This is a genomic window from Silvimonas terrae (assembly GCF_014202765.1).
GTDB classification, from domain to species: Bacteria; Pseudomonadota; Gammaproteobacteria; order Burkholderiales; family Chitinibacteraceae; genus Silvimonas; species Silvimonas terrae.
Window position 1 is genome coordinate 170,111 of sequence record NZ_JACHHN010000004.1, and the last position, 100,891, is coordinate 271,001.

At 59.5% G+C, this 100,891-nt stretch carries 99 protein-coding genes and 2 pseudogenes (1 of these 101 only partly in view); 50 read left to right on the top strand and 51 right to left on the bottom strand.

The window, feature by feature from the left end:
* The 5 genes from HNQ50_RS10850 to HNQ50_RS10870 form a co-directional block, all read left to right on the top strand.
* Positions 1 to 771 carry the 3' portion of a methionine ABC transporter ATP-binding protein gene (locus HNQ50_RS10850; protein ID WP_184100534.1) on the top strand. Its footprint begins 240 nt before the window's first position, so the window shows 771 of its 1,011 coding nt (coding positions 241-1,011); the start codon falls outside the window, past its left edge; the stop codon is at positions 769 to 771.
* On the top strand, positions 768 to 1,433 hold the full coding sequence (locus tag HNQ50_RS10855) for a methionine ABC transporter permease (protein ID WP_184100536.1): 666 nt from the start codon (positions 768 to 770) through the stop codon (positions 1,431 to 1,433). The genes HNQ50_RS10850 and HNQ50_RS10855 overlap by 4 nt, the downstream gene beginning before the upstream one ends.
* Before the next feature lie 130 nt (positions 1,434 to 1,563).
* Complete coding sequence (locus HNQ50_RS10860; protein ID WP_184100538.1) at positions 1,564 to 2,337, top strand: MetQ/NlpA family ABC transporter substrate-binding protein; 774 nt, start codon at positions 1,564 to 1,566, stop codon at positions 2,335 to 2,337.
* Between the two features lie 265 nt (positions 2,338 to 2,602).
* A complete protein-coding gene (locus tag HNQ50_RS10865; RefSeq protein WP_184100540.1) occupies positions 2,603 to 3,178 on the top strand; it encodes a PEP-CTERM sorting domain-containing protein in 576 nt (191 codons plus the stop codon).
* A 222-nt stretch (positions 3,179 to 3,400) separates the two neighbouring features.
* Positions 3,401 to 4,033, top strand: a complete 633-nt coding sequence (locus HNQ50_RS10870; RefSeq protein ID WP_184100542.1) for a PEP-CTERM sorting domain-containing protein — start codon at positions 3,401 to 3,403, stop codon at positions 4,031 to 4,033.
* A 70-nt stretch (positions 4,034 to 4,103) separates the two neighbouring features.
* Here the strand turns inward: HNQ50_RS10870 and HNQ50_RS10875 are convergent, their stop codons facing one another.
* On the bottom strand, positions 4,104 to 4,901 hold the full coding sequence (locus HNQ50_RS10875) for a DODA-type extradiol aromatic ring-opening family dioxygenase (protein WP_184100544.1): 798 nt from the start codon (positions 4,899 to 4,901) through the stop codon (positions 4,104 to 4,106).
* Positions 4,902 to 5,124: 223 nt separating this feature from the next.
* On the opposite strand from HNQ50_RS10875, the gene HNQ50_RS10880 reads away from it, so the two are divergent.
* The 8 genes from HNQ50_RS10880 to nagA all read left to right on the top strand — a co-directional run bounded on the left by HNQ50_RS10880 (position 5,125) and on the right by nagA (position 10,927).
* Positions 5,125 to 5,556 carry a PilZ domain-containing protein gene (locus HNQ50_RS10880; RefSeq protein WP_184100546.1) on the top strand — a complete coding sequence of 144 codons (432 nt, stop codon included), beginning with the start codon at positions 5,125 to 5,127 and terminating at the stop codon, positions 5,554 to 5,556.
* 74 nt (positions 5,557 to 5,630) lie between these two features.
* Positions 5,631 to 6,284 carry a dTMP kinase gene (tmk, locus tag HNQ50_RS10885; RefSeq protein WP_184100548.1) on the top strand — a complete coding sequence of 218 codons (654 nt, stop codon included), beginning with the start codon at positions 5,631 to 5,633 and terminating at the stop codon, positions 6,282 to 6,284.
* Positions 6,281 to 7,309: a DNA polymerase III subunit delta' gene (gene holB / locus HNQ50_RS10890; RefSeq protein ID WP_184100550.1), complete on the top strand. Its 1,029-nt coding sequence runs from the start codon at positions 6,281 to 6,283 to the stop codon at positions 7,307 to 7,309. Before tmk ends, holB begins: the two co-directional genes overlap by 4 nt.
* Positions 7,306 to 7,671 (top strand): PilZ domain-containing protein, encoded by a 366-nt coding sequence (locus HNQ50_RS10895; protein WP_184100560.1) that lies wholly within the window; start codon positions 7,306 to 7,308, stop codon positions 7,669 to 7,671. Before holB ends, HNQ50_RS10895 begins: the two co-directional genes overlap by 4 nt.
* 111 nt (positions 7,672 to 7,782) lie before the next feature.
* Positions 7,783 to 8,559: a TatD family hydrolase gene (locus HNQ50_RS10900; RefSeq protein WP_184100562.1), complete on the top strand. Its 777-nt coding sequence runs from the start codon at positions 7,783 to 7,785 to the stop codon at positions 8,557 to 8,559.
* Complete coding sequence (locus HNQ50_RS10905) at positions 8,556 to 9,335, top strand: MBL fold metallo-hydrolase (protein ID WP_184100563.1); 780 nt, start codon at positions 8,556 to 8,558, stop codon at positions 9,333 to 9,335. Before HNQ50_RS10900 ends, HNQ50_RS10905 begins: the two co-directional genes overlap by 4 nt.
* 37 nt (positions 9,336 to 9,372) lie before the next feature.
* On the top strand, positions 9,373 to 9,723 hold the full coding sequence (locus tag HNQ50_RS10910; protein ID WP_184100565.1) for a DUF2237 family protein: 351 nt from the start codon (positions 9,373 to 9,375) through the stop codon (positions 9,721 to 9,723).
* Positions 9,724 to 9,823: 100 nt separating this feature from the next.
* Positions 9,824 to 10,927, top strand: coding sequence for an N-acetylglucosamine-6-phosphate deacetylase (nagA, locus tag HNQ50_RS10915; protein WP_184100567.1), 1,104 nt, complete (start codon positions 9,824 to 9,826; stop codon positions 10,925 to 10,927).
* A gap of 543 nt (positions 10,928 to 11,470) precedes the next feature.
* Here nagA and HNQ50_RS10920 read toward each other — a convergent pair.
* Positions 11,471 to 12,007 carry an acyloxyacyl hydrolase gene (locus HNQ50_RS10920; protein WP_184100569.1) on the bottom strand — a complete coding sequence of 179 codons (537 nt, stop codon included), beginning with the start codon at positions 12,005 to 12,007 and terminating at the stop codon, positions 11,471 to 11,473.
* A gap of 285 nt (positions 12,008 to 12,292) precedes the next feature.
* Between HNQ50_RS10920 and argA the strand changes: the two genes are divergently transcribed.
* Positions 12,293 to 13,606, top strand: a complete 1,314-nt coding sequence (gene argA, locus HNQ50_RS10925; RefSeq protein ID WP_184100571.1) for an amino-acid N-acetyltransferase — start codon at positions 12,293 to 12,295, stop codon at positions 13,604 to 13,606.
* Positions 13,607 to 13,732: 126 nt separating this feature from the next.
* Complete coding sequence (locus tag HNQ50_RS10930) at positions 13,733 to 14,347, top strand: LysE family translocator (protein WP_184100573.1); 615 nt, start codon at positions 13,733 to 13,735, stop codon at positions 14,345 to 14,347.
* A gap of 95 nt (positions 14,348 to 14,442) precedes the next feature.
* Here HNQ50_RS10930 and panC read toward each other — a convergent pair whose 3' ends face one another.
* The 5 genes from panC to pcnB form a co-directional block, all read right to left on the bottom strand.
* Positions 14,443 to 15,282: a pantoate--beta-alanine ligase gene (gene panC, locus HNQ50_RS10935; RefSeq protein WP_184100575.1), complete on the bottom strand. Its 840-nt coding sequence runs from the start codon at positions 15,280 to 15,282 to the stop codon at positions 14,443 to 14,445.
* A 34-nt stretch (positions 15,283 to 15,316) separates the two neighbouring features.
* Positions 15,317 to 15,928 carry an HD domain-containing protein gene (locus HNQ50_RS10940; protein WP_184100577.1) on the bottom strand — a complete coding sequence of 204 codons (612 nt, stop codon included), beginning with the start codon at positions 15,926 to 15,928 and terminating at the stop codon, positions 15,317 to 15,319.
* A complete protein-coding gene (gene panB / locus HNQ50_RS10945) occupies positions 15,928 to 16,719 on the bottom strand; it encodes a 3-methyl-2-oxobutanoate hydroxymethyltransferase (protein ID WP_184100579.1) in 792 nt (263 codons plus the stop codon). The genes HNQ50_RS10940 and panB overlap by 1 nt, the downstream gene beginning before the upstream one ends.
* Before the next feature lie 84 nt (positions 16,720 to 16,803).
* On the bottom strand, positions 16,804 to 17,292 hold the full coding sequence (folK, locus tag HNQ50_RS10950; RefSeq protein ID WP_184100581.1) for a 2-amino-4-hydroxy-6-hydroxymethyldihydropteridine diphosphokinase: 489 nt from the start codon (positions 17,290 to 17,292) through the stop codon (positions 16,804 to 16,806).
* Complete coding sequence (gene pcnB, locus HNQ50_RS10955; RefSeq protein WP_184100583.1) at positions 17,292 to 18,650, bottom strand: polynucleotide adenylyltransferase PcnB; 1,359 nt, start codon at positions 18,648 to 18,650, stop codon at positions 17,292 to 17,294. Before pcnB ends, folK begins: the two co-directional genes overlap by 1 nt.
* Positions 18,651 to 18,997: 347 nt before the next feature.
* Between pcnB and HNQ50_RS10960 the strand changes: the two genes are divergently transcribed.
* From HNQ50_RS10960 to HNQ50_RS10970, 3 genes are all read left to right on the top strand, one after another.
* Positions 18,998 to 19,864 (top strand): PhzF family phenazine biosynthesis protein, encoded by an 867-nt coding sequence (locus HNQ50_RS10960; protein ID WP_184100585.1) that lies wholly within the window; start codon positions 18,998 to 19,000, stop codon positions 19,862 to 19,864.
* Positions 19,865 to 20,040: 176 nt separating this feature from the next.
* On the top strand, positions 20,041 to 21,195 hold the full coding sequence (locus tag HNQ50_RS10965) for a D-alanyl-D-alanine carboxypeptidase family protein (RefSeq protein ID WP_184100587.1): 1,155 nt from the start codon (positions 20,041 to 20,043) through the stop codon (positions 21,193 to 21,195).
* Positions 21,196 to 21,295: 100 nt separating this feature from the next.
* Complete coding sequence (locus HNQ50_RS10970) at positions 21,296 to 21,748, top strand: GNAT family N-acetyltransferase (protein WP_221303136.1); 453 nt, start codon at positions 21,296 to 21,298, stop codon at positions 21,746 to 21,748.
* On the opposite strand, the gene HNQ50_RS10975 is transcribed toward HNQ50_RS10970, so the two are convergent.
* Positions 21,736 to 22,950: an MFS transporter gene (locus tag HNQ50_RS10975; protein ID WP_184100589.1), complete on the bottom strand. Its 1,215-nt coding sequence runs from the start codon at positions 22,948 to 22,950 to the stop codon at positions 21,736 to 21,738. The genes HNQ50_RS10970 and HNQ50_RS10975 overlap by 13 nt on opposite strands.
* Positions 22,951 to 23,179: 229 nt before the next feature.
* On the opposite strand from HNQ50_RS10975, the gene HNQ50_RS10980 reads away from it, so the two are divergent.
* Complete coding sequence (locus HNQ50_RS10980; protein ID WP_184100590.1) at positions 23,180 to 24,355, top strand: phosphoglycerate kinase; 1,176 nt, start codon at positions 23,180 to 23,182, stop codon at positions 24,353 to 24,355.
* A 182-nt stretch (positions 24,356 to 24,537) separates the two neighbouring features.
* A complete protein-coding gene (locus tag HNQ50_RS10985; protein ID WP_184100592.1) occupies positions 24,538 to 24,855 on the top strand; it encodes a hypothetical protein in 318 nt (105 codons plus the stop codon).
* 7 nt (positions 24,856 to 24,862) lie between these two features.
* On the opposite strand, the pseudogene HNQ50_RS10995 reads toward HNQ50_RS10985, so the two are convergent.
* Positions 24,863 to 25,416, bottom strand: a pseudogene (locus tag HNQ50_RS10995) (nucleotidyltransferase family protein).
* A 100-nt stretch (positions 25,417 to 25,516) separates the two neighbouring features.
* Here HNQ50_RS10995 and fba point away from each other — a divergent pair.
* Positions 25,517 to 26,509: pseudogene (gene fba, locus HNQ50_RS11000) on the top strand (class II fructose-bisphosphate aldolase); the annotation flags it as partial.
* A 103-nt stretch (positions 26,510 to 26,612) separates the two neighbouring features.
* On the opposite strand, the gene HNQ50_RS11005 reads toward fba, so the two are convergent.
* Both HNQ50_RS11005 and HNQ50_RS11010 read right to left on the bottom strand, forming a co-directional pair.
* A complete protein-coding gene (locus HNQ50_RS11005; protein ID WP_184100600.1) occupies positions 26,613 to 27,182 on the bottom strand; it encodes a hypothetical protein in 570 nt (189 codons plus the stop codon).
* A 63-nt stretch (positions 27,183 to 27,245) separates the two neighbouring features.
* On the bottom strand, positions 27,246 to 27,860 hold the full coding sequence (locus HNQ50_RS11010) for an FMN-dependent NADH-azoreductase (RefSeq protein ID WP_281386181.1): 615 nt from the start codon (positions 27,858 to 27,860) through the stop codon (positions 27,246 to 27,248).
* A 175-nt stretch (positions 27,861 to 28,035) separates the two neighbouring features.
* On the opposite strand from HNQ50_RS11010, the gene HNQ50_RS11015 reads away from it, so the two are divergent.
* A complete protein-coding gene (locus tag HNQ50_RS11015; protein WP_184100602.1) occupies positions 28,036 to 28,998 on the top strand; it encodes a LysR substrate-binding domain-containing protein in 963 nt (320 codons plus the stop codon).
* Positions 28,999 to 29,037: 39 nt separating this feature from the next.
* On the opposite strand, the gene HNQ50_RS11020 is transcribed toward HNQ50_RS11015, so the two are convergent.
* From HNQ50_RS11020 to HNQ50_RS11030, 3 genes are all read right to left on the bottom strand, one after another.
* Positions 29,038 to 31,293: a type IV pilus assembly protein FimV gene (locus tag HNQ50_RS11020; protein ID WP_184100604.1), complete on the bottom strand. Its 2,256-nt coding sequence runs from the start codon at positions 31,291 to 31,293 to the stop codon at positions 29,038 to 29,040.
* Between the two features lie 41 nt (positions 31,294 to 31,334).
* Positions 31,335 to 32,471, bottom strand: a complete 1,137-nt coding sequence (locus HNQ50_RS11025) for a PilT/PilU family type 4a pilus ATPase (protein WP_184100606.1) — start codon at positions 32,469 to 32,471, stop codon at positions 31,335 to 31,337.
* A gap of 174 nt (positions 32,472 to 32,645) precedes the next feature.
* The gene (locus tag HNQ50_RS11030; protein WP_184100608.1) at positions 32,646 to 33,689 is read right to left on the bottom strand and encodes a type IV pilus twitching motility protein PilT; all 1,044 of its coding nucleotides are present in this window, start codon (positions 33,687 to 33,689) and stop codon (positions 32,646 to 32,648) included.
* A 365-nt stretch (positions 33,690 to 34,054) separates the two neighbouring features.
* Here HNQ50_RS11030 and HNQ50_RS11035 point away from each other — a divergent pair, with 365 nt between their 5' ends.
* From HNQ50_RS11035 to HNQ50_RS11050, 4 genes are all read left to right on the top strand, one after another.
* Entirely contained in the window at positions 34,055 to 34,261 is a 207-nt protein-coding gene (locus HNQ50_RS11035) for a hypothetical protein (protein ID WP_184100611.1), read from the top strand.
* Between the two features lie 125 nt (positions 34,262 to 34,386).
* Entirely contained in the window at positions 34,387 to 35,091 is a 705-nt protein-coding gene (locus HNQ50_RS11040; RefSeq protein WP_184100613.1) for a YggS family pyridoxal phosphate-dependent enzyme, read from the top strand.
* 82 nt (positions 35,092 to 35,173) lie between these two features.
* Positions 35,174 to 35,992: a pyrroline-5-carboxylate reductase gene (proC, locus tag HNQ50_RS11045; RefSeq protein WP_184100615.1), complete on the top strand. Its 819-nt coding sequence runs from the start codon at positions 35,174 to 35,176 to the stop codon at positions 35,990 to 35,992.
* Between the two features lie 14 nt (positions 35,993 to 36,006).
* Positions 36,007 to 36,594 (top strand): YggT family protein, encoded by a 588-nt coding sequence (locus tag HNQ50_RS11050; protein ID WP_246428679.1) that lies wholly within the window; start codon positions 36,007 to 36,009, stop codon positions 36,592 to 36,594.
* Between the two features lie 71 nt (positions 36,595 to 36,665).
* On the opposite strand, the gene HNQ50_RS11055 is transcribed toward HNQ50_RS11050, so the two are convergent.
* Complete coding sequence (locus HNQ50_RS11055; protein ID WP_184100617.1) at positions 36,666 to 37,082, bottom strand: FxsA family protein; 417 nt, start codon at positions 37,080 to 37,082, stop codon at positions 36,666 to 36,668.
* Between HNQ50_RS11055 and cutA the strand changes: the two genes are divergently transcribed.
* The 3 genes from cutA to HNQ50_RS11070 are packed head-to-tail and all read left to right on the top strand — an operon-like array spanning position 37,082 to position 39,538.
* On the top strand, positions 37,082 to 37,432 hold the full coding sequence (gene cutA, locus HNQ50_RS11060; protein WP_184100619.1) for a divalent-cation tolerance protein CutA: 351 nt from the start codon (positions 37,082 to 37,084) through the stop codon (positions 37,430 to 37,432). The two genes, HNQ50_RS11055 and cutA, sit on opposite strands and share 1 nt — an antisense overlap.
* Position 37,433: 1 nt before the next feature.
* A complete protein-coding gene (dsbD, locus tag HNQ50_RS11065) occupies positions 37,434 to 39,038 on the top strand; it encodes a protein-disulfide reductase DsbD (protein WP_184100621.1) in 1,605 nt (534 codons plus the stop codon).
* A complete protein-coding gene (locus HNQ50_RS11070; protein WP_184100623.1) occupies positions 39,035 to 39,538 on the top strand; it encodes a TlpA family protein disulfide reductase in 504 nt (167 codons plus the stop codon). The genes dsbD and HNQ50_RS11070 overlap by 4 nt, the downstream gene beginning before the upstream one ends.
* 86 nt (positions 39,539 to 39,624) lie before the next feature.
* Here the strand turns inward: HNQ50_RS11070 and HNQ50_RS11075 are convergent, their stop codons facing one another.
* Complete coding sequence (locus HNQ50_RS11075) at positions 39,625 to 39,936, bottom strand: ArsR/SmtB family transcription factor (protein ID WP_246428680.1); 312 nt, start codon at positions 39,934 to 39,936, stop codon at positions 39,625 to 39,627.
* A 197-nt stretch (positions 39,937 to 40,133) separates the two neighbouring features.
* Here HNQ50_RS11075 and gpmI point away from each other — a divergent pair, with 197 nt between their 5' ends.
* The 6 genes from gpmI to HNQ50_RS11105 all read left to right on the top strand — a co-directional run bounded on the left by gpmI (position 40,134) and on the right by HNQ50_RS11105 (position 47,249).
* A complete protein-coding gene (gpmI, locus tag HNQ50_RS11080; RefSeq protein WP_184100627.1) occupies positions 40,134 to 41,684 on the top strand; it encodes a 2,3-bisphosphoglycerate-independent phosphoglycerate mutase in 1,551 nt (516 codons plus the stop codon).
* A gap of 46 nt (positions 41,685 to 41,730) precedes the next feature.
* The gene (locus HNQ50_RS22480) at positions 41,731 to 43,125 is read left to right on the top strand and encodes a murein hydrolase activator EnvC family protein (protein ID WP_184100629.1); all 1,395 of its coding nucleotides are present in this window, start codon (positions 41,731 to 41,733) and stop codon (positions 43,123 to 43,125) included.
* Between the two features lie 75 nt (positions 43,126 to 43,200).
* The gene (locus HNQ50_RS11090; RefSeq protein WP_246428681.1) at positions 43,201 to 44,712 is read left to right on the top strand and encodes a S41 family peptidase; all 1,512 of its coding nucleotides are present in this window, start codon (positions 43,201 to 43,203) and stop codon (positions 44,710 to 44,712) included.
* A 153-nt stretch (positions 44,713 to 44,865) separates the two neighbouring features.
* Positions 44,866 to 45,273 (top strand): hypothetical protein, encoded by a 408-nt coding sequence (locus HNQ50_RS11095; RefSeq protein WP_184100631.1) that lies wholly within the window; start codon positions 44,866 to 44,868, stop codon positions 45,271 to 45,273.
* Positions 45,274 to 45,325: 52 nt separating this feature from the next.
* Positions 45,326 to 46,099, top strand: a complete 774-nt coding sequence (locus HNQ50_RS11100) for a HesA/MoeB/ThiF family protein (RefSeq protein ID WP_184100632.1) — start codon at positions 45,326 to 45,328, stop codon at positions 46,097 to 46,099.
* Between the two features lie 253 nt (positions 46,100 to 46,352).
* Entirely contained in the window at positions 46,353 to 47,249 is an 897-nt protein-coding gene (locus HNQ50_RS11105; protein WP_184100634.1) for a tryptophan--tRNA ligase, read from the top strand.
* A 762-nt stretch (positions 47,250 to 48,011) separates the two neighbouring features.
* On the opposite strand, the gene HNQ50_RS11110 is transcribed toward HNQ50_RS11105, so the two are convergent.
* Together HNQ50_RS11110 and HNQ50_RS11115 are read right to left on the bottom strand one after the other, a co-directional pair.
* On the bottom strand, positions 48,012 to 48,518 hold the full coding sequence (locus HNQ50_RS11110; RefSeq protein WP_184100636.1) for a GNAT family N-acetyltransferase: 507 nt from the start codon (positions 48,516 to 48,518) through the stop codon (positions 48,012 to 48,014).
* A gap of 40 nt (positions 48,519 to 48,558) precedes the next feature.
* Positions 48,559 to 49,323: a TatD family hydrolase gene (locus HNQ50_RS11115; protein ID WP_184100638.1), complete on the bottom strand. Its 765-nt coding sequence runs from the start codon at positions 49,321 to 49,323 to the stop codon at positions 48,559 to 48,561.
* Between the two features lie 107 nt (positions 49,324 to 49,430).
* On the opposite strand from HNQ50_RS11115, the gene HNQ50_RS11120 reads away from it, so the two are divergent.
* Positions 49,431 to 50,366, top strand: coding sequence for a TerC family protein (locus tag HNQ50_RS11120; RefSeq protein ID WP_184100640.1), 936 nt, complete (start codon positions 49,431 to 49,433; stop codon positions 50,364 to 50,366).
* 18 nt (positions 50,367 to 50,384) lie between these two features.
* Here the strand turns inward: HNQ50_RS11120 and HNQ50_RS11125 are convergent, their stop codons facing one another.
* From HNQ50_RS11125 to lptF, 13 genes are all read right to left on the bottom strand, one after another.
* A complete protein-coding gene (locus HNQ50_RS11125; protein WP_184100642.1) occupies positions 50,385 to 50,825 on the bottom strand; it encodes a PaaI family thioesterase in 441 nt (146 codons plus the stop codon).
* 69 nt (positions 50,826 to 50,894) lie between these two features.
* Positions 50,895 to 51,161, bottom strand: a complete 267-nt coding sequence (locus HNQ50_RS11130) for an acyl-CoA-binding protein (protein WP_184100644.1) — start codon at positions 51,159 to 51,161, stop codon at positions 50,895 to 50,897.
* Positions 51,162 to 51,297: 136 nt separating this feature from the next.
* On the bottom strand, positions 51,298 to 52,755 hold the full coding sequence (gene wbaP / locus HNQ50_RS11135; RefSeq protein WP_184100646.1) for an undecaprenyl-phosphate galactose phosphotransferase WbaP: 1,458 nt from the start codon (positions 52,753 to 52,755) through the stop codon (positions 51,298 to 51,300).
* The gene (locus HNQ50_RS11140; RefSeq protein ID WP_184100648.1) at positions 52,745 to 53,848 is read right to left on the bottom strand and encodes a glycosyltransferase; all 1,104 of its coding nucleotides are present in this window, start codon (positions 53,846 to 53,848) and stop codon (positions 52,745 to 52,747) included. Before HNQ50_RS11140 ends, wbaP begins: the two co-directional genes overlap by 11 nt.
* A complete protein-coding gene (locus HNQ50_RS11145) occupies positions 53,845 to 54,666 on the bottom strand; it encodes a glycosyltransferase (protein WP_246428696.1) in 822 nt (273 codons plus the stop codon). The genes HNQ50_RS11140 and HNQ50_RS11145 overlap by 4 nt, the downstream gene beginning before the upstream one ends.
* Positions 54,667 to 54,766: 100 nt before the next feature.
* Complete coding sequence (locus HNQ50_RS11150) at positions 54,767 to 55,591, bottom strand: glycosyltransferase (RefSeq protein ID WP_184100652.1); 825 nt, start codon at positions 55,589 to 55,591, stop codon at positions 54,767 to 54,769.
* Positions 55,588 to 56,712 carry a glycosyltransferase gene (locus HNQ50_RS11155; protein ID WP_184100653.1) on the bottom strand — a complete coding sequence of 375 codons (1,125 nt, stop codon included), beginning with the start codon at positions 56,710 to 56,712 and terminating at the stop codon, positions 55,588 to 55,590. The genes HNQ50_RS11150 and HNQ50_RS11155 overlap by 4 nt, the downstream gene beginning before the upstream one ends.
* On the bottom strand, positions 56,709 to 57,728 hold the full coding sequence (locus HNQ50_RS11160; RefSeq protein WP_184100655.1) for a glycosyltransferase family 2 protein: 1,020 nt from the start codon (positions 57,726 to 57,728) through the stop codon (positions 56,709 to 56,711). The genes HNQ50_RS11155 and HNQ50_RS11160 overlap by 4 nt, the downstream gene beginning before the upstream one ends.
* Positions 57,725 to 58,966: a flippase gene (locus HNQ50_RS11165; RefSeq protein WP_184100657.1), complete on the bottom strand. Its 1,242-nt coding sequence runs from the start codon at positions 58,964 to 58,966 to the stop codon at positions 57,725 to 57,727. Before HNQ50_RS11165 ends, HNQ50_RS11160 begins: the two co-directional genes overlap by 4 nt.
* Positions 58,966 to 59,295: an antibiotic biosynthesis monooxygenase gene (locus tag HNQ50_RS11170; RefSeq protein ID WP_184100659.1), complete on the bottom strand. Its 330-nt coding sequence runs from the start codon at positions 59,293 to 59,295 to the stop codon at positions 58,966 to 58,968. The genes HNQ50_RS11165 and HNQ50_RS11170 overlap by 1 nt, the downstream gene beginning before the upstream one ends.
* 158 nt (positions 59,296 to 59,453) lie before the next feature.
* Positions 59,454 to 60,464 carry a UDP-glucose 4-epimerase GalE gene (galE, locus tag HNQ50_RS11175; protein ID WP_184100661.1) on the bottom strand — a complete coding sequence of 337 codons (1,011 nt, stop codon included), beginning with the start codon at positions 60,462 to 60,464 and terminating at the stop codon, positions 59,454 to 59,456.
* 99 nt (positions 60,465 to 60,563) lie between these two features.
* Entirely contained in the window at positions 60,564 to 61,646 is a 1,083-nt protein-coding gene (gene lptG, locus HNQ50_RS11180; RefSeq protein WP_184100663.1) for an LPS export ABC transporter permease LptG, read from the bottom strand.
* Positions 61,643 to 62,710: an LPS export ABC transporter permease LptF gene (lptF, locus tag HNQ50_RS11185; protein ID WP_184100665.1), complete on the bottom strand. Its 1,068-nt coding sequence runs from the start codon at positions 62,708 to 62,710 to the stop codon at positions 61,643 to 61,645. The genes lptG and lptF overlap by 4 nt, the downstream gene beginning before the upstream one ends.
* A 179-nt stretch (positions 62,711 to 62,889) precedes the next feature.
* Here lptF and HNQ50_RS11190 point away from each other — a divergent pair, with 179 nt between their 5' ends.
* From HNQ50_RS11190 to HNQ50_RS11200, 3 genes are read left to right on the top strand one after another with little or no spacing between them, the layout of a single operon-like run.
* Positions 62,890 to 64,377 (top strand): leucyl aminopeptidase, encoded by a 1,488-nt coding sequence (locus tag HNQ50_RS11190; RefSeq protein WP_184100667.1) that lies wholly within the window; start codon positions 62,890 to 62,892, stop codon positions 64,375 to 64,377.
* Between the two features lie 48 nt (positions 64,378 to 64,425).
* A complete protein-coding gene (locus tag HNQ50_RS11195; protein WP_184100669.1) occupies positions 64,426 to 64,878 on the top strand; it encodes a DNA polymerase III subunit chi in 453 nt (150 codons plus the stop codon).
* Positions 64,875 to 66,248, top strand: a complete 1,374-nt coding sequence (locus HNQ50_RS11200; protein ID WP_184100671.1) for a hypothetical protein — start codon at positions 64,875 to 64,877, stop codon at positions 66,246 to 66,248. Before HNQ50_RS11195 ends, HNQ50_RS11200 begins: the two co-directional genes overlap by 4 nt.
* 82 nt (positions 66,249 to 66,330) lie before the next feature.
* Here HNQ50_RS11200 and HNQ50_RS11205 read toward each other — a convergent pair whose 3' ends face one another.
* The 3 genes from HNQ50_RS11205 to HNQ50_RS11215 are packed head-to-tail and all read right to left on the bottom strand — an operon-like array spanning position 66,331 to position 67,328.
* Complete coding sequence (locus tag HNQ50_RS11205; RefSeq protein WP_184100673.1) at positions 66,331 to 66,624, bottom strand: hypothetical protein; 294 nt, start codon at positions 66,622 to 66,624, stop codon at positions 66,331 to 66,333.
* A complete protein-coding gene (locus tag HNQ50_RS11210; protein WP_184100675.1) occupies positions 66,621 to 67,007 on the bottom strand; it encodes a phage holin family protein in 387 nt (128 codons plus the stop codon). The genes HNQ50_RS11205 and HNQ50_RS11210 overlap by 4 nt, the downstream gene beginning before the upstream one ends.
* A gap of 15 nt (positions 67,008 to 67,022) precedes the next feature.
* A complete protein-coding gene (locus HNQ50_RS11215) occupies positions 67,023 to 67,328 on the bottom strand; it encodes an ElaB/YgaM/YqjD family protein (protein ID WP_184100677.1) in 306 nt (101 codons plus the stop codon).
* On the opposite strand from HNQ50_RS11215, the gene HNQ50_RS11220 reads away from it, so the two are divergent.
* The gene (locus tag HNQ50_RS11220; RefSeq protein WP_184100679.1) at positions 67,327 to 67,770 is read left to right on the top strand and encodes a hypothetical protein; all 444 of its coding nucleotides are present in this window, start codon (positions 67,327 to 67,329) and stop codon (positions 67,768 to 67,770) included. The two genes, HNQ50_RS11215 and HNQ50_RS11220, sit on opposite strands and share 2 nt — an antisense overlap.
* A 288-nt stretch (positions 67,771 to 68,058) precedes the next feature.
* Complete coding sequence (locus HNQ50_RS11225) at positions 68,059 to 70,851, top strand: valine--tRNA ligase (protein ID WP_184100688.1); 2,793 nt, start codon at positions 68,059 to 68,061, stop codon at positions 70,849 to 70,851.
* Positions 70,852 to 70,927: 76 nt separating this feature from the next.
* Here HNQ50_RS11225 and HNQ50_RS11230 read toward each other — a convergent pair whose 3' ends face one another.
* The 5 genes from HNQ50_RS11230 to HNQ50_RS11250 form a co-directional block, all read right to left on the bottom strand.
* On the bottom strand, positions 70,928 to 71,335 hold the full coding sequence (locus tag HNQ50_RS11230; RefSeq protein WP_184100690.1) for a hypothetical protein: 408 nt from the start codon (positions 71,333 to 71,335) through the stop codon (positions 70,928 to 70,930).
* A gap of 246 nt (positions 71,336 to 71,581) precedes the next feature.
* Positions 71,582 to 71,980 carry a hypothetical protein gene (locus tag HNQ50_RS11235; protein WP_184100692.1) on the bottom strand — a complete coding sequence of 133 codons (399 nt, stop codon included), beginning with the start codon at positions 71,978 to 71,980 and terminating at the stop codon, positions 71,582 to 71,584.
* A gap of 127 nt (positions 71,981 to 72,107) precedes the next feature.
* The gene (locus HNQ50_RS11240) at positions 72,108 to 72,533 is read right to left on the bottom strand and encodes a hypothetical protein (protein ID WP_184100694.1); all 426 of its coding nucleotides are present in this window, start codon (positions 72,531 to 72,533) and stop codon (positions 72,108 to 72,110) included.
* A gap of 137 nt (positions 72,534 to 72,670) precedes the next feature.
* Complete coding sequence (locus HNQ50_RS11245; RefSeq protein WP_184100696.1) at positions 72,671 to 73,063, bottom strand: rhodanese-like domain-containing protein; 393 nt, start codon at positions 73,061 to 73,063, stop codon at positions 72,671 to 72,673.
* 10 nt (positions 73,064 to 73,073) lie between these two features.
* Complete coding sequence (locus tag HNQ50_RS11250) at positions 73,074 to 73,322, bottom strand: hypothetical protein (RefSeq protein ID WP_184100698.1); 249 nt, start codon at positions 73,320 to 73,322, stop codon at positions 73,074 to 73,076.
* A gap of 113 nt (positions 73,323 to 73,435) precedes the next feature.
* Here HNQ50_RS11250 and gcvA point away from each other — a divergent pair, with 113 nt between their 5' ends.
* Positions 73,436 to 74,347 carry a transcriptional regulator GcvA gene (gene gcvA / locus HNQ50_RS11255; RefSeq protein ID WP_184100700.1) on the top strand — a complete coding sequence of 304 codons (912 nt, stop codon included), beginning with the start codon at positions 73,436 to 73,438 and terminating at the stop codon, positions 74,345 to 74,347.
* Here gcvA and HNQ50_RS11260 read toward each other — a convergent pair.
* Positions 74,342 to 75,574: an AI-2E family transporter gene (locus HNQ50_RS11260; RefSeq protein ID WP_184100702.1), complete on the bottom strand. Its 1,233-nt coding sequence runs from the start codon at positions 75,572 to 75,574 to the stop codon at positions 74,342 to 74,344. The two genes, gcvA and HNQ50_RS11260, sit on opposite strands and share 6 nt — an antisense overlap.
* A gap of 323 nt (positions 75,575 to 75,897) precedes the next feature.
* Between HNQ50_RS11260 and HNQ50_RS11265 the strand changes: the two genes are divergently transcribed.
* The 3 genes from HNQ50_RS11265 (at position 75,898) to HNQ50_RS11275 (ending at position 78,542) form a co-directional block, all read left to right on the top strand.
* Complete coding sequence (locus tag HNQ50_RS11265) at positions 75,898 to 76,566, top strand: glycine zipper 2TM domain-containing protein (RefSeq protein ID WP_184100704.1); 669 nt, start codon at positions 75,898 to 75,900, stop codon at positions 76,564 to 76,566.
* A 172-nt stretch (positions 76,567 to 76,738) separates the two neighbouring features.
* Complete coding sequence (locus tag HNQ50_RS11270; RefSeq protein ID WP_184100706.1) at positions 76,739 to 77,521, top strand: hypothetical protein; 783 nt, start codon at positions 76,739 to 76,741, stop codon at positions 77,519 to 77,521.
* Positions 77,514 to 78,542 carry a glycosyltransferase family 9 protein gene (locus tag HNQ50_RS11275; RefSeq protein ID WP_184100708.1) on the top strand — a complete coding sequence of 343 codons (1,029 nt, stop codon included), beginning with the start codon at positions 77,514 to 77,516 and terminating at the stop codon, positions 78,540 to 78,542. Before HNQ50_RS11270 ends, HNQ50_RS11275 begins: the two co-directional genes overlap by 8 nt.
* On the opposite strand, the gene HNQ50_RS11280 is transcribed toward HNQ50_RS11275, so the two are convergent.
* The 8 genes from HNQ50_RS11280 to HNQ50_RS11315 form a co-directional block, all read right to left on the bottom strand.
* Positions 78,539 to 78,835, bottom strand: coding sequence for a hypothetical protein (locus tag HNQ50_RS11280; RefSeq protein WP_184100710.1), 297 nt, complete (start codon positions 78,833 to 78,835; stop codon positions 78,539 to 78,541). The genes HNQ50_RS11275 and HNQ50_RS11280 overlap by 4 nt on opposite strands.
* A 200-nt stretch (positions 78,836 to 79,035) precedes the next feature.
* Positions 79,036 to 80,652: a cyclic-di-GMP receptor FimW-related protein gene (locus HNQ50_RS11285; RefSeq protein WP_184100712.1), complete on the bottom strand. Its 1,617-nt coding sequence runs from the start codon at positions 80,650 to 80,652 to the stop codon at positions 79,036 to 79,038.
* Entirely contained in the window at positions 80,649 to 81,227 is a 579-nt protein-coding gene (locus HNQ50_RS11290; RefSeq protein WP_246428682.1) for an HIT family protein, read from the bottom strand. Before HNQ50_RS11290 ends, HNQ50_RS11285 begins: the two co-directional genes overlap by 4 nt.
* An 18-nt stretch (positions 81,228 to 81,245) precedes the next feature.
* The gene (locus HNQ50_RS11295) at positions 81,246 to 85,127 is read right to left on the bottom strand and encodes a DUF3683 domain-containing protein (protein WP_184100714.1); all 3,882 of its coding nucleotides are present in this window, start codon (positions 85,125 to 85,127) and stop codon (positions 81,246 to 81,248) included.
* A 157-nt stretch (positions 85,128 to 85,284) separates the two neighbouring features.
* The gene (locus HNQ50_RS11300; protein WP_184100715.1) at positions 85,285 to 86,304 is read right to left on the bottom strand and encodes a tetratricopeptide repeat protein; all 1,020 of its coding nucleotides are present in this window, start codon (positions 86,302 to 86,304) and stop codon (positions 85,285 to 85,287) included.
* 153 nt (positions 86,305 to 86,457) lie between these two features.
* A complete protein-coding gene (locus HNQ50_RS11305) occupies positions 86,458 to 87,615 on the bottom strand; it encodes an iron-containing alcohol dehydrogenase (protein ID WP_184100717.1) in 1,158 nt (385 codons plus the stop codon).
* A 117-nt stretch (positions 87,616 to 87,732) separates the two neighbouring features.
* On the bottom strand, positions 87,733 to 88,749 hold the full coding sequence (locus HNQ50_RS11310; protein WP_184100719.1) for a tetratricopeptide repeat protein: 1,017 nt from the start codon (positions 88,747 to 88,749) through the stop codon (positions 87,733 to 87,735).
* Positions 88,750 to 88,891: 142 nt separating this feature from the next.
* Positions 88,892 to 89,578, bottom strand: coding sequence for a glutathione S-transferase (locus HNQ50_RS11315; RefSeq protein ID WP_184100722.1), 687 nt, complete (start codon positions 89,576 to 89,578; stop codon positions 88,892 to 88,894).
* Positions 89,579 to 89,663: 85 nt separating this feature from the next.
* On the opposite strand from HNQ50_RS11315, the gene HNQ50_RS11320 reads away from it, so the two are divergent.
* From HNQ50_RS11320 to HNQ50_RS11335, 4 genes are all read left to right on the top strand, one after another.
* Positions 89,664 to 89,843, top strand: a complete 180-nt coding sequence (locus HNQ50_RS11320) for a hypothetical protein (RefSeq protein WP_184100724.1) — start codon at positions 89,664 to 89,666, stop codon at positions 89,841 to 89,843.
* A gap of 295 nt (positions 89,844 to 90,138) precedes the next feature.
* Positions 90,139 to 91,734 (top strand): alpha-amylase family glycosyl hydrolase, encoded by a 1,596-nt coding sequence (locus HNQ50_RS11325; protein WP_184100727.1) that lies wholly within the window; start codon positions 90,139 to 90,141, stop codon positions 91,732 to 91,734.
* A 232-nt stretch (positions 91,735 to 91,966) separates the two neighbouring features.
* Complete coding sequence (locus HNQ50_RS11330; RefSeq protein ID WP_184100729.1) at positions 91,967 to 93,253, top strand: HdeD family acid-resistance protein; 1,287 nt, start codon at positions 91,967 to 91,969, stop codon at positions 93,251 to 93,253.
* Between the two features lie 630 nt (positions 93,254 to 93,883).
* The gene (locus HNQ50_RS11335) at positions 93,884 to 95,305 is read left to right on the top strand and encodes a sigma-54 interaction domain-containing protein (protein ID WP_184100731.1); all 1,422 of its coding nucleotides are present in this window, start codon (positions 93,884 to 93,886) and stop codon (positions 95,303 to 95,305) included.
* Here the strand turns inward: HNQ50_RS11335 and HNQ50_RS11340 are convergent.
* Positions 95,295 to 96,707 carry an ABC-F family ATP-binding cassette domain-containing protein gene (locus tag HNQ50_RS11340; protein WP_184100733.1) on the bottom strand — a complete coding sequence of 471 codons (1,413 nt, stop codon included), beginning with the start codon at positions 96,705 to 96,707 and terminating at the stop codon, positions 95,295 to 95,297. The two genes, HNQ50_RS11335 and HNQ50_RS11340, sit on opposite strands and share 11 nt — an antisense overlap.
* 265 nt (positions 96,708 to 96,972) lie before the next feature.
* Here HNQ50_RS11340 and HNQ50_RS11345 point away from each other — a divergent pair, with 265 nt between their 5' ends.
* A complete protein-coding gene (locus HNQ50_RS11345) occupies positions 96,973 to 97,953 on the top strand; it encodes a sensor domain-containing diguanylate cyclase (RefSeq protein ID WP_184100735.1) in 981 nt (326 codons plus the stop codon).
* A gap of 5 nt (positions 97,954 to 97,958) precedes the next feature.
* Here HNQ50_RS11345 and blaOXA read toward each other — a convergent pair whose 3' ends face one another.
* Together blaOXA and HNQ50_RS11355 are read right to left on the bottom strand one after the other, a co-directional pair.
* Positions 97,959 to 98,765, bottom strand: coding sequence for a class D beta-lactamase (gene blaOXA / locus HNQ50_RS11350; protein ID WP_221303138.1), 807 nt, complete (start codon positions 98,763 to 98,765; stop codon positions 97,959 to 97,961).
* 17 nt (positions 98,766 to 98,782) lie between these two features.
* Entirely contained in the window at positions 98,783 to 100,147 is a 1,365-nt protein-coding gene (locus HNQ50_RS11355) for a DUF6445 family protein (RefSeq protein ID WP_184100739.1), read from the bottom strand.
* Positions 100,148 to 100,891: the final 744 nt, after the last annotated feature.

The following is a 100,891-nucleotide window of genomic DNA, read 5'->3' on the forward strand; positions in this document are numbered from 1 at the left end:
CGGCGTGGCATTGGCATGATTTTCCAGCACTTCAACCTGCTTTCCAGCAAAACCGTGTTTGATAACGTCGCGTTTCCGCTGCGGCTGGCGGGGTCTTACTCGCCGGCGCAGATCAAGGAGCGTGTCGGGCAATTGCTGGCCCGCGTGGGTTTGACCGAGCACGCCAGCAAATATCCAGCGCAATTATCGGGCGGCCAGAAACAACGCGTGGGGATTGCCCGCGCACTGGCGACCAACCCCAAGGTGCTGCTGTGCGATGAAGCCACCAGCGCACTGGACCCGCAAACCACCCAATCCGTGTTGCAGTTGCTGGCCGAGATCAACCGCGAGTTCAATCTGACCATCGTGGTGATCACACACGAAATGGACGTGATCCGCCGCATTGGCGACCGCGTAGCGGTGCTGGATGCCGGCAAGATTGTAGAAGTAGGCGCGGTGGCGGACGTATTCCTGCATCCGCAACACCTCACCACCCAGCGTTTTGTGCAGGAAGCCGAAAACGTCGATGAGGCCGATGAGCACGACGCCTTTGCCCACGTGCCTGGCCGCATCGTGCGGCTGACCTTCCGCGGCGAGCAAACCTATGAACCCGTGCTGGGTCAGGTGGCGCGGGAAACCGGTATCGATTTTTCCATCCTGTCCGGCCGGATTGATCGCATCAAGGACACCCCGTACGGGCAGTTGATCCTGTCCGTCACCGGCGGCAACCCGGATACCGCCTTGCAACACTTTGCCGATGCCGGCCTGACCGTGGAGGTACTGCGCGGATGAACGAACTCTTTACCAATGTGGACTGGTCCGACATCTGGCAGGCCACGCAAGATACCTTGCTGATGGTCAGTGGCTCGTTTGTGTTCACCATGCTGCTGGGCTTGCCACTCGGGATCATGCTGTTTCTGACGGACCGCCGCCAGTTGCTGGAACAGCGCGGCATTTACACCCTGCTGGCCGCCATCACCAACATTCTGCGTTCCATCCCGTTTGTGATTCTGCTGATTACGGTGATCCCGCTCACGCTGTTACTGGTGGGCACGTCTTTGGGCGTTCAGGGCGCCATTGTGCCGCTGGTGATCGGCGCGACCCCGTTCTTTGCCCGTCTGGTTGAAACCGCACTGCGCGAGGTCGATCGCGGCGTGCTGGAAGCAAGCCAGGCGATGGGCGCCACGACCAGACAAATCGTGTTTGGCGTGCTCTTGCCGGAATCCCGCCCGGGTTTGATCGCCGGTGCGACGACGACACTTATCACGCTTATCTCTTATAGCGCCATGTCTGGCGTGGTCGGCGGTGGCGGCCTGGGTGATCTGGCAATTCGCTATGGTTACCAGCGTTTTCAGACCGATGTGATGGTGGTGACCGTGGTCATCCTCATCGTACTGGTGCAAATCCTGCAAATGATCGGCGACAAACTGGTCGTGCATTTCTCACGCAAATAAGCGGGGTCTGTGCATGCTGCGCCTTTATGACTGTTGATGCGGTGGCATCCGTTCACCGAAAACATCCAAAACCCAACCCGTTTGTTCCTGTGTGAACACCCGGACAAAACTGCGAAAGGAAACCGCAATAATGAAAAAACTGCTGACTCTGCTGGCCGCCGCGCTGGCCTTCAACGCCCACGCGGCAGAGAAACTGACCGTGGCCGCCACCGCCGTGCCGCACGCCGAAATTCTGGAATTTGTAAAACCCATCCTCGCCAAACAAGGCGTGGATCTGGATATCAAAGTGTTCACCGACTACGTGCAACCGAACATTCAAGTGTCGGAAAAACGTCTGGACGCCAACTTCTTCCAGCACAAGCCGTATCTGACCGAATTCAACAAAGGCAAGGGCACCAATCTGGTGACCGTGGTGGGCGTGCATGTTGAGCCGTTTGGTGCGTACTCCAGCAAGGTTAAAAAGCTGGCCGACCTGCCCGATGGCGCCACCGTAGCGATCCCCAACGATGCCACCAACGGCGGCCGTGCCCTGCTGCTGCTGGATAAAGAAGGCGTGATCAAGCTGAAAGACGAGAACAACATCTTGTCTACGCCCAAAGACGTTGCGCAAAACCCCAAGCACCTGAAGTTCCGTGAGCTGGAAGCCGCCACCCTGCCGCGCGTGCTCAACCAGGTAGACCTGGCGCTGATCAACACCAACTACGCCCTGCAAGCCAAGCTGAACCCGACGCGTGATGCGCTGGCCATCGAAGGCGCGCAATCGCCGTACGTGAACTACCTGGTCGCCCGTCCGGACAACAAGGATAGCGACGCCATCAAGAAACTGGCCGCCGCCCTGACCAGCCCGGAAACAAAGAAATTCATTCAGGACAAGTACAAGGGTGCCGTTGTTCCAGCATTCTGACCCGCACCGGGCCTGATCTTGCAGTAGCTGAAAAACCCGGCTTTATGCCGGGTTTTTCCATATCCACCATACCTTGGGTGTGAGCCACTTCACGCCATGGCTACCGTCTGACCAGATCACCTTGCGATAGCTTGCTGCACCGCAAAAAGAAGGCTATATCCAGAATCGGCGAAGGCTATTACACGCCAAAACAATATAAAGTCAGTCACGAGAAAGTAAGATAGTGCCGTAGCGGGGGTATTTCCGACCACTTCAGGAGAACAGCATGAAAATGCAAACCTGGTGCGGCGGGCTACTCGCCTTGCTGCTTAGTACCATGGCTCACGCCACGTTGTTCGATGTGAGTTATTCAGTCACCCGGGGTGATCAGACCCTGCTGGCGTTTTCCGGTTATCTGACTGGTGAACTCTCCGGCAATCTGGTCACCGATATCAGCGACGTTCATCTGACCAGTTCAATCTGGCCAGAACTGGACACCTTTAGCGTCTTTGGTTGCTGCTCTTTGAAAAAACCGGCGGTGTTTTCGCTCGATGGCAGCCAGAACAGTTTTGTGCTGGAAAGCAATGCCGGCCATTCAGATCTTGTCTGGTGGCCGCAAACCTTGCTTTCCGGTCAGGCCACTGCCCTGGTTTTCGGCTACAACACCCTCACCAACCGGGTGGTGGGGAGCAGTTTCTTCCCGCCCTTCAACGGCAATACCAATACCGTCTGGAGCATGAATGCGGTCAGCGCTGTACCGGAGCCGGAAAGCTGGCTCTTGCTGGCCGGTGGGCTCGGGGTGATCGCACTGGTCGCCAGAAGACGAACCCGTTCACGCCCGATTGAACTCGTCGCCGCCTGAGTGCGACTTTGTTCAAGACCCAAAAGGGCAGGGTTCCCCCTGCCCTTTTTCATGCTACCTGCCGGCTGGCGGCCAGCCGGCCCGGGGCTGATCAATGGCGGCATTTTGCATTGCAGCACGCAGGGCGCCCAACTATAGACATTCTTGATAAGACCATTCCATACCCGCTCATAACCCGTTGGTGTTGATCCACAACACCAACACTTTGTCATGGAGAGCGAGATGAGAATGCACCTTTGGACGCTTGGGCTAGCCACGCTTCTGGCGGCGGGCACCAGTGCGGCCCAGCAGTTCGACTTCAGTTTTGAAATCAACCAGTCCGGCCTGCCCAATGACGGCGTACTGTTCCAGGGCCACGCTGACGGTGATTTGGCCGGCAATCTGATCACCAATCTATCCAGCATCTTTATTACGGTGACGGGCGAGTTGAACGGCTCGCCCCTGACCAACGCGCCAGGCAGCTATTTCGCCAATTACACCTGTTGTGATGCGACAGCGGCAGGAGCTGGCCTCGGCACTCTTTCGGTGGATGGCTCGCAAAACAACTTCCTGTTTGTCAGTAACTGGATGGGGCAGCCACTATCCATCCTCTGGGATCCACAATCGAGCAGTGATCCGCAATACGCCAGCTTTACCGCTTATGTCTCCAGCTATTACGGCACGCCCTCCAACGCCACCCAATGGATGGGCGGTCTGTTCCCGGGCTGGAACAAATTCGACTACAGCGCCTGGACCCTGACTACCGTGCCCAGCGTGCCGGAACCCGAAACCTGGGCCTTGCTGGGTACCGGGTTGATCCTTCCTGCCGCGGCACGCTTTCGCAAACGACAACCAGTGACGCACCTGCCGGCCTAGCCCGAAAGGTGCCCCAAAACAAAAAAGGGCAGGATCAACCTGCCCTTTCTTATGGCGGCAAGCCGTGTACTTATTGCGTGGGCAACTCGCCAAAGCGGTAGATATCCATACCCAGCACGCCTTCGGTAATGGCCGTGTATTCGCGCACCGCCACTTCTTCATGCGCCGCCCCCATCGCCACAAACAGCGGCAGGATGTGATCTTGTGACGGATGCGCCCGCACGCCGCCAGGGGCCTGAGTACGGTAATTGAGCACGCCGTCCACATCCCGCGCGGTCACGTGTTCATGCATCCAGTCCATGAACTCTGGCACATACGCCGGAATCTGCGGGCCGCTGGAAACCCCGGGTACGATATCCCGCAGGTTATGCGTGATGCTGCCCGAGCCAATGATCAGCACGCCGTCATCCCGCAAGGTGTTCAAGGCGTGGCCCACGGCGTAGTGCCAGTCGGTATCGCGCCGCAAATCCAGCGCCAGTTGAATGACCGGGATATCCCCTTCCGGGTACATGGATTTGAGCGGTACCCAGGCACCATGATCCAGCCCGCGTTGCGGGTCCTGGATGATGCTCAGGCCCAACTCGCCAAACTCATCCGCAATTTCCCGCGCCAGGATGGGGTCGCCGGTGACCGGATACTGTTGTTCGTAGAGCGGTGCCGGGAAACCATAAAAGTCATGGATGGTTTCCAGATCATCCGCAGCGGTCACACCACTGTTTTCATGATGCCAGTGCGCCGACACCATCAGCACCGCACGCGGACGCGGCAGACTGGCAGCAACACGGGCCCAGGCCTCGCCCGTTGCACCGGCGTCCAGCGCCAGCATGGGTGAGCCATGAGAGACAAACAGGGTCGGCAAGCGGGACATGATGCTCTTCCTTCAAAGATACGTTTGATTGCTAGTCAGTGTGCATCACGCGTATCAATGTATAAACCAGTCAAAGCACAATGATTTGTTGCACTAATCGGGACAATACGTCTAGGCAAGTGCGTATTTGGGGTCACACTCATCTGTCACGCTGGTCTGCTGCTTAACGGCAGGGGGCGTTTTCTTGTAATGTGTGCAGAAATTGATACTGCAAGCGAAACCCATGCCGGACCATTCTGTACCCAGCCCCAATTTTTTCAGTGCTGGTTTTAACGAAATTCCCGTTCAGGACATGCGCAAAGAAAGCCGATACCTGGTGAACTGGCGCGTGGCGATCGTGTATTCCGAGACCGAAGAACGGCTATCGTTCCGGGGCCGGGCGTTTGATATTTCCAATAGCGGTTTCAGTTTGCACTCTGATTTCAGCTTGCCCGGCTCTGACCGGGTGACGGTGCTGATCAGTATTCCGGCCACCGCCGCCGGTATGCGCCCCAAGATCGTCGAAGTGAAAAGCCGCGTGGTCTACACCGTGTTGTCTGGCGATTTGTTCCGTACCGGTATCCAGTTTGTTGAATTCAAGGGCGACGGCAAAAACCTGCTCAAGCAAACCCTGGCCGGACGTGTTCCCGCGCCGGTAGCCATCAAGCCTGAATAAGTCCAGGCGGGGTTTCGCCCCGCCATGGCGTTCTGTGCGACAATCAGACCGATCTTTTCCGGCCCATTTTGACCATGCAAAACCAGCTTGTCCCCCGTGGCCGCTTCATCTCGGTAGAAGGTGTAGATGGTGCGGGCAAAAGCACCCAGCTTTCCTGGATAGACCGCTGGCTGACCAACGCCCGCATTGCGCACGTGGTTACCCGCGAACCCGGCGGCACGCCGCTGGGTGAAAAGCTGCGTACCTTGCTGCTGAACGAACCCATGCATCTGGAAACAGAGGCGCTGCTGATGTTTGCCTCGCGCCGCGAGCATCTGGCCGGGGTAATCGAACCCGCACTGGAACGCGGCGAATGGGTGCTGTGCGACCGTTTCAGCGATGCCACCTACGCCTATCAAGGCGGTGGCCGCGGCTTGGCGCGTGAGAAATTCGAAGCGCTGGAGCGCTGGGTACAGCTGAGCGGTGCCCGCATGATCCAGCCCGATCTGACTTTGCTGTTTGATGTCCCGCCGGAAATCAGCCAGTCCCGGATTGCCCAAAGCCGAGAGCTGGACCGGTTCGAGCGCGAAGCCGCCAGTTTTCATGAGCGCGTGCGCAACGCCTATCTGGAACGCGCCCATGCCGCGCCGGAGCGTTTCCGCATCATTAATGCGGCCCGCCCCATCGACGTCATCCAGCAAGAATTGCATGTGCTGCTCAGTGGCTGGATGCGTGAGTCACTGGCATGACGCAATACACGCTTTACCCCTGGCAAGAAGGCGCGTGGCAGCAGTTGATGCACGATCCGGCACGCCTGCCCCATGCGCTCTTGCTGACCGGTGAACCCGGCATTGGCAAGCGCCGTTTTGCCGAGCGCCTGGCCGCCTGGTACCTGTGCGAACACCCGGATAAACGCCTTGCCCCCTGTGGCGAGTGCGATGGCTGCCGCTGGCAGGCTGCCGGCAATCACCCGGATTTCCGCATTCTTGCGCCCAGTGACCCGGTGGATGAGGAACTGGAAGACACCACCAAGCCTAAGCGCAAGCAGCCCATTATTGGCGTAGAAGATATCCGCGACCTGACCGATTTTGTGAACCTCTCCTCCCATCGCAACGGGGCGAAGGTGACGCTGGTCTATCCGGCCGAAGCCATGAATACCGCCGCCGCCAATGCTTTTCTGAAAACGCTGGAAGAACCACCTGCGGGCGCCCAATTCATTCTGGTCACCCATCAGGCAAGGCGCTTGCTGCCGACCATTCGCAGCCGCTGCCGCGTGCTGGCCCTGACCACGCCGGACACCGCCGCCGCAACCACCTGGCTGGAAGAACAAGGCGTGCGTGATGCGGCCGTCCACCTGGCCCATGCCGGCGGCTCGCCACTGGCCGCGCAAGAAGACGCCCAGGCCGAATGGTTGCCACTGCGGGCCAGCGTGCTGGACCAGATCAGCGCACCGCAGCATCTGAATGTGCTGGGGCTGGCTGCCGAAATCGAAAAAGCGAAGATCGAGCCGGCCAGAGTGATCGAATGGCTGCAGAAATGGACCCACGATCTGATTACTTTGGGCATGTCCGGGCGGATTCGCTATTATCCAGATCGAACCGACGCACTGACCAAACTTGCGCCAAGAGCAAGCCGTATGCTGGTTTACGTCGACCGCTTGCAACAGGCACAACGCCTGGCGCACCATCCGCTCAATGCGCGGCTGGTTTTTGAATCGTTACTGTTCGACTACCTGGCCGCGTTGCGCGGCAAGCTGACAGGAAACCTGCCATGAACGAACCCGTACGCACCGGGACCACCCGCCCTGGTGTGCTATCGCTGAACATCAAGGAAAAGGCGGCGCTGTATGCGTCGTATATGCCTTTTGTGAAAGGCGGCGGCATTTTCATTCCGACCAACAAGCCGTACCGGCTGGGTGACGAGGTGTTCATGCTGTTGTCGCTGCTGGACGATCCGGCCAAGATTGCGGTCTCCGGGCACGTCATCTGGCTGACCCCGCCCGGCGCGCACAACAACCACCAGCAGGGCATTGGCGTGCGTTTTTCCGGCAACGAAGCCGGCGCACAAGCCCGCAAGAAGATCGAGGCTTTGCTGGGCGGTTACCTGCAATCTGCCCGCACCACCCATACCATGTAGGACGCTTACCCGTTCCAGGGTAGCAACTCATTGATTTACAATAAACAGGCCGCAAGTTTTGCGGCCTGTTTGTTTCTTGCCGCCAACCGCCTCGCTCGTACCGGATTGCCCATGTTTGTTGACTCGCACTGCCACCTGAACTTCCCTGACCTCGTCACCAACCTGGACGCGCATCTGGCCGCCATGGTCGATAACAAGGTCAGCCACGCGCTGGTGGTCGCAGTCAACCTGCCCGACCTGCCCGGTGTGCTTGCTCTGGCCCAATCCCAACCCAACCTGTTTGCCTCGGTCGGGGTCCACCCGGATTACGAAGATACGATCGAGCCCACGGTAGAAGGGCTGGTCGAACTGGCCCGGCAACCCAAAGTGATCGCCATTGGTGAAACAGGACTGGACTATTACCGGCTGGAAGGCGATCTGGAATGGCAGCGTGAGCGTTTTCGCACCCATATTCGGGCCTCTAAGAAAACCGGGCTGCCGTTGATCATTCATACCCGCTCTGCCTCAGCCGACACCATCCGCATCATGCAAGAAGAAGGCGCGGACGAGTTTGGCGGGGTGATGCATTGTTTTACCGAGAGCTGGGACGTCGCCAAGGCGGCGATTGATCTCAATTTCTACATTTCCTTCTCTGGCATTGTCACCTTCAAGAAGGCGGAAGAACTCAAGGAAGTGGCCAAGCGCGTGCCGATGGAGCGCATGCTGATCGAAACCGATTCGCCCTATCTGGCCCCGGTGCCGTTTCGCGGCAAGATGAACCAGCCGGCATGGGTCCGGCATGTGGCCGAACATATTGCCGAATTGCGCGGCGAGCCCTTGAGCCGTATCGCAGAAGCCACTACTGACAACTTCTTCCGCCTGTTTGCCCAGGCCCGGAGCGCGCAATGAGCGCCCCGGCTGAAGTGACGCTGCTGGGGGTCGGGTCTTCCGGCGGGTCCCCTGCGCTGGGCTGCAAGTGCGCGACGTGCACCTCAACCGACCCCAAAAACCGCCGCACCCGCGCCAGCGCCGTGATCAAGGCCGGCGGCCTGACCTTGCTGATCGATACTGGGCCAGACCTGCGCCAGCAAGTGCTGCGGGAAGGCCTGCTGCATATTGATGCCGTGCTGTACACCCATCCGCACGCTGATCATCTGCATGGGATTGATGATCTGCGCGCGTTCTGCTGGCTTAACCGGGCGGCCATTCCGGTCTTTGGCAACACCTTGATGGCAGAGCACATCAAGAGTCGTTTCAGCTATACCCTGTTCCCGCCCAGCGATTACTGGGACAAACCGGTGCTCACGCTGACCGAGATTGATGATCGGCCGTTCGAGTTCAAGGGTGTGACCATCACCCCCATTCCGCTCATGCACGGCAAGTGGCCGATTCTGGGTTACCGGGTGGGCAATGTGGCCTACCTGACCGATGTATCGCACATTCCGGAAGAGAGCTTTGCCCGGCTGGAAAATCTGGACGTCTTGTTTCTGGATTGTTTGCGCCCCATTCCGCACCCGACTCATTTTGGGGTCGATCAGGCCCTGGAGGCCGCCCAGCGCATCAAGGCGCGCCGTACCGTGCTGATCCACATGACGCACGAACTGGAATTCAACGCGCTGTCGGCCCGCCTGCCTGATGGCATCGAAGTGGGCTACGATGGCTTGCAGGTCACTGCGGAGCGCTAAGTCATGAGCCAGACCCCGGATCTGAACGTACTTGGGCATGCCCCTTGTGGCTTGCAGCATGGACCCGCTGACCGGTTTCACGCGGGATGGCTGCTGCCAGGATCACCCGCTGGATACCGGCAAGCACACCGTGTGTGTGGAAGTCACGGCCGAGTTTCTGGCGTTTTCCAGATCACGCGGCAATGATCTGTCAACGCCGCGGCCAGAATGGGGCTTTGGCGGGCTTAAGCCGGGCGACCGCTGGTGTCTGTGCGCCGCGCGCTGGATTGAGGCGCTAACGGCGGGTAACGCGCCCAAAGTCATCATGGCGGCCACCCATGAGTCCATCCTGGAACATGTGTCGCTGGAAACCCTGGTGAGCTTCTCGCTGGATTACTCCCGCCACTAACGCCCACGCTGCGCAAGCAGAGCCAAGCAGGCGTACCCCGCTGTGCCATGCAACCTGCATAATGGCTGCAAACACATCGCAGCAAGACCCAGGGGAACCCATGCGCTCAGGCAATATCCTCACGCTGGCCGGTTGGCGGCACGGCAGGCTCCACACCCAGCACGGCCGGATCAGCCAGATCGATGCCCGCCCCGATTCGCCAGACAGCAATACCGACGCCCTCATCCTGCCCGGTTTTGTGGATCTGCATGTGCATGGCGGCGATGGCGCCAACATCATGAACGGCGCGGCTGCGGCAGAGAGCATCTCCCGCATGCATGCGCGCCACGGCACGACGTCGCTGCTGGCCACCACCGTCAACGCCCCGCATGAACGGCTTTTGCCCCTCTTGCAACAACTGGCCGCCCCCATTGCCCAGCGCCCGCAAGATGGCGCGCGCTTTCTGGGCGTGCATCTGGAAGGCCCCTATGTGAACCCGGGCCGGCTGGGGGGCTTGCCCAATCATGCCCGCCCGGCGGTGATTGCCGAACTTGAACAATATATGGCGGCGGTTCCCGTGCGGATTGTGACGCTCTCCCCTGAGATCGCCGGCCACGATGCCATCATTGAGTGGCTGGCCGCGCGGGGCGTGCGCGTGCAAGTGGGCCATTCCATTGGCACGTATGAAGAAGGCGTCGCCGCGCTGGAACGCGGCGCGGCCGGTTTCACCCATCTGTACAACGCCATGTCGCCGCTGGGCCACCGTGCGCCAGGCATGGTCGGTGCCGCGCTGGCGCACGCCGAATACAGCGAGTTGATCCCGGACCTGATCCACGTCCACCCTGGTGCCATAAAAGTGGCACTGCGGGCGATTCCCAAGCTGTATTGCGTCACCGACGCCTCGCTCGCGACCGGCTTGCCAGACGGCGACTACGACAAAGACGAAGGGCGTGTGATTACCAAATGCATGGGCGGCGTCCGACTGGCAGACGGCACCCTGGCGGGTAGCGCCCTGACCATGGACCAGGCTTTGCGCAATCTGGTCAGCATTGGTCTGTCACTGGAAGACGCCTCGCACCGCTTGTCCCGCAACCCGGCTGACTACCTGGGCCTGGCCGACCGCGGGCGGATTGGTGTGGGTGCCTGGGCGGACTGGGTGGTCCTGGACAGGCAATTGAATGTGCAGCAGGTGGTGGTTGAGGGGGATGTGGTTTATACGGCGTGATGCGCGGCCGAGGCGGGAGGTGATTGCCGTTTGATTTTGGGGGCTGCGGTTGAAGTTGCTTTTGACGTACCTCCCCTTCGGCAGCGCCGAGCATCGTAGCGGGGCCCGGGGTTTCGGCGAGGGGTGTCTGAGCGTAGCGAGTTCCCGAGCCTGCCGGGCCACGCGAGAAGCACAGGGGATTCGCGAAGCGAACGCTGTCGTCGGGGTCGCCTTTCTTTTGGTTACTTTTCTTTGGCGAAGCAAAGAAAAGTAACGTGCTCCGGGCACCCCCGGTATATAAAACACCCGCGCCGGCAGGCGCTAACAACCCGGCAACAATATGAACCAGGCCAGCCACCCCGGATTCCCGCTACCGCTCGGGCTACGCAATGGTGCTAGCCCGCAAAGGCCACCTGCGGCGGCCAACTGGATTCCGGCCTCCGCCGAAATGACGACATGATCTGCAACTGCGGACTCAAACACGTCGCCCACCACTAAAAAGAAAAAAGCCCGCTTGTGCGGGCCTTTCACTTTCCGGCATCCAGCAGGTCCATCACTAACCACTCAGTCGAAGTGGTACCCGTAACGCACCAGCAGAAAATCCACACCAGGGTTCGGTTTATCCAGACCGGCGTTGGAGAAATGATGGAAGTTGATCCCCAGTTCCTGCTTGCCGCCATCAAAGCGGCAGCCCCCGCCAATACGGTCAGAAAACTGCGGATGCGAAGTCAGATCGTGATCATCAGCAATTTTGTGTTCTGTCAGATAGGCCACGCCGACACCAGCCTCTACAAACGGCGAACACCAGCTTTCGCTCTTGAACTGGTAACGGAACATGGGGACGATATCCACGTCATAGGCCGTGGTGTCCTGCACCCGCCAGGCACCGCCAGCGAATTCCCAGTAACCGGTTACATAGCCCACGCTGGTTTCCAGCCAGCGCACATTCCAGTCCCAACCCACCGACAGGCGCAGGGTGTTGGGCGTATTTTCGCCGTGGGGCCGCGTGGTCTCACCGACGGCGGCATTGAACGTGTCAAACGGTGCGGCCCCTGCATACGCAGCTGAGGCCAATAGAATAGTCAGCAGTGTCTTTTTCATGGCGCGGGTATATTACTCTGTAATGAATTTAATCAAACACAAAAACAGATTTCGATAAAACGGACAATCAGCGGGGCACAACATAGCACCCCGGCATCATACCCGCCGCAAGGTAATCTACTGACTAACATGTCAGATGCATGACCATTTTGTGGCGATCTCGCCCATTTAAAGATGCGTCGTAATGATGAATTCATCACCGGCCATTTGTCTTACAATCACGCCTATCCGGCATGAGCCGATGCCAACCCGCCGCGCCAGACGCGTGGCCTGAATGGAGCGCGTATGCAGTCCAGTGATTTGGTGCAGTGGTTTCGTCAAGCCGCCCCGTATATCCACGCCTTTCGCGGGCGTACTTTTGTGATTGCGCTGGGTGGTGAAGTTGTTCGTGACGGCCGCTTTTTTACGCTCACCCACGATATCAACCTGCTGACGAGCCTGGGCGTGCGTCTGGTGGTGGTGCACGGTGCGCGGCCCCAGATCGAAACCCGCATGGCTGAGCGCGGGCTGGACATGCACTACCACAAAGGGGTGCGCGTGACCGATGCCGAAACGCTGGAATGCGTCATCCAGGCGGTCGGCCAGGTACGGGTGGATATTGAATCCCTGTTGTCGATGGGTCTGGCCAATTCACCCATGGCCAACGCGCATATTCGCGTGTCCGCCGGCAATTTTGTCACCGCCCAACCCATGGGCGTGCGCGATGGGCTGGATCTCTTGTATACCGGCGAAGTACGCAAGGTCGATACCACGGCCGTCAATTACCGGCTGGAGGACGGCGAGATCGTCTTGCTGTCTACGCTGGGTTACTCACCGACCGGCGAAGTGTTCAACCTGACGCTGGAAGACGTCGCCACCAGCGCCGCCATTGCGCTGCGGGCGCACAAGCTGCTGTTCCTGTTCGGCCATGAAGGCGTGGTCGATGCCAGCGGCGAGCTGCAGACCGAAATGACCGCGCTGGAGGGTGAGCAATTCCTGGCCGCCAACCCGAACGTCAATGAAGATGTGCGGCTGTATCTGCCCTGCGCCATCAAGGCGGTGCGGCGTGGCGTGGCCCGGGCCCACCTGGTCAGCCACAACGAAGACGGCGCCATGCTGATGGAGCTATTCAGCCACGAAGGCGTCGGCACCATGATCTCGCGCGAAACGCTGGAAACCCTGCGCCAGGCGGTGATTGATGATGTCGGGGGTATGTTGCAGCTGATTGAGCCGCTGGAAGAACAAGGCGTGCTGGTCAAGCGCGGGCGGGAATTGCTGGAGCGGGAAATCAACCGCTATTCCGTGCTGGAGCACGATGGCAAGATCATCGGTTGCGTCGCGGTACACCCCTTCCCCGATAGCCAGATGGCAGAAATGGCATGTCTGGTGGTCCACCCGGATTACCGGGATGAAGACCGGGGCGCCGTGTTGTTGCGCCATGTGGAGCAACAAGCCCGCAGTCAGGGCCTGCGCTCACTGTTTGCGCTCACCACCCGCACCTCGCACTGGTTTGTGGAGCGTGGCTTTACCCATGGCACGGTCGACGAATTGCCCATGGAAAAAAAGAGCCTCTACAACTATCAGCGTCGGTCCAAGGTATTCATCAAGTCTCTGCTCTGACTCGCCCCGCCAACACCCCGCAGGCCCACTGTCATGCTCGCAGCGGGCCTGTGTTGTACCTCGCCAGTGACCGCATGACAGCGTTATAGTCGGACGGTCGTCTTTGCTGTTTATCCAGGAAATACCATGCGCTTTGACCTCTGGCTGGCCTTTGTCCTCACCACCCTGCTGATCTCTGCCACACCCGGCCCCAATATGTTGCTGATGCTTTCGCACGGCACACGTTACGGCTGGAAAGCCACCACTGCCACCATGGCCGGTGCGTGCGCGGGTCTGGCCATTCTGTTTACCGCGTCGGCTTTTGGACTGGCCGCGATCCTGGCCACATCCGCCACTTTGTTCCTGCTGCTGAAACTGGTGGGTGCAGCCTATCTGGTTTACCTGGGTATTCAGTGCTGGCGTGCCGGCGAAACGCTTGCCCTGCCCCGCGCCAACAGCAACAGCACGGCCAGCCGCTTCCGGCTGGGACTGACGGTCGCCTTATCCAACCCCAAGGCCATTTTGTTTGCGGGTGCGTTTCTGCCGCAGTTCATTGATCCGCACCTGCCACAGCAAGCGCAATGGGGCGTGCTGTTGCTCTCGTTCTTCGTGATTGAATCGAGCTGGCAGATTGCCTACGCCGCGGGTGGTGCGCGGCTGGCAGCGTGGCTGCAGCAACCCAAACGGGTACGCTGGTTCAACCGGGGTTGCGGAGGCGCGTTCTTTGCCGTGGGCGGTTTGCTGGCGCTGGCACGCCAGTAAGCGTATGCCAGGCCCAAACAAAAACCCCGCTGATGCGGGGTTTTTGTTTGCTTGCCACCAGGCTCAGAGATCGATTTCCAGCAACGTAGCCCGGCTCACAAATCAATTTCCAGATTATCAATCAAGCGCGTCTTGCCAAGGCGCGCTGCAATCAGCCAGACAATATGGTGATCGGTATGGGTCGCCGGCTTGAGCGTGTGGGCATTGCGCGCTTCCACGTAGTCAATCTGGCTCCAGCCGCGCGCGGTCAGATCGGCAATGGTTTCATTGGCGAGTTTCTCGTAATCCCGTTCGCCCGCCACGATGGCGTCCCGCATGCGGGTCAGGTGAAAGTATATCCGCGCGGCTTCCACGCGCTCCTCCGGGCTCAGATAACCATTACGTGAGGACAACGCCAGGCCACTCTCCGCCCGGCCGGTATCGACCGGGATGATACGCAGCGGCATGTTCAGCTCTTCGACCATGCTCTGGATCACGAACAACTGCTGGTAGTCCTTTTTGCCAAAACAGGCCACTGTCGGCTGAACAATGTTGAACAGCTTGGTCACCACCGTGGCGACGCCCTGGAAATGCCCAGGCCGGAACGCACCGCACAGTTCATCCTGAATGGCGGGCGGGTCCACCTTGTAGTGCTGCACCACGTGCGGATACAGCTCTTTTTCATCCGGCGCAAACACGATGGCATTGGGGGCAATTTCTTCGATCAGCGCAGCGTCAGAGGCCAGCGTGCGCGGGTAGCGGTCAAAGTCTTCGCCCTGACCAAACTGCAGGCGGTTCACAAACAGGCTCACCACCACGTGCGGTGTTTCTGCCAGCGCCGCACGGACTAGCGCCATATGGCCCTGATGCAGGTTACCCATGGTCGGCACAAACGCCACTTGATCCACGGTGGCGCGCCAGGCGCGCAATTCAGCGATGGTATGGATGATTTTCATGACAAACCTGAAAAAGGGTTAAACAGGGGGACGCTTATTCGTCCTGGGCGGCACCCAGATCACCACGTGCCACCGCCGCGATCAGTTGTTGTTCAATCTGCGGCCACAGCGTCGGGAACATGCCGGAGATTTTCGGGTGGTTCATGCGCGTGACCTGGTCGATGCGAATGCCATTCTCACGCCAGCTTTGGCCGGCGCTATTGAGGTTCTGCAAGACCGGCATCATGCGGTCAATGGCGCGGGCATAACGTGCCTCGGCGCTGGTGCCCGTGGTGAACTCGCGCCACAACGCATACATCTGTGCGCCGGTCTCTGCCGGCAAGAGGCCGAATATCCGCTGTGCCGCCGCTTCTTCCTTGGCCTCGGCGGCGGCGCGGCCGGCGGCATCGTACACATTGACGTCCCCGGCATCGATCTCGGGAATATCATGCACCAGCAGCAATTGGACGACGGCGCCGATCTCAACCGGTTCTGAGGCGTGCGGCAATACCGACATGGCCAGCAGACAAATCTGCCAGCTATGTTCGGCGGTGTTTTCATAGCGGGTTTGTCCCAGCGGACGGTTCTTGCGCAGCACGCCTTTGAGCTTTTCCAGTTCCAGCACAAACGCGGTGATGGCAGCAAAATCGGCGGTCGGTGTGCTCATCAGAAGGAATGCTCTTCCGCCGGGAACGTACTGCCCTTGACGGCCTTGACGTAGTTTTCCACCGCGCCCTGAATGCTGCTGGCGCCGGTCATGAAGTTCTTCACAAAGCGCGCTTTCTTGCCCGGATAAATGCCCAGCATGTCGTGCAGCACCAGGACCTGACCATCACAGTTCACGCCCGCACCAATCCCGATGGTGGGAATGGAGAGCAATCCGGTCACGGCGGTGGCGACGGCAGCCGGCACCATTTCCATCAAGACAAGGCTGGCCCCGGCGGCTTGCAGCGCCAGCGCGTCACGCTTGAGGGTTTCGGCCTCGGTATCGGTCTTGCCCTGTACTTTGTAGCCACCGTACAGGTTGACGGATTGCGGCTGCAGGCCAATGTGTACGCAAACCGGAATACCCCGGTTCACCAGAAAATCCACGGTCTCGACCATGACCATGCCGCCTTCCAGCTTGACCATTTCTGCGCCGGCCTGCATCAGGCGCACGGCGCTATCAAATGCCTGCTGTGGGCTGGCCTGATACGCGCCAAACGGCAGATCCGCCAGCACCATGGCGTCTTTGGTGCCTTTGGCGACGCAAGCGGTGTGGTAAATCATGTGATCCAGCGTCACCGGCAGCGTGGAGCTCTGGCCCTGAACGGTGTTGCCCAGCGAATCCCCAATCAGCAGGACATCGACACCGGCTTCATCCAGCAATGTGGCAAAGCTGGCTTCGTAACAGGTCAGCATGGCGATCTTCTGACCATCCTGCTTCATCTTGTTCAGGGTATTGACGGTGACTTTCATGGTTTTGACTTCCTGTCGAAAACGGCTAACCGGTGCAGAAAACATGGGCGCAGCGCCAGATTGGTGCAGCGCGCCAATCGCAGTTTAGCCCAACGGGTGCAGGGTCTGGCTCGCGACTTTCCCCAGGAAGGCCGTTGCAAGGCCAAGTCCGGGGATCACGACATCCGGGGCAATTTCGGCAAGTGGCACCAATACAAAGGCGCGCTCGTGCATGCGGGGGTGCGGAATGATCAGATGCGCGTCTTGCCGGGTGATGTTGTCATACAACAGTACATCCAGGTCCAGTGTGCGCGGCGCGTTGCGAAAGGTGCGCTGACGCCCCTGGAGCGATTCAATCTGCAACAAACCTTGCAAGAGTTCATCCGGGGTGAGGCTGGTGGCCAGTTCTGCCACGGCATTCACAAAATCAGGCTGGTCTGCGTACCCCACCGGGGCCGACGCATAAAAGCGCGAACAGGCCACCAGCGTTGTTTGGGGTAACTCACCCAGGGCACTCACGGCAGCCGCCAATTGCGCCGCCGGGTCATCCAGATTAGCGCCCAGCGCAATAAAGGCGCGGTGCAACGTGTTCATTACTCGGCGCCACCACTACTCTCGCCGCCCGGCTTGGCCGCACCACCCGCTTTACCCGTGGGCTTGCGGCGGCGGCGTTTGCGATCCGGCCCTTTTTGCGGACCGGTTACGCGGGCGATCATGGCAGAACGGGTATCGTCGTCACAGAACTGGAACTGCGTCCACCATTCCACCAGCTCTTTATCCACCAGCCCGCATTCACCGCGCAGGGCCAGAAAATCATAGGCGGCGCGGAAACGCTGTTGTTCAAACAGGCGGAACGGCCGGCTGCCCACGCGCTGTTCAAAGCGCGGTTGCAGCAACCAGATTTCTTTCATGGCTGCGCCATAACGGTTGGGGATAGCCAGCCGTTTTTCGACGTTGGTTTCCACTTCGTTCATGGCCGCCATCAGCGCCGGCACGGTGTGCTCACCCGCCGCCAGCTTCTTCTGCCAGGAGGCTTCCACCTCATGCCACAACAAAGCAGCAAACAGGAAGCCGGCAGAAACGGGCTTGTCTTCGGCCAGACGCTTGTCGGTATTGGCCAGCGCCTTTTGCAAGAACGCGGTGGTCTGCGGCGTCTTCAGCAGTTGATCAAGCACCGGGAACAGATACTTGTGCAGACCGTCGGCCTTGAGCGCCATCAGGCAATCCCAGGCACGACCAGACAGCAAGAGCTTCATCATCTCGTCAAACAAACGGGCGGACGGGATGTTCTGCAGCAGGCCGGCACACTCGGCAATCGGCTTGCGCGTGGGCGGGGCGATGTCCAGACCCAGCTTGGCAGAGAGGCGGATTGCCCGCAGCATGCGCACCGGGTCTTCCCGGTAGCGGATGCCCGGATCGCCAATCATCACCAGACGGCGGGCTTCCAGATCATCTACACCGTGATGGAAATCCAGGATTTCTTCGCGGGATGGGTCGTAGTAAAGCGCATTGACGGTGAAGTCGCGGCGCAATGCATCGTCTTCCAAAGAGCCGTAGACATTGTCGCGCAGGATGCGGCCAGACTCATCCGTGGGGGCTTCTCCTGCGCCACGGAAGGTGGTGACTTCAATGATTTCTTCGCCGCCGCGCTCGTAAAACGGCACATGCACAATGCGAAAGCGCCGGCCAATAATGCGGGAGCGATTAAATACGTGACGGACCTGCTCTGGCGTGGCGCTGGTCGCCACATCAAAGTCTTTGGGCGCTTTGCCCAGCATCAGGTCGCGCACTGCGCCGCCCACCACGTAGGCTTCATAGCCTGCTTCTTGCAGGCGGTCACACACTTTCAGCGCGCCAGAATGAATATCCTCGCGGCGCACGCCGTAGTGTTTGGCATGCAACACACGTTTGCCCGGGCGCCGTAGCACCTTGCCGATCAATTTGCGAATCATCGTTTGACCAAAGAAAACCGGCAGACTGCGTTCAGTTCATGGCTGATGCTGTCTTGCCGCAAGCGGCCCGTTTCGGGCCAGTCAAGCCGCTAACCAAACCACCCGAGCAAACACGGCACGCTCACATGCGGCCAGGGCGGTTTCGTTAGCGGCCCTGAAAAGGCGCTCATTATACAGTCAGCATGATGCAACTGCGGCAACCGTCATGCACAAAAAAGCATGGTGCATGCTGACGATCAATTCAACTGTCATGATGCATTGCACCGCAGACTGCCGCTGCCCGGCTTGCCCCGGTGCGGTGCATAGTGAGGTCAGCCCCTTTTTGCCTTTGTTTGCCGGAGATCCGTATGGCCAGTTATCGTTACCGCATCGTCAATGTCTTTGCTGAAACCCCGTGGGCCGGCAACCCGCTGGCGGTGTTTGAGGATGCCCGCGGGCTGGACGCCGCCGCAATGCAGACGCTGGCGCAACAGCTTAATTTGTCCGAGACCACCTTTGTTTTTCCCTCCGCCAGGGCCGATGCACAGGTGCGCATCTTTACCCCGACTTATGAGTTGCCGTTTGCCGGCCATCCGACCCTCGGCACGGCGTGGGTGCTGGCGCAAACGCTGGGGAAATCTCACCTGACGCTGGAATTCAAAGCCGGTGTCATCCCGGTGGTAGCCCATGAACACCACCGTATGCAACTGAGTGCCAACGCCCCCACCTACCGCTTTGCGCCGCCCGCCGCAGACATGGCGCACGCACTGGGCATTGCGCCGGAGCAAGTGGCCGGCACGCCGCGCTTTGTGAATACCGGGACAGAACAACTGGTGGTGCCGCTGGCCAGTGCCGAGGCGGTGCAGGCATGCACACCTGATCTGGCCCTGATGAATATCCACGCAAAGAACGAGCGTGGCATTATCCAGACGCTGGTCTGGGCCTGGGCGGAGGACGACATTGTGGCGCGCTTTTTCTGGGTACAGAATGGGCAACTGGCCGAGGACCACGGCACGGGTTCGGCCTGCGCCAACCTGGGCGGCTGGCTGCTGGCCGAACAAACTACTACGCTCCCCCTGACTGCCAGCATGGTGCAGGGGCACGGCATTGGCCGGCTGGCTCATCTGAGCTTGCTGATTGATGCAGACAAACAAATTCATGTGGGCGGACGGGTAGCCGAAGTGGGCCGGGGCGAATTTGACTGGCCAGATCACGGCGGCAACGCGCTCGCCTGACGCGCGCCATTTGCAAAAAACCAGCGCCTTGCTGACGGGGCGCTTTTTCTTTTTGTCGGACAAGCGAACCAGTTAACCCCCCAAGCGGTCGAAACGCAGACATAATACCGGGCCGGTCATATGCCGCCGGTGTTACCCTCCGCCACCTGTTGTCTTTGTTATCAGAAACGCCCGCCATGATTTCCAGAAACCTGTCCCGTACGTTGATTGCTTGTTCCCTCCTGCTCGCCGCTTCGGCTCAGGCCTTTACTCCGCCCGTTCCAGAAATCAACGCCAAGGCGTACTACCTGACGGATTTTCAAAGTGGCTCCGAACTGGCATCACGTGATGCCAATATGCGGGTCGAGCCCGCCAGCCTGACCAAACTGATGACCGCTTATGTGGTATTCAAAGCCGTCAAGGAAGGCCGTATTCGCCTGGACCAGCAACTGACCGTCTCCACCAAAGGCTGGAAGACCGAAGGTTCGCGCATGTTCCTGGACCCGAAAGCCCCGGCCCGGGTTGATGACCTGATCAAGGGCATGATTGTGCAGTCCGGCAACGATGCCTGCGTGACGCTGGCCGAAGCCATTGCCGGCAGCGAAGAAGTGTTTGCGCAGATGATGAACCAGCAAGCGCAGCGTCTTGGCATGACGGGTTCGCACTTTATGAACTCCACCGGCCTGCCGGACCCCAACCACTATATGACAGTGGCAGACCTGGGCAAGATTGCTGCGGCCATCATCCGCGACTACCCGGAGTTCTATCCGATCTACTCCATGAAGGAGTTCACGTACAACAAGATTCGCCAGCCCAACCGCAATCTGTTGCTGTACCGTGATCCGAATGTGGATGGCATGAAAACCGGTCACACCAACTCGGCCGGTTTCAACCTGGTGGCCAGTACGCACAAGGATGGCCGCCGTTTGATCTCGGTGGTGGTCGGCACCACGGGCGATGAAGTTCGCGCCAATGAATCGGCCAAGCTCTTGAACTGGGGCACGCAATTCTTTGACACGCCCAAAGTGTTCACCGCCAAACAGCCGCTGGCCACCCAGCAGGTCTACAAAGGCGCCGAGAGCAGCGTGAAAGTGGGCTTTGTGAATGATCAGTTTGTCACCGTGCCCAAGGGCGATGGCAGCAAGGTCACCACACAGGTCAAACTGGATGAGCCGCTGATTGCGCCGATCAAGGCCGGCCAGCAACTGGGCACCATTGATGTGCTCGATCAAGGCAAGGTGATTGCGCAGTACCCGGCGCAAGCCCTGGAAAACGTCGAGGAAGCCGGCTTCTTTGGCCGCCTGATCGACAGCATCAAACTGATGTTCCACAAGTGGTTCGGCGGCAAATAAGCGACCGCATCCGTCATTTGTGCCCACAATGCCCGCACGCTGTCCGCTGCGGGCATTGTTTTTGCGTTAAAGCAGATGACACCACTTTGCGGAAAGCCCCGTGCCTGCAGGAATCGCCATCGCCATTGTTGAACATACCCGGCCCAGTGTGGCCGGGCAGATCGTTCATATCCTGCAACAAGCCATGCCAGACGCCCCCTGGCTACCGGAAGCCACCATTTTGATGCTGGATCAGGCGCGCTATCTGGGTGCGCTGCGTGGTGAGTCCTTGTGCGGCGTGCTCGCCCTCTCTGCACTGGACGAAGGGCGGCAGGTGGTTTCGTCATTTGCAGTGTTACCAGTCTGGCAGCGCCAGGGCATCGGCCAGATGTTGCTGGAAGCCGCCATCGGACTGGCCGGCCAGGAGGCACTGTTGCTGGCCGTGCAGGCCAGCAACGGCGGCGCGCTCACTCTCTATCGGCGCGTGGGCTTTACCGAACATGGGCGGTTTGTGGATGAAACCCATGGCGAGGCCATGATCCGCCTGTGGCGACCCGCCGCTCAATCAATCTGACGGATTGCCGGCATACCCCAGATCAACAGCAACATGGCGGCGCTCATGGTCAGACAGAACACTGGCATGATGACGCCAATGCCGATATGCAACGACAACAAACCGGTCACCATGGCGTAACTGAGGGGCGACAAGCCCATTGAGGCCATGGTGTTCAGACTCATCACCCGGCCGATTTTGCTGCGATCAGCATACTGCTGGATCAGCGACATCATGGGCACGTTATTGCTGACCACGCCCAGACCGGTCAGGAACTGCACGCATACCGCCAGTGCCAGCCACGTCACGTGCGACAGGCTGCCCAGCAATACCCCTTCCGCCACGATCACCAGTGCAATCATCAACAAGCGCTTTTTGCGGGGCGGGAAAATGGTCAGCAGGAAGCCACCGGTGACCATCCCCGCCGCAAACGCACTTTGCAGGTAGGACAGCACCGCCGCATTGCCGTGCAGATTGTCTGCCGCCACGATCGGCACACCCAACGCCAGCGGCCCCATAAACAGCAAATTGGCAATGGCGTAAATGATCATCAAGGAACGCAACACCGGGGACGACAGCGCGTATTGCACGCCTTCCTTGAGTTCCGCCAGCACATGTTTGCGGGCGGCATGCCAATCCATCGGCGGCTCTTTGACCTGCGCCACGCACAGCGTCCCCGCCGCCAGCATGATGGCGGTGAACACAAACACCCACTCATAACTCAGCAGCGCCAATAACGCGCCGCCCAGCACCGGCCCGAACACAAGGCCAATCTGGTTGGTGGTCAGCATGACGGAGTTGGCGCGGGGTAAATCCAGATCCGGCACCACACTGGGCAAGAGGGCATCCCGCGCGGGCCAGAAAAACGCATCCAGCGCGCCATACAAAAAGGCAAACCCCGTCAGCGTGACAATATTGAGCGCATTGAAGTACAGCAAGCCGACCAGCGCCAGCATCAGAAATACGCGGGTGGTCAATGAAAACCGGATGATGCGCGTGCGCTTCATCCGGTCAGCCAGCACACCGCCAAACGCCATCAACACAATACGCGGGACAGACCCCGCAATCATCACAAAGCCAAGCTGTTCCTTGACCCCAAGGGTTTTGACCACATACCAGGTTTCAGAGAGTGTGGCGACGGCCAGCGCCAGGTTGCCAAAAATACTGGAGAACCAAAGCAGTAAAAAATTGCGATTACGAAAGAGCGACGAGACCTGGGTCATTTGGGGCCAAAAACGATGTGTTAGACTGCAAGGCTTGCACACAAGCGGCAACGGGCAGGAAAACCCGCCGCACGACCCGCCCGGGCAACAGGTTGCCAGGCGCGGCGACAAGAAATGCATTATCCAAAAACCTGATTCTACCCGGCAGCACACCCCCGCCGACGTGCCTCGGCAAGCCGGGCAAAGACTGGTTTCACAATCACCTGAACTCATCATAGGGAACTGCATCATGGCGTACCGAAAAATGACCGAGCTGGACTTGTCCGGCAAGAAAGTGCTGATCCGTGCCGACCTCAACGTACCCGTCAAAGATGGCGTGATTGGTGACGACACCCGTATCCGCGCGTCGTTGCCGACCATTGAGGCCGCACTCAAGGCGGGCGCCGGGGTTATCGTGATGAGTCATCTGGGCCGTCCGACTGAAGGCCAGATCAATCCGGAAGACAGCCTTGCCGGCGTCGCCGCCCGCATGGGTGAACTGCTGGGCCGCAAGATCGACGTGCTGGACAACTGGGAAGGCTACCAGGTCAAGCCGGGCGACGTGGTGCTGCTGCAAAACGTGCGCTGCAACGTGGGCGAGAAGAAAAACAGTGATGATCTGGGCAAGAAATACGCCGCCCTGTGCGATGTATTCGTCAACGATGCCTTTGGCACCGCGCACCGCGCTGAAGCCTCGACCCACGCGGTAGCCAAGTTCGCCCCGGCCGCTTGCGCCGGCATTTTGATGGCTGGCGAACTGGACGCGCTGGGCAAGGCACTGGCCCATCCGGCCCGCCCGCTGGTGGCGATTGTGGCCGGCTCCAAGGTCTCGACCAAGCTGACCATTCTTGAGTCGCTGGCCGACAAGGTTGACCAGTTGGTGGTGGGCGGCGGCATTGCCAATACCTTCTTGCTGGCCGAAGGCAAGCAAGTGGGCAAGTCGCTGGCTGAAGCCGATCTGGTGGGTAACGCCCGTACCGTGATCAGCAAGCTGCGCGCCCGCGGTGGCGATGTGCCGCTGCCGACCGACGTGGTGATCGGCAAGAAGTTCGATGCCAACGAACCCGCCGTGGTCAAGCCGCTGGCCGCCGTTGAAGCAGACGACATGATTTTTGACATTGGCCCGGATTCGGCCAGGGCACTGGCAGATGTGCTGAAAAAAGCCGGCACCATTGTCTGGAACGGCCCGGTGGGCGTGTTCGAGTTTGACCAGTTTGGTAACGGCACCAAAGTTGTGGCCGAAGCCATTGCCGAATCGAGCGCTTTCTCGATCGCGGGCGGTGGTGACACCCTGGCTGCGGTGGCCAAATACGGCATCACCGACAAGGTGAGCTATATCTCCACCGGTGGTGGTGCTTTCCTGGAATTCCTGGAAGGCAAAGTGCTGCCGGCCGTAGAAATTCTGGAAACCCGTTACAACGGTTAATCCGGATCAGGACAGATTTGCTGGATACAGATGATACAAAAATCTGTCCCCGCTTAAATCAAGTCGTCACAAAAGCCGGGCCGACGCCCGGCTTTTGTCATTTCACAATACTTACAGCACAACAAACAGCTATAAAACATAGGTCGCCCACGCGACCTTTTTTCTTGTGATGGAGTAGCTCAATGCAGTTTGTCCGTGTTCTCGCCTGCGCCATGGTTTGTGCTGGAGCGATCTCCGCCTGGGCTGCCGACAGTGCCAAACCGTTGAACCTGACCTTGCCGCAATCAGTCGTCGGCTCAGCACCTGCGGCCTCGTCCCCATCTGCCACCGGCCCGAACAGCAAACGCTGTACCGATCTGCGTGCGCAACGTGACCAATTACAAAAAGATCCGATCGACCGCCAGACCGGCACCATCAGCTCCGCCCGCAAGAGCCAGATCAAGGGCTTGAACAACGAGCTGCACAAATCCGGCTGCTGGGGCCCGGCTGACGGTCAATAAACGCCAGTCAGTCCACCAGGATGAGCAGCGGCCAGTGCCGCTGCCATTGTTTCTGCGCGATGCGTTCCCGGTAAACCCTCACATTGGCAAACGCCGGATTGCGCCTTAGCCGCAGCGCAAACAGGTCGTCCAGCGCCACAATCTGTACTTCTCCCGCTTCATCCAGCCACACCCCGACCGCTGTGGCGGCCAGTTCGCCAGCGCTTCTGCCAATGAACTCACCGCAGATAGCCCGTTAAACCGGTGCGCATGTGCCTGATTGACGACCTCCCACGCAACTCCCGGCATGGCAGCCATCAGCGCGTGCTCAATATGCTGCGCATGCTCGACGGGCAAAGCGGCATCGAAATAACACACATCCACATCCGTCACGACCGGCAAGCTGGTCTGCTCATGCCCCTTTTGCCAGACCCGGTTGCGCACTGCGCCTGCGGCAATGCACCACCGCGCCAGCCCGCAAGCGCGCACGCAGGCCAGTTGCGCCATCAAGGTGGCATCCGCCCGCACCATGCGGCGCAAGCAGGCTTCAAGGCTTTCATCAGGTTGTAATGGGCTGACCATTGGTTTCAGGGCTTTCCCGAATGGCGAATATCCCGATTGGGTCTGATGCGTTTGAACGTCTAGATTGTGATGCAACGCACCAATCGGATGGAGAACCGCTATGCCGCTCGTATCGCTACGCACCGTGCTGGATCACGCCGCAGAACACCAATATGGCGTGCCCGCATTCAATGTGAACAATCTGGAGCAGATTCACGCCATTTTACAGGCGGCCGATGCCACGCAAAGCCCGGTGATTCTGCAAGCCAGTTCCGGTGCCCGCAAGTACGCTGGCGAGTTATTTATCAAGCATCTGATTGAAGCCGCTGTCAGCAGCTATCCCAAGTTGCCGGTCGTCATGCATCAGGACCACGGCACCAGCCTGGCGGTCTGCATGAGTGCGGTGAACCTGGGGTTCTCCAGCGTGATGATGGATGGCTCCCTGCGTGAAGACGGCAAGACCCCGAGCGATTACCACTACAACGTGACCGTGACGCGGGAAGTAGTGCTGCTGGCGCACCAGAAAGGCGTCTCGGTAGAAGGTGAACTGGGTTGCCTGGGCAGCCTGGAAACCGGCATGGGCGAGGAAGAAGACGGCGTAGGCGCCAACCGCAAACTCTCACACGATGAAATGCTGACCGACCCGGAACAGGCCCGACAGTTTGTCGAGGCCACCGGGGTGGACGCCCTGGCCATTGCCATTGGCACCAGCCACGGTGCCTACAAGTTCACCCGCCCGCCCACCGGCGAAGTACTGGCGATCGAGCGCATCAAGGCCATTCACGCCGCCATTCCGCAGACGCACCTGGTGATGCATGGCTCATCCAGCGTGCCCCAGGAGTTACTCTCAGAAGTGCGGGAGTTCGGCGGTGACATCAAACCCACCTGGGGCGTGCCGGTGGAGGAAATCCAGCGCGCCATCAAATACGGCGTGCGCAAGATCAATATTGATACGGATTTGCGCCTGGCCATGACCGGGGCGATCCGCAAACATTTCATGACCCATCCTGCAGATTTTGATCCGCGCGCGTATCTGAAGCCGGCCATCGCGGCCATGCGCGCAGTGTGCGAGGCGCGCTATCAAGAGTTTGGCGCGGCCGGTATGGCGGCACGGTTCAACCGTTAGGTGGCAGGTATTTCCCGGCGTAACCCGGTTCAGAGTCCCATGCAACGATTCGGCCCGCCAGCAGGCGGGCTTTTTTTTGGGCAACCGGAGATCAGGCCTGGATCAGTACATGGCTGCGCATGCTGGCGACCAGTGGTGTATCCAGCCGTACCACGGCCCCCTCGCCCGCACCCAGGCGCAAAGCCCCACTGCTGACCTCGCCCCGCAATACCTTGACCGTTGCTTCCTCTTGCCCGCAAAAGCTGGCACTGGCTGCGGGCGTCCAGCTACTGGCGGTATCCAGATAACTATCGAGTAAAGCCGGTACGCCCCTGGCCATCAAGCGGCGGGCACGCCAGCCCGGGCCGATATCAACCGGGATTTCACACTTGCAGCGGAGTACCCGCGCCGTCGCTTCCGCCGCAAAGCGGAGCAGCCCATGTTGCGGCAGACCCGTTTCGCTGACCAGGTGAACCGGGGCGCCAGGCGTCACCGGCGTAGCCAGGAATTCACCAGGTTGCAACTGGACATCTCCGCCTGCAAGACCACGCATGGTCAACACTGCCGCTGCATTTTCAAACACATACGCCAGTAGCGTATGCATGCCCGCCGGGACCGTCACCACAGCGGGTACATGCTCACTCAGATAGACATTGGAGCCAGTACAGGATGGCGATTTCATCAAACGCTCCAGAAATAAAAAACGCCTGGCGCAAGCCAGGCGTCGGACACCACCACCCGTGGATCAGGCGGTCAGTGCGGCGATTTCCTTTTCTGCGCTGGCAAAGGCTTCGGCCTTCTTTGCGTCACCCATCGAGGTCCCTTCTGCACGCACAAAGCGCACATCAGTGATGCCCACAAAACCAAACACGGTGCGCAGATAGGCTTCCTGATGATCCAGGGCACGCAGCGCTTCATTGCTGGAATACACGCCACCGCGAGACGAGGCCACCACTACCGTTTTACCTGTTGCCAGGCCAACCGGGCCATTTTCAGTGTATTTGAAGGTACGACCGGCAACGGCAATGCGGTCAATCCAGGCCTTGAGCTGGCTAGGGATAGAGAAGTTGTACATCGGGGCACCCACCACGATCACATCCGCACCCAGGAATTGGGTCAGCAGGGTTTCGCCATAAGCCGCTTCACGCTTTTGCACTTCGGTATGCGATTCAGCCGGTACAAAGCGGTGGCCCAGGGCTTCACCCGACAGGTGAGCCGGTTCGGCTGCAGCCAGGTCCAGGTAGGTCACCTGGGCGTTCGGGTTGGCGGCTTGATAGGCCTTGGTGATATTGGCGGTCAGCTTGCGCGATACAGAGTTGTCACCCAGAACGCTCGAGTCGATATGCAGCAGTTTCATCATGTTCTCCTTGGTGCGGCCGGCTGATGCCGACAGCTTGTGATTGGCGGCTGGCCGGTGAATCCGGCTGGCCTTGCAACATGGATGCCACTCTATCGGTGAGGTGAACAGGTGATAAGTCGGCAAAAGTGCGATAGATTGTCCTGAAAACAGGACAATCAGTTAAGGGCGGTTGATCATGCATGACCTGAACGACATGTATTTTTTTGCCGAAGTGGTCGAAGCCGGCGGCTTTTCCAGCGCCAGCCGGGTGCTGGGCATCCCCAAGTCACGCCTGTCGCGGCGCGTGGCGGAGCTGGAAACCGGCCTTGGTGTGCGCTTGTTGCAGCGGACCACGCGCAAGCTGGCACTGACAGAAGTCGGCGAGTTGTACTACCGCCATTGCCTGGCAATCCGCGACGAAGCCCGTGCCGCCAGCGAGGCGGTAGAACATGTGCAATCCACACCGCGTGGCACCATCCGCGTCAGTTGTCCGGTGACGCTGGCGCAGACCGTGGTAGGCAAGATCATCCCGCGCTTCATGCAAGAGTACCCCCAGGTCAAGATCAATATGATTGTGACCAATCGGCCCATCGACTTGCTGGAAGAAGGCATTGATGTGGCATTGCGCGTGCGGCCCACCCTGCAAGACTCGGCCTCGCTGGTGGTCAAGCAACTGGGCGTGGCGCACTCCGTGCTGGTAGCCAGCCCTTTGCAACTGGCACGCCAGGGGCAACCCACACACCCGGATGAACTCGGCTGGCTGGACACGCTGGCCATGTCCGCAGCGGATGGTCGAGCGACCTGGTCCCTGGTGGGCCCGGCCGACGAAGAACGTCAGATCACGCACTTTCCACGTTATGTGGCGGATGACCTGCCGACCTTGATGTTTGCCGCCCAGGCCGGGGTTGGTGCCTGTATCCTGCCCGAATACCTGTGCCGGGATGAGCTGGCGCGTGGCGATCTGGTCCAGGTGCTGCCTGACTGGCGCTCGCCACTGGGCTACGCGCACGCGGTATTCCCGTCACGCCGCGGGCTGGTCCCGGCGGTACGGCATTTTCTGGATTATCTGGGAGAGTCTTTGCTGGCCCCGCAATGCCGGGAACAGTTGGCGGGAGCGATAGTCCCGACGGCTGTACCAGCACCCGCACAGCACCCCTGAGCCGGTGTGCTGTGCGGGCAGGAAAGCGCCTGGTGCTGATTACTTGTCGAACGCCCGCGGCTGCAACTGGCTCAACCACTTGAGCGCCAATTGCCGTTGCGCGCCGGAACCCGAATAAAGCGTTTCTTCCAGTGCGCGCATGGCTTCGCCCTCCTGGCCATGCTCCAGCAAGGTGGCAATTTTTTGCATCTGCGGATCATCCGAGCGAAACGCGGATGGCTCGGGCTTGGCCGGTACCACTGGCCCAGCGGCCGCAACCGGGGCCGCTGCCGCCAGGGCTACCGGTTCGGTCATGGCCGGTGCTTCCAGCGGTGGCAAAGCGTCGAGATCAAACTCCATTTCGTTACCGAAGAAGGCGGCGGCGGGCTCTTCTTCAACAGGTGTTTCCAGGACGGGTTGCCTGGTATCAAACGGCACATGCTCTGCCAGCGGCTTGCGTGGCAACGCTTCGTGGTCTTCTGCCAGCGTCCATTCGGAGTCGGTCAGCGCCAGCCCGGCTTGAGTGCGCATCAGCGATTCAAATTCCGCCTCAGCTTCTGGCGAGGGCGTGGACGGATGATCCGGCAAGGTGCCGCCGATACTCTGTTTAAGTGTGGATTCCTTGCGATAGTCCGGCAGGCTGGCTGCGTCCTCTTCAGACAACTGATAGAGCGCGTTATCCGGATCAACGCTGGCCCCCATCACCTGCACCTGGCGCCACAGGTCTTCATCCGTGAACTGTTCGCGGAACTGTCTGGCGTAATCCAGGAAGTCGGCCTTCATCTGGTGCTGGCTGTAGATCGACAACAATTTGAGCCACAACGTGGCCAGGGCCGGGTGTTGCTCTATTTCCTGAATCAGCAGATTGATAGCTTGTTGCAGCAGGCCGTGATCCAGCAGCAACTGGGCTTCTTCAAGCACGTTGCCCGGTTGCACCACATCCATGGTGGAGTTTTGCCATTCGTTGGCAATCTGCGTGATATGGTTGGCCAGCTCGCGCTGAGGCTCTGCGCGGGCGGCCAGCGGGGAAGCCACGGCGCCACGTGCGCCAGCACCTGCAGCGGGTGGGAGTACGGTATGGACGTCTTCATCCGGCATGCCGTTGGCGAACTGCATGGCATATTCGTCTTCTGCCACGCTGGCTTCACGCTGGCGCGATTTCCAGCGCAAGTAAGACCAGGCCATCACCCCCACCAGCAACAGCAAAATCAGCGGGAACAACAACCAGTCCAGCAGACCGCCGGATTTCTCTGGCACGGGTGCCGCAACATGCACCGGCGCGTGCGGATGGGCCGTCGCAGCGGGCACGGTTGTATTGGCTGTATTGGCTGCGGGCGCTACCGCATTGGCCGTTGCCGGTTGGGTGAGTTGCTGCTGGGCCTGCAACTTGAGTTGCGCCAATTCTTGCTGCAATTGGGCAATCTGCGTTTTAAGCAAAGCCAACTGCTGGTCTTCTGATGCCGCCTGATTGGCGATCGCGGCCACCGCCGGGGCGGACGCGGTCGAAGGCGACGGCGTGTCCGGGGGCGAATCATCCAGCCGCAGCACAGAGCGACCCGTCGTCGCGCTGGCAGCCGGTTTACGAGCAGCCTTGGGCGCGCGGGGAGCCGCCTCGCTGGCGGGCGCGGCCACCTTGCCCGGCAAGGTAATCTGGGTGTCTACCGACAAGGGTACGCGGTAGCCCTGCGGCAAATCCGGGTTCTGCGCGTACATCGACTCAATAAACTGCCGCCGCGCTGCGCCGTCATGCGGGTAATAATTGCTGGCGATGGATTCGACCGTATCCCCTGCCCGTACTGTCCAGGACTCGCCCGGGGCCGGCAGCTTGCGCCGGGTGGCGCGGGCGGGTGCAGCAGCGACAGGCGCGGTAGCCTGATCATTGCTGCCGTTGCTGATCACGGCCCCACGGTAATCGCGCGGGTCCAGCAACAAGGTGTAGTCACGCCGGAAATCACGGGTGTCGTCACTACCACATTTGACTTGCACCGGTAGCTGCATGACCGGCTCGGTCACGGGATCACTGGTGCGCAAACGCAGGCGGCCGCTACCACTACCTTGCGGCTCCCAGGTCATTTGCACGCCCCGCAGCACGCTACCGCCGTCGTCATCCTGCGGCGTACCGACCCTGAAGCAACTACTGCTGAGTTCTTCCCCGGAGGCGGTGGTGACCTGAATCACCGCATCCAGCCGCTCACCCAGAGCAGAGCGCACCTGGATCGGACCCAGTGCGGCAGAAAAGACCGGCGCTGCACCCAGGGTCATCCCCGCAGCAAGCAGCGAAACAACATGCAAAGAGTGGGCTGGGTGTTTCTTCATCCGGGGATCAGTGGTCGCTTTCAGTCAACAAGTGGCATATGTTATACGATATCCAGGTGATCGATTCCCGAAAGCACATCTTTATGTTTGGCCTCCGCCCCCTGCAACTTGATATGCAGGCGCAAATCGTTCACTGAATCGGCATTACGCAATGCATCTTCATAGCTGATCAATCCAGCTTCATAAAGATCAAACAAGGACTGGTCAAAAGTCTGCATACCCAATTCACGCGACTTTTTCATGATTTCCTTGATCTCGTGGACCTCGCCTTTGAAAACGAGTTCCGAAATCAACGGCGAATTGAGCATGACCTCTACCGCAGCAACCCGCCCCTGTCCGGAACGATGAGGAACAAGTCGTTGCGAAACAAAGGCTTTCAGGTTCAGCGACAAATCCATCAGCAATTGGGAGCGGCGTTCTTCCGGGAAGAAGTTGATAATCCGGTCCAGCGCCTGATTGGCTGAGTTGGCATGCAATGTCGCCATGCAAAGGTGACCGGTTTCGGCAAAGGCGATGGCGTAATCCATGGTATCGCGGTCGCGGATCTCACCAATCAGAATCACATCTGGCGCCTGACGCAGCGTGTTCTTCAGCGCCGCACCCCAGGAATCTGTATCAACGCCTACTTCACGTTGCGTAACGATACTATTCTTGTGCTCGTGCACGTATTCAATCGGGTCTTCAATGGTAATGATATGGTCGTAGGCTTTTTCATTGCGCTCGCCAATCATTGCCGCCAGCGAAGTGGATTTACCCGACCCAGTACCACCCACAAAGATCACCAGACCGCGTTTGGTCATGGCGATATCGTGCAATACCGGCGGCAGCCCCAGTTCCTGCAGTTTGGGAATCTGCGAATTGATGGTCCGCAGCACCATACCCACCCGGCTTTGCTGCATGAAGGCATTAACCCGATAACGCCCCAATGTGCCCGGGCTGATCGCAAAATTACATTCATGCGTTGCTTCAAATTCTTCCGCCTGCCGATCATTCATGATGGCGCGGGCCAGTTCTTTGGTGTGTTGCGGCGTCAATGCCTGGCTTGAGACCGGCGTAACGCGGCCATCCACCTTCATTGCCGGCGGAAAGTCTGCGGTAATGAACAAGTCCGATGCCCCTTTGGCGCGCATATGGCGCAAAAGGTCTTGCATGAACTTGGCTGCCTGTTCTTTTTCCATGATTCCTTGAATCTTTCACCAGGAAGGATGCCGGCGTACACACGTGCCGCACGCGCTGATCCAACAATAAATATCTATAGCCTGATTATTAAATAGCTGCTCCAGACCGGGTCTGGCTATCACTATTTGCAACTCAGGCCGCTTTGACGTCAGAACCTGGCAATCTTGCCAGGGTCAGCCCTTGAAGTTGTCCGGGATCGCCGCTTTGCCGCGCGCTTCCGCCGCCGACACGATATTGCGCTGAACCAGATTTTGCAGATTCTGATCCAGGGTTTGCATGCCAAATTGCGAACCGGTCTGGATGGACGAATACATCTGCGCCACCTTGTTTTCCCGGATCAGGTTACGAATGGCCGGAATACCGATCATGATCTCGTGCGCCGCCACCCGGCCTGTGCCGTCCTTGGTCTTCAACAGGGTTTGCGAGATCACCGCGCGCAAGGATTCAGACAACATGGCGCGCACCATTTCTTTTTCCGCAGCCGGGAACACGTCCACTACCCGGTCAATGGTCTTGGCCGCAGAACTGGTGTGCAGCGTACCGAATACCAGGTGACCCGTTTCGGCCGCAGTCAGCGCCAGCCGGATGGTTTCCAGGTCACGCAACTCACCCACCAGCACCACGTCCGGATCTTCCCGCAGGGCGGAGCGCAAAGCGTTGGAGAACGACAGCGTATGCGGACCAACTTCCCGCTGGTTGATCAGACACTTTTTGGAGGAATGCACGAATTCGATCGGGTCTTCCACGGTCAGGATGTGGCCGTATTCGTTTTCGTTGATGTAGTTCACCATCGCTGCCAGCGTGGTCGATTTGCCCGAACCGGTCGGCCCGGTCACCAGCACAAGGCCACGCGGGTTTTCAGCAATTTCACGGAACACGCGCGGCGCGTTCAGTTCTTCCAGCGTGAGCACCTTGGACGGAATGGTCCGGAATACCGCACCCGCGCCACGGTTTTGCACAAAGGCGTTGACCCGGAAACGCGCCAGATTGGGAATCTCGAACGAGAAGTCGCACTCCAGCGTGTCTTCGTACACCTTGCGCTGCCCGTCGTTCATGATGTCATACACCATGTCGTGCACGTCTTTGTGTTCCAGCGGCGGCAGGTTGATCCGGCGCACGTCACCATGCACGCGGATCATGGGCGGCAAGCCGCTGGAGAGGTGCAAGTCGGACGCCTTGTTTTTGACGGCAAACGCAAGCAGTTCAGAAATTTCCATGAGGGCGCAAGACTCCGGTGTTGTCCCCCGCGGGCCTGACGCACCACGAGCGGATCATGACAAGGGCAAATGACGGCAGTATGCATGACAACTATTGCATATCGCCGTCGATTCTAACTGCGGTGAAATACAACGTAACCAGCGCATGCTGACGACGTATCCAAAAGACAACTATCTACTTGCACTACCCGACAGTTCAAAGTGTTGTCCGACAAGGCGTGAAGGCGCGCTTACAAACGGAACGAAGCGCCGCCAGACGGCGTGCTGGCTCCCGGTCCACAAGACCCGAACACCCCGCTTGTGCAGTCAGCCAGTACCCCTGCACTGATCGCCGCACCGGCGGGCAACCCCTGGAGTACTTACTGATGAATGACCTCACTGCCGGCGCAATTGATGCGCTGATTGCCGCCGCAGCGTTTCTGGGCCTGCACACCTGGGTGCAAGGGCAAACGAGAATCTCACTGGTAATCGCAGCCAGCTTCTGCCTGCTGGTGGTGGCGGCCATTGCCCGGGCTGACCGCGAAGAAGAAAAGCGGGCAGGATGCCCCTCTGCCTCCGCCCGTCCCCGCTAGATAGCGGGCGGGACCGGTCCATTGCCGGTAAATGAACTTATAATGCGCTGCGGGCCGCGCTGTTGCGGCCCCGATCAGAGGCAGATGGCAGACCCCTGATTTGTTGGCTTCACCACGGCGAGCCCATGACCGATCACGCCCCACAGGCCCTTGCGGCTATTCATCAGCGTATTGAGAACGCCGCCCGGCAAAGCGGCCGCGCCAGCACCAGCGTGAAACTGCTGGCTGTCAGCAAAACATTTCCGGCCGATGATATCCGTCCGTTCTACGCTGCCGGTCAACGTGCCTTTGGCGAGAACTATGTGCAGGAGTTTGCCGGCAAAGTGGAGGCACTGGCCGATCTGACCGGGATCGAATGGCACTTCATTGGCCCCTTGCAGCGCAATAAAACCCGCATCGTGGCGGAACATGCCCACTGGGTTCATGCCATTGACCGCCTGCTGATTGCCGAACGCCTCTCTCAACAGCGTCCTGCAGATTTGCCGCAACTGAATGTGTGTATCCAGGTCAATGTATCGGGCGAGGACAGTAAATCGGGGGTCAGCCCGGCAGAGGCGCCAGCATTGGCACAGGCCGTCGCCGCGCTGCCAGGTCTAACCCTGCGCGGCTTGATGTGCATTCCAGAGCCAACACCGGATCTGGCTGTATTGGCCGGGCAGTTTGAACAGATGCAGGCCTTGCTGCTGCACCTCAACAGCCAGGGTCTGATGCTCGATACACTCTCCATGGGCATGTCAGCCGACCTGGAACAGGCCGTGGCGCATGGGGCAACCCTGGTACGCATCGGCACCGCATTATTTGGCGCCAGACCGGCCAAAACCACGGCATAATCGCAGGCGACTGCACCGCCTGGCGTGCCAGCCAGACAGCGACGAAAACCAGATAAAAACAGTCAACGGGATATCCATCGACATGAAGATTACTTTTATCGGCGGCGGCAACATGGCTGGTGCCATGATTGGCGGCCTGATCAGCCAGGGCTTTGCGGCCAGCGACCTGTTTGTGGTCGAACCCGACCAGGGTCGGCGCAACCAGTTGGCCCAGGAGTACGGCCTTGCCACCGGTGCCCCGGATCAACCACTGCCCGCCAGTGACGTGGTGATCTTTGCGGTCAAACCACAGCAATTGCGCCAGGTGGCACAAACAGCAGCGCCACAACTGGCAGGCGCACTGGCTTTGTCCATTGCCGCCGGGGTACGCGTGGACACCCTGTCACGCTGGCTGGGCGGGTACGCCCGCGTGGTACGCGTCATGCCCAATACCCCCGCGCTGGTCCAGGCGGGCATCTCTGGCGTGTTCGCCGCTGAAGGTGTCTCCGCCGAAGACCGCGCTGCGGTCGATCGCATTCTGGCCTCCATCGGTAAGGTGGTCTGGCTGAAAGACGAAAGCGAAATGGACGGTATTACCGCCATTTCCGGCAGCGGCCCGGCTTATGTGTTTTATTTTATTGAGTCTTTGCAGGCTGCGGCCCGCGCCCAGGGGTTTGCCCCGGATATTGCGCGGGAACTGGCTTACGAAACCGTCGCCGGGGCCATGAAACTGGCAGCACAAAGCGATGACGATGCCGCCACGTTGCGCATCAAGGTCACGTCCAAAGGCGGCACGACCGAGCGCGCCATCAACGCCATGGACAATAGCCAGGTCCGCGCGACCATCATTGCCGCCACCCAGGCCGCCGCCGCCCGCTCCCGCGAGCTGGGTGACGAGCTGGGTCGTGACACCGAAGCCTGAGCGGAGGCGTAACCATGCTGGCAAACGCACTCGACTTTCTGATCCGCAATCTTGCTGAATTCTTCATCCTGGTGTTGTTGATCCGCTTTTATCTGCAAGCCGGGCGGGTATCGTTCAAACACCCCGTAGGCCAATTTGTACTGGCCTTGACCAACTGGATCGTTCTGCCGGTGCGCCGCGTGGTGCCGCCATGGCGCAATCTGGATACCGCCAGTCTGTTGCTGGCCTGGGTGTGTGCGTTCCTGATGCATCTGATTTTGCTGGCCATTACCCCGTGGCCATTCATTTTCGGCTCGCCGCTCTCCATCGTGGCCCTGGTCCTGGCCGCCGCGCTGGAACTCTTCAAGATGTCGCTGTACCTCTTGTTTGCAGCCACCATTGGCCAGGCCCTGATGTCGTGGATTGCACCGTACAACCCGATGATGCCCGTACTGGAAGGGATCACCGGGCCGTTCCTGCGCCCCTTGCGCCGCATGATCCCCACAGTGGGGGGGATTGATATCACCCCATTGATCCTGATCCTGATCATCCAGTTGCTACTGGGCGTGGTGGTGGCTTCTCTGGAACCCTATATCCTGCAAAATGTGCGCATCGCCACCTGAAGCGGGATGACTTCCGCCCAATAAAAAAGGCCGCATCGTGCGGCCTTTTTCTGTTTTTCGGGAGCGTGGGCTTACTGGTTATCAATCTGGCGATTGGGGTCGGGGCGCGGATCAATCCGGCGAAAATCGCCTTCGATCACGCCATCGTCAACCGGACCGGCCCCCGAGGGCGTTTTATTGCCCCAGGGCAGCAACATGATCAATGCGACGACGTCACCGATCAAACCGGGTAGCACCAGCAAAACCGCAGAAATATAATAACGGGCCACCCAGAACAAGGATGCGGTGGTCACGCGCCCCTGGCGCAAATCATCAAACAGTGAAAACGCCACCGCCAGCTTGTGGTGACGCAGCATCAGGCCGCCGACCACGGCGGCAATCAGCAACCAGGCAATGAGCACGCCAACGCCGAACGCTTTGGCGAACATGATCATGGCAATGATTTCGAGCACTGGCCAGGCCAGCGCTGCGAGCAGGATAAAAGGCATTGGTTAATCCAGAAGCAAACCGTTGTGGAAATAACGCGGTCGTCGTGCTGTGCAATTGCCCGGATACAACCGTGGCAAACACACTCGCGCACGGGTTGATCGAAGCGCGGCTGGCGGCCTGTGTGAACCTGTTGCCGCCAATCCAGTCAGTCTACCGCTGGGAAGGAAGAATCGAAACAGCGGCAGAAGTTCCGCTTTTGATAAAAACAACCGGTGAACGTTATCCGGCGGTAGAAGCCTGGCTGGCTGAACACCACCCTTACGACGTGCCGGAGATCATCGCCCTGCCGGCGCAATCCGTTTTCCAGCCTTATCTGGCCTGGCTGCAAAGCGAAACCCTGGAGAAGTAACGTGCGGTCCCTGTTTACCCGATCCATCATGACTGGTGTCCTGGCGCTGTGGTGCCTTGTGACAGCCCAAAGCGCCATGGCGCTGGATGAAAAAGACCTGTTGCCGCCCAATGAGGCTTTCAAAGCCTCGGTAGAGCGCATTGATGCCAATACGCTCAATGTCCACTTCACCATCGCGCCAGGCTATCACCTGTACAAAGACCGCATCAGCTTTACCCCGCAACCGGCGCAACCCGTCACGCCGGCCCTGCCCAAGGGGCAAGTGGTGAATGATCCGAATTTCGGCAAGGTCGAGATTTATCCGCAAAGCGTGGACGTGCGCCTGACCAGTAGTCAGCCGTGGCCACAGACACCGCACCTGACGGTTCGCATGCAGGGCTGTGCCGATGCAGGCGTATGCTATCCGCCGCAAACGGTACAACTGACCCCGCCGACCGACAACGCATCGCACATGGATAAGCCCGGTCAGAGCGGTGTGAAACAACTGTTTGGCGGCCCCACAGAGAACACCACCCTCGCCGGCAATGACAGCGACGCGGGAGGGACCAGCGGTTTTTTTCGCAGTAGCCTGGCTGCCACAGTCGGGCTGTTCTTTCTCGCCGGTATTGGCCTGTCACTGACGGCCTGCATGTACCCCCTGCTGCCCATTGTGTCGGGCATTGTGATTGGCCAGAACAAAAGTCGCTGGCAAGCGTTTGGCCTGACGTTCGTCTACGTGCAGGGCATTGCGCTGACGTATACGGTGGTGGGCATTGCAGCAGCCAGTACCGGTACGTTGCTGACTGTGCAGTTGCAGTCTTCCATAACTGTCGTCGTCATCACCCTGTTTTTTGTGGCGATGGCGGCCTCCATGTTCGGTTTGTTTGAACTGCAGATGCCTGGTGGTTTTCAAAGCCGGGTGAATGAACTGGCCAACCGCTTGCCGGGCGGCAAACTCGCCCCGGTGTTCGTCATGGGTATTTTGTCGGCGTTGCTGGTGGGCGCGTGTATGGCACCGCCGCTGTTTGGCGCGCTGGCCTATATGGCCAGGACCGGCGATCTGGCGCTCGGTGGCGGCGCACTATATGCATTGGGACTGGGTACCGGCCTGCCGCTTTTGCTGATTGGCGCGTTTGGTGCGACGGTATTGCCACGCTTGTCGGGCAAGGCCATGACCAACGTCAAGCGCGTTTTTGGGGTGATTTTGCTGGGTACGGCGGTCTGGGTCAGCCACCCGCTCTGGTACAAACCCGCCAGCAATGGCTTTCAGAAGGTGGCCACCAACGCCGAGCTGGACGCCGCCGTGGCTGCCGCGCACGGCAAACCGGTATTGCTGGATTTTTATGCCGATTGGTGTGTCTCATGCCTGGAGTTCAACCGCAACGTCTTGCCTGACCCGGCGGTCAAGGCGCAATTGGCTAACTTTGTCCTGCTGCAAGCGGATGTCACTCGCAATACGCCGGATGATGCAGCACTGCTCAAGCGTTTTGGTTTGTACGGTCCGCCCGCCATGCTGTTTTACAATCGCGATGGCGAACTGCAAAAACGCCGCGTCATCGGTGATCCAACGGCGGCCGGGTTTGCTGCCACCCTGCAACAACTTGTTCAAGGAAACACCCTGCAATGATCCGTACAGGCCGTTTTCTGCGTCACACCCTCCTTGCACTCTGCGTCCTGGCGGCCAGCCAGTGGGCACTGGCTGATGCTTCACTCGACACGCCGCTCAAAGACTTGCAAGGCAAGCCACAAAAGCTCTCGCAATACAGCGGCAAGCAACCGCTGGTGATCAACTTCTGGGCGTCGTGGTGCGGCCCGTGCCGGCAGGAAACCCCGGATCTGGTGAAGCTGGAACAGAGCTATCACGGCAAGGTGCAGTTTGTCGGCGTCGCCATTGATGAACCCGCTCCGGTGGCGCAATTTGCCAAACAATACAAGGTGACCTACCCCATCTTGCTGGGCAGTGGCGACGCACTGGAACTGATGACCAAACTGGGCAATAACGCCGGCGCATTACCCTTTACCGTGGTGATTGATACCAAGGGCAATGTCGTGGTTAAAGACCTGGGACAGGTCAAACCGGCAGAAATGAAGAAAACGCTGGATGGTCTGCTGGGCAAAAAGGGCTAATACCCACACTTGCCCACGAATAAAAACACGGCCGGGTCAGCACATAAAGTGTGCTCCCGGCCGCGTTGTTTGATCTGGCCCGGCAATCAGCCGGAAAAACCACAGAAGACATCCCGCAGCATGGCAATGACTTCCAGCGTGCGAATATCGCCCACACGGTAGTACACGCGATTGGCATCCTTGCGGGTGCGCAGCACGCCCTTTTCCCGCATCAGTGCCAGATGCTGGGAGATATTCGATTGCGTCGTGCCCACCTGATCCACAATTTCCTGAACGCTGACTTCTCCGTCGCCCAGCACGCAGAGAATCTTCAGACGCAATGGATGCGACATCGCCTTCATGGCGCGCGACGCCTGATCAATATGCTCATCGGTCATCAGGTAATCAGGGTTATCCATTTTATCCATTGTTCTCGATTCTTCTGGCAGCACCATGTCCGGTGCAAGTCATTACAGGTTACGGCCCTTGAAAAGGCCGGAATACTTACTCAGCAAACTGATTACCAATCAGGATAGAATATCTAACCACCTTTGGAACCCTACCGCAACGCTGTTCACCAGCGCCAGCGGATTAACTACAAGGCTTTTGCAACACAATGAGCGCCGCCACACGCAATGAGGTCAAACCGGTTCTGCTGCTGATCCTGGACGGATTCGGATACCGCGAAGAAAAACAGGACAATGCGATTGCTGCCGCCGCAAAACCCAACCTTGACCGGTTAATGGCGCAATACCCCTGGACCACCATCAACGCGTCCGAACAGTATGTGGGATTACCTGCGGGCCAATTCGGCAATTCTGAAGTCGGTCACCTGAATATTGGCGCAGGCCGGGTATTGCAACAAGATATCAGCCGCATCGATTGCGATGTCGCAGATGGCAAACTGGGTTTGAACCCGGTGTTTGCCGGTGCCATTGAAAAAGCAAAACTGCACAATAAAACCCTGCATGTGCTGGGTCTGATTTCTGATGGCGGCGTGCATAGTCACGACGCCCACATTCAGGCACTGATCAAGGATGCCGCCGCTGCAGGCGTCAAGCGCATTCACGTGCATGCCTTCCTGGATGGCCGCGACACCCCGCCGCGCAGCGCCGAGAAGTATCTGCAAGCCCTGCAAGACACCTGTGATGCCGCGGGCAGTGCCCGCATTGTGTCGATCACCGGCCGTTACTGGGCCATGGATCGGGACAAGCGCTGGGAGCGCATCGTGGAGGCCTACGACGTCATCGTCGATGGCAAGGGTCTGTATCACGCCGATACCGCACTGGCTGGCCTTGCCGCCGCCTACGCCCGCGACGAGAACGATGAATTCGTCAAAGCCACCAGCATCGGTGCCGCCACCCGCGCAGAAGACGGCGACATTGTCGTGTTCATGAATTTCCGCGCCGACCGCGCGCGGGAAATTACCACCGCGCTGACCGACGCCGCATTTGACGGCTTTGCCCGCAACCGTGTGGTGACCTGGGGCGAGTTCTGCACGGCCACGCGCTACGCTGATAGTTATCCCTTCCCGGTGGCGTATGAAAAAGCCAAGGTTGCCAACAGTTTTGGCGAGTACATCGGCCAGTTGGGCCTGAAGCAGTTGCGCATTGCCGAAACCGAAAAATACCCGCACGTGACGTATTTCTTCTCGGGCGGCGAAGAAAAAGAATTTCCCGGCGAGGATCGCGTGCTCGTGCCCTCCCCCAAGGTTGCCACCTATGACCTGCAGCCGGAAATGTCCGCACCGCAGGTCACCGACAAGATCATTGAGGCCATTGGCACGGGCCAGTACGCCGCCATTATCTGCAACCTTGCCAACGGCGACATGGTGGGCCATACCGGTGTATTTGACGCAGCGGTTACAGCGGTAGAAACGCTGGACGCCTGTGTCGGACGCTGTGTAGAAGCCATGCTGGCCGCCGGTGGGGAAGTCATCATTACGGCAGACCATGGCAACTGCGAAGTGATGTACGACCATACCGTGCACCAGCCACATACCCAGCATACGACTGACGTGGTACCTTTCATCTACGTTGGACGCCCGGCCACCATGGCACCGCAAGGCACCTATGCACTGCGGGACATTGCGCCGTCGCTGCTGGCGATGATGGGTGTACCTCAACCTGAAGACATGACCGGCAAACCGGTCATGACCTTCCTCTAACCAGAACCGCCCGGAACGGCTTTCACACATTGACTGAATCTGCCACGTGCCAAGCCGCAGCCTGATTATTGCCGCGCTCTTTGTCGCCGCCGCAGCCACCCTGGCTACGGCGGCGCCGGCCATTTCTGCCAACCCGGCAGACAAACAGGAAAAGCAGGACGAGCTCAAAGACCTGCGCGGGCAGATTGATCAACTCAAGCATGATCTGGCCAACAACGAATCGCACCGCAAAGATGCGGCCGATGCATTGCAGCAGTCAGAAAAAGCCATTTCCGATGCCAACCGGGTGTTGAACGATCTATCCGGCCAGCGTGCGCTCACCACGGCGCAACTGGCCCGGCTGGAAGTGGACATCGCCCGCACCCGCAGCACTATCCGCGATAGCCAGAAACGGCTGGCGGACCTCTTGAACAGTCGCTATCGCACCCGCCAACTGGAAGCCTGGCGACTGGTCCTGAACGAACAAGACCCCAACCAGACCAGTCGTGAACTGACCTGGTACCGCTATCTGACCGCCGCGCAGCAACAACTGGCGCAGCAATTGCAGCAGCAACTGGATCAACTCAACGATGTGTCTGACCGCATCCGCGAGAAAAACGACGAACTGCAGGAACTTGCGCGGCAGAAAGCCGCCCAAAAAGCGCAGCTGGAAAGTGATCAGCAAGAAAAGCAGCAAGTGCTCAGCACCCTGTCGCAACAGATCAGCAGTCAGCGCAACCAGATTGGCAAATTGCAGGCCGACGAAAAACGCATCACGACCTTGATTGCGCGTCTGGATGCCATCATCAAGCAACAAGAACTCAAGCGCGCCCGTGAAGCCGCGGCGCGCAAAAAGGCAGAGGCCCAACGGCTGGCGCGTGAAGAAGCCGCCCGCAAAAAAGCCGCCGCCGCAGGCAAGAACAAAAACACGGCGCAGAGCGCCAATAACGTCAACCCGGATTCAACTGCAGCCGCACAAAGCAACCCGACGCCCGCGCCGGACACTGCGCCAGCGCAGGACAAGGTGACGCGCCAGAATACCGAGGAGCCGGACTCCAGCCAGTCCGGGCAGCAGTTTGCCGCGCTCAAGGGGCGTATGCGCTTGCCACTCAAGGGCGAGGTCATTGGCAAGTTCGGGGCGCAACGCGCGGAAGGGGCAACCTGGAAAGGCGTGTTTATCCGCGCCGCCAGTGGCTTGCCGGTCAAGGCCGTCGCCTCCGGGCGCGTGGTCTTTGCCGACTGGCTGCGTGGTTTTGGCAATCTGATGATTATCGATCACGGTGGCGGTTACATGAGCCTTTACGCCGCCAATGAAAGTCTTTTGAAAAAAGTGGGTGATCCGGTGCAAGCGGGCGATACCATCGCCACCAGTGGCAACAGCGGTGGCATGGGGGATTCGGGCGTATACTTTGAACTCCGCCAGCACGGCAAGCCGCTGGACCCGCTCTCCTGGGCCGGATAGCCACCAGAAACTTGTGCACAAGTTTCTGGGTACAACGTTAAATACGACACAAACACCCGTTTTTGGAGCTACTGAATGCCCAGCCTGAAGAAACCGGCGCACAAGCCGGCCAGCAAAATGCAGAAAATTGCACTCGTTCTTGTTGGCGCGGGCCTTGGTGTCGCGCTGAGTCTTTCGTTTAACGCGGTGGCGGATAAAGAAGCCAGCACCAACCCGCTGCCGGTGGATGAATTGCGCGCGTTCTCGACCGTGTTTGGTCTGATCAAGCAAAGCTATGTTGAGCCGGTCAGCGACAAGAAACTGATCGACAACGCCATCAAGGGCATGGTTTCCGGCCTTGATCCGCACTCTGATTACCTGGATGCCGACGCCTTCAAAGACCTGCAGGTCAGCACGCAGGGCGAGTTTGGCGGCCTGGGTCTGGAAGTGAACATGGAAGACGGCCTTGTGCGCGTTGTCTCCCCGATTGAAGACACACCGGCTTTCAAGGCCGGCGTGAAGCCTGGCGATTACATCGTCAAGATCGATGACACCCAGGTGCAGGGTTTGTCGCTCAATGATGCCGTCACCAAAATGCGCGGCAAGGCCGGCAGTACCGTCACGCTGACCCTGCTGCGCAAGGGTGAATCCAAGCCCATGGTGCTGCAACTGAAACGCGCCATCATCAAGGTGCAGAGCGTGAAGTCGCAACTGGCTGAGGCTGGTTATGGCTATATCCGCATCACCCAGTTCCAGGAACGCACCACCGAAAACCTGGCCAGTGCCCTGACCGATCTGTACAAACAGAACAAGGGCCCGCTCAAGGGTCTGGTACTGGATCTGCGGAATAACCCGGGTGGTTTGCTGACCTCTGCGGTGGGTGTGTCTGCTGCGTTCCTGCCCAAGGGCGATCTGGTGGTATACACCGAAGGTCGTACCGCAGACTCCAAAGTGCGGCTGACTGCGGATCGTGCGAATTACATGCGTGAAGACGCCAAGTCGGATTACTTCCAGAATCTGCCCAAGGACGTCAAAAACGTGCCGATGGTGATCCTGATTAACGGCGGCACGGCATCGGCCTCTGAAATTGTTTCTGGCGCACTGCAAGATCACAAGCGCGCGCTGGTGCTGGGTACACAATCGTTCGGCAAGGGTTCGGTACAGACCGTGCTGCCGATTGACGCAACCTCCGCACTCAAGATCACCACAGCGCGTTACTTCACGCCAAATGGCCGTTCCATCCAGGCCAAGGGCATCACGCCGGATATCGAAGTGGCAGAAGCCACTGTGGCCGGTCGTGGCGACTTCAGCGCGCTGGAAGTGCACGAGTCTGATCTGGAACACCATCTGGACAATCCGACCGACAAGGATGCCGGTAAGGTCAAGCCGAAAGATCCGGCCACCACGCCTGCCATCAAGCTCAATGACGCCCCGCAGATCAAGCCGCAAAAGCTCACTGCCAGCGAAGTGGATGCCGATGGTCCACGTCAGTTGGTCAGCAAGAATGACTACCAGCTGCAACAGGCACTCAATGTGCTCAAGGTGCAGCAACTCTTGCAGAACAAGGCTGCCGCACCCGCCGCTTCGGCCCCCGTTGCAGCAAAGTGACAGTAGTCAGATCGTCCTGCTCTGTAAAACCCCGCTTCTGGCGGGGTTTTTCTTTTGGGCCGATCTAAACATATGCCGTTTGGGCATTCATGCATGCAAACTGACGCCAGGACGCCTATGCTTGATGCAACAGGTTCAACTGGAAGCTTTGCAATGCCGTCGGCCCAAACCCCTCCTGAACGACACAAGACGCATGAAATCGTCTTTCACGCTTTGCCGGTCGATCAAGCTGTGCAGGCGGCCCGCATGCTGGGGCGCTTGCCTGGCGTGGTCGTACAGCCGCACGCCGCTGAACGCCGCGTCACCGTGCATTACGACGTGATGGAACACACGCTGGTTGAGCTGGAGTCCTGGCTGCAAAGCAGCGGTTTCCACCTCGATGGCAGCATCCTGCAGAAGATCAAGCGCGCATTGATCCATTACACCGAAGACGTTCAGCGCGATAATATGGAAATCCCGGAACACCCGATCAAACCGCGCGAAGTCTTTGTCAAAGCCTGGGACCATCATTTGCATGGCGACCACGACGACACGCCGGAAGAATTGCGACGCTATCTCTAGCGCGCCAACCAGATTGCAAAAACGGGGCCCTGGCCCCGTTTTTTATGACCTCATGACTGATACCTCTGCTGACCTTTCTGATGACCAGTTGCTGCGTTACAGCCGCCACATCCTGCTTGATGACATCGGCGTGGAGGGCCAGGCACGGATTGCCGCCGCCCGGGTGCTGATTGTGGGTGCAGGCGGTCTGGGTGCGCCAGCGGCGTTATACCTGGCGGCGGCCGGTGTCGGGACGCTGACCATTGCCGATGCCGATACGGTTGACCTGACCAATCTGCAGCGGCAGATCGTGCATGATCAGAGTCGTATCGGCATGAACAAGGCCCGGTCGGCCCGACAAACGCTAGCCGCCATCAATCCGGAAATCCGCATCGAGCCACTGGAGGAACGTCTGGCGGGCGAGCGCCTGCAAGCGCTGGTAGGAGCCGCGGACGTGGTACTGGATTGTTCCGATAACTTTGCGACCCGCCACGCGATCAATCGGGCCTGTGTCGCCGCCCGCGTGCCGTTGGTCTCTGGTGCCGCCGTCAGTTTTGATGGCCAACTCACCACGTTTGATGCGCGAGATAACGCCGCACCGTGCTATCACTGCCTGTTTGGCGAAGACGGCGATGCCAGCGACAGTCCTTGCGCTACGTTCGGCGTATTTGCCCCGCTGACCGGCATGATCGGTACGGCACAAGCGGCCGAAGCCCTCAAGCTGCTGGTGGGGATCGGCAAGCCATTGGTGGGCCGTTTACTGCTGCTGGATGCCCGCAATCTGGCCTGGCGCGAAATGCGTTATCGCAAGGACCCCGCCTGCCCGGTCTGCGGTCACCACCACTGAACGTAAAAAATACTGCTTGGCAAATGATTTTGATCCAGGGCATAGTGTTTGCATGAATACGCAATCCAGACACCTTTCTGCTGCACGATTTTATTGGTGGTATCGCACTTAACCGGCGGCCACCCGTATTCACACGACTATACGAAGCCGCCGATTCAGGCGGCTTTGGTCATTCTGAGGGCTCCCCTCACCTCCCCCCGAATCGGCGCTTCACCTTAACGCGGCAACACATGCCGCCCAGGAGCGCATCAAAATGACGGTCATTCCACCCAACCAGATTCTGCTGACAGGCGACAAGGCAACCGGCCCGCTGGGTCTGGGTCATTACGTACGCAACCTGCGGCAACGGCTGGCCTACCAGGAAAAGCACCGCCAATTCATGATGTTGGCGGATGTCCACGCTGGGGATGATCAGGTGCTCGAAATCGCCCTGGATTACCTGGCGATCGGGATTGATCCACAACGCAGCACGCTGTTTGTGCAATCACAGGTACCAGAACTGCAAGAACTGGCCGCCTGCTACGCCCGCTTTGGCGCCCGCACGCTGGGGCTGTCACAGAGCAACCTGGCCCATGGCGTGGCCGACATTACCGCGCTGAAAACGCGCCTTGTGCCCACTACCGACCCACAACAAGCGGCATTGGTGGAACACGGCAACGCGCTGGTGCGTGAGGTCAACGCCCGCGCCGGCACGGCCGTACTGGTCGAAGCGCTGCCGGTGCTGGCGGCCCATGCCAGCAATCGCGTCGCGCTCACCTCTGCCGCCCATGCGTTGCCGCTGGCAGCCAGCCCGGACGCTATCCATGCCGCCATCCATGCCTTGTCCACTGACCCGGAACGCGCCAGTGCCAAGGCCCCCGGGGACGTGGAGCAGAACGAAGTCTTTTTCTTTCTGGACGCGTTTGAGAGTGACATCCATTTTCTGGATGACCTCAAATCCAAATACCGCCGTGGCGGCTTGTCTGACGCGGTGATCCGCCACCACCTGGAAGCTTGCGTGCAACAAGCGCTGGAACCGATCCGCGAACGCCGCAACGCACTGGCACAGCAACCGGATGAGGTGATGCACTTGCTGCGCCAGGGCACGGAACGCGCGCGCAGCGTGGTGGCGGGGACGCTGGACGAAGTAAAACGGACGCTGGGGGTTTGAGGGTTAACAGCGGTGGTTTGGTCGCCTTTGGCGACCTACTGGATTCCCGCCTGCGCGGGAATGACGAGGTGGTAACGTAACCAGATCATTCTTGCGTACAGTTGGTTTGCAGGGTTGGGGTTGGGGTTGGGGTTGGGGTTGGGGTTGGGGTTGGGGTTGGGGTTGACTTGCCTCCGGCAGCGCCGAGCATCGCAGCGAAGGCCGGGGTTTCGGCGAAGGGGTGTCTGAGCCCGCAGGGCGAGTTCCCGTAGCCAGCCGGACTTCGCGAGAAGCGCCGGGAACCCGAAGGGCGCTATCGCAGGGTCGCCTTTCTTTTGGTTACTTTTCTTGGGGCCGCCGAGGCTGGCGAAGCAAAGTAACGTGCTCCGGCCACCGCCGGTATCCAAAACAACCGCGCCGAAGGCGCTAACAGCGGTTCAAGATTTTAACAGCACGACCAAGGCGGATTGTCGCTTCGCTCCGAATCCACCCTACGTCTGCAACAATATGAACCAGGCCTGCCACCCCGGATTCCCGGCCACCCCGCTGTATCTGTCATCCGGTACATCCAATGACTTTGTGGGGGTACCCACCGAGGGGCACGGCCTCCATCCGGGCTACGACGTGGTTCTTTGCCGGCAAAGGCCACCTACGGCGGCCGTACTGGATTCCGGCATTCGCCGGAATGACGAGGGAGACACTTGCCTGCGGATGCGCTCCAAAACGCCCCGACCAAACACTGGCAACTGCACTTGCCCACGGTCCCCGGGGCGTCAAGCCGTCTTACGCCCCCGGCAACCGCAACCCCAGAATAATCAAATCCCGCTCAACCTCATCCAGCACCGCAATCCGTGGCAGGTTGGCCCATTCGGTAAACCCGTATTTGGCAAACAGCGCCAGGCTGGGTTTGTTGTGCCCAAAAATAAAACCCAACAGCGTCTTGATACCCATTTCCGGCGAGATGCGCATGGCTTCTTCCAGCAACCAGGAACCCAGGCCCTTGCCGCGTGCCGCCTCGGCCAGATAAATGCTCACTTCCACTGTGCCGTCATAGGCCGGGCGGCCATAGAACGACGAAAAGCTCATCCAGCCCAGGATCACGCCATCCGTGCCTTCCACAACCCACAAAGGGCGTGTCGGTTTCTGGTGAGCGGCAAACCAGTCGTGGCGACTTTCCACGCTGACGGGTTCCGTATCTGCGGTCACTTCACGCGAAGCGATGGTGCTGTTGTAGATATCAACAATGGTGGGCAAATCGGCAAAGCGTGCCGGGCGCATGGACCAAGACATAACCATTCCTAAATCATTCAAGTATTAGCGGCGCAGCGGATTAGCCGGCCAGACGCGGCAGCGCCGCCAGGGTGTTGGCGACGGTCGCGCGGGCGATATTGTCCGCTGTATCGGCGCGCAGGTCAGCCAGAACCTGCGCACAGGACAACATCTGCACAGGCTCATTACGACCGCCGTCAAGCCAGGCAGGCGGGATATCCGGGGCATCGGTTTCCAGCACAATGGCCTCCAGCGGCAGTTCTGCCGCCAGTTTGCGAATACGCAAAGAGCCGGAATAGGTCATGGCGCCACCAAAACCGAGTTTGAATCCCAGTTTGAGAAACTCCTCAGCCTGTTGGCGACTACCATTAAAGGCATGGGCGATACCACCACGGACTTTCCATTTGCGCAGGTATTTGAGCACCTGATCCTGAGAGCGGCGGATATGCACGATCACCGGCAGGTCAAAATCCCGGGCCAGTTTCAGTTGTGCCTCAAACACGGCCACCTGTCGGGCGGCGTCCAGGCCTTCTACAAAGAAATCGAGACCGATCTCGCCAACGGCCACAGGCTGTTCACGCGCCAGCCAGCCAGCCAGTTCTGCAATGTGTTCGTCGCGGTGCTGGTCAATGTAGATGGGGTGCAAACCGTAAGCGACGCTGACACCTTCATAGCGCGACATGGCGCGGGTTTTGGCAAAGGTATCCACCGTAATGGCGGGTACTACCCAGCGCGCGATGCCTGCAGCGCGTGAGCGGGCCACGACCGCATCGCGGTCGGCATCAAACTCTGGTGCATCCAGATGAATATGGCTATCAATCAGCATGGAACTATTGTGTCTGGCAAGTATCTGTCGATTGCGGCAAAGAGGCCGCGATCCAGACCCAAAACAATACAGCAATTCAAACAGCGCAACCGCCGCGGGAGTTCTTTGTGAGTGATTTAGTCAGTTGGGCCGTATTCGGCGTTGTGGTGATCGCGCTGCTGGTGTTTGATCTGGGCGTGCTGCACAAGCATGACCGGGAAATCACCATCCGCGACAGCCTCAAACTCTCTGTGTTCTACATCAGCGCCGGGCTGTTGTTTGGCTGCTGGGTCTGGTACTCACGCGGGCCCAAAGACGGCATGGATTTCTTCACCGGTTTTCTGGTGGAAAAATCATTGTCGATGGATAACGTGTTCGTGATTTCCATGATCTTTACCAGTCTGGCGATCCCGCGTTTGTATCAGCATCGCGTGTTGTTCTGGGGCATTCTGGGTGCGCTGGTCATGCGGGCGATCATGATCGGGCTGGGCGCAGCGCTGGTGCATGAATTTGCCTGGCTATTGCTGTTCTTTGGCCTGTTCCTGGTGTTTACCGGGTTCAAAATGCTGTTTGCCAAAGAAAAAGAAGAAACGCTGGAAGACAGCAAACTGTTTCGCTATCTCAAAAGCCATCTGCGGCTAACCCCTCGACTCTACGACAATCACTTTGTCATTGACGGCAGCCAGCATGGGCTCACGGCCGGGCGCTGGGCCACGCCTTTGCTGCTGGCCTTGCTGATGGTGGAAGGAGCCGATCTAATCTTTGCGGTGGATAGCATTCCGGCCATTTTCGCCATTACCCAAGACCCGTTCGTGGTTTACACGTCCAACATCTTCGCCATCCTGGGTTTGCGTGCCTTGTATTTTGCGCTGGCAGGTATGGTGCACCGCTTTGTGTATCTGAAATATGCCCTGGCGCTGGTGCTGATCTTTATTGGGGTGAAGATCGGGCTGGTTTACGCCGGCGTGAAAGTGCCGTCCGTACTATCGCTGGGGGTGACTTTCGGTCTGCTGGTGGCCGGCGTGCTGTTTTCCATGCTTAAAACCGGCCGCCGGGTTGCTTAGACGGCCGGCAGAGCATGGTTAGCGCCGGATGATCACGCAGGTTGCCGTGGCGTGGGCCAGCAAGACACCGTCGGCGTTGCGGATGCTGCCTTCGGACACGGCAATGGTGCGCGAGACATGCAAGACCCGGCCTTCTGCCACCAGGGTCTCGTTACGCGGCACCGGTTTGACCATCTTCACGTTCAGATCAACCGTGCTATAGCCCACGCCTGCTTCCAGCGTGGTGTGTACGGCGCAGGCAGTGACGGAGTCAAGCACGGTGGCCGCGAAACCACCATGCACACCCCCCAGCGGGTTAAGGTGGCGCTCATCGGCCGTGGCGGTGAACTTCACATAGCCTTCTGCCGCTTCTGCCATCGACATCGGCATGGTCTGGGTAATGGATGGGGCTGGCAATTTGCCGGCGGCCATGGCTTGCAGGATTTCAAGGCCGGTCAGTTCGGCAATGGATTGATTCATGGCATGCACTCAAAGGGTAGATAGACAAAAGGCCGGTAGAAACCGGCCTTTTTCAGGACAACGCAGCGCTTAGCTGTCGTTCTTTTTGAGTTCTTCCACCAGCGCCACGTACTGTGTCATGGCTTCATCGCCAGTCAGTCCCTTGAGCTTGGCCCAGGCGTCGTACTTGGCTTGTGCCACAAAGTTGATGGCAGATGGACGATCGCCACTGACGTCACCATCAGCGGCTTGCTTGTACAGTGCATACAGTTTCAGTTTGGTCTGGACATCCGGCGCGTCGTTAAGCTGAACGACTTCTTCCTGCGCGGTTTTGAACTGCTCGGCCAAAGTAGACATGCTGACTCCGATCCTGGTGGAAACAGGTTTTAAACGATTGTTTGAATACCGAGTATATCCCCGCCCCGCCAGGCGGGCTATCCATCAAACAGCGGCACCGGGGAAAACCACTACGGTTGCCCGGTACGCTGATCGTTCAATATGCGCCGTGACCACCGGTCACGCTGCGGATGGTCTTGCAGATGATGGCGATGTCGTACCAGAGGTTCCAGTTCTTCACATACCAGGCATCCAGCGCCACTCGCTCATCATAGGTGGTGTCGTTACGTCCCGACACCTGCCACAGCCCCGTGAGACCGGGACGGGCCTCCAGGTAAAAGTCTACCTTGTCGCCATAGCGGGCCAGTTCTTCATCAATGATCGGACGCGGGCCAACCAGGCTCATCTCGCCCTTGATCACATTCCACAATTGTGGAATTTCGTCCAGGCTGGTGCGACGCAGGAAATGGCCGATCTTCGTAATACGCGGATCGTTCCTGAGCTTGAAGTCTTTGTCCCACTCTGCCCGCGCTTGCGGGTCGGTGGCCAGCAGATGTTCCAGCACTTGCTGGCTGTTATGCACCATGGTGCGGAACTTCCAGCACTTGAACGGCTTGCCGTTCATGCCCACACGCATATGCCCGAAGAACACACTGCCCGGACCCCCCTGGCGTTTGACCTGCCACATCAGATACAAGAGGATCGGGGAGAGCACCACCAAGCCAAACAGCGCCCCGGTCAAATCGAAAATCCGCTTCATCCACATCAGCGTGCGTACGGTCAGGTTGTTACGCACCCGCAGGAGCAGCACTTCGTGGCTGAAAAAGTGGTACGGCACTACGCCAAACAGGGGTAAACCGGCCACCGGCGGAATGATGTGAATGTCTTTGTAGCGCAGCGTCAGTTGTTCAATCTGGTTGGACAGCGCCTTGAGTTCTTCTTCGTCCACCGCCACCACCACATGCGGGCGATCATTGGCATCCAGCCAGCTCATCAACCCTTCCCGCTCAATGGTGATCACCGGCAGCGATTCACCATTGAGTTCAATCCGCTCCATGCCCTGCGGGCTGACCGCCAGGAATGCCTCAATGCGAAACCCCAGTTGCCGTTCGCTTTTCATGGCGCAATAAGCGGCCGTGGCGTTTTCTCCGGTGCCGACAATCACCGTCGGCATTTGCCAGATATTGAGTTTCAGCAGCCAGCCTTTGGCCGCACTGCGAAACCAGGGCAGCAACAGCATCGCCACACCCCAGGACACTGGCCACAAGAAACGGGACACAGTGAACTTGCCCAGCAAGACCAGCATGCCGTTCAGCAGCCCAGCCAGCAGCAAGGCGCGCAGGATATCGAGTAACTGATCCCAGAAGGGCAGGCGCAAGCTGTAATGACCACGCCACCAGAAGTTGGCTACGGTCAGCAGCGCCAGCAGCAGGAATGCCATGCCCTGTTGCTGGCCTTCCCACATCCACCACAGATCAAAGCTGGCGCTGATGCGCTGATAGCGAAAGATCCACAACAGCAGCATGGCCATGCCAAAGGCAATGGCCAGCGCCATAAAGTCGGCCAGCGCCAGCCAGATTTTGGCTCGCTCGGGTCGTTCGTGTTTAAGCGCCATGTTTCTCCGTTCCGGGCACGGGTGTGAAGCCGTAGGCGGTATAAAGCGCCGCCATCATCACATCCAGTGAGTAGTGTTGTTGTACAAACTGCCGCGCGCGCCCCCCCAGAGCCTCTCGCGCGTGGCGATCCTGTGCCAGCAAGGCCAGCCTTGCCGTAAAGTCGGTGGCTGAATCGGCCAGGTAGCCGTTGTCGCCATCCTTGACCAGATCGCGATTGCCGATCACGTTGGTGGCAATCACCGGCAGACCGGCGCCCATGGCTTCCAGCACGGCCACCGGCATCCCTTCCCAGCGGGAGGTCTGGATATAGATATCCAGCTCTGCCATCCGCGCCAGCGCGGTTTTGCGATCCACCCAGCCGCTGATGCTGACACCAGCAGCGCGCAACGCGCTCTCGCCAGATTCATCACCGCCACCAATCCAGACAAATTCAATCTCACCCGGTTTACCCAGGGCGGCGGCAATCTGCGCAAACAGTTCCGGGTTGCGTGCCAGTGTGACCCGCCCGACTGTGCCCACGCGCACCACCCCCGTATTACCGGGTGCGGGCGTAATGGCGGCCAGATCAACCGCGTTATGCACTTCCAGCACATTGTCTGACAAATGCGTGCGGATCTCTTTGGCCTCACCCGGTGAACAGGCGATAAAGGTCACCGGCGAACCGGCCAGCAGTTTTTCAATCAGCAAAAAGACGGTGTTCTTCAGCCGACCCTCTGCCCGCTGCAAGAACGACAAACCATGCGGCGAGAAAAACCATTTCGGGCCACGGTAAATCCAGCTCAGAATGCGGCCCAGCGCGCCAGCCTTGCTGGAGTGCAGGTGCACCACATCCGGCTTGATGGCCTTGAGCGTATCGTGCAGCAAGCGCCCGGCGCGCCAGTCGGCCAGCGGTGAAATCGACCGCGTCATGGGCAGTTGCACCAGTTCAATCCCGTTGGCGAAGAGTTCGCGCCAGTTGGCGGGGGTTTCTTCGCGCACGCTATGGATCACGGTGACACGATGTCCATCGGCAATTTGCCGGTTGGCCATCGCCGTCACCATGGACAGCGTACCGGCACCAAACGATTCGACGACGTGGGTAATGTGGCTCATGCATTCTTCCCGCGTCTGAGTTTTGCTTTGAGTTTGAAGATCAATTGATAAGGCAACACCAGCAGCAGGGCCGAGCGGGCGATGCCCAGCCATGCGGCTACGCTGGCGTCTTTGTGATGCCATTGCAGCGCTAGCCGGCTTTTGATCTGCCGCTGCCGTTTAGAGAGAGAAATCCCGCCGGGATCAAGCTCGTAATGGATGACCACATCGGCCAGGTTGGCCACTTCAAAGTGCCGGACAAAGGTCCAGAACAAGGCATAGTCTTCCGCTGCCGGGGCATCCAGCGGGTAATGCCCGGTGGTGATCAGCGCGGCACTGCGGAACAGCACCGCCGGGTGGACAAACGCAGAGTTGCTACGCATGGCGCGTGCGATATCGGCATGGCCCGACGGGTGCCGCAGCACAAATTGCTCATAACCCGCCTGATCGACCATGCTGGCTGCGCCGCCCAGCAACATCACCTGGGGATGTGCATCCAGAAACGCCACCTGACGGGCAAAGCGGTCCGGTACATTGGTGTCACCGCAATCCAGACGCCCAATGAGTTCATAGCCACGAGACTCAATCCAGGACAGCCCGCTATTGAGTGCATGTTCAATGCCCCGGTTTTGCGGCAGATGCAAAAACCGGACCGTGCCCTGGGCCGTAAAGGCCTCGCGGGCGGCGCGTTCATCGATAGGCGCGCGCGCGCTGCCGTCGTCGACGACCAGCACGTCCACCTGTTCGTTCTGGCCGAACGAGGCCAGCGAACGCACCAACCCTTGCGGGTTGTTGTAGTGCGGAATCAGGCAAACGACGCGGTTCTGGTTTTGTTCCATCTTCAAGTACAAGTCTGTGTAAAGGGCGACCAGGGTGGCCCGCCCGATTCGGGTTTCTTTACGATGCCGTGGAATGCAATTTGTTCAATGAGAGGCCCATTCACGACCAGCTTTTCACGCCCAGCCACTGTTTGACCTGCCGCGCCACCCCAAAGGGCACTACCAGCCATATCAGTGGCTTGAGCAACATCAGCCAGGAGCGCGGTGATGCATCAACGTAACGCAGCAAGACTTTGAATCGTGACCATTGCTGGCGCCGCCGCCGGCTCAGTGAAATTCCGGCGGTGGTGTATTCGGTCCGGACCAGCACATCCGGCAAGTTGGCAGTGCGATAGCGGGCGACAAACTTCCAGAAATAGGCGAAGTCTTCTGCCGCTTTGCAATCAACCGGGTAGTCCCCCAGCGCCGCAACACCCGTCATGCGGAACATCACTGCGGGATGGGTGAAGGCGTTATCCACATGCATTTGCCGCACGATTTCGGCATGCGTTTGTGGCTGGCGCAGCGTAAACCGGTCGCCCGTCTCATCAAAGAACACCACCGCGCTGCCCAGCAGATACACGTCTGGATGCGCATCCAGCCAGGCCGCCTGCCGCGCGCAGCGGTCCGGCACATTCAGGTCGGCACAATCCAGCCGCGCCACATAGTCGTAATGCCCGGCGGTGCGGATACCAGCCAGGCCCGCATTCAAGGCGTATTCAATGCCCTGATTTTGCGGCAGATAAACAAAATGGAGTTCGCCCTGGGCGTGCCAGGCGGCACGGCACGCGGCCTCATCCAGTTTCTGGCGCACGCTGCCGTCATCGACAATCCAGGCATCCACCTGCTCGTGCTCACCCACAGAGGCCAGCGACGCGCACATGCCTTGCGGGTTATTGAAATGCGGGATCAGCAACGCAATGCGATTGCGCGGGGGGTGACTCACCGGTTCTGCTCCTGATCAAGCACATGACGCGCCGGTAGCGTGACCGGGCTACCGAGCAAAGCGGCCCAGCGATCCAGCAGCAGGTTTTTGTCGTAGTCGTAAGCACGTAGCCGCAACTGCCCAGCCAGTGCCGGATGGCGTGGCACCTGGGCCAGCACAAGGTCTGCCAGGGCTTCACCCGTCGCCGCAGGGCTGACAAAGTCATTGGCGTACTCGCCAAACAGTTCGACCACACCGCCGGCCGCCGTGGTCACGACCGGTAGCCCGGCCTTCATGGCTTCCAGCACCACCAAAGGGCAGCCTTCAAACCAGGAGGTCAGCAGCAAAAAATCGGCGCGGTGCATAAAGTCCGCCACGTCGTGCCGGGTGCCCATGAATTCAATCAACGCAGCCAGACCGCGTTGTTCGGCTTGGGCTTGTAACTGCGAGCGCAGCGGACCGTCACCCAGTACGGTCAGCTTGGCCAGTTGCCCGCGGGACACCAGCGCAGAGAGTGTGTCGAGCCACAAGGTGGGTTGCTTTTCCACGTCGATACGGCCCACAAACAACAAGCGCAGCGGATTGCCCGGGTAACGCGGCGGGCGGTGCTCAATGTTTTCAACAAAATTGGGGATGACATCCCAGCCCGGTGCTTCCGGCTGTTTCAGCCACTTGCCCATAGAAGCACGGGCGTGTCTGGAGACAAACACCAGTTGCTTGAGACGCCGGTAGATGGTCTGGCACGCAAAGCGGTGTAGCGGATTCATATGTGCGCTGGCATCGACATCTGCCAGCGGGCCATGCACCCAGCCGATCAAGCGCTTGCCCAGCCCGCGTGTGGCGGCCCAGCTCATGTACAGTGGCATCAGGAAGGTCGCGGCGACCACAATATCGGCCTCGCGCGCCAGTTGTCGCGCAGCCCGCCAGCCGGCCAGCCATGTCCACGGTTTGCGCGGTTGCCAGGCTTGCGACAGGTCGACCACTTTGACCCGGCGTGTGCGTTCCTGCCACAGGTTGGTGGCATCACCCAGCGTGACCAGCGTGACGTCAAAGCCGCGCTCCGCCAGGCCCTCCCCGACCAGTGCGGCGCAACGCTCCACCCCGCCCAGCCCCAACCCTCTGAGGAAAAAAGTGATTTTCATGTTCTACCCGTCAGCCGTCGCAGCGCATTGAGCATGCCGCGCCCGAGCCGGTGTTTGAACCATTGTTTTCGATAAAGCGCCGCATAGCCTTCTGGTACTGGCAACGCGCGCTTGAGTTGTCGCGCCACCGCCAGCGTGCGCGGTGATGCCGTGGTGCGCTGCCAGCCTTCCAGCCAGGCCAGCCCCAGCACACTCACGCCCCCCGGATGCGCGGCATGGATGGCCAGCAACATCTGCGCATAGCTGGCGAACTCCGCCACACCCAGCGTCCGGCCCGGTTCGGCATATTCGGCAAACAATGCGGCCTTGTCCTGCAAGGCGGCGGGCAGCAGGGATGGCGCATAAGCCGCGCGTATCCCTTGCGCGGTATGGCGCAACGCATCCCGTTTGGTCTGGGTAATCTGCCCGGCGTGACAGCGATAACGCAACAGTGCTTGCGGCACATTCACAAACCGCGCGCCGCGCGCCGCCAGCGCACACCACAGTGCGTAGTCTTCGGCATGCGTAGCGGCGGCATCGTAGGGCACCTGACGCAATAGCCCGGTTCGCGCCATCACGCTGGGGTGAGCGAACGCCACATTAAACAGCAATTGCAGCTTGATGGCGGTGTCGTCCAGCGGCGTTTGCCATACGCCGGACCGCTCACCAAAGAACGTCACCCAGGTGCCACAGACGTCGGCGCCGGTGGCGGTCAGGGTATCAAGCTGAATTTGCAGGCGCTGCGGTTCTGCCAGATCATCGGCGTCCATCCGCGCCAGCCATGCGCCCCGCGCGGCGGCGATCCCTTCATTCAGCGTGGCGATCAGGCCGCGATTCTCCCGGCTGATGATCTGAAACCGCGGGTCACGTGTGGCGTGAGCACGCAGGATAGCCAGTGTGGTATCGGCAGAGCCATCATCAATGGCAATGCACTCAAAATCCGCCAGCGTCTGTGCGGAGAGTGAGTCGAGCGTCTCCTGCAAAAATGCCGCGCTGTTGTAGCACGGCAAGACAATGCTGATCAGCGGCGTACTCATGCTGCTGCCTCTTTCAGTACGCGGCGGGCACGCCACCAGAACGCCAGCACAATCCAGGTTTCAACCAGCAAGACCACTTGCGCGGCCCGCACTGCGCCGTGGCCCGGCAAGAACAGCAAGAGGCCAGCCACATTAATGACGCCAGCAACGATGAGTACGCGGCTGAAATAGCGCTCTTGCCCAAACGGCAGCAAGGACTGCATGCCAAACACATAACTGAATGCGCTCAGTAATACGATGGGCGCCAGCCACATCATGACCGGGCTGGCTGCCGCCAGATCACGCCCGACCAGCAAGGGCATCAGCCACGGTGCACCAATCAGCAGAATCAGGGTCAGCACCACACCGGCACCCCCTTGTACCAGCAATGCCTTGCGGATCATGCGCACCGCCGCCGGTTTGTCGTTATGCGCCAGTTGCGCAATGCGCGGATAGGTAGCCTGTACCAGCAGCGAAATCAGGCCCTGGACATTGACCAGCAGTTTGTTGGCCGCCGCAAAGTAGCCCACCTGCAGTACGCCAGCGTACAGGCCCACCAGGGTGGTGGTCGCTGTGGTGTACAGACTGGTCGAGAGCGCCGACAAAAAGAACGGCCAGCTATTGCGCAAGGAGAGTGTGATCTCTGCACGCGACGGTTTCACCCAGTGTGGTCGCGGCAACCCCCATTGGGTAAACCACCAGAACAGGCCCGCCAGGATCATGGGGGCGGCTTGCAGTACCACGGCCAGATTCACGTCGGCCGGGCTTTTGACCAGCAGCAACAAGAAACCCAGCAACAAAGCCCGGGCCAGCACACTGATGACAGAGGCAACACGCAGCTCTTCCATCCCCTGGAAATACCAGGTGGGAAACATCACCGACGCCACCACATTGGTCAGCGAAAACAGAAACACCGGTGCCAGCGCGCGCCAGTCCGGTACAAAGGCAGTTGCGGCACCCAGCACCGCCATGGAGATCAGCATCAAGCCGGACTTGGCCAGCATGGTGCGCCAGAAAATGGCGGCAATCTTTGCTTTGTCATCCCGCGCGATGGCGATTTCCCGCGTGGCCGACAGGTCAAAGCCAAAATCGGTAAACAGGATGCCGTACTGGATCACCGACGCCGCATAGTTCATGGCGCCAAATGCCTGCGCCTGCAACACGTGGGTGAGGAAGGGGAAGGTGACAAAAGAGATCAGGTACTGCAGTCCCTTCACCACATACAGCGCCAGAATATTGGACGCCAGCTTGCGATCCATCAGCGCCCCATTCCCGGCGGTACCGGGTGGGCAAACGCACCATCGCCATAGCTTTTGAGGACTTCGGCCACAATCACGTGATAACCCTGATACCAGGTCTGATAGTGGCGTTTGGCGGTGAGATGATCCGGATGCTGCATCAAGCGCTGCAGGCCATCGAGCTTATGCCAGTAATAGACCACGCAGGTCTGGCCTTTGGCGGTGTTCTCCCAGGTATCCTGCCCGGCAAAATCCGGGTCGGACGCAGCCGCGCTCATGATCGCCGCATCCAGGCGGTCGAACTCGGCGTCGTACTGTTTTTTGGCGAAGATAAAAGTCGCTGAATACATGCTTTGGCTAGTGGCGAAGACCCATAAGCAACAACCCGCGCTATGTAACGCGGGTTGTCCGTAAAACAGGCCCATTGTATTTGATCCGGGCAACAAGGGCTGTAACCGTTTTACGGTCTCACCCTGTCAGACCAACACGGGGGCCGCGCACGCTGCGCTCAGGCAAAACCGTTAGGGTTGCTGCTCTGCCAGCGCCAGGAATCCGCGCACATGTCTTCCAGGGTTTTCTCGGCAGTCCAGCCCAGTTGCGCTTTGGCCGCAGCCGGATCGGCGTAGCACGCAGCAATGTCACCAGGGCGGCGGTCTACCAGTTGATAAGCGATGGTCTTGCCGCTGGCCTTCTCAAACGCCTTGATCATGTCCACCACGGAATAACCCACACCGGTACCCAGGTTGACGGTGACGGTGCCCGGCCCTTGCGCCAGCTTTTGCAGAGCCTTGACATGACCCTTGGCCAGATCAACCACATGGATATAGTCACGCACGCCCGTACCGTCCGGCGTCGGGTAATCGTGGCCGAACACGGACAGTTTCTCGCGCTTGCCCACGGCCACTTGCGCCACAAACGGCATCAGGTTATTGGGAACGCCTTGCGGGTCTTCGCCAATCAGGCCGGACTCATGCGCGCCCACCGGGTTGAAATAGCGCAACAGGGCGAGATGCCAGGACGCATCTGCGCGGAACAGATCGCGCAGCATGTCTTCGATCATCAGCTTGGAACGGCCATACGGGTTGGTGGCCGACAGCGGGAAGTCTTCCTTGATCGGCACGGCATGCGGATCGCCATACACGGTGGCAGAGGAGGAAAACACCAGTTGCTTCACGCCGGCGGCTTGCATGCTTTCCAGCAAGCGCACGGTGCCCACCACGTTGTTGTCGTAGTATTCCAGCGGCTTTTGCACGGACTCGCCAACGGCCTTGAGACCGGCAAAATGCACCACGGCACCAATCGGCCAGCGCGCAAACGCCTCGTCCAGCGCCTGGCGGTCGCGGATATCGCCGTTCACCCACGCCACCGGCTGACCGGTAATGGTTTCCAGGCGCTTGATGACTTCCGGGCTGGCATTGCAGAAATTGTCAAAGATGACCGGGGTAAAACCGGCCGCCAACAGTTCGATATACGTGTGCGAGCCGATATAACCAGCGCCACCAGTGAGTAATACGTGCATGTGCATTCCGTTCAGACAGTATTGAAAACCGTTTTTCAAACAGCCGGCATGGTGCAGCAAAAATCAGCAATGCTTTATCCGCGTTTGTCTGATTCCAGCCTAGCGCCGCTCCTGCCGCCACAGCATGACAAGAGCAATAAAGAGGAAGAACAGGGTCGGTATCGATACCACCAGCGCCGGTGGCCAGGCACGCAATTCACCCAGATACACCACCACCTGGTTCAGAAAGTGAAACGCCATACCGACGATAATGCCGGCAAACAGACGCATACCGACGTTGCCGCTACGGCGCTGGGTCTGCGCAAACGGCAGGGCAATCACAATCATCGACAAACAGGCCAGCGGATAGAACAACTTGCCCCACAACGCCAGTTCATAGCGTGAGGTTTTCTGGTTGTTGCGGCGCAGGTGATCAATGTAGCTGTAGAGCGAGCGCCCGGACATTTGCGAGGGCTCGACCAGCAGCACGGCCAGCATTTCCGGGGTAATGGAGGTTGACCAGATCCCTACGGCGGCGCGCGTCATGGTCACGCCCCCTTCGTTGGGCGCAAAACGGGTCTCGGCAGAGCCTTCCAGCTCCCACTCGCCATGCCCTTTATATTTACCCTGGGTGCCATCCATGATGCGGTTGAGCACCATCTTGTCGCCAAATTCGTAAATGCGGATACCCAGAATGGTCAGGTCAGGCAGCATTTCTGCGATGTTCACGATCTGATGACCATCTTTCACCCACACGCCAGAGCGGAACTCGCCCACCAGCATGGCCTTGGTGGCGGCAAGGCGATGCTGGTTGGCAGCCTGCTTGGCCACCGGAGCGACGTACTCGCCCAGCAGCAAAGTGACTGCCCCATACAGCACACCAATACTGAGCAGCCAGAACAAGAGGCGCTTGACCGATACGCCCGCGGCCCGCATGACGGTCAGCTCGGCATTCCCAGCCAGGGTAGAGAGCGCAAAAATACCGCCGATCAACACCGCAATCGGCATCAGGTTGTAGGCGTTGGACGGTGTTTGCAGGAACACATAAATCAGCGCATCGCTGAGTGTATAACCGCCCTTGCCCAGATCACCCAGTTCGCCAATCAGGTCAAAAAAGTTGTACAGGCCCAACAGCCCGATCAGCGTGAACAGGATGAATACCGTCAATTGACGGAACAGGTAACGCGCCAGAATTTTCATCATGACACGCTCCGGCTGTTGCTACGCCAGATATAAAGCCCGAACACACAGATCGCCGCCAACACGTGCAGTGGCCACATATTGATCCACATCGGCACTTTGCCGTCGGCCACCCAGGCTTGCATGATGTTGACCATGCTGTAGTAAACAAAGTACAGGAACACAGCGACAACCAGGTTGAGCGCACGGCCACCACGCGGGTTGAAGAACGCCAGCGGAATCGCCGCCAGCGTCAGAATCAGGGCGGATAAAGGCAAAGACAGACGCCAGGCCACTTCCGCGTTTTTCTCCGCGCTATCTGTCCCCAGCAATTGCAGGGTTGGCGTGGCCTGGGTGCTTGGGCTGGAGACGGGCCGATCGGCCGTTTCAATCCGCAACTGGGCGCGATCAAACGTCACCGAGTCATACGTCACCTGGCCGGGCTCGCCCTGGTAAGAGCGGCCTTTGCCCAGCCACAACCAGCGTTCGCCATTGGCGTCGAGGAACATGCCGCCCTTCTCCGCCATGATGATCGAGATGTTCTTGTCTTTTTTCATCTGGACAAACACGTTATTGCCCGCGTTGGTCTGATTGGTGAAGTTCTCGACAAAATAAACCCGGTCCGCCGATGGAGACTCACGGAACACCCCCGGCGCGACCTGGGTGACTTCCTGGCGCGACATGGATTTCTCGCGGAACTCGTTACCCTTTTTCAGCGCCCACGGCGATACCACCAGCGACAGCACCGCAATGAGCACCACCACCGGCAGAGAGAACTCCAGCACCGGGGCGATGAAATTGCGGATAGACCGGCCGCTGGCAAACCAGATCACCATTTCGTTGTCGCGCCAGAGCCGCGTCATGGCGGCCAGCACCGACACAAACAGCATCAGTGACATCAGGATGGGCAGGTAGCGCACCGCCGCAAAGCCCATCATGGCCCATACGGCAGATGAAGCCAGCGCACCGATGGCAGCCTGGCCCAGCAAGCGCACGACCTGGGTGGTCATGACCAGCAGTAGCAGCACGGAGAAAACCGCCATGGCTACCCAGGTCATTTCCTGAATCAGGGTCTTGCGAAAAAGCATGCGTTTTTGACTTATAAGGGGGGACAGGAAATAATCACGCGAGCCTTAAGCGAACAAACCGCGCTCTGGACATGCATTCTGCATGCAAATGCGGTTGCTCACCAACAAACTCAAGCCCCATAAGGGCTCGCACCAACAATAGACAAGTTGCACACATCAGCGCAACGGAGGCCAGCAACATGGAATATAACATTAATCTCACCCCCCCCGAAAAAGACACCGCCCTGACACTGGTTTTGCCAGTCACCGGCAAGAAGCTGGCAAGCGGTCTGTCCAGGCTCGACAGCGCCGCCGGCGGCGTGCTTTCGGCCCTGGTTGCCGCGGGTGAAGTGGGCGAGAAACCGGGCAGCATTGCCAGCACGCATGCCACCATTGACGGCCAGTTGCGCCGCGTGATTCTGGTGCAGACCGGCGACAATCCGGATCAGGCCACCTTCCGTAGCGCCGCCAGCGCCGCTGCCAAAGCCGCTGCGGCTGGCAAGGGTGCCAGTGCGGGTAACCACCTGCTGCTGGCTGTGGGCAAGGCGCTGGATATCCAGACTGCTGCGGCTGTCATCGCCCAGGCAGCGGTGTTTGAAGGCTACCGTTTTGACCAGTTCAAATCGAAGCCGGAATCTGTCAGCGCGCTCACAGGTGTGAGTATTGCCGTCAGCAAAAAAGGCGATCTGGAAGACGCTCAGGCCGGCCTGAACCAGGGTCTGGCGATTGGTCACGGTGTGAATTTCACACGTGATCTGGGCAATGCCCCAGGCAACGTCTGCACCCCTACCTATCTGGCCGAGCAAGCCGTTGCATTGGGCAAGAGTGCCAAAATCAAGGTCGATGTGCTGGAAGCCGCCGACATGGAAAAGCTCGGCATGGGTTCTTTCCTGGCGGTTGCCAAGGGTTCGGTCGAGCCGCCCAAGCTGATTACCCTGGAATACAAGGGTGGCAAGGGCAAGCCGGTTGTTCTGGTGGGCAAGGGCATCACCTTTGACTCTGGCGGTATCTCGCTCAAGCCGGGCGATTCCATGGACGAAATGAAGTACGACATGTGCGGTGCAGCCACCGTGCTGGGCGTCTTCAAGGCCCTGACCGCGCTCAAGCTGCCGATCAATGTGGTGGGTGTGATTGCCACCTGCGAAAACATGCCGGCGGGCAATGCCTACAAACCGGGCGATATTCTGACCACCATGTCCGGTCAAACCGTTGAAGTGCTGAACACCGATGCCGAAGGCCGTTTGATTCTGTGTGATGCGCTGACCTACGCGGCCCGCTTCGAGCCGGAAACCATCATCGACATCGCCACGCTGACCGGCGCTTGCGTGATCGCGCTGGGTCATATCGCCACGGGCCTGTATGCCAATGATGAAAAACTGGCCGAGCAATTGCTGGATGCCGCTGGCACCACCGGTGACAAAGCCTGGCGCATGCCGCTGTGGGATGACTATCAGGAACAGTTGAAGTCCAACTTTGCCGATATGGCCAATATTGGTGGCCGTCCAGGTGGTTCTATCACCGCCGCTGTATTCCTGTCGCGCTTTGTGAAAGACACCAACTGGGCACACATGGACATTGCCGGTACCGCATGGAAGTCTGGCGCAGCCAAGGGTGCGACCGGTCGTCCGGTGCCGCTGCTGGTGGAATTTTTGAGCCAGCGCGCCGCCAAAGCCGCCAAAAAGAAATAAGCCGCAGTTGCGGTACACTAGCCGGTTGATCCAGAACCCGATTGAGACATGGCCGAAGTCACTTTTTATTTCAATGTGAAAAACCGCGAGCAGGCATTAGTCCAGCTTGTGGGCAAGGCCGTGGCCCAACAACGCGCAGTCTCGGTCCTCGCTGCCAGCGAGGCCGAGGTTGCGCGGCTGGACCGCCTGTTGTGGGATACGCCACACACCGGCTTCGTGCCGCACTGTCGCGCTGCGGACGAAATCGCAGCGCAAACCCCGGTGATACTCGATTGCCGTGCCGATCTGTTACCACCACGCCAGGTACTGTTCAACTGGACGGGTGAAGTGATTGCCGAGATGGCCGAGCACGACCGGATTATCGAAATCGTCCCGCAGGACGAAGAACAACGACTGGCCGCCCGGGAACGCTGGCGCGGCTGGCAGGCGCGGGGTTTCAAACCCGTTGCCATTGACATGCTTGAGCTGGCCCGCCAGCGCACGAGCGGAGACGCGGCGTGAGCCAGGAAGACGAAAAAAGCCTCAGCCCGCTGTTCACCAAAATGGACGCTCTTCTGGCACGACATCGTGGCCCCGGGCACAAGGACAATGAAGTCCTGCCCGTACTGACCGATGTTGCGGAGGAAGAAGGCCCTATCCCGGTGTTGACCGAGATGGCCAGCACTGCGCCCGCCGGATCACTGATGTTTGATCCGCACGAGTTTCTTGCGCCACCACCCCCCGCGCCCCCCTCTCCCATGCCGGTGGCAGAGCCGCAGAGCCACAAGCAAACCGCAGAATTTCTGGACCTGCCGCTGCTGGACCTGGAGTCCCTGCTGCGCGAGCGCGCGCCGTTTGGCCCATCGCACGAGCTGACCATAGAACCGTTGGGGGAAGAAGCCGCGCCGGCAACAGACGCTGCGCCGCACCCGGTCACCACCGTCCCTGGCATGGACAGCGAAAGCGCAGCGCTGGAACTGGCGCATGCCGCCGATGAAATCCCGGAACTGGAAAGCGGCGAGCCCGCGCCACAGGCAGACCAGGACGTTCCCACACTGCATTGGGAAGAAACCGAAGATCCTTACCATTTGTATGTGGCCGCTGCCGCAGACGCCGTTGAGAGCGGCCCGGTTGAAGACATCGCCGTCACTGCGCTGGAGGTCACTGATGACGCGCCGGACTGGTCAACCGTGTCGCCGTGGTGGTCTGATCAGCCAGACGCCGCCGTAGATGCGGAAACGCTGGCCGCATCGGCCAGCATGGGTTTTGTTGAATCGCAGGCAGAAGCTGTCGCAGAAACAGCCGTTGCCATTGATACGCCCGCAGCCCAGTCAGAACCCGGCCCGGTGTTTGCCGCCGCGCCCGCTGCCATTCCGGAAGAAACACTCGAACACGCCATCACGCTGGACTTGCACAGCACAGATGAACCGCCGCTGGAACTTGATCTGGACGAATTCCGTGAGGAAGACGTCATTGAAGAAGCGCCAGCCCCAGGGCTGCATGAGCACATCGGTAACTCGGTCACAGAAATATCCTTGCTCGCCGGCCCTGGCGGGCTAGCGGTTGAAGCCCCCGAGCCCGTGCTGTCTGAAGTTGCGCCCGAGCCTGCCAAGCCGGCACCTGTGGCGTTGCTGAGTGAAGACGCCATCATTGAAATGACCGCGAGCGTTGCAGCGCATCTGGCGGTGGATATTTCGACTGAAGTTGAACAGCTCACCCGTCGTCACTTTGCCCACATGATGCAAACCATCTATGGCGAAGCGCTGACCCAGCTCATTGATCAGGTCGGCGCGGCGCTGGAGGCACGTCTGGCACCGCGAATCGACAAACTGGTGCGGGAAGAACTGCAAGCGCGTGGTTTGACCACGCCAGACCACTCGCACGAGTCTTGAAGATCAGACGAAGATCAGATCGCCTTCCAAAAAAAACCACCCTGGGTCTGACCAGGGCGGTTTTTTTATCAGAAATACGGACCTAGCGGTGCAGCCATTTGCGCAACACCTTGGCAATCCGCCAACCTGTTAACGCCATGGGCAACACTTTGGCAATCCAGTTCAGCCGACCACGGGCCAGCAGCACCGTGGCAATATCCGCAAAACCGGCGGGTCCGGTAAAGGCGCGCAAGATACCCCGCGCGGCACTCCCTTTATTGAAGGGCGAACGCAAACGCCCCCAGTCTTCCGCCAGTTGCAGGCGAAACGCATCAGCCTGCAGTTGCAGGGTCACTTTTCTGAGCTCCCGCAATTCGCGGCGCGTGAGTTGACTCATGGCAGCAATTGCTCCCGATCTTTACGCAACTGTTCCAGCGTAGCGGCAAAGGGTTGCGGCGCACGCAGTATGGTTCGCCACGCGCCCCACAGGCACAGGGCGCCGCCAAGCAGATAAATCAGCGCCACAATCAATAGCGCAATCCAGCGATAAGGCTCGCTCACCCACCACACTACGGCCACGGACAGCACGCCCAGGCCCAGCCAGAGCACGCCAGCGCCGACCAGCGCCAGGATAACGACGGCCAGCAAGCGCTCGCGCTCTTCTTCCAGCTCCAGCCCAAGCAGTGACAAATGATTGTGGGCCAGCCCGACGAGGTTGGATGCCAGTCGCTGGGCCAGCCCATGATGCGGAGGGCTTGCGGATTCGTGTTCTTCGCTCATGCCACCCCAGCCGGATTAACGACGCGAAACCAGCATGCCCAGCAAAAAGCCGATGCCTGCGGCCACGCCAATGGATTGCCATGGGTGATCGTGGACATACTCATCGGTGGCCTTGGCCGCTTCTTTGGCTTTACCCGCGATCAAACGCTCGGTTTCACCCAGCTTGGCTTTGGCGGCCTGCAGGTTCTCCAGAATACGGGTACGCAATTCACGTGCCTTGTCGCCGCTTTCGCCTACCGCGTCGCGCAAAAGACTCTCGGTATCGGTCAGCACGGTTTGCAAATCGTCGATCAATTGTTCTTCGTTAGCCTGTACGGACATGATTATTTCTCCTGGATGCGTTGCAACAGGTTCTATTGTGGGACATTTCCTGCCAGAACCAAGGACGATGTTTCCCAAAATTGCGTCGGACTTCTTCCGACCGGGTCAATTTACCGTGGAAGTTGGTGTTGAAGTTGCCGTGGAGGTTGAAGTTGCATTTGACTTTCTCCCCCCGTCAAAGCCCAGCGCCGAAGAAGGGAGGGAGACCTCAGGCTCCCGACTGACCGAGGGAAGCCCGGAGGGCCGCAGGGATGGGGTCGCCTTTCTTTGGTTCCTTTCTTTGGCGACACAAAGAAAGGGACGTGCTCCGGCCACCGCCGGTATCAAATGCATTTCAAACCCGCGCCGCCAGGCGCTAACCCACCTTGCAATGGTGGATTGTCGCTATCGCTCCGAATCCACCCTACTTGCTGAAAACCTTGAACACCATGTTGGCGCCTGACGGCACGGGGTTTGCATACCCGGAGTGCCGGTATCAAATGCCTTTCAAGCCCGCGCTGCCAGGCGCTAACCCACCTTGCAATGGTGGATTGTCGCTATCGCTCCGAATCCACCCTACGGCCAGCATGGCAAAGGCCACCTGCGGCGGCCATCCTGGATTCCTGCTTTCGCAGGAATGACGAGTTGGCGACCGCGCCAGCCAGGAAGCAATCCGCCAACGTGGCAACTGGTTTCCCACCAAAACAAGTATAATTCCCGGTTTTGCATCGCAACCCTGGTTCCTTCCCCCATGAGCACTGCACTCGAACAACTGGCCAAGAGCTTTGAGCCGGCCGCCATTGAGGCCAGCTGGTACCCGCGCTGGGAATCCGCCAACTATTTTTCACCCAGCATGGATGTGAACGCCCCCTCGTTCTGTATCCAGTTGCCGCCGCCCAATGTGACAGGCACGCTGCATATGGGCCACGCTTTCAATCAGACCATCATGGATGGCCTGACGCGTTATCACCGCATGAAGGGTGACAACACGCTGTGGCTGCCGGGCACGGACCATGCGGGTATCGCGACACAGATCGTGGTCGAGCGCCAACTGGATGCCCAGGGCGTATCGCGCCACGATATGGGCCGCCCGGCCTTTATCGAGAAAGTGTGGGAATGGAAGAAGCAATCCGGCGACATCATTACCGGCCAGATGCGCCGTATGGGTGCCTCGGTGGACTGGGGTCGTGAGTACTTCACCATGGACGACAAGATGTCCTCCGTGGTCACCGAAGTGTTCGTGCGCTTGTTTGAAGAAGGCCTCATCTACCGCGGCAAGCGCCTGGTGAACTGGGACCCGGTGCTGGGCACCGCTGTATCGAACCTGGAAGTGGTGTCGGAAGAAGAAGACGGCCATCTGTGGCACATCCGCTATCCGCTGGTGGAGGCCGATACCAAAACGGGTCTGACTCATCTGACCGTGGCCACCACCCGTCCGGAAACCATGCTGGGCGACGTCGCCGTCATGGTTCACCCGGAGGACGAGCGTTACCAGCACCTGATTGGCAAGACGGTGAAGTTGCCACTGTGCGATCGCGAACTGCCGATCATTGCTGATGATTATGTGGACAAGGAATTCGGCACCGGCGTGGTCAAGGTCACCCCGGCGCACGACTTCAACGACTATGCCGTGGGCCAGCGCCACAACCTGCCGCAGATTTCCATCCTGACGCTGGATGCCAAAATCAACGATGCCGCGCCAGCGACCTATCAGGGCATGGAGCGCTTTGCCGCCCGCAAGCAGGTGGTTGCGGATCTGGATGCGCAAGGTTTCCTGGTTGAGGTAAAGAAACACAAGCTGATGGTGCCGCGCGGTGATCGTACCGGCACGGTCATTGAACCCATGCTCACCGATCAGTGGTTTGTGGCGATGAGCAAGCCGGACGCCACCACCGGCAAGAGCATCACCCAAAAAGCACTGGATGTGGTCGACAACGGCGAAGTGCAATTTGTGCCCGGTGACTGGGTGAACACCTATCAAGCGTGGCTGAAGAACATTGAAGACTGGTGTATCAGCCGCCAGCTGTGGTGGGGGCATCAAATCCCCGCCTGGTACGATGCCGACGGCAAGGTGTACGTGGCCCGTACCGAAGCCGAAGCGCTGCAAAAGTCTGGCGGCAAGCCGCTGACGCGCGATAACGACGTGCTGGATACCTGGTTCAGCTCTGGCCTTGTGCCGTTCTCCTCCTTGGGCTGGCCCAACGAAACCGCCGAACTGAAGGCGTTCATGCCTTCGTCCGTGCTGGTGACGGGCTATGACATCATCTTCTTCTGGGTCGCCCGGATGATCATGTTCAGCACTCACCTGACCGGCAAAGTGCCGTTCAAGCAGGTGTACGTGCATGGTCTGGTGCGCGACGGCGAAGGCAAGAAGATGTCCAAGTCCGAAGGCAACGTGCTCGATCCGGTCGACTTGATTGACGGCATTGCGCTGGCACCGCTGCTGGAAAAACGCACGACCGGCCTGCGCCGTCCGGAAAAAGCCCCACAAGTGGCCGCCAAGACCGAGAAAGAATTCCCCAACGGCATTCCGGCCTATGGTGTAGACGCATTGCGCTTTACCTTTGCCAGCCTGGCCAGCCTGGGCCGCTCCATCAACTTTGACCAGAAGCGCTGCGAGGGTTACCGCAACTTCTGCAACAAGCTGTGGAACGCCACCCGCTTTGTGCTGATGAATGTCGAAGGCAAGGATTGCGGGCTGGAAGACAACGCAGAACTGGACTTCGGCTTTGCCGACCGCTGGATCATCAGCAAGCTGCAAGAGGCAGAAAAGAACGTCACCCTGGCGCTCGACACCCTGCGTTTTGACCTGGGCGCACAAGCCATTTATGAGTTCGTCTGGAACGAGTATTGCGACTGGTACATTGAACTGGCCAAGGTATCCGTGCAGAACGGTACCGAAGCCCAGCAACGTGCCACGCGCCGCACGCTGATCCGCGTACTGGAAGTGATCCTGCGTCTGGCGCACCCAATCATGCCGTTCATCACAGAAGAACTGTGGCAAACCGTAGCGCCGCTGGCTGGCCGCAAGAATACGGACTCCATCATGGTTGCTGCATGGCCGATTGCGGATGAAACAAAACTGGATGCCGCCGCCACCGCAGAAGTCGAAGAACTCAAGGCGCTGGCTTTTGCTGCCCGGAACCTGCGCGGCGAGATGGGTTTGTCTCCGGCCCAGAAGGCACCCTTGTTCCTGGAAGGCGATGCCAGCCTGGCCAAGTTTGGCCCGTATCTGGTCCCGCTGTGCAAGCTGACCGAAGTCAACGTCGTCGCCCGTCTGCCGGAAGATGACGCACCGGTTGCTGTCGCCGGCACTACGCGTCTGATGCTCAAGGTCGAGATCGACAAGGCCGCCGAAACTGCGCGCCTGCAAAAAGAAATCGCCAAGACCGCAGAAGGTGTGGAGCGCGTGAAATCCAAACTGGAAAAGCCAGGCTATGTCGACAAGGCCCCGGCCCATCTGGTGGAAAAAGACCGCGCCCAGATCGCTGAACTGGAAGGCAAACTGGCGCAATTGACTGCACAACTGGCCAAACTGGCCTGATTGCAGTGCAAGCGCCCATGAAAAAGCCCGCCCGGATGACTCCGGCGGGCTTTTTGTTTGCCTGGCTAAACCTGGCTTAATTCAGCGGAATACTGGCCGAGATATCCAGCCAGGCGCCCGGTTGGGCGATCGGCACAGCCACGTTGGCGGCAACCACCGGCACGCGGGCCTGATAAGCACGGCCCTGGTACCAGACCCACTGGCCTGGCTGGTAGACATAACCCGGACGCCAGTCCACAAAGTGGTGATGACGGCTTTCAGACCAGCGATCCCAGCGACCACGATCATGCCAGCGCGGGTCATCGTGATAACGCGGGGGCGGACCACGATGGTCGTCCTTGTACCAGCCTTCGTGGCGGCCATGATCGTGGTGATCATCATGCCAATGATCATCATCGTGATCATGGGCCAGGGCGGCGCCAACGCTGCCTGCCATCAGCAACGCCAGCAATGTATTCGTCAATGTACGGGTGCGGGGCTTCATGGATGTATCTCCGTTGTCTGTTTTGTCCATGAACGCATCCTGCCCGGCTTTGTCTGGCACTTCTGTTAGCAAGTTAACAATTTGTACCGATCGTTACGAGACACGACAGCAGCGTCACTGATTTGTATCTGTCATTTCGATTCTTGTCATGATTGGCGCCCCATCTCACCCCTCTCTGCCTGCCGCCATAAAAAAACGGCAGCCTCACGCTGCCGTTTTTTTGGGAGGAGTGTCCCGTTGTTGCTGTCAGTTCAGCGGGAAACTGGCCGTAATATCTACCCACAAACCCGGTGTCGGGGCCATGCGCACTTCGGTTTCAGTCAATGGCCGTGCCGGCTCCCAGGCGCGGCCGTCATACCAGACATACTGACCTGGCTGATAACGGTAACCGGTTCGCCAGTCATCAAAGTAACGCCCCTTCAGATGGCCTGCATGGGCACGGCGCCAATCATCGCGTGAGGCCCAGTGGCGCTGGGATGGCGGCGGCGGTGGACGATGCGCATGGTCATCATGATGGCCGTGATCATCGACGTGTTGCGGTGGATGGTCCTGACCATGATCGTGGTGATCATCATCCGCCATGGCGGCAGAACCCATCAGCAAGCTGGCTGCAGCAGCCAGCCCAATCAGCACTTTCCTGTTCATATTGTTTCTCCTTTATTGTCCTGGGTGCTTGCGCACCATCTCGTTTTTACGCCACTTCAATTACGCAAGGATGTGAGGTGCTCAACAGTCCGGCCGGTGTTATTGCCACCCAGGCCCGGCCAGCCCCTCAGTTGAGCGGAATACGGGCGGTGATATCCAGCCATAGCCCTGGTGATTGCAACGGGGTCAGGCCAATTTCCGTGGACAACAAGGGTCGGCGCGGCTCCCACACCCGCCCTTGATACCAGACCCACTGGCCCGGATGGTAGTAATAGCTGCGATGCCAGTCATCAAAGTAGCGGCCATGCAGGTGACGGCTATGCGCACGACGCCATTGATCCCGGCTGTGCCAGTAAGGCGGCGGGCGATGCGCCTGGGGCGGAGGCGGACGATGAATATGCCCCGGTGGACGGGTATGCGGTGGCCGCGGGGCCGGCTTGGTACTGGCCTGCGGCGGTTTGCCGTGATGATGGCGCTCATCTGCATGCGCTACGGCAACGAGGCCGCTCAGGGTGAGCGCCAGTACACCATACCGAAGTGGGGCAATGGACATTGAGGCGGGCTCCTGTGGTTTGGTGAGTCTTCAGGATAGGTCCGGCTCAAAATCAAAAGTTCTGGTATCAGTGAGGATAATGTCAAATTACCAGGCCGACCCTTTCCAGCATGGAAAGAGCCAGCCTGACGGGCAAATCAACATGCACAGGCAACCTTGTCCGGTGCAGTGCCGCTTACCCCTTCCGTGGTGTAGCCGTCCCGCTTGAACCAGTCCAGCCCACCCAGCAATTCTTTCACCTGAAAACCTGACCGTGCCAGGTTCAGCGCCCCCTTGGTCGAAGCATTGCAGCCAATGCCATCGCAATAGGTCACGTACAGCACATCTCGTGGCAGTTGCGCGGTAGTGGTTTCGCTCATGGCACGGTGTGGCAGGTTGATGGCCCCCGGGATATGTTCCTGCAAGAACGCCTCCGGCTTGCGGGCATCCACCACCACGAGGCGGTGACCCGCCCCCAGCAGATGCATCAGGTCGGCAGCGTCGATTTCAAATTGCAGTTTGCGTTCATAGTGCGCGATTTGTTCGTTCATATCCTCGTCCTCAGCTCACAATCAGAATGGGGGTGTCGGTTGCAGCCACTACGCCGTCAAACACCAGATCGGTGGCGCCGATGGCCTCAATCACCGCAAGGCCGTCCACCCGATAGCAGTCTCCGGCACCTAAAATCAGGTCTTTGCCCCTGGCATCTGTCAGCCACGCTTTGCCGCCGGCAATGCGCACACTACGATCACGAATACAAAGTAATTGCGCGTTGTATAAGCGAAGTGGCAATGCGTGAGCTGGCTTCATGATGACAATCCTTCTTCAGGTCTGGTGCAAAGCGCGTTAGCATCTGCCACAAGAAGGATTTTTCCGCGTTCACCGGTTCCGGACAATCGATTGTTTTTGCGTGGATACTTGAATTGGATTCACCATTAAAACCACCAGGCCGACTGCCCTCACTGTCTGCCCTGCGCGCGTTTGAAGCGGCCGCCCGGCTGGGCAATCTGGCGCGTGCGGCAGACGAGCTGTTTGTCACGCACGGCGCGATCAGCCACCAGATCAAAACGCTGGAATCCCAACTCGGTTTCCGGCTGTTTTCACGCAATGGCCGGGGTGTCACGCTGACCACACCGGGTCAGCGGCTGGCGAATATTCTCAACGGTGCATTCAACGATATTGCGGGTGAAATCGCCGCCATTGCCCAAGAACAGCAACGGCCCCGGTTGGTGATTACCTGTTTGCCCTCTTTTGCTGCCAAATGGCTCACCCCGCGCCTGGGTGAGTTCATCAGCAAATACCCGGATGTGGAGCTGTGGATACGCTCGACCAAAACGCCGGAAAACCTCGTGGCCGAAGAGATCGACCTTGGCATTCGCGTGGGTGAGGGCAAATGGCCTAGCGTGCATCTGGAGCACCTGATGGACGATGAGTTTGTCGTGGTCGCCAGCCCCAACCTGCCCGGCGGGCTGCCAATGACGCCCGCAGATTTGCTGGGGCGAGTGCTGTTGCGCTCTGATACCGAACCGTGGGAACGCTGGTTTGCCGCAGCGGGGATCACCGGCGCGCCGACACTGGGCAGCATGGTCTTCAACGACTCTGCGCTGCTGGTGCAAGCTGCGGCCCAAGGACAGGGCGTGGGCCTGGCACGGGCTTCATTGATCCAGCCGGAGCTGGCGGCCGGCACCCTGGTGCAACTGTTTGATCTGCGCGTCCGGATGCCCGGCGCATACTGGATCGTGACACCGGACGCACCACCGTGGCGTCCGGCCGTTCACACTTTTGTCGACTGGCTCAAAACCAAAGTCGCAGAGGGCGGAACGCCCTCCCTATGATTTGCCTTCTTGCGGCAAGGGCACGGCGGGGGAAGCCTGTTCGATCGCGGCGTCTGCCGCTTTATCGGACTGCGGCTCTTTGGGTTGTGCCGGCGGCGTGCCGGTGACGTCCGCGAGGTCAAACCTGGCCCAGTTGTGCAACAGCGTGTAGCTCACCGCCAGCAGGGTTGGGCCAAGAAACACGCCCAACACGCCCCAGGCCATGGCCCCGCCGACCACGCCAATCAGGATCAGCACAAACGGCAGATTGCTTTCCTTACCAATCAAGAGCGGCTTGACCACGTTATCCGCCATGCTGACGACACCCACCATCCACACAGCCAGGAAGATGGCCCAGCCCGTGCTGCCATCGTGATACAGCCACAAAGCGACCGGCAGGCCCAGCAGGCTGGGGCCGCCCGGAATCAATGACAAAAAGCAGGAGATGAGGCCAAACGCGGCGGCATTGGGCACACCCGCGATCAAATAACCAAACCAGGCCAGCGCCCCTTGTACCAGCGCGGTGCCAATAAAGCCGTACACCACCCCGCGCACCGTCCCCCCGGCGATCAGCATCAGCTCCTGCCCGCGCTGGCCGCCAATGCGCCGCAGAATGACCATCAGCCAGTGGATCAGCTCATGCCCGCTGATATAAAAGAAGAAGGAAAACGCCATGCTCAGAAACAGCAGCAGCACACCGCTGCCCACGGCTGCGCCCATCTTCAGCAAAAACCCGCCCAGCGGCCGGCTCCACTCGCGCACGCGTGCCATGACTTCAGGATCACCCGAGGCGATGCCGTGCCAGAAGGTATCCAGATGTGGCCCGACCCAAGGGATATGCACGATCCAGGCCGGCAATGTAGGCAGCCCAGCCTGGACATGGTCATGCAACCAGTCGGAAATCTGGTCAACATTGGCAGAGAGTTCCACCCCGGCCACCAGCATTGGCGCGACAATCACAAACGTGAACACCACCAGCATGACCGTTGCGGGTAACAGGCGGTTGCCACGGCATAAGCGCACCATCAGCATGTAGGGCTGCCAGGTGGCGTAGACCAGAATCCCCGCCCAGATCAACGCCGCCAGAAATGGCGCCAGTATCTGGTAGGACATCAACATCAAACCTATGACTGCGCAGGTGGCCACCGCGGGCTCCACCCAGGTTTGACGGAATTCTTTCTTTTGTTCCATATCGGTCATAGAGGCCGTGTCGCTCAAATGAAAACCAGTTGGCTGCATTGTAGGCATAGACGCTCTTGCTGGCGCGCCAATCGCATCAACTGGCCCCGCCAAAAAACGACAGCGGCCCATCGGACTCGCGCTTTTTAAACTAGTCTGGTGATTCAGGCCACATCGGCACCGTTCGTCGAACAGCCTGGCGGCACTTTGGTACGCCCTTCCGGTCTTATGCAGATAGCGCCCATGAAACAAAGGGATAGCTGTCACACGACCAGGTAATAGTCCCGCCCGGACTGTGCAGAACCTCACTATGTAAGGTGAGGCAGGAGCGTTAGAATCCGCTCACCTAAAACGAAGGCATAAAAGCCCAGGGCATCTCAAGGAGAAATGCAATGTCCGACCAGAAACTTCATCCCGTAATCATGGCCGCCGCCGGTGCCGTCATCCTGGCTTGCGGCGTCGCCGTCGCTCACATGGCCGGCTGGATCGGTGGCAGCAAGACCGACGCCGCCGAGATCGCCGCCAGCGTACCGGCTGCGGTTGCAGTCGCGTCCGTACCCGCTTCTGTGCCCGCACAAGTTGCCGTGGCAACACCAGCGCCAACCGTAGCGCCCGCACCGGTCGCTGCCGCCAAGCCCAAGCACAGCGGCAGCCAGCGTGCTACCTCTCACAACAAGGGCGAGGAATACGCTTCCAACCAGCCGCAAGAGCCAGCCAAGCAGGTTTGTGCGGTATGCGGTCAGGTGACCAGCGTCCAGGCCATCAAGCAAGAAGGTCAGTCGTCCGGCGGTGGTGCCGTGGCTGGCGGTCTGGTGGGTGGTTTGCTGGGCAACCAGGTGGGTAATGGCCGCGGTCGTACCCTTGCCACAGTGGTCGGTGCCGTGGGTGGTGCTGTTGCCGGTAACTCGGTTGAAAAGCACGTCCGTAGCGAAACCGACTATCAAGTTCATGTGCAAATGGATGACGGCAGCACCCGCACCTTCACCTACAAGCAGCAGCAACCGGCGTTCTCGACCGGCCAGCGCGTGCGTGTGTCCGGTGACAGCCTCGTGGCAGATTGATCAGGGCTTGTCCCTCCAGAAAAAACGGCGCCTGCGGGCGCCGTTTTTTGTTTTGACCAAGCCAGTTGTCGCAGACAGGCGAACTGAGGGCTGCCAGGTATTCATCTCGTAAACCAGCTACTGTAAGCTTCGTTAACGTTTTACCAGAATCGAACAACGGAGTAGCGGATCAATGCTCAGAAGACTAAAAGCTGCGGGCGTGCATCTACTGATCAGCCTTATTATTTTCAGCCTGATCATCGGGCTGTTTCTTCACTTCTTTTATCCTTGGCCATATTACGAGATCAATGGCCTGTTTCAGGGCCTGCGGATCACCGCTGGCGTGGATATTATTCTTGGTCCCTTACTGACTGCCCTGGTTTTTGCCGCTGGTAAAAGCCGGCGCGCCCTGCGTTTTGATTTTTCCATGATTGCGCTGGTACAGATCGGTGCGCTGGCTTACGGTATCGTCACGCTCTACGCCCAACGCCCCTATATCAGTGCGTTTCTGGATCGCGGATTCCAGACGGTTCGCGTCAGCGATCTGAAGCTGGACCCTGCACTGCGCGCCCATATCGAGCAACTGCACGGCCAAGCAGCAGTGCAACCGCCGTTACTGGCAGTCAGACCGCCCAAGGATGGCGAGGAAGGTGCGATGATGTTTATCACCGAGATGACCAGCAGCGGTTTCCCGGCTGAATTCACCTCGCGCCTTGAGCCGGTGACGGCACATTGGGCGCAAATCGTCCCTGCGGCACTGGCGCTACCGGCCAAGTTGCCGGCAGATCGGCAAAGTATCGTGGATGAATTTGTCAAAGCGCATCAGATCGCGCTACCCGACCTGGCCTTGTTCCCGCTCAAGGGGCCCTTTGAAGAGCGCATGGTCGCCTTCACTCGCAAAGACGGCCAATTTGTCGGCTATCTGAACCTGGAGCCAGGAAACTACGGCTCGGCCGCTCCCAGGAAACATGGCTGACATCCCGGCAGTATCAAGCCAGCAGGCCATCGTCAGTGATGATGGCCTGATCTGGCTGCCGTATGACCTGCCTTTGCTAAAGACTGATGCGGCGCGCTTCACCCCGCTCTCTGATCATGCCGCGATCCTGAATGCCGCCTTCACGCCGTTTGTGCTTGATTACAGCCGCATTGAGCAACTCCATGTCATCAACGGTTGTGGGGTGGCGCTGGGCGATGCCATTGTCGGTCTGGCGGCGCTGGAACAGCTCTCCCGCCAGCATCCACAACTCAAGATTACCGTGTATGTGTCACCGCACCTGCCCGCCCACGTGCGGGAGATTTACACACTGGCCGGCCACTTTATATCCGTCGAATCCTTGCCGTTGCCACTCGCGCGCCTTGCCATGACGCCAGCGGAAGTCTGGATTGATCTGGCTGACTTCATGTATCGGCCGGCCTTCAACCAGCTCCCCATGCATGATTTCTTCGCCAGCAGTCTGGGGCTCAATCCAGGGCAACTGGACAACGTGGCGAAGGAAAACCATTGGCTCAAGGCGGTGCCCCTCCCACCCTTGCCCGCAACACTCCAGCCCGGCTATACCTTGTTGTGCCATCAGGCCAGCACTGGTCTGCGCAGCATGCCCGAGCCCATCCGTGAGGCGTGGAGTACGCAATGGCTGGGCACCCACACGGGACAACTGGCCGGGTTTGCCCCACAAAACACGCCACGCTGGCATGACCTGTCGCGGTGGTCGGCCAGTCTGCCGCACTTTATGGCTGCCATTGCCGGCGCACGCCGCATCGTCAGCGTGGACAGCGCAGCCATCCATCTGGCCGCCGGCCTGGGCGTGTCGTGCACCGCATTGTTCATGGGGATTGATCCAGGATTGCGCGTAGCGGGGTATCCGCATTGCAGCGCGCAACAACTGGATGAGACAGGTCGTCTGCACGGCCTGCATCACGCGCGTTCCGGAGTCGATGAGGCAGAAGCCGATCGGTGCTGGCAGCGCTGGCTGGCTGCCGACACACCCTGTGATTAGTGATGCCGGGCCAGTTCCCGGGCGCGCTGGATCAACACGTCCATCAACAATGCAATGCTTTGTCGGGTTTCCAGGTCATCCACGCGGGCGTAGATATCATCCAGTGATTCATGGACCTCACAAGCCAGATGAAACAGCAGTACTTTTTCGCGTTCATTGGCGCGCAACAGATACATATTGATCTCATCCACAATATGATCAGCCAACTCGCCGGGGTAGATGGCAGCTGAAGTCAGAATCCGGTCATATAGCCGGATACCGATCAGCCCCAACGATAACAACTGGGTCGCCATGCCTGCCTCCTGTGTCCCGGTTTGTATCACTTTAGACCCTGGAGCGCCCGGCATTGCACCGCCCGTCTGAATCAGAACGGGAATATTCGCGTCAGGCCCAAGACAACAAATCAGCACCCAAAATGGCCGCTGCAGCAAACAAAAAGGGCATCCGGATGGATGCCCTTTTTGATGGACTACGCAATGCGCCCAATGGCTGATCAGCGGGGCGCAGAAATGGCGTATTGCACGCGCTCAAAGTCCACCCCGCGTTCCACCACGGATTCCAGCCGGATTTTGCGGGTAGCCTGACCGTCCCACCACTCCACGAGGCGGCCCGGACGGAACCAGCCCACCGGCAACAACAATGCCGGGTGTGCTTTGAGGCTGGGCGCTGCCGGTAACCACAGACATTCCGTCCAGCTCCGGCGGCCCGCATTCACCATATCGACCGGGCGGACTGCGGCGGCCTGGGGTGCGCCCGGCATCAGCCGGACACCCACCACGACGTGTGTGTCTTCTTGCTGCAGCCAGCGGATCACGCCCACGAAATAGCGGCCACCCAGGTTCACGGCCAGAAGTTGTTGCAGCGAAATCCGTGCGCCTTCCTGCAGCGGTCGGGACAACTGCATCCCGTTGGCCGATTCGTTACGCACTTGCCAGCGCTCTGTCTGCACCTCACGCGGTGCTGCGGTGCTTCCCACCGCTGCAGACTGCCCGAAGAGCTGCATGCGCACCAGGTCTTGCTGATCCAGCGAAAGCTGTTCTTCCGGCAGGGTAAAGTTGCCGGTGCCCCCTGCTGCGTGATGTTGCTTTTGCAGGCCGAACACCACTTCAATCTCACGCGTGGAGGCGTGGCGTGGCAAAGAGCGGTCCGACAGTTGCTCACACCAGGTCCGGTACAGCTCAACCAGCAGGGTTTCCACCACACTACCGGCAAACTGCTCACCCAGACCCAGCTTGTCCGGGCTTTCGCCATTGCGCAGCAACTTGATGCGACGGGACAAAGCCTGAGCCAGTTGATAGGTGTCAATCTCCAGCACGTTAGGGCCTTCTGCACGCGGCTCTGTGCGCCGCGGTGGACCGGGCTCATCAAAGTCGATCTGCAGGCTGCCACGGCCCGGCAGGGCGCGCGCTTCGCGTTCCAGCGGCGCACGCGGCGCCAGTGCGGGCAAACGCTCGTCCAGCCATTGAATCTGGCGGGCGGTGAAGTGATACGGGCTGGCACCTGCCAGCAACAGCGCATGAATGAACACGCTTTGTGGCGTTGCCACCCCTGCGGCTTTCAACAGGCTGTCTTTGGCTGGCTTCTCAGAAATACCGCGCGACTCCGCCAGGCGGTAGTAGGCGAAAATGGTCTTCCACAGGTCACCGGGCACCACCTGATAGGCCAGCAGGTGCTCACGCACCATCAGGCACTGATAGCGCAAGCTGCGCTCGGCCAGCAACGCCAGGTGTTCCTGCACGTCAGCAAAACCTTCCAGCGCGGCATGCCAGCAGCGGGCATAAGCCTGCGCCATATGCGACCACAGCTGAATGGCAGCGTGCCACGCCGCCATTTCGTCTTTGCCAAACGGGATGGCGCGGCCCAGATAACGATCGGCCAGGGTATGGTGAACAAGGTGTACGGCTTCGCGGAACAGTTCCAGAATCTTCAACGATTCATAGGCAGGAATATTGCTGCCGTTGAGTGCGTTGATGGCTTCGACCAGTTCAGCTTGCGCAACGGGGGCGTTGATCAGCGGTAACAGCTGCAGCCAGGCCTTGGCCGACCGGGCATCAGTAAACGGCGGGACAGCCGTACCTTGATAAGCGGGTAGCAAATCAGACTGGTTCATGGCGCAAGCTGTTGAAGGCGTTGTTTCAAACGTTCGATCATGTCGGCAGTAACGGGCAAAAGTGGGTTCTCGTTTTGCGGCGCAGACCAGACAGAGCCTGGAAAATGCCGATCAGTGTGCCAGCGCGGAATCACGTGCCAATGCACGTGCGGCACCATATTGCCAAGACTGGCAAGGTTGATCTTGTCAGGGTGGAGCGTATCACGCACTTCCCTTTCCACTGCAAAGACCACTTCCATGAGCCAGTCTCGCTCCTGCGCTGGTAAATCGGTCATTTCTGCGACATGACGATTCAGGATGACGCGGCAAAAGCCAGGATAGTCCGGATCATTGACCCAAATCACCCGACATAACTCATCTCGCCACACTACCTGTTGATCATGATCATTGCACAGAACACAACCGCCATCCATCACGATTTCCTTATGTTTGCGCCGGATTATAAACAACCCCCCGCCATAAACAATCGGGGCATGAATACTGTCATGCCCCGAAAGCGATTGTAGCTGACCGGTGGTCGAAAAGGTAGCAGGAACGGCACTGCAAAACCGCATCAACTGCCATTTCGAACGCAATCAAAAAAAGCTGCAAACTTACAACAGCACGCGCTCAATCCCTCCGGTGCGGGCTTTCTCTACGTACTCGGGCATCCAGTTTTCGCCCAGCACGTATTTGGCCATTTCCACCACAATGTAATCGGCGTCCGTATTGGCGTCGTCATCATAGCGATGCAGACCCTGCAAGCAGGACGGGCAAGAAGTCAAAATCTTGACCGGTGCCTCTACGCCGGATTCAGCGCGCAGTTTGGCCGCGCCCTTCTCCATTTCTTCCTGTTTGCGAAAGCGCACCTGGGTCGCGATATGAGGCAGCGACGTCCCGAAGGTTCCCGATTCGCCGCAGCAACGGTCATTCAGATCAACTTTGCTGCCCATAAGCTGGTTGGCAACGTCGATACCCTTGTATTGCTTCATCGGGGTGTGGCATGGCTCGTGGTACATGTAGCGGGTACCGGTCACGCCTTCCAGCTTCACGCCTTTTTCCAGCAGGTATTCATGGATATCCAGCAGCCGGCAGCCGGGGAAAATCTGCTCAAACTGATACTTGAGCAACTGATCCATACACGTGCCGCAGGACACGATCACCGTTTTGATGTCCAGGTAATTCAACGTGTTGGCCACACGGTGGAACAACACCCGGTTCTCTGTGGTGATCTTGTTGCCTTTGTCCTCAAACCCGGCCGAGGTTTGCGGGTAACCGCAGCAGAGATAGCCTGGCGGCAGCACCGTGGTGGTCCCCACGTGCCAGAGCATGGCTTGTGTCGCCAGACCCACCTGGCTGAACAGACGCTCTGAACCACAGCCAGGGAAATAGAACACGGCTTCCCGGTCCTGTTCCGGCACTTGCAATTGCGGGTTACGGATCACCGGTACGACGTTGGCGTCTTCCACATCCAGCAGCGCCCGTGCCGTTTTCTTGGGCAGGTTGCCCGGCATGGGTTTGTTGATGAAGTGGATGACCTGCGTTTTCACCGGTGGCTTGCCGCCGGTGGTGGACGGCGGTTGCTTGAGCGTGTTCTGGATCAGCCCCAGCGATTTGCCCAGCTTGTAACCCAGACGCTGCGCCTTGCCGCCCCACTCAATGGTGGTCTTGCGCACCAGCTTGATGGTGGCGGGATCTTTGATGGTCAGAAAGCCCATGGCCAGCGAGGTCATCGGGTTGAATTTCTTCTGGCCTTCGTTGCGCAAGAAGTTACGCATGGCGATGGATACATCGCCAAAGTCGATCTTCACCGGGCAGGGATTCACGCAGCGGTGGCATACCGTGCAGTGGTCGGCCACATCGCCCAGTTCTTCAAAGTGTTTCAGCGATACGCCACGGCGCGTTTGTTCTTCGTACAGGAACGCTTCCGTCAACAGACCGGTGGCGAGGATTTTGTTGCGCGGGCTGTACAGCAAATTGGCGCGCGGTACGTGCGTGGAACATACCGGCTTGCACTTGCCGCAACGCAGGCAGTCCTTGACCATGTTGGAGATACCGCCAATGCCCGATTGCTCCAGGATCAGCGATTCCGCACCCAGCAAGCTGAACGACGGCGTATAGGCATTGGTCAGGTCCGCGCCCGGCAACAGCTTGCCCTTGTTGAAGTGCCCGTTCGGGTCAACGCGTTGCTTGTACGCTTCAAACGGTGCCAGTTCTTCACGCGACAGGAATTCGTACTTGGTGATGCCGATACCGTGTTCACCGGATATCACCCCGTTGAGATCACGCGCCACCTGCATGATGCGGGCCACGGCGTGGTGCGCACGTTGCAGCATCTCGTAGTTGTCCGAGTTCACCGGCAGGTTGGTGTGCACGTTGCCGTCGCCGGCGTGCATGTGCAGCGCCACCCAGGTGCGGCCCTTGAGCACCTGACCATGCAGGGCGTTGACCGCCTCCAGAATCGGCTTGTCGGTGCGACCGCTGAAGAGTGCTTCCAGCGCGCCCTGCAGCTCACGGCGCCAGGACACGCGCAGGGCGTAGTCACGCAGGCCGTGATAGACGCTTTGCGGCATGTCGGCGGCGGTGACGGCGCGTTCCAGCGGCGCATCCGGCCAGGCATCGGTGTAGGACTCGAACGGCGCGTTCAGGTTATCCAGCAGCCACTGCCAGCGCTGGCGCAAGGTGGCGATCTGGTTCAGCGCCGACTCACGACGATCACCAATCAGTTCTTCGTGACTGACGGCGGCATCGCTCACATCCATCGGCAGGCGACCGCGGGTGAAGAACACCGTCAGCGCGTCCAGCAGTTCCAGCTTGTTGTGGATGGAGAGTTCAATGTTGATGCGCTCGATCGCGTCTGAGTACTCACCCAGGCGCGGCAGCGGAATCACCACGTCTTCGTTGATCTTGAAGGCGTTGGTATGTTTGGCAATGGCCGCAGTACGCGCGCGGTCCAGCCAGAATTTCTTGCGCTGCTCACCTGTGACCGCAATAAAGCCCTCGCCCGAGCGCCGGTTGGCCAGCGTCACCACGTGCGATGCGGCCTGACCCAGTTTGTTTTCGTCGTCCGAAACAATATCCGCAATCAGCACCATCTTGGGGCGACCACGGCTCTTGGCCTTGGTGGCATAGCCCACCGCACGCACATAGCGCCAGTCCAGATGCTCCAGACCGGCCAGTTGCACGCCCTCCAGGGCGTCGATGTAATCCTTGATTTCCACGATCGCCGGGACGGCGCCGCTGACTTCGCCAAAGAATTCCAGACACACCGTGCGGGTATGCGCCGGCAAGCGGTGCAGCACAAAGCGTGCGGAAGTAATGATCCCGTCCGTGCCTTCTTTCTGGATACCCGGCAGGCCGGCCAGGAATTTGTCGGTCACATCCTTACCAAGGCCTACCTTGCGGAAATCCTTGCCCGGAATGGTCAGGACTTCTTCACGGATCAAGGTTTTGCCATCGGGCTTGTAGCGGGCGACCTTGAAGCTGGCCGACGGGGCATCGTGAATCTTGGAGAGGTTGTGGTCCAGCCGCTCGATAAACATCCAGTTGCCGTCCGGATCAACCATTTTCCAGCTAATAAGGTTGTCCAGCGCGGTGCCCCACAACACGGCTTTCTTGCCACCGGCGTTCATGGCGACGTTACCGCCAATACAGGAGGCATCGGCCGAGGTCGGGTCAACCGCAAACACCAGGCCCTTTTCTTCGGCCGCTTCCATCACCCGGCGGGTCACGACACCGGCGCCGCACTGAATGGTGGCCACTTCATGATCCACGCCAGCAATACGGCGCATTTCCACGCCGTTGTGGCGATCCAGCTTTTCGGTATTGATGACGGCCGACATGGGCGTCAGCGGCACCGCGCCACCGGTATAACCAGTGCCACCGCCACGCGGGATGATGGTCAGACCCACTTCGATACAGGCGGCCACCAGCGGTGCCATTTCTTCTTCGGTATCCGGATTGAGCACCACAAACGGATATTCAACGCGCCAGTCGGTCGCGTCGGTCACGTGAGACACGCGGGCCAGACCATCAAAACAGATATTGTCGCGGCGGGTAATGCCGGACATACGCTTGAGCACCCGTTTGCGCAGCGCCGCGGTATCCCGGAACCCGTTGGAAAACGCATCGACCGCCTGGCGTGCACGCGCAACCAGAATGCCCACTTTGTCGTTGCCGTCGCGGCGTTTTTCAATTTCGGACAACCGATGCTTCATGGCGTCAACCAGCATCGCCAGACGCTTGGGGTTATCCAGCAGGTCGTCTTCCAGATACGGGTTGCGTTTAACAGCCCAGATATCGCCCAGCACTTCAAACAGCATACGGGCAGAGCGGCCCGTGACGCGCTCACGGCGCAGTTCTTCCAGTGTGTGCCAACCGTCTTCGCCCAGAAGGCGGATCACGATCTCACGATCGGAAAAAGACGTGTAGTTGTAGGGAATCTCTCGCAGACGGTCGTGCTGTTGAGGGAGGTTGGCGGCGGTCAAATCGGCCATGGATGGGGGCGCTCGCGGGTTCTAATCAACGTTTGAGGGTTGATTTTATCGAAAAAACGCGAGGCTAAAGTCCCATTTTTACTAGGGTTTTTCTAAACCGTGCAAAACATGGCGGTTTGATGTGCGCATGCAACAAATCCGGGGCATGGCAATGGCGTTACGAAGGCTCCGGCGCCAGCCGCAATTCCATGGTGGCAAGGCGCGGCGAGCGTGCGTGTTCCAGCAGTTGCCGGCGCAGATTGCGGTACTGGTTTTCGTGTTCCTGCGCTGCGTCACCCTGGCCGTGACAACGGCACAACTCGGCCAGCGCAAAGTGGGTATTGGCCATCAGATGCTGCGATCCCATGCTTTGCGCCAGCTCCAGCGCCCGGTCCAGTTCATCACTGGCGGAATCCAGCGCACCCTCCGCCAGGCTGCATTGCCCCAGCCACAACATGTTGGAAGCTTCGCCCCACGTGTTGATGTGCAGCCGGTTGATCTTGAGCGAGACCATCAAGCTCATGCGGGCCCGCGCCAGGTCACCGCGTGCCAGGTCAATCTGGCCCAGCACGCTGTAAATCTCGGCCTCGTATTCGTAGTTCTTGTCCGCCCGTACCAGCGGCAAAGCCTGTTTGAGCGTGGCAATGGATTCGCCTTGCAGCTCCAGCCGCATCAGATCAACCGCAATGTTGATAAGGCAGCAACTGGTCAACTGAGCGTCATCCCGTTCCTCGGCCAACACGGCTGCGCGGCGGTGATGCGCCAGGGCGGAGTCATATTGTTCGTGCGCGAATAACAATTGCCCAAGGCCAATGTGCGCGCGGATGCGGATTTCCGGGGCGATATCGATATCCGGCAGTTCAATGCAGGCGCACCAGCAATCACTGGACCGCTCATACTCGCCCCGGGTGTAGTACACCCGGGCCAGCATCTGCAGGGCCTCACCGCGCTCCTGCCCCATGCCAAAGCGCTCGCCGTATTCCATGGCGGTCAAGAGCGCGTCGTGGGCTTCTGTGTGGCGGCCAAACATATGCAGCGCGTTGGCTTCGACCACCAACGCGGCAATTTCGCCCTGGTGGTAGTTTGCGCTTTTGGCCAGTTCGCGCGCGCGACCGGCCAAAGAGAGTGATTCAGCACTTTGTGAGGAAACGAGTTTCCTGGCCCGCTCAAGGAGCGAGTCAACTTCAAGTTCCACCATGGTGAGTTCCATCCCGTGGGCTCGTCTGCGGAGCATCATCTCCGCTGGTCTCATTGCCAGCTATGGAACGAATTTAGCACGTCAGCATGACAACACCAGTTGCACCGCAGCATGAAAATGACCCGCTGCAACCAGTGGTCACGTGTAAAAACGTTACCCCGCAGCGGCGACAATGGCAGCGCAATCTGCCGGAGTCAGGCGTCCGTGCTCGCCCAAAGCGGTACGGCCATGGCGGATCAGTTGTTCCTCTACTTTTTTGGCGGCTTCTTGCGGATCAATGCCATGAGCTGACAAACGGACGGGGACACCCATGCGTTCAAAGAACGCCACCGTAGACGCGATGGCGGCCAGCGCAAGCTCGCGCCCCTCTCCGTTCAAACCCCATACGCGGCGGGCGTATTGCACCAGTTTGTCTTCTTTTTCTGCCAGACAATGGCGCAGCAAAGAGGGCAAGGTCACAGCCAGGGTTTGCGCGTGATCCAGGCCGTAAATGGCGGTTAGTTCGTGGCCAATTGCATGCGTGGCCCAGTCTTGCGGTTGACCCACGCCCACCAGACCAAACAGCGCCTGGTTAGCACCCCACATGACGTTGGCGCGCGCTTCTTCGTGCACCCCATCCAGTAACTCCGGCCCCAGTTCTGCCAGCGTGGTCAGAATGCCTTCGGCCAATCGGTCCTGAATGCGCGCTTCGGCCGGATAGGTCAGATATTGCTCTGTGGTATGCACAAAGGCGTCTACTACACCGTTGCCCAGCTGGCGTGGCGGCAGGCTGGCCATGACCGTGGGGTCAAGCACGGCAAAGCGCGGGAACACCAGCGGGTTTTTGAAGGACAGCTTGTCTTGCGTCGCAGAACGCGTCACCACCGAGGCCAGATTGCTCTCGGAGCCGGTGGCCGGCAGCGTCAACACGACGCCCAGCGGCACGGCGCTTTCCAGCTTGATGCGGTTGCCGACAATCAGCCAGGGGTCCAGCGCTGGATCAAGCGCAATGGCGGCGGCAATAAACTTGGCCCCGTCAGACACCGAACCACCGCCGGCGGCAATGATCCAGTCTGGCTTGAATTCACGGCCCACCGTGACCGCCTTCATCAGCGTATCGAACTCCGGATTGGGCTCAATGCCGGAAAACTCGGTGATTTCGGCCTGTTCCAGCGCGGTGCGGATCTGGTCATACACGCCGTTTTTCTTGATGCTGCCCCCGCCATACACCAGCAGCACACGGCTACCCGCAGGGATTTCATCAGTAAGGCGCGCGATCTGGCCAGCACCAAAATGCAGGCGGGTGGGGTTGTGAAAGGTAAAGGGGGTCATGGGCTGGGCTCCGGAATAGCGCGGGATGCATGCGCGTCTACGGCGCATGCCCCGAAAAAGGGTCATCCGCGTATAGATGGGCGCGCCCTGCGCTGCCATCAAGCCCCGGTTGGCGTTTCAGTCGTTGCCGATCCGCGCTTCCAGTTGTTGCAGACGGCTGTAGGTGCCTGGCCGCACGATGCGATTGAAGATTTCCAGGTAGCGCTTGTGATGGTGCTCCGCCTCTGGCAACTGTCCCAGGTGGGTATAGCTTTGCGCCAGTAGATGATGCGCTTGATACGCCTTGTGCGAGATGCCCATCTCGCCGGCCAGATCAAGCGCCTTGAACAGGACTTGATGTGCCGCATCGTACTCGCCATTGGCCACATGCAGCCGGCCGCGCGCCAGTAACCGCAGGTTCTGACCCCACAGACAAACGTGTTCGATCGTCTCGGCCCGGTTGAGCCATTGTTCGGCGGTGATCAGGTCACCGCGATCCATCGCAACCGTTGCGCGGTAGACACAGATTTCTTCCTGATACTCTTTTTGCCCGGCGCTGATGGCCAGTACCAGACCTTCATCCAGCGCGGCTTCTGCGTCTTCCAGTTGTTCCAGACGCAGACAGTCTGTTGCCACGTTGATCAATACCCGGCAGCGCAACACGGCTGGCAAGGTGGTGCCTGCCATGCGCTGCGCACGCTGGTGATGCGATAGCGCCATCTCGTAATTTTCATGGGCAAAGTAAATCTGGCCCAGGCCAATATGCGAGTGAACACGGGTTTCTGTGGTGAATTCGGTATTGGCCGGATCAAGACAATCAGACCAGTAATCTATGGCGTCGTCGTATTCGCCAATGGTGTAGTACACGGCAGCCATGTCTTGCATGATCTCGCCGCGAATGGCGTCGAAGTCTTCCTTTTCCGCAATGGTCAGTGCCTTGAGCAAAGAGGCCTGGCCTTCATGCATCTGACCAAAGATCAGTTGCATGGTGGCGCACCGTTGCAGTGCGCGCACCGCCAGCAAGGCATCCGTGCCTGGTACGATCTGGCGGGTGGCTTCCAGGGCAAGGCGTAGCGATTCATCCGCGTTGGAGTACGTCAGACTCTCGCTCTCACCGATCAGTGCCGCAATATCGGCGAGCTTGCTCGATTGCATTTTCAGGAAAACCAGTCAGGAAAGGTAAACACCACAAAGCCTATTCCGAAACCTGCCGCCGTTCAAGACTTCCATGACTGGAGGCTGACGCCGCCTTTCCTGCTTGTTCAAGACAGCCGTTTTTGCTATGTGTTCAAGCTATCTACGCTTTAGCACTGGCAAGGCTTGCCACCGCAAACGGGCCGCCACGCTCTACCGCTTTCTGGTAAGCCGGGCGCGCATGGATGGCCTGCAGAAACTGCTGGATATGCGGCCTGCCTTGCACGGCCCCGCGCCCCTGGGCCGCCTCCAGCACAAAACTCATCTGGATATCTGCGGCGGAAAATTCGCGGCCAGCAAACCACCCCGTGGCGGCCAGTTGCGACTCCACAAAATCCATATGGCTTGTCAGCTGCGGCCCCAGAAACACGCGCCGCACCTTGTCCGCAAGGCCACGCACAATGGGCCGGATAAAAAAGGGCATGGGCTGATCCGGCAAGCGGCCAAACACCAGGCTCATCAGCAATAGCGGCATGGCCGAACCTTCCGCGTAGTGCAGCCAATAGGTGAACTGGCGGCGCTCTGCCGTACCCGGGGCCGGCCGCAAATAGCCTTCGCCATATTGGTCCAGCAAATATTCAACAATCGCCCCGGATTCCGCCACGGTAATCTCGCCATCCGTGATCACCGGCGATTTACCCAGCGGATGCACCGCCCGCAACTCTGGCGGCGCCAGCATGGTGGCCGGATCACGTTGATAGAACTTGATCTCGTACTCCAGGCCCAACTCTTCCAGCAACCACAACACCCGCTGCGAACGCGAGTTATTCAAGTGATGCACCGTAATCATGCGACCGCCCTTATCCGTGTTTATGCACGGCCCAATGTAGCCGAAAACCGCGCCCGCTGCGGAACTGGCTTAAGGCGCATGCCTTATGGCAAATCAAACCGGTTTGAAAATATGCTTTGGTGGGCTTGGCTGTAGCAAAATCAGTTCGCGCAATGCAGTTGGGTTTGAAGTTGTCGTTGCAGTTGGGGTTGCTTTTGACTTTTCTCCCCCGTTAAAGCCCAGCGCCGAAGAAGTGGAGGGAGACCTTGGGCTCCCGACCGACTGAGGGGGCCGCCGAGGTGGCGAAGCACCTCGGCGGCCCCAAAGAAAGTAGGGTGGGCCCGGCACCCCGGGGATCAAATGCTTTTCGAACCCGCGCCGTCAGGCGCTAACACGCCACGGTGCAAAGGTGGATTGTCGCTGACGCTCCGAATCCACCCTACGGTAACAACGATATGAACCAGGTCAGCCACCCCGGATTCCCGCCTTCGGCTCCATCCGGGCTACGAATCAACCAGACAACAGCAGCAAATCCTTTCTCATCGCAGTGACGTAAACCCGTGAACAAGAACAGGACAACCATGACCTCCCGTACTCTTTTCAGCCTTGCCGGCCTGACGGCCCTGTTGCTGGGCCAGCCCCTCCCCGCTGCCGAACCGCCCGTCGGGGTCGATCTGAGCCCCGTCCCTCCACACGTCCACGACAGCGGCCTGCCGGCACAATGGGCCCAGCGCGGTGTGTTCATGGAAATCCTGGTGCGCGCCTACCAGGACAGCAACGGAGACGGGATTGGTGATCTGAACGGCCTGACGCAAAGGCTGGATTACCTCAAGGCGCTGGGTATTACCGGTATCTGGTTGCTGCCCATTTACCGCAGCGCCGATCATGATCATGGCTACGCGGTGGCTGACTATCGCAACATTGAGCCCGATTACGGCACGCTGGCCGACTTTGACCGGCTGATCGCCGAAGCGCACAAACGCGGTATTGGGGTGATTCTGGATTACGTCATCAACCACAGCGCCGACACCCATCCGCTGTTTGTGGCGGCCAACAACGATGCATCGTCGCCGTGGCGCAACTGGTATGTCTGGAAAAACAGCAAGCCGACTGGCTGGCAAACCTACGGCGGTGATCCATGGTACGCAGGCAAGGCCGGTGGTTATTACTACGGTGCTTTTGCCCAGTCCATGCCGGACTTCAACTTCCGTAATCCGGATGTGCTGGCGTTCCACCTGGATAACCTGCGTTTCTGGCTCAACCGGGGCGTCGATGGTTTCCGCTTTGACGCGGTCGGCGCGCTGGTCGAAAACGGCCCCAATGCCTGGGAAGGCCAACCGGAAAATCACCGCATCATGCGGCAGGTGCATGACGTGCTCAACGCCTACGGGAATCGCTATATGGTAGCGGAAGCCCCCGCGTTCTCCACCGAGTTTTCTGCCAGTGACTCCGCCGGCAGTGCCTTTGCCTTTGGCTTGCAAAACGCCATTCTCAAAAGCATCCAGATGGGCCGGGTAATGGAGACGCTGCCCGCGTACCTGCGGCAAAAACCGGTCGGTAACATGGGTACCTTTCTCTCCAATCACGACAGCTTTGCCGGTGCCCGGGTGGCACAGCAGTTGGGAGAGGATATCCCGTCACAAAAACTGGCCGCAGCCACTTTGTTGACGCTGCCAGGTATCCCGTTCCTGTACTACGGCGAAGAGATCGGCCAGACCTTCAGCGAACCCGTCCAGTGGGATGACCAGCGACTGCGCGGGCCGATGAGCTGGGATGGCAGCGCCCATGCCGGGTTCTCCAGCGCCAAACCCTTTCGCGCACTGGCGCAAAACCATGCCAGCGCCAACGTCGCCGCCGAAAACGGCCAGCCCGACTCTTTGCTGGAGAGCTACCGCGCACTGATTGCCCTGCGCAAAGCGCACCCGGCCTTGCAGACCGGCACCTTGCGCATTCTTTCGGATGACGATGATCCGGTGCTGGTGCTGCTGCGTGAGCAGGGTGGAGAACAGTTGCTGGTCACGCTCAACTACAGCCGCCGCGCAGCCAGCGCGGCCGTGCCTGCTGGCCAGTGGCAGCTTCTTTACAGCAGTGCAAAGCCAGCAGATGTTCAGCTTAAATCTGACGGCGTAGCCTTGCCAGCACAGCAACTGGCCGTATTTCGCAAAATGACGCCATAACTACACTGCCGACATTTGTTCAATGCATTGAACAAATACCGTTTTACCGGATAAAACGCCGCTTTTACCCGTCATGCACCGCAACAAAATTTCTACGCCCCTGCAACCCGCGCCAACACTGGCGCGGGCATGCAACGCCGCCGCACAGCCCCAAGTAAACACAGAAAAAACTGGCAACAATCGTAAGTTAAACACAATATTAGTGCAGACGACTGACAACCAATGAGACGCCGTGCTGCGCATCATCATCCTGCTGATCGGGGCCGATCCATTCCGCCGCGAATGGCACAAGCTCCCCATGATCGGTGTCGTTCTGATGCTGATCGGCATCGCCAGCGTGCTGGGCCTGGCGTGGTGGCTGCTGATCGTGGTCAGCACCCTTTTTGGCGTGATTTGCGTGATCGAGGGCCTCGTCAGCCTGTCTGATCTGTCTGTGGTACGGCGCAAGCACCGGCTGGTGCTGCTGCTCAGCGCCGGTGCCCTGATTGCGCTGGGCGGCCTGGCCATGCGTGCGCCGGTCGATAACAGTTGGGCCAGCACCGTGTTTTTTGGCGTCGGTTTTTTGATCGACGGCATGTTGCGCATGGCCTCGGCGCACGTCATCCGTTTTCACGGCTACAAGCGCAGCATGCTGATCGGCGCGGCCGAAGTGCTGGTCTCGATCCAGGTATTTACGCACTGGCCCATTGCGCATTTACACACCTTCCCGGTCTGCTTTGGCATTCTGCTCATGGCCTACGGGGCCATGATGTGCCGGCTGGGGCTGGAGTTCCGGGAGTTACCGGAAGGCATCTCGGTCTTGTCCATGCCTTATTTTCGCCGGCATAACTGGTATTGGTACGAGAAACTGCCCATCCATGCCGCGCCCGCCAAACGGCCCTTCTACCCCTTGATGGTGCATGTCTGGACTCCATTGGGTTCCACCCCCAACCCGCAGCGGCGCGCCATTGTGGACCGCTACATTGCCGCCGTGGACCGCAACGGCAAAGTATCCACCGGTCATTCCTCACTGGAATTGCCGCCGGATCTGTACATCAGTCTGTATCCGGGGGTGGAGAGTTTTTCTGAAAACCAGTTTCGCGGCATGTTGCTGGCGCACAAGGAAAACGACATCCCCGGCCGGTTTCTGGAGTCTTATGAGTCTGAGGTGGCGGACTGGTGCGAGCCCAACCGGCAAATCTGGTTCCGCAACTACAACGAAGAAGCGCTGCGCACCTTCTGGGACATCTACCGGCGCGATGTGGTGTACAACCTCTCCAGCCGTAACTGTTCCACCACCGTGGCTCTCGCCCTGGATGTCGCGCTGGAAGGCATCGTTGGCCGCACGCGCCCCTGGTACCGCTTTTTTATCCTGGCGACCGATCCCAACGTCTGGCTACTGTCCCTGCTGCGGACACGCGGCAACACCATGACCTGGACGCCAGGCTTGATCCTGGACTACGCCCGCGTACTACGGCGCGTCAGCGAATTTCAGCGAGAACGCTGGCTGGTGCGGATGTTGCACAGGGTGTTTGGGTGAGGGGTTGCGGCTTAAGGTAGAGCACAGGAGGCGAGCCGTTGGGGTTGGGGTTGGGGTTGGGGTTGCAGTTGCAGTTGCAGTTGCAGTTGCAGTTGTTTTTGATTGTCCTTCCCCATTAAAGCCCAGCGCCGATGGAGTGGAGGGAGACCCCAGGCTCCCGACCGACTGAGGGAAGCCCGGAGGGCCGCCAGGCTGGGGGCGCCTTTCTTTGCCTACTTTCTTTGGCGACGCAAAGAAAGTAGGGTGCTCCCGCCACCGCGGGTATCAAATGCCTTTCAATCTCGCGCCAAAGGCGCTAACAACCTCAGCAATATGAACCAGGACCGCCCCCCCCGGATTCCCGGCCTTGCGGCCTCCATCCGGGCTACAGACTTTTAACACCGCGCCGTAGGCGCTAACAGCGGTTTATGGTTTTAAGCCAGCCCTGGTGGATTGTCGCTACCGCTCCGAATCCACCCTACGCCCGCTAACAACCTCAGCAATATGAACCAGGTCCGCCACCCCGGATTCCCGCCTGACGGCTCCATCCGGGCTACACGGCAGAACCAGCCAGCAACGCCAACCCTCATCCCCTGACAAAAAGAACCTCCCCGTAGTACGCTACCCCATCCCCAGCGCCCCCACACCGCAATGACCCCTGCCCCACTCGATCTGACCGCCCTGCTGGCCGACTACGATGCCGTGCGCCAATGGGCTATCCAGAGCATGTTCGACACCATGGAAGACTTCTGCGAAGGCACGGTGATCGTCGATCATGAAGCGCGCATTGTCTGGATCAACGCCCGCTATGCCGCCCGCTTTGGTTTTGCCGACCCGGCCAGTGCGATTGGCCGGCCAGTGGAAGAAGTGATCCCGCATAGCCAGATGCGTGACGTGGTCAGGCATGGCAAACCGCAATTGCTCGACATCATGCAAGCCGCCGGGCAGGAATCACTGGTGGTGACCCGCCTGCCGCTCAAGGACAAAACCGGTCAGGTGGTGGGGGCGATTGGCTTTGCGCTGTTTGACCAGTTGCAATCGCTCTCCCCCATTGTGGCCAAGTTCTCCCGGTTGAAAGAGGAACTGGCCAGCGCGCAAGAGTCTTTGGCCCAGGCGCGCAAGCCCAAGTATTCCTTCGATAGCTTTATCGGCAGCGGCGAAGCGGCGACCGAGGTCAAACGCCGTGCCCGCCGCGCGGCACAGATGGATTCCCCGGTGTTGTTGCTGGGCGAAACCGGCACCGGTAAAGAAGTCCTGGCGCATGCCATTCACGCCGCCTCTGCCCGCGCCGGTAAACCGCTGGTGAGCCTGAATATGGCGGCGATTCCGGAAACCTTGCTGGAAGCCGAGCTGTTTGGCGCGGTGGCCGGCGCGTATTCGGGGCTGGAGCGCAAAGGGCGCATCGGCAAATTTGAACTGGCCGACGGCGGCACGCTGTTTCTGGATGAAATGGGCGAGTTGCCGCTGGCCCTGCAAAGCAAGTTGCTGCGGGTGCTGCAAGACAAGGAGTTTGAACCGCTGGGTGCCAACAAGGTAATCCGCGCCGATGTCCGCATCATTGCCGCCACCTCCGCCCCGCTGGCGCAACAAGTAGAAAGCGGTGCGTTCCGGGCCGATCTGTTTTATCGGCTCAACGTGCTGACCATTGAAACGCCCCCCTTGCGTCACCGGGTAGAAGACCTGCCGGCGCTGTGTGCGGCAGTCCTGGAAGGTCTGGCGCTCACCTGCGGCGTGCGGCATATCTCTGCGGCTGCGGTGGAATACCTGCGTCACTACCACTGGCCCGGTAATGTACGCGAACTCAGAAACGTCCTCGAACGCGCCATCATGCTGTCAGACCACAGTGAATTGCAGGTGGAAGACCTGGCTCCGCTGATTGACGCCGGCACCCTGCGCACCCCGCTGGCGGTGGCCGATCAGGACTATCAAAGCGCCATGAAGGCGTTTGAGCGCCGGCTGCTTGAAGACGCGCTCAAGTCCGCGGGTGGTCGTGCCGCACTGGCCGCGCAACGGCTGGGTATCGGCCGCGCCACGCTGTACAAGAAGATGACCGCCCTGGGCATCAATCGCTAACACGCAACGCATCCAGATCCAGCCGGGTCAGATCGCTGATCTCTGCCAGAAAGTGCTCGTCATGCGAGATCAACACCATGGCGCCGGGGTAGTCTTGCAGGATATCGATAACATGCTGGCGCACGGTCAGGTCCAGGTTATTGGTCACCTCATCAAGAATCAGCAATTGCGGTGGTCGGGCCGCAATACACGCCAGCGCCAACCGCGCCCGTTCCCCGCCAGACAATTGCGCCACCGGCGTGGCGATGACGCTGGCTTCAAAAAACAGGAAATCTGCCAGATGCTGGCGCAACGCGGCATCTGACCAGTCTGGCACCACGGCCTGTAACGCCTGCCAGACCGACGCACCGTCGGGCAGCGTAGCGTAGTGCTGATCCAGATAACCCACCTGGCCGGCTGCCGGTAACAGCCAGCCGCCGCTGCGGCACACCGCCGGATCACCGAGCAAGGCACGCGCCAGCGTCGATTTACCGCAACCGTTGCGCCCGGTCAGTGCCAGCCGGTCACCGTGATCAAGCTGCAGAAACAGCCCGGCCAGCAGCGGCGCCGCGTAGCCGACACAACCGGCGTTGATCTGCACCACCGCCCCACGCGCCGACCCTGCGGGTAGATGAAAATGCGGGATGATCCGCGTTGGCAAACGCAGTTCGTCCAGCCGGTTGGCCAGGTCTTGTCGTTGCTCCCGGATTTGCGCCTGCTTGCGCCCGGCCGTGGTATTGCTGCGGCCCAGTTTGGTCAGCGATTTCACCGTCGCCCACTTGCCATTCTCAATACTTTTGGCACCACGCTGACGCGCATGGGCAGCGCGCTCCTGTTCCCGCATCAGGTCAGTATGCGCAGACTGCGCCGCCCGGCGCGTTTGCATCCGCACCTGTTCCAGCGCGCTGCGCTGTAAGGCGCGCTCCGCCATGTAATCGGTGTAATGTCCGGCAAATACGGTGATCTGACCCTGTTCCAGATGCCAGAGCGTATCGCAGACTTCATCGAGCAAGGCCAGATCATGCGTCACCAGCACCACCGCGCCGGCAAAGTGACGCAGCATGCGGTAAAGCGCACGCCGGTTGGCGCCATCCAGGTGATTGGTGGGCTCATCCAGCAGCAACAGGTCTGGCTGTACAGCCAGCGCGGCGCCGAGGGCGCGGCTGACCCGCTCGCCACCACTGAGCAAGCCTTCGTGCTGGATTTGCGCGACGTGACCGCGCTGCACGCCAGCCACGCAGCGGACTTCCCCTTCGGTGGGCGTGGCAAGCCCGGCCAGCACATTCAGTAGCGACGACTTGCTGCTGCCGTTATCGCCCAGGATGGCGATACGCTGGCCCCATTCAATACTGGCAGAGAACCCGGAAAAACAGACTTTGCGACCGTGGGAAACACCCAGGTCCGTGATTTGAATCATCGACATGAACACACTCGTGCGTAATTGGGCAAAAAAGATATCGCCCGTTCAGGGCGCTTAAGCGTGTGTGTTCATTTGGGAAGAGACCTCAAGAAAGAGAGGCTATTGTGCCTTGCCCGCCTCGCGGCTGCCAGCGTTGGCCCGACCAGCGGCCCGGCACTTTGCACCCGCAAACCAGCCCCACCCCGCGTCGGGTTCCGACCTGGTGCTTGCTCCTGCGCCACGGCCTTCTAGAATGAAATCCTGATCATGCACGCCGGGAGGACACCGCATGGAAAGCAATATGGTTCGGCTGGCCGAATCCGCGTCTGCTGCGCGGTCTCTGGAAGAACTCGCCAAACCGCTGCTGGAGTTACTGCAGAATCTGACCGATTTTGAATCCACCTATATCACGCGGATTGATAGCGGCATGACCACGCAGTTGATCGAATTCGCCCGCAATGTCGGCAAACTGGAGATCCCGGAGCAACTGGCCGTGCCCTGGTCAGACACGCTCTGCAAACGTTCCATGGAATCGGGCTGCACTTATACCGATGATGTGCCGGGCCTCTGGCCGGATTCGGAAGCCGCCAAAGCGCTGGGCATCCAGAGTTATGTCAGTGCGCCCATCCGCAGTCAGACCGGCACGCTGATCGGCACACTCTGCGCTGCCAGCACCCGGCAACTGCCCCTGCCAGAACGGGCACGCAGTTCACTGCATTTGTTCTCACGGTTGATTGCCCAGCATATCGAACGTGAAAAGCTGCTGGAGCAACTACAGGAATCCAATACCCGGCTGACCCGGGCGGCCATGACCGATCCTTTAACCGGGCTGCCCAACCGCCGCGCCGTGATTGAAGAACTGGCCCGCATGCTGGCGGTAGCGGGCCGCGAGCGCGGCACGGTGCTGGTGGGGTTGGTGGACCTGGATCATTTTCGGGAGGTCAACGAAACCCAGGGCCACGTGCGCGGGGATCATCTGTTGCGTGATCTGGCCACGCACCTGAACCGCGCCGCGCGCGATTACGACCTGATCGGCCGCTTTGATGGGGATGAATTTGCCGTCATCGGCCCAGGCCCGGCCAGCCGGCCAGAAGCGCAACTGCTCACCGCCGAACTCGCCAGCCGCTACACCAGCGCGGCGGCCAATGTCATGGCGGCCAGCGTGGTGTTTATTGTGGCGGATGGGACCATGAGCGCGGATGAAGCCTTGCAACAGGCGGATGGGGAGATGTCTATCCTCAAGCGCGGCAAGGGTGGCAAGCTGAATTGACGCTCTTAATGCGGCAGGCCGGAAACCAGCGCCGGCCAGTCCGCCAGCAGGCTATCGCGCGTGCGCAGGCCGGGGCTGACTTTATTCTCGGCCTCGTCCCGGGTTAGCCGCGCGAATACCAGCGTGCGGTGACCCTGGGTGGCCCAGCCCACAAACCAGCCCCAGCCGTGGGCGTAGTCAAAATCCGTTTTGCTGAGACGCGGAAAAGCCGCCCCGGTTTTGCCGTGCATATCCCAACCCGTTGGGCTTTGCTCAAGACGGGTAATGTTGCGGGTCATGTCCAGCGCATGGGCCGACACCGGCAATTTGCCGTTCACCAGGCGAGTCAGAAATGCCACCTGTTCCAGCGGTGAAATCTTCAGCGACGAAGCAATCCACGCCCGATCCAGCCCGTTGTTCTGGCCCGGATCGCCCGACATATCCGCGTTGCCAAAACCAAAGTCTTTGGCGTATTGGGTGACCTTGTCTGTGCCCAGATGATGCGTCACCCGCTGCGAGTACCAGACCACGGAGTATTTGATCCAGGCTGCCGGGTCGGTCGGTTTGAGCCAGTTGGCGCCACCCCAGTCCGGATCGCCCTGGCGGTAGTCGAGCACCGGCGCGTGTTCGTCTTGCAAGAAACCGCTGTCAAAGCCCATCAGGCTCATGGCCACCTTGAAGGTGGACGCCGGCGTGACGCGCCCGGCACAGGCCTCGCCCTGTTGCAGCAAGACCTTGCCGGTCGCGGCATCAGCAATCACGGTACACAGCAAGCCGGCTTGGGCCTGGGTGGCAATCAGGGCCAGCGCGGCCCCGGTCAGGACAGATTTCAAAACAGGGGAACGGGGCATCAGACCTGGGCGTTGGGCGCAGTTTCAAAGAAGAACAATTGTGCCAGACGCCCGTCTTGCATGGTGCTGCCAAACACATTGCTGATGGCGTGATAGTAGTTGCCGCGATAAATCACGATGCGATTGCTGCGCATGGGGATTTCGGCCTGCACTTGCCAGATATCGCGCGCATTGGCCAGTTCGTCAAACAGGCGTTTGCCGTCAGCACTGGCAACGCTCCAGCTATCCTGAAACGCGGCAAAATCCTTGTACCCGGCGGCGCGGACCACGTCTTCCGGCGGGCGGCGATCCCAACCGGTGGCCCGGTGCTGCCAGAAGGTCGTCCCGCCCTGACATTGCTCTGGCGGGTTCAGGTAGAGCACGGCCGCATAGGTGGTGGCCTGGCCCTGGTCTTCGTTATCGATATGGATATCCGTGCGCGCCTCAGCCGTTGCCACGCTCACGCGGAAGGCACCGTTATCGGGCGAGGACCACTTGACCGCACAGCCCAGCGCGGTGGCAATGCGCACCATAATCTCTTGCGCCGGCTGACCATCGGTCTGCACGCCGGGGAAATTCTGGCCTTCGTACAGATTGGCTTCAAACGTCTGCTGGAGCGCGTGTTCGCGGTAAGCCACCGGATCGGCCATGAAATCGTCGATCACATGCAGGTCACGCTCGGCAATAAAGTGGTCGAGCGCCTCACCCGTCAATGCACATTGATGCCACTGATCGGCACTCATGACCGTTTCTTGCTCTGGCTGATCCTTGCGCGGCAGCGCGTAGCCAATACGGAAGCGGGTTTCGAATTGCGGATGCTGGCGGGCCACTTCTGCGGCAGTAGCGCGGGCCAGTTCCAGCCGTTCCAGTTGCCATGCCAGACCGACAATGCGTTCACCTAGCGCGCCGCTTTCCGGGTGATGCGGGCGCACCGCGACGAGCGCATCCAGGGCTTGTTCAGGTTTGCCCAGCGCGATCAGCGCCTGGGCGTAATCCAGCGTGTATTGCAGATCAGCCGGCTGCAGTGCCACCGCGCGTTGCAGGTGTGCAAATGCGGCAGCCGGGTCAGCCCGGCGCAAGTGCTGGCTGACATTGAAGTGGAAACTGGCGTTATCAGGTTCCAGCGCCAGCGAGCGCTGCAACAGGCTCACGCCGACCGCGCCCTGACCAATACCGATCAGCGCCAGGCCCTGATAATGCAGAGCATCCGCCTGCTGTGGGTTGCGTTCCAGCGCGCGCTGGTAAGCGGCTAAAGCTTCTGGCAGGCGGCCTTCGTGATGCAGGCGCTTGCCGGTTTCCACCCAATGGCTGGCGTCGTTGCCGGCCGGTTTTGCTTCAGCCACTGCGGCGCCACCGGCCGCCAGTCTGCGTTTCTTCTCACCCATGCGCTTTTCTGCCTTTTGTAACCATCGCACCCGCAATGACGGGAGCGCACATGATAGTCCTGAATGGGGTGGAGACTGGCTCAGGTGTTTGCCGGATGCGGGGGATTGATTGGCCAGACCGGCAAACACGGGGCGGCCTTTGCTGGCAAAAGCTACTGTGTAGCCCGGATGAAGCGTAGCGAGAATCCGGGGTAACCCCGTGCGCCCGTGCAGTGTTCTTGCCTTGCATCGCCACCCCGGATTCCCGGCCTTTGGCCTTCATCCGGGCTACGTGCTGCACGCAAGAACGGTGTGATGATCAAGTCCCACCACATCGTCATTCCGGTCCTCGGCGGCCCCCTTTGAGCAAGAGTTTCGCCGGCCGACGCAGGCGGCCTTTGCTGGCAAACGCCACTTTGTAGCCCGGATGAAGCGTAGCGAGAATCCGGGGTGACCCCGTGCGCCCGAGCGGTGTTCTTGCCTTGCATCGCCACCCCGGATTCCCGGCCTTTGGCCTTCATCCGGGCTACGTGCTGCACGCAAGAATGGTGCTGTCCACAGACAAAAAAAGCACCCGAGGGTGCTTTTCTCATGGCGTGCCAATAAATCAGCGCCGTAGCCCGGATGAAGCGTAGCGAGAATCCGGGGCAACCCCGTGCGCCCGTGCAGTGTTCTTGCCTTGCATCGCCACCCCGGATTCCCGGCCTTTGGCCTTCATCCGGGCTACGTGCTGCACGCAAGAATGGTGCTGTCCACAGACAAAAA

Bases quoted from the DNA above. Each gene is read 5' to 3' on its own strand.
- lptG (WP_184100663.1), bottom strand. From the start codon at position 61,646: ATGATGAAAATTCTGGCGCGTTACCTGTTCCGTCAATTGACGGTATTC.
- HNQ50_RS11035 (WP_184100611.1), top strand. From the start codon at position 34,055: ATGAATGACCTCACTGCCGGCGCAATTGATGCGCTGATTGCCGCCGCA.
- HNQ50_RS11030 (WP_184100608.1), bottom strand. From the start codon at position 33,689: ATGGAAATTTCTGAACTGCTTGCGTTTGCCGTCAAAAACAAGGCGTCC.
- HNQ50_RS11285 (WP_184100712.1), bottom strand. From the start codon at position 80,652: ATGAACCAGTCTGATTTGCTACCCGCTTATCAAGGTACGGCTGTCCCG.
- HNQ50_RS11095 (WP_184100631.1), top strand. From the start codon at position 44,866: ATGCCGTCGGCCCAAACCCCTCCTGAACGACACAAGACGCATGAAATC.
- HNQ50_RS11115 (WP_184100638.1), bottom strand. From the start codon at position 49,323: ATGCTGATTGATAGCCATATTCATCTGGATGCACCAGAGTTTGATGCC.
- HNQ50_RS11300 (WP_184100715.1), bottom strand. From the start codon at position 86,304: ATGGTGGAACTTGAAGTTGACTCGCTCCTTGAGCGGGCCAGGAAACTC.
- gpmI (WP_184100627.1), top strand. From the start codon at position 40,134: ATGAGCGCCGCCACACGCAATGAGGTCAAACCGGTTCTGCTGCTGATC.
- HNQ50_RS10860 (WP_184100538.1), top strand. From the start codon at position 1,564: ATGAAAAAACTGCTGACTCTGCTGGCCGCCGCGCTGGCCTTCAACGCC.
- HNQ50_RS10960 (WP_184100585.1), top strand. From the start codon at position 18,998: ATGGCCAGTTATCGTTACCGCATCGTCAATGTCTTTGCTGAAACCCCG.
- HNQ50_RS10930 (WP_184100573.1), top strand. From the start codon at position 13,733: ATGCGCTTTGACCTCTGGCTGGCCTTTGTCCTCACCACCCTGCTGATC.
- HNQ50_RS11005 (WP_184100600.1), bottom strand. From the start codon at position 27,182: ATGAAATCGCCATCCTGTACTGGCTCCAATGTCTATCTGAGTGAGCAT.
- HNQ50_RS11055 (WP_184100617.1), bottom strand. From the start codon at position 37,082: ATGCCTTTTATCCTGCTCGCAGCGCTGGCCTGGCCAGTGCTCGAAATC.
- folK (WP_184100581.1), bottom strand. From the start codon at position 17,292: ATGAACACGTTGCACCGCGCCTTTATTGCGCTGGGCGCTAATCTGGAT.
- HNQ50_RS11275 (WP_184100708.1), top strand. From the start codon at position 77,514: ATGGCTGACATCCCGGCAGTATCAAGCCAGCAGGCCATCGTCAGTGAT.
- HNQ50_RS11335 (WP_184100731.1), top strand. From the start codon at position 93,884: ATGACCCCTGCCCCACTCGATCTGACCGCCCTGCTGGCCGACTACGAT.
- HNQ50_RS11020 (WP_184100604.1), bottom strand. From the start codon at position 31,293: ATGAAGAAACACCCAGCCCACTCTTTGCATGTTGTTTCGCTGCTTGCT.
- HNQ50_RS10875 (WP_184100544.1), bottom strand. From the start codon at position 4,901: ATGTCCCGCTTGCCGACCCTGTTTGTCTCTCATGGCTCACCCATGCTG.
- HNQ50_RS11155 (WP_184100653.1), bottom strand. From the start codon at position 56,712: ATGAAAATCACTTTTTTCCTCAGAGGGTTGGGGCTGGGCGGGGTGGAG.
- HNQ50_RS10920 (WP_184100569.1), bottom strand. From the start codon at position 12,007: ATGAAAAAGACACTGCTGACTATTCTATTGGCCTCAGCTGCGTATGCA.
- pcnB (WP_184100583.1), bottom strand. From the start codon at position 18,650: ATGATTCGCAAATTGATCGGCAAGGTGCTACGGCGCCCGGGCAAACGT.
- proC (WP_184100615.1), top strand. From the start codon at position 35,174: ATGAAGATTACTTTTATCGGCGGCGGCAACATGGCTGGTGCCATGATT.
- HNQ50_RS11355 (WP_184100739.1), bottom strand. From the start codon at position 100,147: ATGGGTGAGAAGAAACGCAGACTGGCGGCCGGTGGCGCCGCAGTGGCT.
- HNQ50_RS11325 (WP_184100727.1), top strand. From the start codon at position 90,139: ATGACCTCCCGTACTCTTTTCAGCCTTGCCGGCCTGACGGCCCTGTTG.
- HNQ50_RS11305 (WP_184100717.1), bottom strand. From the start codon at position 87,615: ATGACCCCCTTTACCTTTCACAACCCCACCCGCCTGCATTTTGGTGCT.
- HNQ50_RS11190 (WP_184100667.1), top strand. From the start codon at position 62,890: ATGGAATATAACATTAATCTCACCCCCCCCGAAAAAGACACCGCCCTG.
- HNQ50_RS11215 (WP_184100677.1), bottom strand. From the start codon at position 67,328: ATGTCCGTACAGGCTAACGAAGAACAATTGATCGACGATTTGCAAACC.
- lptF (WP_184100665.1), bottom strand. From the start codon at position 62,710: ATGCTTTTTCGCAAGACCCTGATTCAGGAAATGACCTGGGTAGCCATG.
- HNQ50_RS11270 (WP_184100706.1), top strand. From the start codon at position 76,739: ATGCTCAGAAGACTAAAAGCTGCGGGCGTGCATCTACTGATCAGCCTT.
- HNQ50_RS11090 (WP_246428681.1), top strand. From the start codon at position 43,201: ATGCCCAGCCTGAAGAAACCGGCGCACAAGCCGGCCAGCAAAATGCAG.
- HNQ50_RS10980 (WP_184100590.1), top strand. From the start codon at position 23,180: ATGGCGTACCGAAAAATGACCGAGCTGGACTTGTCCGGCAAGAAAGTG.
- panC (WP_184100575.1), bottom strand. From the start codon at position 15,282: ATGAAAATCATCCATACCATCGCTGAATTGCGCGCCTGGCGCGCCACC.
- HNQ50_RS11010 (WP_281386181.1), bottom strand. From the start codon at position 27,860: ATGATGAAACTGCTGCATATCGACTCGAGCGTTCTGGGTGACAACTCT.
- HNQ50_RS11320 (WP_184100724.1), top strand. From the start codon at position 89,664: ATGGCAAATCAAACCGGTTTGAAAATATGCTTTGGTGGGCTTGGCTGT.
- HNQ50_RS11245 (WP_184100696.1), bottom strand. From the start codon at position 73,063: ATGAACGAACAAATCGCGCACTATGAACGCAAACTGCAATTTGAAATC.
- nagA (WP_184100567.1), top strand. From the start codon at position 9,824: ATGCGCTCAGGCAATATCCTCACGCTGGCCGGTTGGCGGCACGGCAGG.
- HNQ50_RS10870 (WP_184100542.1), top strand. From the start codon at position 3,401: ATGAGAATGCACCTTTGGACGCTTGGGCTAGCCACGCTTCTGGCGGCG.
- HNQ50_RS11130 (WP_184100644.1), bottom strand. From the start codon at position 51,161: ATGTCTACTTTGGCCGAGCAGTTCAAAACCGCGCAGGAAGAAGTCGTT.
- HNQ50_RS10910 (WP_184100565.1), top strand. From the start codon at position 9,373: ATGCCCCTTGTGGCTTGCAGCATGGACCCGCTGACCGGTTTCACGCGG.
- HNQ50_RS11050 (WP_246428679.1), top strand. From the start codon at position 36,007: ATGCTGGCAAACGCACTCGACTTTCTGATCCGCAATCTTGCTGAATTC.
- HNQ50_RS10895 (WP_184100560.1), top strand. From the start codon at position 7,306: ATGAACGAACCCGTACGCACCGGGACCACCCGCCCTGGTGTGCTATCG.
- HNQ50_RS11280 (WP_184100710.1), bottom strand. From the start codon at position 78,835: ATGGCGACCCAGTTGTTATCGTTGGGGCTGATCGGTATCCGGCTATAT.
- HNQ50_RS10940 (WP_184100577.1), bottom strand. From the start codon at position 15,928: ATGAGCACACCGACCGCCGATTTTGCTGCCATCACCGCGTTTGTGCTG.
- HNQ50_RS10965 (WP_184100587.1), top strand. From the start codon at position 20,041: ATGATTTCCAGAAACCTGTCCCGTACGTTGATTGCTTGTTCCCTCCTG.
- HNQ50_RS11235 (WP_184100692.1), bottom strand. From the start codon at position 71,980: ATGAACAGGAAAGTGCTGATTGGGCTGGCTGCTGCAGCCAGCTTGCTG.
- HNQ50_RS11070 (WP_184100623.1), top strand. From the start codon at position 39,035: ATGATCCGTACAGGCCGTTTTCTGCGTCACACCCTCCTTGCACTCTGC.
- holB (WP_184100550.1), top strand. From the start codon at position 6,281: ATGACGCAATACACGCTTTACCCCTGGCAAGAAGGCGCGTGGCAGCAG.
- HNQ50_RS11240 (WP_184100694.1), bottom strand. From the start codon at position 72,533: ATGTCCATTGCCCCACTTCGGTATGGTGTACTGGCGCTCACCCTGAGC.
- HNQ50_RS11025 (WP_184100606.1), bottom strand. From the start codon at position 32,471: ATGGAAAAAGAACAGGCAGCCAAGTTCATGCAAGACCTTTTGCGCCAT.
- HNQ50_RS11100 (WP_184100632.1), top strand. From the start codon at position 45,326: ATGACTGATACCTCTGCTGACCTTTCTGATGACCAGTTGCTGCGTTAC.
- HNQ50_RS11125 (WP_184100642.1), bottom strand. From the start codon at position 50,825: ATGAATCAATCCATTGCCGAACTGACCGGCCTTGAAATCCTGCAAGCC.
- galE (WP_184100661.1), bottom strand. From the start codon at position 60,464: ATGCACGTATTACTCACTGGTGGCGCTGGTTATATCGGCTCGCACACG.
- HNQ50_RS11295 (WP_184100714.1), bottom strand. From the start codon at position 85,127: ATGGCCGATTTGACCGCCGCCAACCTCCCTCAACAGCACGACCGTCTG.
- HNQ50_RS11195 (WP_184100669.1), top strand. From the start codon at position 64,426: ATGGCCGAAGTCACTTTTTATTTCAATGTGAAAAACCGCGAGCAGGCA.
- HNQ50_RS10900 (WP_184100562.1), top strand. From the start codon at position 7,783: ATGTTTGTTGACTCGCACTGCCACCTGAACTTCCCTGACCTCGTCACC.
- HNQ50_RS11210 (WP_184100675.1), bottom strand. From the start codon at position 67,007: ATGAGCGAAGAACACGAATCCGCAAGCCCTCCGCATCATGGGCTGGCC.
- HNQ50_RS11110 (WP_184100636.1), bottom strand. From the start codon at position 48,518: ATGTCTTGGTCCATGCGCCCGGCACGCTTTGCCGATTTGCCCACCATT.
- HNQ50_RS11170 (WP_184100659.1), bottom strand. From the start codon at position 59,295: ATGTATTCAGCGACTTTTATCTTCGCCAAAAAACAGTACGACGCCGAG.
- HNQ50_RS11260 (WP_184100702.1), bottom strand. From the start codon at position 75,574: ATGCCTACAATGCAGCCAACTGGTTTTCATTTGAGCGACACGGCCTCT.
- HNQ50_RS11250 (WP_184100698.1), bottom strand. From the start codon at position 73,322: ATGAAGCCAGCTCACGCATTGCCACTTCGCTTATACAACGCGCAATTA.
- HNQ50_RS11105 (WP_184100634.1), top strand. From the start codon at position 46,353: ATGACGGTCATTCCACCCAACCAGATTCTGCTGACAGGCGACAAGGCA.
- HNQ50_RS11205 (WP_184100673.1), bottom strand. From the start codon at position 66,624: ATGAGTCAACTCACGCGCCGCGAATTGCGGGAGCTCAGAAAAGTGACC.
- HNQ50_RS11340 (WP_184100733.1), bottom strand. From the start codon at position 96,707: ATGTCGATGATTCAAATCACGGACCTGGGTGTTTCCCACGGTCGCAAA.
- HNQ50_RS11225 (WP_184100688.1), top strand. From the start codon at position 68,059: ATGAGCACTGCACTCGAACAACTGGCCAAGAGCTTTGAGCCGGCCGCC.
- HNQ50_RS11075 (WP_246428680.1), bottom strand. From the start codon at position 39,936: ATGGATAACCCTGATTACCTGATGACCGATGAGCATATTGATCAGGCG.
- HNQ50_RS11230 (WP_184100690.1), bottom strand. From the start codon at position 71,335: ATGAAGCCCCGCACCCGTACATTGACGAATACATTGCTGGCGTTGCTG.
- HNQ50_RS11015 (WP_184100602.1), top strand. From the start codon at position 28,036: ATGCATGACCTGAACGACATGTATTTTTTTGCCGAAGTGGTCGAAGCC.
- HNQ50_RS11345 (WP_184100735.1), top strand. From the start codon at position 96,973: ATGGAAAGCAATATGGTTCGGCTGGCCGAATCCGCGTCTGCTGCGCGG.
- argA (WP_184100571.1), top strand. From the start codon at position 12,293: ATGCAGTCCAGTGATTTGGTGCAGTGGTTTCGTCAAGCCGCCCCGTAT.
- HNQ50_RS11265 (WP_184100704.1), top strand. From the start codon at position 75,898: ATGTCCGACCAGAAACTTCATCCCGTAATCATGGCCGCCGCCGGTGCC.
- HNQ50_RS10985 (WP_184100592.1), top strand. From the start codon at position 24,538: ATGCAGTTTGTCCGTGTTCTCGCCTGCGCCATGGTTTGTGCTGGAGCG.
- HNQ50_RS11220 (WP_184100679.1), top strand. From the start codon at position 67,327: ATGATTATTTCTCCTGGATGCGTTGCAACAGGTTCTATTGTGGGACAT.
- HNQ50_RS10880 (WP_184100546.1), top strand. From the start codon at position 5,125: ATGCCGGACCATTCTGTACCCAGCCCCAATTTTTTCAGTGCTGGTTTT.
- HNQ50_RS11145 (WP_246428696.1), bottom strand. From the start codon at position 54,666: ATGGAACAAAACCAGAACCGCGTCGTTTGCCTGATTCCGCACTACAAC.
- tmk (WP_184100548.1), top strand. From the start codon at position 5,631: ATGCAAAACCAGCTTGTCCCCCGTGGCCGCTTCATCTCGGTAGAAGGT.
- HNQ50_RS10855 (WP_184100536.1), top strand. From the start codon at position 768: ATGAACGAACTCTTTACCAATGTGGACTGGTCCGACATCTGGCAGGCC.
- panB (WP_184100579.1), bottom strand. From the start codon at position 16,719: ATGAAAGTCACCGTCAATACCCTGAACAAGATGAAGCAGGATGGTCAG.
- HNQ50_RS11165 (WP_184100657.1), bottom strand. From the start codon at position 58,966: ATGGATCGCAAGCTGGCGTCCAATATTCTGGCGCTGTATGTGGTGAAG.
- HNQ50_RS11315 (WP_184100722.1), bottom strand. From the start codon at position 89,578: ATGATTACGGTGCATCACTTGAATAACTCGCGTTCGCAGCGGGTGTTG.
- HNQ50_RS11040 (WP_184100613.1), top strand. From the start codon at position 34,387: ATGACCGATCACGCCCCACAGGCCCTTGCGGCTATTCATCAGCGTATT.
- HNQ50_RS10905 (WP_184100563.1), top strand. From the start codon at position 8,556: ATGAGCGCCCCGGCTGAAGTGACGCTGCTGGGGGTCGGGTCTTCCGGC.
- HNQ50_RS10865 (WP_184100540.1), top strand. From the start codon at position 2,603: ATGAAAATGCAAACCTGGTGCGGCGGGCTACTCGCCTTGCTGCTTAGT.
- HNQ50_RS10975 (WP_184100589.1), bottom strand. From the start codon at position 22,950: ATGACCCAGGTCTCGTCGCTCTTTCGTAATCGCAATTTTTTACTGCTT.
- HNQ50_RS11160 (WP_184100655.1), bottom strand. From the start codon at position 57,728: ATGAGTACGCCGCTGATCAGCATTGTCTTGCCGTGCTACAACAGCGCG.
- HNQ50_RS11140 (WP_184100648.1), bottom strand. From the start codon at position 53,848: ATGAGCCACATTACCCACGTCGTCGAATCGTTTGGTGCCGGTACGCTG.
- wbaP (WP_184100646.1), bottom strand. From the start codon at position 52,755: ATGGCGCTTAAACACGAACGACCCGAGCGAGCCAAAATCTGGCTGGCG.
- HNQ50_RS11310 (WP_184100719.1), bottom strand. From the start codon at position 88,749: ATGCAATCGAGCAAGCTCGCCGATATTGCGGCACTGATCGGTGAGAGC.